This is a genomic window from Rhizobium johnstonii 3841 (genome assembly GCF_000009265.1).
Classification (GTDB): Bacteria; Pseudomonadota; Alphaproteobacteria; order Rhizobiales; family Rhizobiaceae; genus Rhizobium; species Rhizobium acaciae.
Genome location: NC_008380.1, coordinates 3,631,571 through 3,744,105, shown reverse-complemented (window position 1 = coordinate 3,744,105; position 112,535 = coordinate 3,631,571). Strand labels below are relative to the sequence as shown.

Annotated in this window: 110 protein-coding genes and 1 pseudogene (2 of these 111 running past the window's edge); 50 read left to right on the top strand and 61 right to left on the bottom strand. The window is 61.2% G+C overall.

Going from position 1 to position 112,535, the window contains the following annotated elements:
* The 4 genes from RL_RS18350 to map all read left to right on the top strand — a co-directional run.
* On the top strand, positions 1 to 326 hold the 3' end of the coding sequence (locus RL_RS18350) for an RNA polymerase sigma factor (RefSeq protein ID WP_011653033.1). Its footprint begins 934 nt before the window's first position; the window shows 326 of its 1,260 coding nt (coding positions 935-1,260); its start codon lies beyond the left edge, outside the window; the stop codon is at positions 324 to 326.
* Between the two features lie 101 nt (positions 327 to 427).
* Positions 428 to 895, top strand: a complete 468-nt coding sequence (locus RL_RS18345) for an SRPBCC family protein (RefSeq protein WP_011653032.1) — start codon at positions 428 to 430, stop codon at positions 893 to 895.
* Between the two features lie 255 nt (positions 896 to 1,150).
* Positions 1,151 to 2,212 (top strand): LLM class flavin-dependent oxidoreductase, encoded by a 1,062-nt coding sequence (locus tag RL_RS18340; protein WP_041936593.1) that lies wholly within the window; start codon positions 1,151 to 1,153, stop codon positions 2,210 to 2,212.
* Positions 2,213 to 2,359: 147 nt separating this feature from the next.
* A complete protein-coding gene (gene map / locus RL_RS18335) occupies positions 2,360 to 3,118 on the top strand; it encodes a type I methionyl aminopeptidase (protein ID WP_011653030.1) in 759 nt (252 codons plus the stop codon).
* A gap of 72 nt (positions 3,119 to 3,190) precedes the next feature.
* On the opposite strand, the gene RL_RS18330 is transcribed toward map, so the two are convergent.
* Positions 3,191 to 3,766 (bottom strand): PadR family transcriptional regulator, encoded by a 576-nt coding sequence (locus tag RL_RS18330; protein ID WP_011653029.1) that lies wholly within the window; start codon positions 3,764 to 3,766, stop codon positions 3,191 to 3,193.
* 167 nt (positions 3,767 to 3,933) lie between these two features.
* On the opposite strand from RL_RS18330, the gene RL_RS18325 reads away from it, so the two are divergent.
* Both RL_RS18325 and sbmA read left to right on the top strand, forming a co-directional pair.
* Positions 3,934 to 5,118 carry a YbfB/YjiJ family MFS transporter gene (locus RL_RS18325; protein ID WP_028740771.1) on the top strand — a complete coding sequence of 395 codons (1,185 nt, stop codon included), beginning with the start codon at positions 3,934 to 3,936 and terminating at the stop codon, positions 5,116 to 5,118.
* Positions 5,119 to 5,242: 124 nt separating this feature from the next.
* On the top strand, positions 5,243 to 6,508 hold the full coding sequence (sbmA, locus tag RL_RS18320) for a peptide antibiotic transporter SbmA (RefSeq protein ID WP_011653027.1): 1,266 nt from the start codon (positions 5,243 to 5,245) through the stop codon (positions 6,506 to 6,508).
* A 223-nt stretch (positions 6,509 to 6,731) separates the two neighbouring features.
* On the opposite strand, the gene RL_RS18315 is transcribed toward sbmA, so the two are convergent.
* Positions 6,732 to 7,718, bottom strand: a complete 987-nt coding sequence (locus RL_RS18315; RefSeq protein ID WP_011653026.1) for a hypothetical protein — start codon at positions 7,716 to 7,718, stop codon at positions 6,732 to 6,734.
* A gap of 121 nt (positions 7,719 to 7,839) precedes the next feature.
* Here RL_RS18315 and RL_RS18310 point away from each other — a divergent pair, with 121 nt between their 5' ends.
* From RL_RS18310 to der, 3 genes are all read left to right on the top strand, one after another.
* The gene (locus tag RL_RS18310; protein ID WP_011653025.1) at positions 7,840 to 8,424 is read left to right on the top strand and encodes an NnrU family protein; all 585 of its coding nucleotides are present in this window, start codon (positions 7,840 to 7,842) and stop codon (positions 8,422 to 8,424) included.
* Between the two features lie 307 nt (positions 8,425 to 8,731).
* Positions 8,732 to 9,415: a tetratricopeptide repeat protein gene (locus tag RL_RS18305; protein ID WP_011653024.1), complete on the top strand. Its 684-nt coding sequence runs from the start codon at positions 8,732 to 8,734 to the stop codon at positions 9,413 to 9,415.
* 18 nt (positions 9,416 to 9,433) lie between these two features.
* Complete coding sequence (gene der, locus RL_RS18300; protein WP_011653023.1) at positions 9,434 to 10,855, top strand: ribosome biogenesis GTPase Der; 1,422 nt, start codon at positions 9,434 to 9,436, stop codon at positions 10,853 to 10,855.
* A 250-nt stretch (positions 10,856 to 11,105) separates the two neighbouring features.
* Here der and RL_RS18295 read toward each other — a convergent pair whose 3' ends face one another.
* Positions 11,106 to 11,543 (bottom strand): MarR family winged helix-turn-helix transcriptional regulator, encoded by a 438-nt coding sequence (locus RL_RS18295; RefSeq protein WP_011653022.1) that lies wholly within the window; start codon positions 11,541 to 11,543, stop codon positions 11,106 to 11,108.
* A 161-nt stretch (positions 11,544 to 11,704) separates the two neighbouring features.
* On the opposite strand from RL_RS18295, the gene RL_RS18290 reads away from it, so the two are divergent.
* Complete coding sequence (locus RL_RS18290) at positions 11,705 to 12,718, top strand: alpha/beta hydrolase (protein WP_011653021.1); 1,014 nt, start codon at positions 11,705 to 11,707, stop codon at positions 12,716 to 12,718.
* 6 nt (positions 12,719 to 12,724) lie between these two features.
* Here the strand turns inward: RL_RS18290 and RL_RS18285 are convergent, their stop codons facing one another.
* The gene (locus RL_RS18285) at positions 12,725 to 13,909 is read right to left on the bottom strand and encodes a glycosyltransferase family 4 protein (RefSeq protein WP_011653020.1); all 1,185 of its coding nucleotides are present in this window, start codon (positions 13,907 to 13,909) and stop codon (positions 12,725 to 12,727) included.
* Positions 13,910 to 14,157: 248 nt separating this feature from the next.
* Positions 14,158 to 15,198 carry a glutamine synthetase beta-grasp domain-containing protein gene (locus RL_RS18280; RefSeq protein WP_003541898.1) on the bottom strand — a complete coding sequence of 347 codons (1,041 nt, stop codon included), beginning with the start codon at positions 15,196 to 15,198 and terminating at the stop codon, positions 14,158 to 14,160.
* Positions 15,199 to 15,630: 432 nt separating this feature from the next.
* On the opposite strand from RL_RS18280, the gene gstI reads away from it, so the two are divergent.
* Positions 15,631 to 15,822: a glutamine synthetase translation inhibitor GstI gene (gene gstI, locus RL_RS18275; RefSeq protein WP_027664062.1), complete on the top strand. Its 192-nt coding sequence runs from the start codon at positions 15,631 to 15,633 to the stop codon at positions 15,820 to 15,822.
* Positions 15,823 to 15,828: 6 nt separating this feature from the next.
* On the opposite strand, the gene RL_RS40200 is transcribed toward gstI, so the two are convergent.
* From RL_RS40200 to RL_RS18245, 7 genes are all read right to left on the bottom strand, one after another.
* Entirely contained in the window at positions 15,829 to 15,987 is a 159-nt protein-coding gene (locus tag RL_RS40200) for a hypothetical protein (protein ID WP_165422418.1), read from the bottom strand.
* Positions 15,988 to 16,059: 72 nt separating this feature from the next.
* Positions 16,060 to 16,980, bottom strand: a complete 921-nt coding sequence (locus RL_RS18270) for a sugar kinase (RefSeq protein WP_011653019.1) — start codon at positions 16,978 to 16,980, stop codon at positions 16,060 to 16,062.
* A gap of 231 nt (positions 16,981 to 17,211) precedes the next feature.
* Entirely contained in the window at positions 17,212 to 18,198 is a 987-nt protein-coding gene (locus RL_RS18265) for an ABC transporter ATP-binding protein (protein ID WP_011653018.1), read from the bottom strand.
* Positions 18,191 to 19,198: an ABC transporter ATP-binding protein gene (locus RL_RS18260; protein ID WP_011653017.1), complete on the bottom strand. Its 1,008-nt coding sequence runs from the start codon at positions 19,196 to 19,198 to the stop codon at positions 18,191 to 18,193. Before RL_RS18260 ends, RL_RS18265 begins: the two co-directional genes overlap by 8 nt.
* 2 nt (positions 19,199 to 19,200) lie before the next feature.
* The gene (locus RL_RS18255) at positions 19,201 to 20,118 is read right to left on the bottom strand and encodes an ABC transporter permease (RefSeq protein WP_011653016.1); all 918 of its coding nucleotides are present in this window, start codon (positions 20,116 to 20,118) and stop codon (positions 19,201 to 19,203) included.
* On the bottom strand, positions 20,115 to 21,038 hold the full coding sequence (locus RL_RS18250) for an ABC transporter permease subunit (RefSeq protein WP_003541883.1): 924 nt from the start codon (positions 21,036 to 21,038) through the stop codon (positions 20,115 to 20,117). Before RL_RS18250 ends, RL_RS18255 begins: the two co-directional genes overlap by 4 nt.
* Before the next feature lie 48 nt (positions 21,039 to 21,086).
* A complete protein-coding gene (locus RL_RS18245; RefSeq protein WP_011653015.1) occupies positions 21,087 to 22,667 on the bottom strand; it encodes a peptide ABC transporter substrate-binding protein in 1,581 nt (526 codons plus the stop codon).
* 286 nt (positions 22,668 to 22,953) lie between these two features.
* Between RL_RS18245 and RL_RS18240 the strand changes: the two genes are divergently transcribed.
* Positions 22,954 to 24,600 (top strand): alpha-glucosidase family protein, encoded by a 1,647-nt coding sequence (locus RL_RS18240; protein ID WP_011653014.1) that lies wholly within the window; start codon positions 22,954 to 22,956, stop codon positions 24,598 to 24,600.
* Positions 24,601 to 24,616: 16 nt separating this feature from the next.
* Here RL_RS18240 and RL_RS40605 read toward each other — a convergent pair.
* From RL_RS40605 to RL_RS18225, 4 genes and pseudogenes are all read right to left on the bottom strand, one after another.
* Positions 24,617 to 24,856: pseudogene (locus RL_RS40605) on the bottom strand (type II toxin-antitoxin system RelE/ParE family toxin); the annotation flags it as partial.
* Complete coding sequence (locus tag RL_RS18235) at positions 24,853 to 25,053, bottom strand: hypothetical protein (RefSeq protein ID WP_041936417.1); 201 nt, start codon at positions 25,051 to 25,053, stop codon at positions 24,853 to 24,855. The pseudogene RL_RS40605 and the gene RL_RS18235, both read right to left, overlap by 4 nt.
* A 58-nt stretch (positions 25,054 to 25,111) precedes the next feature.
* Positions 25,112 to 26,809 (bottom strand): adenine deaminase, encoded by a 1,698-nt coding sequence (gene ade / locus RL_RS18230; RefSeq protein WP_028740768.1) that lies wholly within the window; start codon positions 26,807 to 26,809, stop codon positions 25,112 to 25,114.
* Positions 26,810 to 26,928: 119 nt separating this feature from the next.
* The gene (locus RL_RS18225) at positions 26,929 to 28,032 is read right to left on the bottom strand and encodes a branched-chain amino acid ABC transporter substrate-binding protein (protein WP_011653012.1); all 1,104 of its coding nucleotides are present in this window, start codon (positions 28,030 to 28,032) and stop codon (positions 26,929 to 26,931) included.
* A gap of 481 nt (positions 28,033 to 28,513) precedes the next feature.
* On the opposite strand from RL_RS18225, the gene RL_RS18220 reads away from it, so the two are divergent.
* Positions 28,514 to 29,428 carry an HD-GYP domain-containing protein gene (locus RL_RS18220; RefSeq protein ID WP_011653011.1) on the top strand — a complete coding sequence of 305 codons (915 nt, stop codon included), beginning with the start codon at positions 28,514 to 28,516 and terminating at the stop codon, positions 29,426 to 29,428.
* 185 nt (positions 29,429 to 29,613) lie between these two features.
* On the opposite strand, the gene RL_RS18215 is transcribed toward RL_RS18220, so the two are convergent.
* The 6 genes from RL_RS18215 to RL_RS18190 form a co-directional block, all read right to left on the bottom strand.
* Positions 29,614 to 30,939, bottom strand: coding sequence for an aspartate aminotransferase family protein (locus RL_RS18215; protein WP_018243099.1), 1,326 nt, complete (start codon positions 30,937 to 30,939; stop codon positions 29,614 to 29,616).
* Positions 30,940 to 31,293: 354 nt separating this feature from the next.
* Positions 31,294 to 31,611, bottom strand: a complete 318-nt coding sequence (locus RL_RS18210) for an ArsR/SmtB family transcription factor (protein WP_003541857.1) — start codon at positions 31,609 to 31,611, stop codon at positions 31,294 to 31,296.
* Positions 31,612 to 31,726: 115 nt separating this feature from the next.
* Positions 31,727 to 32,476 carry a HugZ family protein gene (locus RL_RS18205; RefSeq protein ID WP_011653009.1) on the bottom strand — a complete coding sequence of 250 codons (750 nt, stop codon included), beginning with the start codon at positions 32,474 to 32,476 and terminating at the stop codon, positions 31,727 to 31,729.
* A gap of 31 nt (positions 32,477 to 32,507) precedes the next feature.
* Positions 32,508 to 33,560 (bottom strand): choline ABC transporter ATP-binding protein, encoded by a 1,053-nt coding sequence (gene choV / locus RL_RS18200; protein WP_011653008.1) that lies wholly within the window; start codon positions 33,558 to 33,560, stop codon positions 32,508 to 32,510.
* The gene (choW, locus tag RL_RS18195) at positions 33,557 to 34,402 is read right to left on the bottom strand and encodes a choline ABC transporter permease subunit (protein WP_017961531.1); all 846 of its coding nucleotides are present in this window, start codon (positions 34,400 to 34,402) and stop codon (positions 33,557 to 33,559) included. The genes choV and choW overlap by 4 nt, the downstream gene beginning before the upstream one ends.
* A gap of 68 nt (positions 34,403 to 34,470) precedes the next feature.
* On the bottom strand, positions 34,471 to 35,430 hold the full coding sequence (locus tag RL_RS18190) for a choline ABC transporter substrate-binding protein (RefSeq protein WP_011653006.1): 960 nt from the start codon (positions 35,428 to 35,430) through the stop codon (positions 34,471 to 34,473).
* Positions 35,431 to 35,666: 236 nt separating this feature from the next.
* Here RL_RS18190 and RL_RS18185 point away from each other — a divergent pair, with 236 nt between their 5' ends.
* The 3 genes from RL_RS18185 (at position 35,667) to RL_RS18175 (ending at position 38,699) form a co-directional block, all read left to right on the top strand.
* Complete coding sequence (locus tag RL_RS18185; RefSeq protein ID WP_011653005.1) at positions 35,667 to 36,269, top strand: thymidine kinase; 603 nt, start codon at positions 35,667 to 35,669, stop codon at positions 36,267 to 36,269.
* A 76-nt stretch (positions 36,270 to 36,345) separates the two neighbouring features.
* Positions 36,346 to 37,419 (top strand): hypothetical protein, encoded by a 1,074-nt coding sequence (locus RL_RS18180; protein ID WP_041936416.1) that lies wholly within the window; start codon positions 36,346 to 36,348, stop codon positions 37,417 to 37,419.
* A gap of 149 nt (positions 37,420 to 37,568) precedes the next feature.
* Positions 37,569 to 38,699, top strand: coding sequence for a DUF2333 family protein (locus RL_RS18175; protein WP_011653003.1), 1,131 nt, complete (start codon positions 37,569 to 37,571; stop codon positions 38,697 to 38,699).
* Positions 38,700 to 38,710: 11 nt separating this feature from the next.
* Here RL_RS18175 and RL_RS18170 read toward each other — a convergent pair whose 3' ends face one another.
* The gene (locus tag RL_RS18170) at positions 38,711 to 39,172 is read right to left on the bottom strand and encodes a PAS domain-containing protein (protein ID WP_011653002.1); all 462 of its coding nucleotides are present in this window, start codon (positions 39,170 to 39,172) and stop codon (positions 38,711 to 38,713) included.
* A gap of 46 nt (positions 39,173 to 39,218) precedes the next feature.
* Positions 39,219 to 39,944 carry a helix-turn-helix transcriptional regulator gene (locus tag RL_RS18165; protein WP_041936415.1) on the bottom strand — a complete coding sequence of 242 codons (726 nt, stop codon included), beginning with the start codon at positions 39,942 to 39,944 and terminating at the stop codon, positions 39,219 to 39,221.
* Positions 39,945 to 40,424: 480 nt separating this feature from the next.
* Here RL_RS18165 and RL_RS18160 point away from each other — a divergent pair, with 480 nt between their 5' ends.
* Positions 40,425 to 42,107 carry a hypothetical protein gene (locus RL_RS18160; RefSeq protein ID WP_011653000.1) on the top strand — a complete coding sequence of 561 codons (1,683 nt, stop codon included), beginning with the start codon at positions 40,425 to 40,427 and terminating at the stop codon, positions 42,105 to 42,107.
* A gap of 85 nt (positions 42,108 to 42,192) precedes the next feature.
* Here the strand turns inward: RL_RS18160 and RL_RS18155 are convergent, their stop codons facing one another.
* A complete protein-coding gene (locus tag RL_RS18155; RefSeq protein ID WP_011652999.1) occupies positions 42,193 to 42,723 on the bottom strand; it encodes a TIGR00645 family protein in 531 nt (176 codons plus the stop codon).
* Positions 42,724 to 42,981: 258 nt separating this feature from the next.
* On the opposite strand from RL_RS18155, the gene RL_RS18150 reads away from it, so the two are divergent.
* Positions 42,982 to 44,661, top strand: coding sequence for a formate--tetrahydrofolate ligase (locus RL_RS18150; RefSeq protein WP_011652998.1), 1,680 nt, complete (start codon positions 42,982 to 42,984; stop codon positions 44,659 to 44,661).
* Positions 44,662 to 44,686: 25 nt separating this feature from the next.
* On the opposite strand, the gene RL_RS18145 is transcribed toward RL_RS18150, so the two are convergent.
* Both RL_RS18145 and RL_RS18140 read right to left on the bottom strand, forming a co-directional pair.
* Positions 44,687 to 44,869 carry a hypothetical protein gene (locus RL_RS18145; RefSeq protein ID WP_011652997.1) on the bottom strand — a complete coding sequence of 61 codons (183 nt, stop codon included), beginning with the start codon at positions 44,867 to 44,869 and terminating at the stop codon, positions 44,687 to 44,689.
* 90 nt (positions 44,870 to 44,959) lie between these two features.
* A complete protein-coding gene (locus tag RL_RS18140; protein WP_011652996.1) occupies positions 44,960 to 45,973 on the bottom strand; it encodes an extensin-like domain-containing protein in 1,014 nt (337 codons plus the stop codon).
* 209 nt (positions 45,974 to 46,182) lie between these two features.
* Between RL_RS18140 and RL_RS18135 the strand changes: the two genes are divergently transcribed.
* The 6 genes from RL_RS18135 to queF all read left to right on the top strand — a co-directional run bounded on the left by RL_RS18135 (position 46,183) and on the right by queF (position 53,473).
* Entirely contained in the window at positions 46,183 to 48,432 is a 2,250-nt protein-coding gene (locus tag RL_RS18135) for a TonB-dependent hemoglobin/transferrin/lactoferrin family receptor (protein ID WP_011652995.1), read from the top strand.
* 265 nt (positions 48,433 to 48,697) lie between these two features.
* On the top strand, positions 48,698 to 50,887 hold the full coding sequence (locus RL_RS18130) for an anthranilate synthase (RefSeq protein ID WP_011652994.1): 2,190 nt from the start codon (positions 48,698 to 48,700) through the stop codon (positions 50,885 to 50,887).
* Between the two features lie 127 nt (positions 50,888 to 51,014).
* Positions 51,015 to 51,254 carry a hypothetical protein gene (locus tag RL_RS18125; protein ID WP_003541831.1) on the top strand — a complete coding sequence of 80 codons (240 nt, stop codon included), beginning with the start codon at positions 51,015 to 51,017 and terminating at the stop codon, positions 51,252 to 51,254.
* Between the two features lie 15 nt (positions 51,255 to 51,269).
* On the top strand, positions 51,270 to 51,941 hold the full coding sequence (locus RL_RS18120) for a DUF2161 domain-containing phosphodiesterase (RefSeq protein WP_011652993.1): 672 nt from the start codon (positions 51,270 to 51,272) through the stop codon (positions 51,939 to 51,941).
* Positions 51,942 to 52,094: 153 nt separating this feature from the next.
* Positions 52,095 to 53,009, top strand: coding sequence for a CDF family cation efflux transporter EmfA (emfA, locus tag RL_RS18115; protein ID WP_003541827.1), 915 nt, complete (start codon positions 52,095 to 52,097; stop codon positions 53,007 to 53,009).
* The gene (gene queF / locus RL_RS18110; RefSeq protein ID WP_003541825.1) at positions 53,009 to 53,473 is read left to right on the top strand and encodes a preQ(1) synthase; all 465 of its coding nucleotides are present in this window, start codon (positions 53,009 to 53,011) and stop codon (positions 53,471 to 53,473) included. Before emfA ends, queF begins: the two co-directional genes overlap by 1 nt.
* Positions 53,474 to 53,663: 190 nt before the next feature.
* On the opposite strand, the gene RL_RS18105 is transcribed toward queF, so the two are convergent.
* Positions 53,664 to 54,437, bottom strand: a complete 774-nt coding sequence (locus tag RL_RS18105) for a DUF2076 domain-containing protein (RefSeq protein WP_011652991.1) — start codon at positions 54,435 to 54,437, stop codon at positions 53,664 to 53,666.
* A 232-nt stretch (positions 54,438 to 54,669) separates the two neighbouring features.
* On the opposite strand from RL_RS18105, the gene RL_RS18100 reads away from it, so the two are divergent.
* The 3 genes from RL_RS18100 to leuA all read left to right on the top strand — a co-directional run bounded on the left by RL_RS18100 (position 54,670) and on the right by leuA (position 58,826).
* Positions 54,670 to 55,254 (top strand): ATP-dependent Clp protease proteolytic subunit, encoded by a 585-nt coding sequence (locus RL_RS18100; RefSeq protein WP_003541822.1) that lies wholly within the window; start codon positions 54,670 to 54,672, stop codon positions 55,252 to 55,254.
* A gap of 161 nt (positions 55,255 to 55,415) precedes the next feature.
* A complete protein-coding gene (locus RL_RS18095) occupies positions 55,416 to 56,645 on the top strand; it encodes a benzoate/H(+) symporter BenE family transporter (RefSeq protein WP_011652990.1) in 1,230 nt (409 codons plus the stop codon).
* 429 nt (positions 56,646 to 57,074) lie between these two features.
* A complete protein-coding gene (gene leuA / locus RL_RS18090) occupies positions 57,075 to 58,826 on the top strand; it encodes a 2-isopropylmalate synthase (protein ID WP_027664091.1) in 1,752 nt (583 codons plus the stop codon).
* A 91-nt stretch (positions 58,827 to 58,917) separates the two neighbouring features.
* On the opposite strand, the gene RL_RS18085 is transcribed toward leuA, so the two are convergent.
* Complete coding sequence (locus RL_RS18085; protein WP_011652988.1) at positions 58,918 to 59,427, bottom strand: winged helix-turn-helix transcriptional regulator; 510 nt, start codon at positions 59,425 to 59,427, stop codon at positions 58,918 to 58,920.
* Between the two features lie 5 nt (positions 59,428 to 59,432).
* Here RL_RS18085 and RL_RS18080 point away from each other — a divergent pair, with 5 nt between their 5' ends.
* Complete coding sequence (locus RL_RS18080) at positions 59,433 to 60,413, top strand: quinone oxidoreductase family protein (RefSeq protein WP_011652987.1); 981 nt, start codon at positions 59,433 to 59,435, stop codon at positions 60,411 to 60,413.
* A gap of 56 nt (positions 60,414 to 60,469) precedes the next feature.
* Here RL_RS18080 and RL_RS18075 read toward each other — a convergent pair whose 3' ends face one another.
* The 4 genes from RL_RS18075 to RL_RS18060 all read right to left on the bottom strand — a co-directional run bounded on the left by RL_RS18075 (position 60,470) and on the right by RL_RS18060 (position 63,646).
* On the bottom strand, positions 60,470 to 61,315 hold the full coding sequence (locus tag RL_RS18075) for an anti-sigma factor family protein (protein ID WP_011652986.1): 846 nt from the start codon (positions 61,313 to 61,315) through the stop codon (positions 60,470 to 60,472).
* A gap of 2 nt (positions 61,316 to 61,317) precedes the next feature.
* Entirely contained in the window at positions 61,318 to 61,827 is a 510-nt protein-coding gene (locus RL_RS18070) for an RNA polymerase sigma factor (protein WP_011652985.1), read from the bottom strand.
* 190 nt (positions 61,828 to 62,017) lie between these two features.
* Positions 62,018 to 62,578 (bottom strand): tetratricopeptide repeat protein, encoded by a 561-nt coding sequence (locus RL_RS18065; protein ID WP_011652984.1) that lies wholly within the window; start codon positions 62,576 to 62,578, stop codon positions 62,018 to 62,020.
* A 159-nt stretch (positions 62,579 to 62,737) separates the two neighbouring features.
* Positions 62,738 to 63,646, bottom strand: a complete 909-nt coding sequence (locus RL_RS18060) for a metallophosphoesterase family protein (protein WP_032992396.1) — start codon at positions 63,644 to 63,646, stop codon at positions 62,738 to 62,740.
* A gap of 70 nt (positions 63,647 to 63,716) precedes the next feature.
* Here RL_RS18060 and RL_RS18055 point away from each other — a divergent pair, with 70 nt between their 5' ends.
* Positions 63,717 to 64,196, top strand: coding sequence for an NUDIX domain-containing protein (locus tag RL_RS18055; protein WP_026159971.1), 480 nt, complete (start codon positions 63,717 to 63,719; stop codon positions 64,194 to 64,196).
* A 6-nt stretch (positions 64,197 to 64,202) separates the two neighbouring features.
* On the opposite strand, the gene RL_RS18050 is transcribed toward RL_RS18055, so the two are convergent.
* Complete coding sequence (locus tag RL_RS18050) at positions 64,203 to 65,189, bottom strand: glutathione S-transferase family protein (RefSeq protein WP_028740747.1); 987 nt, start codon at positions 65,187 to 65,189, stop codon at positions 64,203 to 64,205.
* A gap of 261 nt (positions 65,190 to 65,450) precedes the next feature.
* Here RL_RS18050 and RL_RS18045 point away from each other — a divergent pair, with 261 nt between their 5' ends.
* Positions 65,451 to 66,014 carry a GNAT family N-acetyltransferase gene (locus RL_RS18045; RefSeq protein ID WP_086935558.1) on the top strand — a complete coding sequence of 188 codons (564 nt, stop codon included), beginning with the start codon at positions 65,451 to 65,453 and terminating at the stop codon, positions 66,012 to 66,014.
* Here the strand turns inward: RL_RS18045 and RL_RS18040 are convergent, their stop codons facing one another.
* The 5 genes from RL_RS18040 to RL_RS18020 are packed head-to-tail and all read right to left on the bottom strand — an operon-like array spanning position 66,015 to position 73,261.
* A complete protein-coding gene (locus RL_RS18040) occupies positions 66,015 to 66,431 on the bottom strand; it encodes a GNAT family N-acetyltransferase (RefSeq protein WP_041936411.1) in 417 nt (138 codons plus the stop codon).
* A gap of 4 nt (positions 66,432 to 66,435) precedes the next feature.
* Positions 66,436 to 68,505, bottom strand: a complete 2,070-nt coding sequence (locus RL_RS18035) for a membrane protein (RefSeq protein ID WP_011652978.1) — start codon at positions 68,503 to 68,505, stop codon at positions 66,436 to 66,438.
* A gap of 1 nt (position 68,506) precedes the next feature.
* Entirely contained in the window at positions 68,507 to 71,320 is a 2,814-nt protein-coding gene (locus RL_RS18030; RefSeq protein ID WP_011652977.1) for a DUF4159 domain-containing protein, read from the bottom strand.
* Positions 71,317 to 72,237 carry a DUF58 domain-containing protein gene (locus RL_RS18025; protein ID WP_011652976.1) on the bottom strand — a complete coding sequence of 307 codons (921 nt, stop codon included), beginning with the start codon at positions 72,235 to 72,237 and terminating at the stop codon, positions 71,317 to 71,319. The genes RL_RS18030 and RL_RS18025 overlap by 4 nt, the downstream gene beginning before the upstream one ends.
* Positions 72,238 to 72,250: 13 nt before the next feature.
* On the bottom strand, positions 72,251 to 73,261 hold the full coding sequence (locus RL_RS18020) for an AAA family ATPase (protein ID WP_011652975.1): 1,011 nt from the start codon (positions 73,259 to 73,261) through the stop codon (positions 72,251 to 72,253).
* Between the two features lie 158 nt (positions 73,262 to 73,419).
* Between RL_RS18020 and RL_RS18015 the strand changes: the two genes are divergently transcribed.
* From RL_RS18015 to RL_RS18005, 3 genes are read left to right on the top strand one after another with little or no spacing between them, the layout of a single operon-like run.
* Positions 73,420 to 74,043, top strand: a complete 624-nt coding sequence (locus RL_RS18015) for a DUF1285 domain-containing protein (protein WP_011652974.1) — start codon at positions 73,420 to 73,422, stop codon at positions 74,041 to 74,043.
* Positions 74,040 to 74,690: a CoA pyrophosphatase gene (locus RL_RS18010; protein ID WP_011652973.1), complete on the top strand. Its 651-nt coding sequence runs from the start codon at positions 74,040 to 74,042 to the stop codon at positions 74,688 to 74,690. Before RL_RS18015 ends, RL_RS18010 begins: the two co-directional genes overlap by 4 nt.
* Positions 74,687 to 75,940, top strand: a complete 1,254-nt coding sequence (locus RL_RS18005; protein ID WP_011652972.1) for a CCA tRNA nucleotidyltransferase — start codon at positions 74,687 to 74,689, stop codon at positions 75,938 to 75,940. The genes RL_RS18010 and RL_RS18005 overlap by 4 nt, the downstream gene beginning before the upstream one ends.
* On the opposite strand, the gene RL_RS18000 is transcribed toward RL_RS18005, so the two are convergent.
* The 3 genes from RL_RS18000 to hemF form a co-directional block, all read right to left on the bottom strand.
* Complete coding sequence (locus RL_RS18000; RefSeq protein WP_003541778.1) at positions 75,941 to 76,126, bottom strand: DUF1059 domain-containing protein; 186 nt, start codon at positions 76,124 to 76,126, stop codon at positions 75,941 to 75,943.
* A 114-nt stretch (positions 76,127 to 76,240) separates the two neighbouring features.
* Positions 76,241 to 76,510 carry a hypothetical protein gene (locus RL_RS17995; RefSeq protein ID WP_024319518.1) on the bottom strand — a complete coding sequence of 90 codons (270 nt, stop codon included), beginning with the start codon at positions 76,508 to 76,510 and terminating at the stop codon, positions 76,241 to 76,243.
* A 103-nt stretch (positions 76,511 to 76,613) separates the two neighbouring features.
* Positions 76,614 to 77,525 carry an oxygen-dependent coproporphyrinogen oxidase gene (gene hemF, locus RL_RS17990; RefSeq protein WP_011652970.1) on the bottom strand — a complete coding sequence of 304 codons (912 nt, stop codon included), beginning with the start codon at positions 77,523 to 77,525 and terminating at the stop codon, positions 76,614 to 76,616.
* A gap of 178 nt (positions 77,526 to 77,703) precedes the next feature.
* Here hemF and RL_RS17985 point away from each other — a divergent pair, with 178 nt between their 5' ends.
* Positions 77,704 to 77,964, top strand: coding sequence for a hypothetical protein (locus RL_RS17985; RefSeq protein WP_003541775.1), 261 nt, complete (start codon positions 77,704 to 77,706; stop codon positions 77,962 to 77,964).
* A 3-nt stretch (positions 77,965 to 77,967) separates the two neighbouring features.
* Here the strand turns inward: RL_RS17985 and RL_RS17980 are convergent, their stop codons facing one another.
* Both RL_RS17980 and RL_RS17975 read right to left on the bottom strand, forming a co-directional pair.
* On the bottom strand, positions 77,968 to 79,614 hold the full coding sequence (locus RL_RS17980) for a Na/Pi cotransporter family protein (protein ID WP_011652969.1): 1,647 nt from the start codon (positions 79,612 to 79,614) through the stop codon (positions 77,968 to 77,970).
* Between the two features lie 215 nt (positions 79,615 to 79,829).
* Positions 79,830 to 80,291: a tRNA (cytidine(34)-2'-O)-methyltransferase gene (locus RL_RS17975; protein WP_011652968.1), complete on the bottom strand. Its 462-nt coding sequence runs from the start codon at positions 80,289 to 80,291 to the stop codon at positions 79,830 to 79,832.
* 385 nt (positions 80,292 to 80,676) lie between these two features.
* On the opposite strand from RL_RS17975, the gene RL_RS17970 reads away from it, so the two are divergent.
* Positions 80,677 to 82,533, top strand: a complete 1,857-nt coding sequence (locus RL_RS17970) for an ABC transporter ATP-binding protein (protein ID WP_011652967.1) — start codon at positions 80,677 to 80,679, stop codon at positions 82,531 to 82,533.
* A 112-nt stretch (positions 82,534 to 82,645) separates the two neighbouring features.
* Here RL_RS17970 and RL_RS17965 read toward each other — a convergent pair whose 3' ends face one another.
* Positions 82,646 to 82,876 carry a CopG family ribbon-helix-helix protein gene (locus RL_RS17965; protein ID WP_028740742.1) on the bottom strand — a complete coding sequence of 77 codons (231 nt, stop codon included), beginning with the start codon at positions 82,874 to 82,876 and terminating at the stop codon, positions 82,646 to 82,648.
* Between the two features lie 162 nt (positions 82,877 to 83,038).
* On the opposite strand from RL_RS17965, the gene RL_RS17960 reads away from it, so the two are divergent.
* A complete protein-coding gene (locus tag RL_RS17960) occupies positions 83,039 to 84,952 on the top strand; it encodes an ABC transporter ATP-binding protein (RefSeq protein ID WP_011652965.1) in 1,914 nt (637 codons plus the stop codon).
* Here the strand turns inward: RL_RS17960 and RL_RS17955 are convergent.
* On the bottom strand, positions 84,908 to 85,840 hold the full coding sequence (locus RL_RS17955; protein WP_011652964.1) for an endonuclease/exonuclease/phosphatase family protein: 933 nt from the start codon (positions 85,838 to 85,840) through the stop codon (positions 84,908 to 84,910). The genes RL_RS17960 and RL_RS17955 overlap by 45 nt on opposite strands.
* Positions 85,841 to 86,123: 283 nt before the next feature.
* Between RL_RS17955 and petA the strand changes: the two genes are divergently transcribed.
* The 4 genes from petA to RL_RS17935 all read left to right on the top strand — a co-directional run bounded on the left by petA (position 86,124) and on the right by RL_RS17935 (position 89,553).
* Positions 86,124 to 86,702, top strand: a complete 579-nt coding sequence (gene petA / locus RL_RS17950) for a ubiquinol-cytochrome c reductase iron-sulfur subunit (RefSeq protein ID WP_003541752.1) — start codon at positions 86,124 to 86,126, stop codon at positions 86,700 to 86,702.
* A gap of 14 nt (positions 86,703 to 86,716) precedes the next feature.
* Positions 86,717 to 87,985, top strand: a complete 1,269-nt coding sequence (locus tag RL_RS17945; protein WP_011652962.1) for a cytochrome b — start codon at positions 86,717 to 86,719, stop codon at positions 87,983 to 87,985.
* 25 nt (positions 87,986 to 88,010) lie between these two features.
* Positions 88,011 to 88,895: a cytochrome c1 gene (locus RL_RS17940; protein ID WP_011652961.1), complete on the top strand. Its 885-nt coding sequence runs from the start codon at positions 88,011 to 88,013 to the stop codon at positions 88,893 to 88,895.
* Positions 88,896 to 89,010: 115 nt separating this feature from the next.
* A complete protein-coding gene (locus tag RL_RS17935) occupies positions 89,011 to 89,553 on the top strand; it encodes an adenine phosphoribosyltransferase (RefSeq protein ID WP_011652960.1) in 543 nt (180 codons plus the stop codon).
* A gap of 24 nt (positions 89,554 to 89,577) precedes the next feature.
* On the opposite strand, the gene RL_RS17930 is transcribed toward RL_RS17935, so the two are convergent.
* Positions 89,578 to 90,045 carry a MaoC family dehydratase gene (locus RL_RS17930; protein WP_011652959.1) on the bottom strand — a complete coding sequence of 156 codons (468 nt, stop codon included), beginning with the start codon at positions 90,043 to 90,045 and terminating at the stop codon, positions 89,578 to 89,580.
* 16 nt (positions 90,046 to 90,061) lie between these two features.
* Positions 90,062 to 90,553 carry a MaoC family dehydratase gene (locus RL_RS17925; protein WP_011652958.1) on the bottom strand — a complete coding sequence of 164 codons (492 nt, stop codon included), beginning with the start codon at positions 90,551 to 90,553 and terminating at the stop codon, positions 90,062 to 90,064.
* An 81-nt stretch (positions 90,554 to 90,634) separates the two neighbouring features.
* Here RL_RS17925 and RL_RS17920 point away from each other — a divergent pair, with 81 nt between their 5' ends.
* On the top strand, positions 90,635 to 91,747 hold the full coding sequence (locus RL_RS17920; RefSeq protein WP_011652957.1) for a hypothetical protein: 1,113 nt from the start codon (positions 90,635 to 90,637) through the stop codon (positions 91,745 to 91,747).
* 168 nt (positions 91,748 to 91,915) lie between these two features.
* Here RL_RS17920 and ychF read toward each other — a convergent pair whose 3' ends face one another.
* The gene (ychF, locus tag RL_RS17915; RefSeq protein ID WP_041936410.1) at positions 91,916 to 93,019 is read right to left on the bottom strand and encodes a redox-regulated ATPase YchF; all 1,104 of its coding nucleotides are present in this window, start codon (positions 93,017 to 93,019) and stop codon (positions 91,916 to 91,918) included.
* A gap of 153 nt (positions 93,020 to 93,172) precedes the next feature.
* Here ychF and RL_RS17910 point away from each other — a divergent pair, with 153 nt between their 5' ends.
* From RL_RS17910 to clpS, 3 genes are all read left to right on the top strand, one after another.
* On the top strand, positions 93,173 to 93,451 hold the full coding sequence (locus tag RL_RS17910; RefSeq protein WP_011652955.1) for an AbrB/MazE/SpoVT family DNA-binding domain-containing protein: 279 nt from the start codon (positions 93,173 to 93,175) through the stop codon (positions 93,449 to 93,451).
* The gene (locus RL_RS17905; protein ID WP_011652954.1) at positions 93,441 to 93,839 is read left to right on the top strand and encodes a type II toxin-antitoxin system VapC family toxin; all 399 of its coding nucleotides are present in this window, start codon (positions 93,441 to 93,443) and stop codon (positions 93,837 to 93,839) included. Before RL_RS17910 ends, RL_RS17905 begins: the two co-directional genes overlap by 11 nt.
* A gap of 95 nt (positions 93,840 to 93,934) precedes the next feature.
* Positions 93,935 to 94,246, top strand: coding sequence for an ATP-dependent Clp protease adapter ClpS (clpS, locus tag RL_RS17900; protein ID WP_011652953.1), 312 nt, complete (start codon positions 93,935 to 93,937; stop codon positions 94,244 to 94,246).
* Between the two features lie 31 nt (positions 94,247 to 94,277).
* On the opposite strand, the gene RL_RS17895 is transcribed toward clpS, so the two are convergent.
* From RL_RS17895 to RL_RS17875, 5 genes are all read right to left on the bottom strand, one after another.
* A complete protein-coding gene (locus RL_RS17895) occupies positions 94,278 to 94,739 on the bottom strand; it encodes a GNAT family N-acetyltransferase (protein ID WP_011652952.1) in 462 nt (153 codons plus the stop codon).
* Positions 94,736 to 95,467 (bottom strand): aminoacyl-tRNA hydrolase, encoded by a 732-nt coding sequence (gene pth / locus RL_RS17890; RefSeq protein ID WP_011652951.1) that lies wholly within the window; start codon positions 95,465 to 95,467, stop codon positions 94,736 to 94,738. The genes RL_RS17895 and pth overlap by 4 nt, the downstream gene beginning before the upstream one ends.
* 190 nt (positions 95,468 to 95,657) lie before the next feature.
* Positions 95,658 to 96,371 carry a substrate-binding periplasmic protein gene (locus RL_RS17885; protein ID WP_028740737.1) on the bottom strand — a complete coding sequence of 238 codons (714 nt, stop codon included), beginning with the start codon at positions 96,369 to 96,371 and terminating at the stop codon, positions 95,658 to 95,660.
* Positions 96,372 to 96,396: 25 nt separating this feature from the next.
* A complete protein-coding gene (locus RL_RS17880; RefSeq protein WP_011652949.1) occupies positions 96,397 to 98,748 on the bottom strand; it encodes an EAL domain-containing protein in 2,352 nt (783 codons plus the stop codon).
* 184 nt (positions 98,749 to 98,932) lie between these two features.
* The gene (locus RL_RS17875; RefSeq protein ID WP_003561325.1) at positions 98,933 to 99,541 is read right to left on the bottom strand and encodes a 50S ribosomal protein L25/general stress protein Ctc; all 609 of its coding nucleotides are present in this window, start codon (positions 99,539 to 99,541) and stop codon (positions 98,933 to 98,935) included.
* A 296-nt stretch (positions 99,542 to 99,837) separates the two neighbouring features.
* On the opposite strand from RL_RS17875, the gene RL_RS17870 reads away from it, so the two are divergent.
* Positions 99,838 to 101,922, top strand: coding sequence for a putative bifunctional diguanylate cyclase/phosphodiesterase (locus RL_RS17870; RefSeq protein ID WP_011652948.1), 2,085 nt, complete (start codon positions 99,838 to 99,840; stop codon positions 101,920 to 101,922).
* Positions 101,923 to 102,024: 102 nt separating this feature from the next.
* Positions 102,025 to 103,575 (top strand): hypothetical protein, encoded by a 1,551-nt coding sequence (locus tag RL_RS17865; RefSeq protein ID WP_041936409.1) that lies wholly within the window; start codon positions 102,025 to 102,027, stop codon positions 103,573 to 103,575.
* Between the two features lie 220 nt (positions 103,576 to 103,795).
* Here RL_RS17865 and RL_RS17860 read toward each other — a convergent pair whose 3' ends face one another.
* The 6 genes from RL_RS17860 to lgt form a co-directional block, all read right to left on the bottom strand.
* Positions 103,796 to 104,728 carry a ribose-phosphate pyrophosphokinase gene (locus tag RL_RS17860; RefSeq protein ID WP_011652946.1) on the bottom strand — a complete coding sequence of 311 codons (933 nt, stop codon included), beginning with the start codon at positions 104,726 to 104,728 and terminating at the stop codon, positions 103,796 to 103,798.
* 105 nt (positions 104,729 to 104,833) lie between these two features.
* Positions 104,834 to 105,655, bottom strand: coding sequence for a hypothetical protein (locus tag RL_RS17855; RefSeq protein ID WP_011652945.1), 822 nt, complete (start codon positions 105,653 to 105,655; stop codon positions 104,834 to 104,836).
* 91 nt (positions 105,656 to 105,746) lie between these two features.
* Positions 105,747 to 106,898: a M24 family metallopeptidase gene (locus RL_RS17850; protein WP_011652944.1), complete on the bottom strand. Its 1,152-nt coding sequence runs from the start codon at positions 106,896 to 106,898 to the stop codon at positions 105,747 to 105,749.
* A gap of 5 nt (positions 106,899 to 106,903) precedes the next feature.
* Entirely contained in the window at positions 106,904 to 107,698 is a 795-nt protein-coding gene (gene pgeF, locus RL_RS17845) for a peptidoglycan editing factor PgeF (RefSeq protein ID WP_011652943.1), read from the bottom strand.
* A gap of 111 nt (positions 107,699 to 107,809) precedes the next feature.
* A complete protein-coding gene (locus tag RL_RS17840) occupies positions 107,810 to 108,910 on the bottom strand; it encodes a class I SAM-dependent methyltransferase (protein WP_011652942.1) in 1,101 nt (366 codons plus the stop codon).
* 18 nt (positions 108,911 to 108,928) lie between these two features.
* Positions 108,929 to 109,777, bottom strand: coding sequence for a prolipoprotein diacylglyceryl transferase (gene lgt / locus RL_RS17835; RefSeq protein WP_028740733.1), 849 nt, complete (start codon positions 109,775 to 109,777; stop codon positions 108,929 to 108,931).
* Positions 109,778 to 109,978: 201 nt separating this feature from the next.
* On the opposite strand from lgt, the gene RL_RS17830 reads away from it, so the two are divergent.
* The 4 genes from RL_RS17830 to RL_RS17815 all read left to right on the top strand — a co-directional run bounded on the left by RL_RS17830 (position 109,979) and on the right by RL_RS17815 (position 112,310).
* On the top strand, positions 109,979 to 110,239 hold the full coding sequence (locus RL_RS17830; protein WP_028740732.1) for an accessory factor UbiK family protein: 261 nt from the start codon (positions 109,979 to 109,981) through the stop codon (positions 110,237 to 110,239).
* A gap of 389 nt (positions 110,240 to 110,628) precedes the next feature.
* Entirely contained in the window at positions 110,629 to 111,129 is a 501-nt protein-coding gene (locus RL_RS17825; protein WP_011652939.1) for a YbjN domain-containing protein, read from the top strand.
* Between the two features lies 1 nt (position 111,130).
* On the top strand, positions 111,131 to 111,958 hold the full coding sequence (proC, locus tag RL_RS17820; protein WP_011652938.1) for a pyrroline-5-carboxylate reductase: 828 nt from the start codon (positions 111,131 to 111,133) through the stop codon (positions 111,956 to 111,958).
* 10 nt (positions 111,959 to 111,968) lie between these two features.
* The gene (locus RL_RS17815; protein WP_011652937.1) at positions 111,969 to 112,310 is read left to right on the top strand and encodes a tRNA-binding protein; all 342 of its coding nucleotides are present in this window, start codon (positions 111,969 to 111,971) and stop codon (positions 112,308 to 112,310) included.
* Positions 112,311 to 112,347: 37 nt separating this feature from the next.
* On the opposite strand, the gene RL_RS17810 is transcribed toward RL_RS17815, so the two are convergent.
* Positions 112,348 to 112,535, bottom strand: the end of a protein-coding gene (locus RL_RS17810; RefSeq protein WP_011652936.1) for an MBL fold metallo-hydrolase. The gene runs 457 nt beyond the window's last position; 188 of the gene's 645 nt are visible here — the last part of the coding sequence; its start codon lies off the right edge, out of view — the gene reads right to left on this strand; it ends in the stop codon at positions 112,348 to 112,350.

Genomic DNA, 112,535 nt, shown 5'->3' with positions numbered 1-112,535 from the left:
GGGTGGAGATCGATCTGCTCTATCGCGCGCTGGAGCGTATCCAGCCGTCGCCAGTGATAACGCTCAATCGGGCCGTCGTCGTCTCCAAGCTCCACGGTCCGCAGGATGCTCTCGATCTCATCGATCCACTTGCCGAAAAGCTGTGCGGTTATTTCTATTATCATGGCCTTCGGGGCGGGTTGCTGAAGCAGCTTGGCCTGGCCGACCAGGCACGCGAAGCCTTCGATCGCGCCATTGCAGTGGCCCATTCGGCGGCTGAGGCAGCCCATATCCGCCGGCAGATCGACAAGATGCAGGAAGAGGCGACGCAGCCGATCGCAAAATAGATCAAGAAAAAGCCGGCGCGATGTCGGAATGGCGAACTTCGACACGTCCTTGTAACAACCTGATACGAAACAGGTTTCACTCAAGATGGAGAGATGTCGAAATGACCGCCAGCACGCAACATGAACTCGTCCTCGTTCGCGAATTCGACGCGCCGCGCGAGAAGATCTACAAGGCATGGACCGATCCCGACCTGCTGAAGCAGTGGTTCGTGCCGCGTCCCTGGGGTGTCGCGGAAGCAACGCTCGACGTCCGCCCCGGCGGTTCCAGCGTCGTCGTCATGCATGACCCTGAGGGCAATCAATACCCGAACCGTGGCGTCTATCTCGAAGTCGTCGAGAACGAGAAGATCGTCTTCACCGATGCCTATACCAGCGCCTGGGTGCCGGCCGAGAAACCTTTCTTCACGGGCGTCATCCTGCTCGAAGATCTCGGCAACGGTCGCACGAAATATACGGCCAAGGCGCTGCACTGGCGCGCCGAGGACAAGGAGGCGCACGAGAAGATGGGTTTCCACGAAGGATGGGGCAAGGCTGCGGACCAACTGGCGGAGCTGCTGGCGAAGATGTGAGCGGCGGGCGAGACGGCGCGGCGAGACCGCGTCGTCCTGGCAGTTGAAGCCCCGTCTTAAACGGTTCGAAAGATGATTCCGCCGGTGCTTCGAAGTCGTTGAATTCAGATTCGAATTGGTCGCCAATCGGTCTTCCAGGTCGTCAGAGACATCATGCCGCCTATCGAAATTCTCGAACATTCCGTTCCAGAATTTGTATTTGCGCTCCATCCCCGGCATCCTTATCTCAGCCGAGAATTCAACAGGATGCCGATGATGGAACTGGGGCTTTACACATTCGCCGACGTCAATCCCAACCCCTCCCGCAGCAAGGGCGCGGAAGGCGCCGAGCGGCTGAAGCATCTTATCGAGGAAATCGAGCTTGCCGATCAGGTTGGGCTCGACGTCTTCGGCCTCGGCGAGCATCACCGACCCGATTATGCGGCGTCTGCTCCGGCGGTCGTGCTGGCGGCGGCTGCCGTCAAGACCAGGAATATCCGGCTGACCAGTGCGGTCACCGTGCTCTCCTCCGATGATCCGGTGCGTGTCTTCCAGCAGTTTTCCACGCTCGATCTGATCTCCAACGGCCGCGCCGAAATCATGGCGGGGCGCGGCTCCTTCATCGAGTCCTTCCCGCTGTTCGGCTATAATCTCGAAGATTACGACCAGCTTTTCGAGGAGAAGCTCGATCTGCTGCTGGCGCTGCGCGACAGCGAGGTTGTGGAGTGGAAGGGTGAACTTCGCGCGCCGATCAACGGGCGCGGCGTCTATCCCAGGCCGTTGCAGGATACGTTGCCGCTCTGGGTCGCGGTCGGCGGTACGCCGCAGTCGGTGGCGCGCGCCGGCGCCCTCGGCCTGCCGGTGGCGCTGGCGATCATCGGCGGCGAGCCGCGCCGTTTTGCGCCGCTCTTCGATCTCTACCGCGAGGCCGCGCGCCGGGCGGGGCAGGATCAGTCGAAGCTGAAAACCAGCATCAATGTCCACGGCTTCATCGCCGATACGACGGCCACCGCCGCCGACCAGTTCTACGGGCCGCAGGCCGAGGTGATGAACCGCATCGGCCGCGAGCGTGGCTGGGGACCGACGAACCGGGCGCATTTCGACATGTCGCGCGGGCCGAACGGTGCGCTCTTCGTCGGTGATCCCGAGGTGGTCGCCGAAAAGATCATCGCCCATCATGCACTCTTCAAGAACGATCGCTTCCTGCTGCAGATGGCCATCGGGCTGATGCCGCATGCCGAGATCATGCGCGGCATCGAGCTTTACGGAACGAAAGTCGCGCCGATCGTCAGAAAGGCGTTGACTGATAGCAGCGAAGAGGCGAAAGCCACGGCTTGACGAGCGCATAACGCCGAAAATCGGAATCGATTTTCGAAACGGAGTATGCGCAGATTCGAAGTGACAGAGCGTCCTTAGGGCTTCCTGTTGGAGGCGCGGCGCTTTAAGGCGGCCGCTGCCGCCCCTGCGCAAGGCCGGAACAGACGAATGGTTATCGCAAACGACGACGAACTGGTAAAGCTCAAGGAGATCGGCCGCATCTGTGCCAACGCCATCCAGGTGATGGCGGCGGCGATGGAGCCCGGCATGACGACGCTGGAGCTCGACCGGATCGGCCGCAAGGTGTTGGAGGATTCGGGCGCGCGTTCGGCGCCGGAATTCTGCTACCAGTTTCCCGGCGCCACTTGCATCAGCATCAATGAGGAAATCGCCCACGGTATTCCCGGCCCGCGCGTCATCCGCGCCGGCGACCTCATCAATATCGACGTCTCGGCGGAAAAGGATGGCTTCTTCGCCGATACCGGCGCCTCCTTCACGATGCCGCCGGTCAAGCCGAAGATCGAGCGGCTCTGCCGCGACGGCAAGCGGGCGCTCTGGATCGGTCTCAACCAGGTGAAATCGGGCGAGCCGCTGGCGACGATCGGCACCGCCGTCGGCGCCTTCGCGCAGAAGAACCGCTATACGCTGGTCGCCAATCTGGCGAGCCACGGCGTCGGCCGCTCGTTGCATGAGGAGCCGGCCGAGCTTTCGACCTGGCCGGATCCTTCTGAAAAACGCATGATGACGGAAGGTCTCGTCTTCACCGTCGAGCCGTTTCTGTCGCTCGGCGCGACATGGGCCGAAGGCGGCGACGATGCCTGGACGCTCTATGCCGATCCAAAGGCGCCGACCGTGCAATACGAACACACGGTGGTCGCGACACGTAACGGGCCGGTGGTTCTGACCTTGCCGGATGAACGGGCGTAAAGCCGGCGCTGGACAATGGAGAAAGGTGGCGGGAGCTGACTCTGTCTCAAATCCCGCCGTACAGTCTTCGTCTCAGCCCCGCGTTCCCGGCCTGCCGCCTTGCAGGATTTCGGTGGCGGCGCGTTCGAGGATGCCGGCGATGCGGGCTGCTTCGGGTTTCGACCAGGGATAGCGCATCCGCATGGCCGAGCGCAGCAGCATGCGGGCGGCGCGGATATCGCCGCCGTCCTGCATGAAATCGCCGTCATCGCCATCGTCGGCGCCGTGACGGTCGGTTTCGAAGACACGCTTCACATGGGCCATCTTCTCGCCGATGCGTTCCAGCTTGGCGAACGTATGCAGGATCATGGGGCGGTTTTCTTCGACGCGGCCGCGGCCGGCCTCGGTGATGCGGTAGAGCTTCTTGGCGCCCTCGGCCTCCACCTCGGCAAGGCCGGTTTCCTCGAGATAGGTGAGTGCGGGATAGATGACGCCGGGGCTCGGTACATAGAAGCCGCCGGAACGTTCCTCCAGCAGCTTTATCAATTCATAACCGTGGCGCGGCTGCTCATCGAGCAAAGCCAGGATGACGAGCTGAAGATCGCCTGCTGCGAATTTGCGGCCCATGCGGAAATCTCCGCCGAACATGCCGCCTTTAAAACCTCTCATGACTTTATCCTTTCATCGTTAGATGTATCGTTAGCTATGTCGTAAAACATATATCGTAAGATATATCCTTTCAAGTGCAGTCGAGAATTTTTGAAGTTTCGGGAAATTGATCGATCGATCAGAATTACTTGATTGTGATGCCGGTGCTGCAGCGCGATAAGCGCTGCATGCTCGTGCGCACCGGTCATTCCCCGCCGAATCTTGTCTCCACCGCCGCTGCCGGCGCCGTTGCCATGGCCGCCGCTATGGGCTTCGGGCGCTTCTCCTACACGCCGATCCTGCCCGGTATGATCAGCGGCGTGCCGCTTTCGGCAGCGGATGCGGGCTTTATCGCATCGGCGAATTTCGTCGGTTATCTCGTCGGCGCCGTGCTTGCCGCCTATGGCTGGGCGGCGGGGCGGGAGCGGCCGGTGGCGCTGCTGTCGCTGCTGGCAACCGCCATCCTGCTCGCCGCCATGGCTACCACCGATTCTGTCGCCGTCTTTGCCATCATTCGCTTCCTGGCTGGTGTCGCCAGCGCCTTTGCGATGGTCTTCACCTCGTCGATCGTGCTCAGCCACGGGGCTGCTGCCGGCAATGATCATGTGCAGGCGGCGCATTTTGGTGGGCCAGGGGCAGGTATTGCGCTTTCTTCGGTCATGGTGCTGCTGATCGGACTTGGCTTTCACGACGGGCCGGGCGGCTGGCGCGCCGACTGGATCGGCGGGGCGCTCTACTGCGCGGCAAGCCTCGTCGTCGTCTTCCTGCTATTGCCGTCGGCGCCGGCGCAATCGGCGCAGTCGGGCAAGGAGCCTGCACTGGTCTGGAACCGGCCGATGGTGCTGCTGACGCTGTCCTACGGTCTGTTCGGTTTCGGCTACGTCATCACCGCGACCTTCCTCGTTACCATCGCACGTCTTTCTGCAACGGGACCCTTCGTCGAATTCCTCTGCTGGTTCATCGCCGGCCTGACGGCTGCTGTGGCGCTGTTTGCCTGGAAGCCGCTTGTCAAGCTGCTCGGGCTTGGCGGCGTCTATGTCGCAGCCCTTCTGGTCGAGGCCGCCGGGGTGCTTGCGACGGTGGCGCTACCGCCTTCTGCCGCACCGTTGATCGGGGGGGCGCTGTTCGGAGCGACGTTCCTGGCGATTACTGCTTTTGGGCTGCAGATCGGCCGCAAGCTTTCGCCTGACAGTCCGCGGCGGATCCTGGCGATGATGACGGCCGCCTTCGGCGTCGGCCAGATCGTCGGGCCTGTTGTCGCTGGCTGGATCGCCGAGCGCACGGGCAGCTTCACCGTGCCCACGATGATCGCCGCCGTGGCACTTGTCGCCTGCGCAGCGCTGGTGATGCCCGTGATCAAGAAAATCGCTTAACCGGTTACAACTCCGTAACAATCGGCTGAACCCATTGCTGCTTCCTTGGAACTGCCTTAGTTTCCGGCACAATCAGTGTTGACGACACTCCCGAGACTCACAGTTCAGGAAAGCAAAGCTCCCCGTGTTTCATTCCTTCTTCCCTCAGCCAAAAGCGTTCTTTACTTCGCTCGCAATCTGGACGCTGGCTGCGATTTTTGGCTGGTATTTCTTTGCCGCTGGTCTTGGCGCCTCCCTCGGTTTTGCAGCGGTTCCTGAAGAACAGCAGCCGATCGACCTTTCGTTCTTCCTGCTGCCCGAAAATGTCTGGTTCTACAGCTATTTCCTTCTCGCGGCGGTAATCTTCTGCGGTGCGTGGCATCTGAAGGCGCTGAACCACCCCTGGAAGATTTGGTCGATCTGGGGTTCGGCACTGATCATCTTCGTGACCTACTTCGGCGTCCAGATCAGCGTTGTGATCAATAACTGGCGCCGGCCGTTTGGCGACCTCCTGCAGAACGCATTGTCGAAGCAGCCAGGCATTTCCGTCGACAATTTCTACAGCCTGATGTGGGTCTTCTGCCAGATCGCATTCCTCAGCATGTTCGTATCGATCATGACCGACTTCTTCACCAGCCACTACATCTTCCGCTGGCGAACGGCGATGAACAATTTCTACATGTCGAAGTGGGAAAAGCTGCGTCACATCGAAGGTGCCTCCCAGCGCGTTCAGGAAGATACGATGCGCTTTTCGAGCACGCTCGAAGGTCTCGGTATCAGCCTCATCAACTCGGTGATGACGCTCGTGGTATTCCTTCCGATCCTTCTGGCGCTGTCGCATTACGTGACCGAACTGCCGTTCATCGGGCCGGTGGCGAATTCGCTCTTCTGGCTGGCTCTGTTCTGGTCGGCGTTCGGCACGCTCCTGCTGGCGGTCGCCGGCGTCAAGCTGCCGGGGCTGAACTTCCGCAACCAGCGCGTCGAAGCGGCGTATCGCAAGGAGCTGGTCTATGGCGAGGACCATGCGGAGCGGGCTGAACCGCTGACAGTCAGGGAGCTCTTCGGCAACGTTCGCCGGAACTATTACCGCATGTATTTCCACTACATGTATTTCAATGTCGCCCGCTATTTCTATATCCAGGCCGACGCGCTCTTCGTGGTCTTCATGCTGGTGCCGACCATCGTGGCGGGCACGATCACCTATGGTATCTTCCAGCAGATCTCGACCGCCTTCGGACAGGTCAGCAACTCGTTCCAATATCTCGTCAACTCCTGGACGACGATCATTGAACTGCTCTCGATCCACAAACGCCTCAAGGCTTTCGAGGCGGCAATCGACGACGAACCGCTGCCGGAGATTGATCAGCGCTACCTGGAGCGTGATGCGGGCGTCGTGCACGCCGACGGTTGATGCGGCGGGACTTGTCCGCGATCGAAACGTCGGCGTGTGCGGCCCCCTCATCCGCCTGCCGGCACCTCTCCCCGCTGAGGAAAAGAGACTTGCCGCAACGTCTCGATTCCCTCTTCTCCCCAGCGGGGAGAAGGTGCCCGATAGGGCGGATGAGGGGGTGGCACGGCACGCCATCTCATCCAATAGGACCTAGAGCACCTTGCGGGCTTGGTAGCAGGTGCCATTAAAGACCTGACGTCTGCAATTTCCCGCGCGCCTCGATCATCGGGATCGCTTCCGAATAGCTGACGCAGGCCACATCCGTCCGGTGGCAGACGTCGCTGACCAGTCGGTCGAGGGCGCGCCAGTAGGCGCCGCCGTTCATTTCGACGAAATGGAAGCCGAGCTGTAGCGGGATGCGGGCGCCGGCATATTGCTTGTCGAAAGCCTCCTTGAAGGCGGCATAGGCGCGGTCCTCGAATTCCGCGGAGTCGGCCGTATCCTCCGCACCCTTCGAATGACGGACGAAGAGATTGTAGTCCATGCCGATGATCGGCTTGTCGTTCGGGCCTTCGGGGATCAGCGGCAGGCCGAAGCGGATGATGCCATCTTCCTCGACAGGCATGGCAGGCCCTTTGGTGACGAGGCTCGCATCATAAGTGAAGCCCGCCTTCTTTTCGGCGGCGATCATGTCAGCGCCCGCGGTTGCCGAGAGATAGGGGGCGCGAAAGCCCTTGATGCCGTGATCGACCAGATCCTGCCAGCCGGCCGGCTCCCGCAGGTCGACGCTCTTCCAGGCGTTTTTCAACGTCGCATGGAAGGTGGCGTATTCGGCCGACCAGTCGGCCTCGCTCCAGAGGCGGCCGTCGAAATGGCCACAGGCATGGCTCGATATGTCATGTCCTTCGAGATGGGCGTGCCAGATATTGCCGAGGCGCTCGCGGATCTCGTCGTCGCTCTGGGCGAAGCCGACATTGGATTTTCCGCGTTTCTGGTGGGGCGCCTGGTAGGCCTTCTTCGCCGCCTCGTTCATCAGAAAAGTGCAGGAAAGGAAATAGGTGAAATGGGCGCCGTTTTTCGCCGCCATCTCGCGGCTTTTCAGCCACAGCGCGTTGTCGTGGGCGCCGTCGAAGGAAATGATGACGAGCTGTTTCGGCCGATCGACCGCCTGGGCAATTGCCGGAACGAGGAGCGAAACAGAAAGGCAGGCGGAGAGGAGGGAACGAGACATGGGCACCGCGACAATTTGTTCGCGGTTTCCGTCCGACAGAATTGCGGCGAAGCTGCGGTCGCGCTGGCATTTTTTCACGCCAGCGGCTAAGCCAACACAAACGGCACGAAAGGGATCCGCAATGACATTGCTTATCGTCGGCATCATACTTTTCCTCGGGGTGCATCTGGTGCGGGTGCTGTTGCCGGACTTTCGCCGCTCGATTATTGCAAGCCTCGGCGAGAAGGGCTGGCGGGCGGCCTATTCGATTGCCAGCATCGCCACGCTGATCCTTTTGATCTACGGCTTCGGGCAGGCGCGGCAGGTGACTGGCGTGCTTTACAATCCACCGGTCTGGATGGCGCATATATCAATCACGCTAATGCTGATCGCGATGATCTGTCTCGTCGCCTCGCTGCTGCCGGCGGGGCATATCGCGACCAAGACCAAACATCCGATGGTGCTGTCCGTGAAAATCTGGGCGCTGGCGCACCTGCTCGCCAATGGCGAGACGTCGTCGGTCCTGCTGTTTACCGCCTTTCTCGCCTGGGGCGTTATCCTGCGCATTTCCCTGAAACGACGGCAGCGGGCGGGCGAGATCACGCTCCGGCCGTTCGTCTCGGCCAAATACGACCTCTATGCCATCATCATCGGCATCGTCGTCTGGGCGCTGATCATCTGGAAGCTGCACGAATGGTTGATCGGCGTTTCGCCGCTCGTCATCTGACCGACGCATAACCCCGAAAATCGATTCCGATTTTCGGAAAGGTTTATGCGCGGATTCAAAGTGTTAGAGCGTCCTTAGCGCGTCCTGTCGGACGCGCGGCGCTTTAGAGCGGTTCAGCTTTCATGGAAGCTCAGAACCGCTCTAACTTTTTGTTTCTACGCAACTCCGGACGGAAAACCGCTTCGCACTTTTCCTGGAATTGCTCTAATCTTTCACATCCCCCTTACAACGGCAGCAAAATGGAGTAGAAGGCCCGACAATATGCGTTTTGCATGGTGTATGGGTATTTCCGCGGCCGGAGACGAGAATGGCATTCAACGACGACAGCTTCATCCGTGAAGTCAATGAGGAATTGCGGTCTGACCAGATGAAGGGCGTCTGGCGCCGGTTCGGCCGCTATATCGTCGTCGTCGCCATCCTGATCGTCGTCGGCACCGCCGGCAAGGTTCTCTACGACTATTGGGACGACAACCGCTCCTCCGGCACCGGCGACCAGTTCCTGGCGGCGATGAAGCTTGCCGACGAGAACAAGAACGACGAGGCGCTGGCCGCGCTCGACAAGCTCGAGAAGGAAGGCCATGGCGCCTATCCGGTACTGGCGCGCATGCGGGCCGCGACCGTTCAGGTGCAGAAGGGCGATACCGTCGCGGCAATCGCCGCCTTCAACGAGATCGGCAAGGACAATGCCGTTCCGGCTGCCGTGCGCGATGCCGCCAAGATGCGCGCCGGCTGGCTGCTCATCGAGAACGGCACTTACGAAGAGGTTTCGGCGGCGATCGAGGAAATGGCCGTTCCGGGCAACGCCTTCCGTCATTCGGCGCGCGAGGCACTCGGCCTTGCCGCTTACAAAGCCGGCAACATGGCGCAGGCGCGGCAGTGGTTTCAGTCGATCGTCGACGATACCGACAGCCCGCGCAATGTTGCCAATCGCGCCCATATGATGCTTGATCTGATTACCGCATCCGGCAAGGCGCCCGCCGCTCAGGGCTGATCGCGTTAAGGACAAGATATGAGTTTCACGGTCGCGATCGTCGGTCGTCCGAATGTCGGCAAGTCGACACTTTTCAACCGGCTGGTAGGCAAGAAGCTGGCGCTTGTCGATGACACGCCGGGTGTTACCCGCGACCGCCGGCCGGGCGATGCGCGGCTGATGGGCCTGACCTTCACGATCATCGACACGGCTGGTCTGGAAGAGGCCGACGCGGAAAGCCTGCAGGGCCGGATGCGGGCGCAGACCGAAGCGGCGATCGACGAGGCGGATCTTTCGCTTTTCGTCGTCGACGCCAAGAGCGGATTGACGCCCGTCGATACCGACCTTGCCGAAATGCTGCGCCGGCGCGGCAAGCCGGTGGTGCTTGTCGCCAACAAATCCGAAGCGCGGGGCTCCGATAGCGGCTTCTATGACGCTTATACGCTCGGCCTCGGCGAGCCGACGCCGATTTCGGCAGAACACGGGCAGGGCATGCTCGACCTGCGCGATGCGATCGTCGCGGCGATCGGCGAGGACCGTGCCTATCCCGAGAAAGAGGATGTGGCGGTTACCGACGTCGACATTCCGCAATCATCAGACGAGGGCGACGAGGACGAAGAGCCGATCTATGACGATACGAAGCCGTTGCGCGTGGCGATCGTCGGGCGGCCGAATGCGGGTAAGTCGACGCTGATCAACCGCTTCCTCGGCGAGGACCGGCTGCTGACGGGACCGGAAGCGGGCATCACCCGCGATTCCATCTCGGTCGAATGGGACTGGCGCGGCCGCACCATCAAGATGTTCGACACGGCCGGCATGCGCCGCAAGGCACGGGTGATCGAGAAGCTGGAGAAGCTTTCGGTCGCCGACGCATTGCGCGCCATCCGCTTCGCCGAAACCGTCGTCATCGTCTTCGATGCGACGATCCCCTTCGAGAAGCAGGACCTGCAGATCGTCGACCTCGTGCTCCGCGAGGGCCGTGCCGCCGTGCTCGCCTTCAACAAGTGGGACATGATCGAGGACCGCCAGGCGGTGCTTGCGGATCTGCGCGAAAAGACCGACCGGCTGCTGCCGCAGGCGCGCGGCATCCGCGCCGTGCCGATCTCCGGCCAGACCGGCTGGGGGCTCGACAAGCTCATGCAGGCGATCATCGATACCGACAAGGTCTGGAATAAGCGCATTTCGACGGCGCGGCTGAACCGCTGGCTGGAGACGCAGCAGGTCCAGCATCCGCCACCGGCCGTTTCCGGCCGCCGCATCAAGCTGAAATATATGACGCAGGTGAAGGCCCGCCCGCCGGCCTTCATGATCTCCTGCACCCGGTCGGATGCGCTGCCGGAATCCTATACACGCTATCTGATCAACGGCTTGCGCGCCGATTTCGACATGCCGAGCGTACCGATCCGCATCCATTTCCGCTCGCCTGACAATCCGTTCGAAGGCAAGAAGAGACGAACGTAGGCTGGGGCTTGCGCTGATTGGTGGGTCATTGCGCGCGTCGTGGAGCCACCCCTCTGCCCTGCTGGGCATCTCCCCCACAAGGGGGAGATCGGCAGGAGGCGAACACTCAACCCTCTCTATCGATGTTCTGATCGCCAAACGGTAATTGTTTGGGGAAGCCGTAACGTCCATCTGATCTCCGCATCTGTGGGGCAGATGCCCGGCAGGGCAGAGGGGGGTATCACAGGCACTGTGATAGCTATCCGGCAATCTAAGCCACGCTTTTGTTCAGCGCCTCACGCAGCGCCACGATCTCGGCCTGGAGGCGGGTGAGGTCGACTGCATCGCGACCGCTGGCAGCGGCGATGCAACCCGGGATGCCGATCGCCTTTTCCTTCAGGCGAATACCTTCTTCGCTCAAGCGGATGACGACGACGCGTTCGTCCTCCCGGCTGCGTTCGCGTCTGACATAACCAGCGGTTTCCAGGCGTTTGAGCAGAGGGGTCAGCGTGCTCGATTCCAGGAAGAGCTTTTCGCCGAGGCCACCGACGGTCTGGCCGTCCTGCTCCCAGAGAGACACCATCGCCAGATATTGCGGATAGGTGAGACCCAACGTATCGAGCAGCGGCTTGTAGACGCGGTTCAGTGCGTGGCTTGCCGTATAGACGGCGAAGCAGATGAAATTGTCGAGCTTTAGCTGATCCTGCATGGGGTTTCTCCAGAACTGATGGAATTTATATCGTGCAATAAATAATCGTAAGCGATTTTTATGCATAGCTGCCATGCGCAAATTTAAATTGCTCAATAAACAATCGCGCGCGATATAAAGCCGGTGTTCAGGACGAACATCGAACCCGAGAGGACAAGACAATGTCGACCATCAAGACCACCGTTTCCGCAGCAGCACTGCTCGCAGCTTCCGCCGTCGGCGCGCTTGCCGAACCGGTACTCGAACCGACAACGCAGAAATTCATCGACGGGCTTGCCGGCGGCAAGCCGATCTACACGCTGTCGCCGGCCGATGCCCGCAATGTTCTGGCGGGCGCGCAGAAGGGCGACGTGAAGAAGCTTGCCGCCAAGGAAGAGGACAGGGTCATCAAGGCTGGCCCGACAGGCAGCATCAAGCTGCGCATCGTCCGTCCGGAACATGCCAAGGGCACGCTGCCGGTCATTCTCTATTTCCATGGCGGCGGCTGGGTGCTGGGCGATGCGGACACACATGACCGGCTGGTGCGCGAGATCGCCAACGGCGCCGATGCCGCCGTCGTCTTCGTCGACTATGAGCGCTCGCCCGAAGCCCGTTATCCCGTCGCCATCGAGCAGGCCTATGCCGCGACCAAATATGTCGCTGAACATGCCAAGGAGTTCAAGGTCGATGCCTCCAGGCTCGCTGTCGCAGGCGATAGCGTCGGCGGCAACATGGCGGCGGTGGTGACGCTGCTCGCCAAGGAGCGCGGCGGTCCTGCCATCGACCAGCAGGTGCTGTTCTACCCCGTCACCGACGCCAATTTCGACAATGGTTCCTACAATGAGTTCGCTAATGGCCCGTGGTTGACGAAGGAAGCGATGAAGTGGTTCTGGAACGCCTATCTGCCCGATGAAGCCAAGCGCAAGGAGCCGACGGCCTCACCGCTGCAGGCGTCGCTGGAGCAGTTGAACGGGCTGCCGCCGGCGCTGGTCATCGTTGACGAGAACGACGTGCTGCGCGATGAGGGTGAGGCCTATGCCCGCAAGCTCAGCCAGGCCGGTGTCCGCGTCACGTCGATGCGCTATAACGGCACGATCCACGACTTCGTGCTGCTGAACGCCATTGCCGAAACGCCTGCGGCGCGCAGTGCGATTGCGGTCGCGAACGACACGCTTCGCAGCGCGCTTCACAAGTAAAACCAATCAGTCTGCGGACGGGAGAGGCCCGGCGGTTTCGCCGGGCTTTCTGCTTCTTGGAAGCGACTTGGTGGCAAACTGCCAGGCCTTCTTCCATTTCGGTGTGATGACGCCGTTGGCGGCGCGGATATTGTTGATGAACTGCAGCGTCGCCGCTTCCCAGGAATATTGCATGGCGAGGTCACGCGCCTTGCCGCGCGAGGCGGAGAGGGCGGCAAGGCAGGCGGCCTGCAGGTTCTGGTCGAGCGCCCCGACCTCGCCATCCTCGCCGATGATGTCGAGCGGGCCGGTGACCGGATAGGCTGCGACCGGCACGCCCGATGCCAGTGCTTCGAGGATGGTGTTGCCAAAGGTGTCGGTGAGCGAGGGAAAGACGAAGACATCGGCCTGGGCGTAGGTTTTCGCCAGATCCTCGCCGAACTGCACGCCGGCGAAGAAGACGTCGGGATATTGCTTTTCAAGCTCGGCACGCGCCGGACCATCGCCGACGACGACCTTGGAACCCGGCAGATCGAGATCGAGGAATGCCGGCAGGTTCTTTTCCAGCGCCACGCGGCCGACGGTCATGAAGATCGGGCGAGCCAAGCCGAACGGGTTTTCCTCGAGCTCCATCGGACGGAACTGCGTGGCGTCGATGCCGCGGCTCCAGGGCATGAGGTTGCGGATGCCCTTTTCTGACAGTTCGCGGGCAAGGCTCGGCGTCGCCACCATACAGCCGGCGCCGCCATTGTGGAACCAGCGAACGAAGGAGTAGAGCCAGCTCTTCGGTATCGGCAGGCGCGCGGAAACGTATTCCGGGAAGCGGGTGTGGTAACTCGTCGAAAACGGCATGCGGTTTCTCAGGCACCAGCGGCGGGCGGTCAGCCCCAGCGGACCTTCGGTGGCAATATGCACGTAGGACGGATTGTGCTTTTCGATCTCGCGGGCGATGCGGCGGTAATTGGCGATCGACAGGCGGATCTCAGGATAGGTCGGGCAGGGGATGCTGTTGAAGCGCTCCGGCGTCACCATCGAAACCTCGACGCCCATCTTCGCCAGTTCGCGGTTGGTGTTCTCGATCGAGCGCACGACGCCGTTGACCTGTGGGTGCCAGGCATCGGTGACAATCACCAGCCTCTCAGGCAGGTTCCCGGCGGCTGCGGCATTGGCCCAGCTCTCGCCGCTATAAGTGTTTGCCGGACGTTGCAGCATGTCACGATTTCCATCCGCGTCGCAGTGATATGCCAACGCTCAACCCCTCAGCGGGGTTCCGGAACGGCGATTCCCGCTTCTCTATTTTGAGGCATGACCATGATGGAAATATTACAGCCCATATTGCGAGGATTGCAGGGCTTTCGCCGGTCTGATCGCCCCGATTATGTCGGCGGCTGGCGGCGGTTGTTTTTCATTTGAAAGAAGAAAGTCACGGCGCCGGTCGTGGACCGGCGCCGCCTGGGAGGTCAAGCTGCAGCGGAAGCCGAGCTTGCGGTCGGAACTTCCGAGATCGTCTTCAGAACCTGCGAAGCGATCTGGTAGGGGCAGCCCTGCGAATTCGGGCGGCGATCTTCCAGATAACCCTTGTAGTCGTTCTTGACGAAGGAGTGCGGCACGCGGATCGAGGCACCACGGTCGGCAACGCCGTAGGAGAACTTGTTCCACGGAGCCGTCTCGTGCTTGCCGGTCAGGCGCTTGTCGTTGTCAGGACCGTAGACGTCGATGTGGTCCATCAGGTTCTTGTCGAACTGCGCCATCAGCGCTTCGAAATAGGCCTTGCCGCCGACTTCGCGCATGTACTTGGTCGAGAAGTTGCAATGCATGCCCGAGCCGTTCCAGTCGGTGTCGCCGAGCGGCTTGCAGTGATACTCGATGTCGATCCCGTACTTTTCGGTCAGGCGCTGCAAGAGGTAGCGTGCCATCCAGATCTGGTCGGCGGCTTTCTTGGAGCCCTTGCCGAAAATCTGGAATTCCCACTGGCCCTTGGCCACTTCGGCATTGATGCCTTCGTGATTGATGCCGGCAGCGAGGCAGAGATCGAGGTGCTCTTCGACGATTTCGCGGGCAACGTCGCCGACGTTCGAATAGCCGACGCCGGTGTAGTACGGGCCCTGCGGAGCGGGGTAGCCCTGCTCAGGGAAGCCGAGCGGACGGCCGTTCTGGTAAAAGAAATATTCCTGCTCGAAGCCGAACCATGCATCTTCGTCGTCGAGGATGGTGGCGCGGGCATTCGATGCGTGCGGCGTGACGCCATCCGGCATCATGACTTCGCACATGACGAGAGCGCCGTTGGTACGGGCCGGGTCGGGATAGATGGCGACCGGCTTCAGCACGCAATCGGAGCTGCGGCCTTCAGCCTGCTGCGTCGAGGATCCGTCAAAGCCCCAGAGCGGAAGCTGTTCCAGCGTCGGGAATACGTCGAATTCCTTGATCTGCGTCTTGCCACGCAGGTTCGGTACCGGAGTGTACCCATCGAGCCAAATATACTCGAGCTTATATTTTGTCATCGTGACTCTCTCAATGCTACGAAGGTGAGCAAATCCGGAGGTGATCTCGGCGCGCAAGCGCATCCGACCGCCAGGGATGACGCTTTAAAAGCACGTAGCGTGCCAGTTTTGGCGCCGTGCGAAAGAAAAATCGCGAATCAGCGTGCCAGCCGATTTTTTCCCTTTTGGAAAATCAGGCTGTTTTGAACGTTCATAGACAGTATCGCCCATGAAAACGCACTTTTCCCGTCTGGAACCGGATGAAAATTGTGGCGTTAGGCTGAAATGATGAAGTGTTAAACAAATTATCGGAAGCTTTTAGCCGAGACAGCATACCGACCGATTACAATTGCAACATTGCCCTTATTTTATGCAATTTGCATAAACTATGTGCATTGTGCTATGTAGATGGTCCTGAAATGTTGATGCGCCGAACTGAATGGAGGCGATCTGATGCCCACCGGTTTCCATCGTGAATCCGCAACGATCTACCAGTTTCCCGTTAAGGCGATACGAAACGCCAACCGGTTCGAACGCGCCAGGCTGATGGAGCGCGAGGCCGCAGACGTCTGCGATGCTGCGCTCGACAGTTGCTGGTACCATGACGAGGCGGTTCGCGACGCTGATCGGCCGACAAAGTCCTGATTTCCCCTAGATCAGGATGATTTTAGGCCCGATCGGCATGAAATCTGAATCCTGATCTAGATCAAAGAAATAGAGCATGATGTCGTCCGAAAACCGCGCACACTTTTCGGCATCATGCTCTAGCAGCGGGCAAACGATGCCGACAAAACCGGAGCGCCCGGACATTGTGTGCAACCTGCGTCAGCATGTGCGGCCCAAAGGCAGTTTCGCTAAGCGAATCTGAAAGATCGCGCCGCTTTAGCCGCCATCCAATCCAAGCTTTTCCCTTACGACCAATGCGCCATGTTCGCTGACGACGCGGGCAGCGACCTTTGCTGCGAAGCGGGCGGCGGCAGGTGCATCGCCGGCTTCGAGATATCGTGCGAGAAAAGCGCCGTTGAAGCTGTCGCCGGCGCTGGTCGTGTCGACCACCTTCTCCACCTTTTCGGCCGGAACGAAGGTCTGCTCGCCGGCAAAATTCAGCGTGACACCCTCCGCGCCGTTCTTGACGACGATATGGACGGCACCCAGCGCGCGATAGCGGTGGATCGTCGCCTCGATGGAATCGTCGCCGAAATGGGCGGCCTCGTCGTCGAAGCTCGGCATGACGAGCATGGAGGAGCGGGCGCCTTCGCTGATCGTCGTGTGCATTATGTCGTAGCTCGACCAGAGGCGCGGACGGATGTTCGGATCGAAGACGACGAGCTTGCCGGCGGCCTTGGCGCGACGGACTTCAGCAAGCAGCGTTTCGGCATCCTCATGCGGCAGTATGGCAAGCGTGATGCCGGAGAAATAGACGACTTCAGCGCTCTCCACCGCCTCGCGCAGGCGGTCGGGATCGGCAGCCAGGCTGCGGGCGGCGGCGCTGTCGCGCCAGTAGCTGAAGGAGCGTTCGCCGTCCTTCAGGTTGATCATGTAGAGGCCCGGCGTCCTGCCCCTGATGCGGCGAATGAGGCTGGTGCCGATGCCTGCCTTGTCGATAAAGGCCACCATTTCGTCCGACATAGCGTCGTCACCGAGGGCGGTGAAGTAGTCGACCGACCAGTCGGGGCCAAGGCAGGCGCGGACATACCAGGCGGTGTTGAAGGTATCGCCGGCGAAGCCTTTGCGCAGCAGACCATCGCCTGCCTGCGAGAGTTCCACCATGCATTCACCGATCGATAGAAACCGTCTGCTCACCTTGTCCTCCCGGCACTAGAGCGCCGCGCGTCCAACAGGATGCGCTAAGGACGCTCTATCACTTTGAATTGGCGCATAACCCCGAAAATCAAATCCGATTTCGGGGTTATGCGCTGGTCCTCATTCGCTGATACGCGGAGAGCATGAAGGTGGCAAGCGCCGATAATAAGGAAGACGGAACCCTCACTTTCACGGGCGAGGTGAACGCCGCTTGCGCGGCCTTCGTTCCGCTCATGGCCTGTCCATATGATAACAGGCAGCCTTCTGGCCGGGGCGGACCTCCTCGGTCGGCGGCATTTCGGTGCGACAGATGTCGGTCGCCTTCCAGCAGCGCGGTGAGAAGACGCAGCCTTTCGGCGGGTTAAGCGGCGAAGGCGGGTCACCCTGCAGGCGAATGCGGGTGCGCAGGCGCGCAAGCTTCGGATCCGGGATCGGCGCGGCGGAAAAGAGCGCCTGCGTATAGGGATGGGCGGGATGATCGAAGACGGTGGCGCAATCGCCTGCTTCCACCACCCTGCCGAGATAGAGCACCAGCACATCGTCGGAGATCAGGCGCACGACGGAGAGGTCGTGGCTGATGAAGATCAGCGTCAGGCCGAATTCCTTGCGCAGCTTGCGCAGAAGCGTGATCACCTGGCCCTGGATCGAGACGTCGAGGGCCGAAACCGGCTCGTCGCAGATGATGAGCTTCGGCTTGGTGATGACCGCGCGGGCAATGCCGATGCGTTGCGCCTGGCCGCCGGAGAATTCGTGCGGATAGCGGTTGATCATCTCCGGCACCAGGCCGACGGCGGTCATGATCTCGCGGACGCGTTCGGTGCGCTCGGCCCTCGATAGCTTAGGCTCGAAGACGGTGAGCGGCTCGGCGATGATGTCGCCGACCGTCATGCGCGGATCGAGCGAGGCGATCGGATCCTGGAAGATGATCTGCATGTCGCGGCGGGCGGCGCGCATTTCCTCATCCGACAGGTCGAGCAGGTTGCGGCCCTGCCAGAGGATGCGGCCCTTCTGCGATTTCAACAGCCGCAGGATAGAGCGGCCGAGCGTCGACTTGCCGCAGCCGGATTCGCCGACGATGCCGAGCGTGCGGCCTTCGCTGAGGTCGAAGCTGACATTGTTGACGGCGGTGAGGAAGATCGGCGCCTTAAAGAGGCCTTTTGCCGGCAGTTCGAATTGGGTCGTCAGGTTCTCGACCCTCAGAAGCGATCGTTCAGCCATGGTTCAGCAGTTCCTCGCGACGCGGGAAGGGGTGGTAGCATGCGGCGCAGTGATGCAGCGCCAGCACTTCGAGCAATGGCGGGCGGTCGATGCAATCGTCCTGGACCTGGGAACAGCGCGGCGAGAAATTGCAGCCCTTCGGCAGGTGCTGCAGGTTCGGCGGACGCCCAGGGATGACGACGAGGTCGTCGACATCCTGGTCCGGCCGCGGGATCGAGGCATGCAGCGCTGCGGTATAGGGATGGGCCGGATTGTCGAAGAGCTCATCGACCGGCGCCTCCTCGACGATGCGGCCGGCATACATGACGGCGACACGGTCGGCGAGGCCGGCGACGACGCCGAGATCGTGGGTGATCATGATCAGCGCCGTGTTCATCTCCGCCGTCAGATCATTGAAAAGATCGAGGATCTGCGCCTGGATGGTGACGTCGAGTGCCGTCGTCGGTTCGTCGGCGATCAACAGTTTCGGCCGGGTGAGCAGCGCCATGGCGATGACGATGCGCTGGCGCATGCCGCCGGAAAGCTCGTGGGGGTAGAGATGGAAGCGCCGCGTCGGGTCGGGGATGCCGACGCGTTTGAGCATGTCGAGCGCGGCGGCGGATGCGGCGCGTGCCGTCAGCCCGCCGTGCACCTCGAGCTGTTCCGTCAGTTGCCGGGAGATCTTCAGCGAGGGATTGAGGGCGGTCATCGGGTCCTGGAAGACCATGGCCATGTCCTTGCCGCGGATCTGGTCGAGCTCGCGCGGCTTCAGCGAAAGCACGTCCTTGCCTTCGAGCAGCGCCTGTCCCGTCGTTTTGCCGTTCTTGGCGAGCAGGCCCATGATACCGAGGAAGGTCTGGCTCTTGCCGGAACCGGACTCGCCAACGATGGCGATGCGTTCGCCGCGCTTGACCGTCAGGTTCATGTTAGAGACCGCCTTCACCTCTCCATCCGGCGTTTTGAAGGTGATCGAGTAGTCTTTGAGTTCGAGAAGGGTGTCTTTTTGTGTTTCGTGGGACATTCTTAGCGATCCTTCGGGTCGAACGCGTCGCGCAGGCCGTCGCCGATGAAGAGCAGGCTGAGCAACAGGGCCACGAGGAAGCTTGCCGGGAAGACCAGCAGCCACGGCATGCTTTCCATGGCATCGGTTCCCTCGGCGATCAGCGTGCCGAGCGAGGTCAGCGGCTCCTGCACGCCGAAGCCGAGATAGGAGAGGAAGCTTTCGGTGGCGATGATTTCAGGCACCGTCAACGCTGCGAAGATGACCACGGGTCCGACGAGGTTCGGGATGATGTGCTTGATGATGATCTTGAACGGCCGCTGCCCGGATGCGCGGGCCGCTTCGAGGAATTCGCGATGCTTGATCGACAGAGTCTGGCCGCGCACGATGCGGGCCATGGTCAGCCATTCCAGCGCGCCGATGGCAGCAAACAGCAGATAGACGTTGCGGCCGAAGATCACCATCAGCAGGATGACGAAGAGGATATAGGGAAGCGCATACATGATGTCGACGAAGCGCATCATGATCGCATCCAGCCTGCCGCCGATATAGCCCGATACTGCGCCGTAGAGCACGCCGATGAAGACGGAGACGACGGTCGCCGTCAGCGCCACGGCAAGCGAGACGCGGGTGCCGTAAAGGACGCGGGCGAGAAGGTCGCGGCCGTTCGGATCGGTGCCGAAATAGTGGCCGGTCTCGATCGAGGGCGGTATGCGGAAGGCTGCCCAATCCGGATCCTCATAGTTGAAGGGAATGAACCAGGGGCCGAGGAAGGCGGCGAGGATCAGTACCGTCAGGACGACGATCGACAGGACGGCGGCCTTGTTGCGCCCAAGGCGGCGCAAGGCATCCTTGGTGAGCGAGCGGCTTTGGGGAGCAAGGCCTTCCGCCTCCAGAAGCTCCTGGGCGAGCAGCTCGCGTTTTGCGGGGTTTAGGATCATCGGTTTCTCACTTTCGGATCGAGCCACGCATAGGCGATATCGACGAGAAGATTCAGGAACACGATGAGCACCATGTAGAAAATGACCGTGCCGAGAACCATGCCGTAATCGCGGTTCAGCGCTGCGTTGACGAAATAGCGGCCGATGCCGGGCAATCCGAAGATGCTCTCGACAACCAGCGAGCCGGTGAGAAGGTAGCTTGCCGCCGGACCCAGATAGGAGACGACAGGCATCAAAGCGGGCTTCAGCGCGTGGCGCATGACCGTCAGCCGCGGGCCTATGCCCTTGGCCTTGGCGGTGCGGATGAAGTTCTGGTTCATTACCTCGATCATCGAGCCGCGTGTGATGCGCGAGATACGGCCGGCATGCGGCAGCGCCAGCACGACGATCGGCAGGATGAGGTATTTGATCGAGCCATCGCCCCAGCCGCCGACCGGAAACCACGCGAGATGGATGCCGAAGACGAGCTGCAGGATGGGCGCGATCAGGAAGTTCGGCAGTACGACGCCGATCAGAATGAGCGCGCCCAGAATATAATCCGGCGCCTTGTTCTGATAAAGCGCCCCAAGACAGCCGACGGCGACGCCGACGATGATGGCAATCAGGAAGGCAGCCGTACCGATGGTGAAAGTGTAGGGCAGACCGATCATGATCTGCTGGGCGACGGTGAAATCCTCGCTGGCGAAGGAAGGGCCGAGATCGCCCCGGAGCAGGTCACCGACATAGATCAGGTACTGCTGGATGAGCGGCTTGTCGAGATTGTAGTGGATCGCAAGGTTCTTCAGGATCACCGGCGGCAATGGCCTTTCGCCATCGAAAGGGCCGCCGGGGGCAAGGCGCAAAACAAAAAAGCAGGCTGTGACGGCGATCCACAGAACGGGGATCGTCGATAGCAGGCGACGGAGTGCGTATTTGATCATGATCGTGGGCCGGTCCTTTCCGCAATGCGCGGAAAGGACCGTTTTCCCTTACTCTTTCATCGACAGCCAGCGGGTGCGGTGGATGTCTTGGATGTTGTCGACGAAGCCTTCGATCTTCGGCGAAACGACATTCTTCGAGACGTAGTAGTAGATCGGCAGAGCGGCGGATTCATCGAGCGCCAGCTGCTCGGCCTTCTTGAAGATCGCGGCACGCTTGGTGAGATCCGTCTCGGCGTTGCCTTCCTTGATCATCTTGTCGTACTCGGGATTGGACCAGCGGCCGTAGTTCATCTGCACGCCTGTCACCAAGAGGTTCAGGAAATTATCAGGGTCGTTGTAGTCGGCGAGCCAGCCGGCGCGGCCGATTTCAACCTGGCCACGCTGCATCTGGTCGTAATGCACCTTGGTTTCGGCATTGACGAGCTCGACATCGACGCCGAGCGGCTTCCACATGGAAGCGATGGCGACGGCGATGCGTTTGTGATTGTCGTTGGTGTTGTAGCTGAGGACAGCGTGCAGCGGCTTGTCCGGGCCGAAACCGGCTTCGGTCAGAAGCTTCTTGGCTTCGGCGACCTTCTCGCTATAGGGCAGGTCCTTCCAGCTGACATAGGCCGGCTCGCCGTAATTCGCCGTGCCCGGCGGAACCCAGGAATAGGCCGGCAGTTCGCCGGTGCCGAGGATCTGCGGGCCGATCACTTCACGGTTGATCGCCATGGAGAGCGCCTGGCGGACGCGCTTGTCGCTGAAGGGTGGCTTCTGTGAATTTACGACGTAATAGTAGAGGCCGGAGAAGGGGGCGACATGCGCCTGGCCCGGCAGGTTCTTCTTCATCCACTCGTACTGGTCGGTCGGGAAGTCGGTGAGGATGTCGAACTCGCCGGCGCGGTAGCGCTTCAGCGCGGCTTCCTGATCCTCGAGCACGAAGAACTTTGCGCCATCGATCTTCAGGTCCTTGGTGTCGTACCACTGGTCGTTCTTGACGGTGGTGACATGCGAGCCCGGAACCCATTCCACCGGCTTGTAGGGGCCGTTAGTGACGATGTTGCCGATCTTGACCCAATCCTGTCCCTTCGCCTCGACGACATGCTTCGGCAGCGGATAGGCGGTGTAATGCATCAAGGCATTGAGGAAATAAGGGGTGGAGTTTTCGAGGGTGATTTCGAGCGTCTTGTCGTCGATCGCCTTGACGCCGAGCTGGTTGAGATCGGTGATCTCGCCCTTGTTGATCTTTTCGGCGTTCTTGATGGTGAACTGCAGATAGGCATAATCGGCGGCATTCTTCGGGTCGACGAGGCGCTGGAAGGCGAAGACGAAGTCTCCTGCCGTTACCGGCTGGCCATCGGACCACTTGATGCCGTCGCGAAGCTTGAAGGTGTAGACCTTGCCATCAGGCGAAATCGTCCAGCTTTCAGCCTGGCCGGGGATCGGATTATCCTTGGCGTCCTCGGTGACAAGGCCCTCGAAAATGTCGCCGGCGATACGGTTCTCCCAGTCGCCGGAAAGCTTCTGCGGATCGAGCGACTGCGGGTCGCCACCATTGTGAATGTTGAGCGTGGCCGCATGGGCCGAAAACGCCAGCAATGTGCCAAGCATTGCAGATGCGAGAAATTTTTTCGCGAAATGGTTCATGGTGGGTCCACCTTTCTAGGCTTTTCGCCTTTATTAGACATTTGTTCCCGGTGTTTGACCTCTTACGTGCAGGTCAGCGCGCACATTATCGCAAAGGCTTTGCGTTGCAACCCCAAATCCGGAGGGTGGAGCCGGGTTGTGGACAAGCCTATATACGTCTCCTCCTTGTCGGATCGCGACGATGCGTCGCGGCGTTTCGCAACGCCTTCATAACCGCTTCACATGGTTGTCTTTTGTTTCGTCCGCTTTAGTGTGACGAGCGCAAACGAGGCAGGAGATGTAGCCGATGGCATTGCAGGCAGGCGGGAGTGCGGATTGGTGGCGTGGCGCGGTGATCTATCAGGTCTATCCGCGCTCGTTTCAGGACACCAACAGCGATGGTCTCGGCGATCTCAGGGGAATCACCCGCCGGCTGCCGCATATTGCCAGCCTCGGCGTCGACGCGATCTGGCTCTCGCCTTTCTTCAAGTCGCCGATGGCCGACATGGGCTACGACGTTTCCGATTATTGCGACGTCGATCCGATCTTCGGGACGCTGGCCGATTTCGACGAGATGATGGGCGAAGCGCACAAGCTCGGCATCAAGGTCGTCATCGACCAGGTGATCTCGCACACTTCCGACCGGCATCCCTGGTTCGTCGAGAGCCGATCGAGCCGGACCAATCCCAAGGCGGACTGGTATGTCTGGGCCGATCCGAAGCCTGACGGCACGGCCCCGAACAACTGGTTGTCGATCTTCGGCGGGCCGGGCTGGGAATGGGATGGCGTGCGCCGGCAATATTACCAGCACAATTTCCTGACCTCGCAGCCGGACCTCAACTTCCACAGCAAGGCCGTGCAGGAAGCGGTCCTCGAGACGGTGAAGTTCTGGCTCGACCGCGGCGTCGACGGCTTCCGGCTGGACACGGTCAATTATTATTTCTGCGACAAGCTGCTCAGGAGCAATCCGCCGCACGAGCCTGATGAGGATGATGCAGGCCTCGATGCCCCCGACAGCAACCCCTACGGCATGCAGAACCACCTCTACGACAAGACGCAGCCGGAAAATGTCGATTTCCTCAAGCGCTTCCGGGCGCTGCTCAACCAGTACGAGGATCGCACGACCGTCGGCGAAGTTGGCGATGGCGCGCGTTCGCTGAAGACGGTTGGCGCCTATACGAGCGGCGGCGACAAGCTGCACATGTGCTACACATTCGACCTGCTCGGGCCGGATTTCACCGCCGAGCATATTCGCGGCTGCGTCGAGGCCTTCCAGAAAGCAGTCACGGACGGCTGGGTCTGCTGGGCTTTTTCCAATCACGACGTCATGCGCCACGTCAGCCGTTTCGCGCGGACGGAGGAAGAGCGGCCTGTCATCGCCAAGCTGGCGATCTCGGTGCTTGCGGCGCTGCGTGGCTCGATCTGCCTCTATCAAGGCGAGGAACTCGGCCTGCCGGAAGCCGAGCTCGCCTTCGAGGATCTGCGCGACCCCTACGGCATCCGCTTCTGGCCGGCCTTCAAGGGCCGCGATGGATGCCGCACACCGATGCCCTGGGAAGCCGGCAAGGCGCATGCGGGCTTCACATCCGCGGAAAAGAGCTGGCTGCCGGTGCCTTACGAGCAGGCGGCGCTTTCCGTGGATACGCAGGAGACGAGCGACAGCTCGGTGCTGCATCACTACCGCAAGACGCTCGCATTCCGGAAGAGCCACCCGGCGCTGATCGACGGCGACATGGCGTTCATCGGCACCAACCAGGATCTGCTCGCTTTCACTCGCGAAAAGAACGGCGAAAAACTGCTCTTCGTTTTCAACCTGACGCGCAAACCGGCGGAATTCCGCCTGCCCGATGGCATGGTGCTCGGGGAACCGTTCGATATGCCGGGCTTCCGGCCAGTGGCTGGCGCGGGGTCAGTGAAGCTTGCGGCGCTGGATGGGTTTTGTGCGCGGGTTTGATGGCTATTTCAAAAGCTTCGTAATCCGCGTGCGAGCCGATCCAAAACCAGATGACGTCATTTCCATCCCAGACAGCTAAAGCTCTCCAGGATGTGCCGACGCGCGCCGACCAAAAGCGACCGACGCACTTGAAATGCAAGGAGGGATATCTGGGATCCTGTTTAAGCAGATCGAAGCTTTCGTCAGCCAGCTTCTGTATCTGTTCAGGCAAGCGGTCATACGTCTCCCAGAAGGCAGGAGTTGCGTGGTGTTTCAAAGCCGTCTGGTCTTTCCGGCACGAAAATCGGCAAAGGCTTTCTCGGCGAGATGATCGAGTTTGCCACCAGCAGCATCTGCTTCCATTTGCCTGTCCCAGCGTTCGGCTTGAAGGGTTTCAAACCACGCCGAAAAGGCTTCGAACTCGTACTTATCGAGTTCGGTAACGTTTTTTTTAATCTGTTCCAGCTTCGTCATGATCGGCTCCAACGTTACCGCAAAATAAGCGCTGCCGCGGAATTTGCCAAGGATTCCGTCACCCGATCAGCGCGAACTTGTCGACGTCAACCATGCCGCGATCGGATATCTTCAGGTGCGGGATGACCGGCAGTGGCAGGAAGGCGAGCTGGAGGAAGGGTTCCTCCAGCGTGGCGCCGAGCGCGAAGGCGGCTTTGCGCAGCTGGTGGAGCGTATCGCGGACCGTCTCGTAGGGCTCGAGGCTCATCAAGCCGGCGATGGGCAGGGCGATTTCGCCAGTGACTTTGCCGTCTTCGACGACGACGAAGCCGCCCTTGATCTCGCTAAGTCGATTTGCGGCGCGTGCCATGTCGTCCTCGCTGACACCGACGACGCAGATATTGTGGCTGTCATGGCCGACGGTCGAGGCGATCGCACCCTTCTTCAGGCCAAAACCCTGGACGAAGCCGTTGGCATGGTTGCCGTTCTTGCCGTGGCGCTCGATGACGGCGACCTTGATGATATCGTTGGCAAGATCGACTGCCGCCTCGTTGCCCCTGACGGGCAGGCGATAGCGGCGATGCTCGGTGATGATCTTGCCCGGTATGACGCCGATGACGGGCGTCTCGCCCTCGGCGACCGGGACGCCGAAATGGGCGGCGTTGACGGGCCGGGCCTTGACGCTGTCGAGGCCGATCGGGGCAACCGGCCTGCGCGAGGAAAAGAGCGCATCGGTGACGCGGCGACCGGCCGAGAAGACCATGTCGGCGCGGCAGTTTTCCAGGCTGTCGAGAACCACCAGATCGGCGCGCCAGCCCGGCGCGACCAGGCCACGGTCTTTGAGGCCGAAGGCGCGGGCGGCCGAAATCGAGGCGGCGCGGTAAATCGCCAGGGGCTCGACGCGGCTTGCGATCGCCGTGCGGATCATGTGGTCGAGATGGCCCTGTTCGGCGATATCGAGCGGATTGCGGTCGTCGGTGCAGAGCGCGAGGAAGGGTGAAAGCCGCTCGGTGATGATGGGCATCAGCGCCGCGAGATCCTTGGAGACCGAACCCTCGCGTACGAGGATATGCACGCCCTTGCGGATCTTTTCCAGTGCTTCGCTGGCGGTCGTGCATTCGTGCTCGGTGCGGATGCCGGCTGCGAGATAGCCGTTGAGGTCGTTGCCGGAGAGCAGCGGCGCATGACCGTCGATATGGCCGCCCTGGAAGGCGTCGAGCTTGGCCATGCAGATAGGGTCTTTGTGGATGACGCCGGGGAAATTCATGAATTCGGCAAGGCCAATGACCTTTGGATGGTGGCGGTAGGGCAGGAGGCTTTCGATCGGCAGGTCGGCACCGGAGGTTTCGAGATGCGTCGCCGGAACGCAGGAGGAGAGCTGGACGCGGATGTCCATGATCGTCTCCAGCGCGGACTCGAGAAAGAATTCGATGCCGGCGGCTCCAAGCACATTGGCGATTTCGTGCGGATCGCAGATGGCGGTGGTGACACCATAGGGCAGAACGCAGCGATCGAATTCATGCGGTGTGACGAGCGAGGATTCGATGTGCAGATGTGTGTCGATGAAGCCGGGAACGACGATCCTGCCCGAGATATCGATCTCGGTTTCGCCCTCATAATTGCCTGAGGTGCCGACGATGCGATCGGCGCCGATCGCAATGTCCGACTGGACGAGTTCGCCGGTGACGAGATCGAAGAAGCAGCCGCCCTTCAGCACAATATCGGCCGGCACACGGCCAACGCCCTGGTCGATGAAACGCTCGAGTTTGCTGGTCATGGCATTGCTCACGTTGCAACCGATTCCGAAACTTATAGCCGATCTTTCGCGACAAGCGAGTGCCGCAAAACGAAACCGGGCGCCACAGGGGCGCCCGGTCGGTGACGGTCAGCGATGCTTTACTCGGCGGCGACGATCTTGCCGGCCTCCCACTTGTAGAGCGAGAAACTCTGCGAGGTCAGGTCGCCGGTTTCGCCGTAGGTGACCTTGCCGATGGCGGTCGGGATCTCCTTGCCGTCCTTCAACGCGGTCGCGACGGCTTCCGCATCCTCGGCGCTGCCGGCCTTCTCGATGCCGGCTTTCAGCACTTCGACGGCGGCATAAGCGTTCAGCGTGAAGGCCTCGGCCGGGATGTTCTTGGCGGCGAGCGCATCGGCTGCGGCTTTGGAATCCGGGCTCTTGGTGGCGTCCGAAGCGTTGGTGAAGATCGTGCCTCCTGCGGCGTCCGTGCCGATTGCCCAGAATTCGGTATTGGAGAGTCCGTCGCCGCCGATGATCGTCGCGTTGGCGGCGAGGTCATGCAGCTGGCGGGCGAGCAGGCCGCCTTCCGGGTGGTAGCCGCCGAAATAGACCACGTCGACCTTCTCGGACTTGATGCGGGTGGTGAGCGCGCTGAAATCCTTGTCACCAGGCGTGATCGCGTCATTGACGACTTCTGTGATGCCGCCGGCGTTCAGCGTCGCCTTGAAGGCGTCGGCGAGGCCCTTGCCGTAGGCGCCCTTGTCGTTGACGATGGCGACGCGCTTGTCCTTGAAATTCTTCAGCACATATTTGGCGGCGACTTCGGCCTGCTGGTCGTCGCGGCCGCAGGTGCGCAGCACGTTGGTCAGACCGCGCTTGGTCAGGTCGGGGGCCGTCGCGGTCGGGGTGACCATCAGCACGCCGTTTTCAGCAAGCACGTCCGAAACGGGAATGGCGACGCCCGATGTCACCGGCCCGACGACGAAGCGGATGCCGTCGCCGACGACCTTGTTGGCGGCGGAAACGCCCTGTTTCGGTTCGCCGGCATCATCGGCCAGTTCGAGGACGACCTTCTCGCCCAGAATCCCGCCCTTCTTGTTGATCTCGTCGACGGCTGTCTGCGCACCGTTCTTCACCTGGTCGCCATAGGCGGCGACGGGGCCGGTCAGCGGCGCGATCAGGCCGATGGTGATATCGGCATGGGCAAGCGGCGCAAAGGCGAGCGACGCGACGAGGGTCGCCGTCAATGTCTTGAGGGTCATTGTCTGTCTCCTTGGATGGGGTCATTCGACCCGCGATGAGGTGCCGCGCCGGACTTTCCGGATCGTTCAACGGCCCCCAGGCCGTGCCAAGGACGATCGATGTCGGCGCGATCGATGCGCCCTCCGGCCATATTTGGCTCGAATGGGTGCAACGGCAAGATTTCTAGGAATTTTGGTGAGATTTCGCAAGTTGATAACAAAATGAAACGAAAATCGAGCCGATCCGGCGCGAAATAATCCAAAATCGTCGATCGTGGCGTCGTCTGCAGATCTCTGAAGGGTGCTGTACCCGCATCTGCGCGTGCCGATGAACCTGCCGAATTTCGTGAAACTCTTCGTCTTTCTGAATAGTCGAATTCGATTTCGAGATTAACACTTGATTCTACCAATTAGAGTAGAATCATTGTTCGTGCATATATTGCTGCGATGCAAAAGAGCGGTCGATAATAAACAGAGAGATATTTCAGGAACAGAGATCTGGATGCTCAAGCGTATCGAAGCCAGACAGGTGCGCAACGGAATGTTTGTGGAGGCGATCGAGGGTGCATGGCAGGACCCTCTTCTGTCCAAGCGAAGATTTTTGCTGCGCCGTGAAGTCGATGCCCTGAAGCTTCGCAAGAGCGGCATTGAAGGTGTTGTCATCAACACCAGCAGGGGCCTCGACATCGACGGTCTGCCAGGCGGCAATGTCGAGATCGACACCAAGGCGGCACGCGAGACCATCCAGAAATCCGTGCAGGTCCTGGAAAGCGTTTTCGGCCGGCTCCAGCATGGCGATGGGATCGGTTTCGATCAGGTGGCGCCGGTGATTTCCTCGGTCTCCAAGTCGATGGATGACAATCCGACTGTCTTTCTGAGCGTTACGCGTTTGAAATCCAAGGACGAAGTGACGTTTCTGCATTCGCTTTCGGTGAGTGCGCTGATGATCCTTTTCGCCCGTCATCTCGGACTTGACGAGACGACCGTGCAGATGCTCGGCACGGCAGGATTGCTGCACGACGTCGGCAAGCTGGAAATTCCGCTCGAGATACTCAACAAGGAAGGGCGCCTGGACGAGGACGAGATCAAGATGATCCGCGATCATCCGGAGAAGGGGCACGCAATCCTGTCACGCCAGGAAGGCATGCCGGAGATCGTTCTCGACGTCTGCCTCAACCATCACGAGCGTATCGACGGCAAGGGCTACCCCCGCAGGCTTTCGGAGGCGCAGGTCAGCTTCCATGCGCGTCTTGCTGCGATTTGCGACGTCTATGACGCCATGACCTCCGTGCGGCCGTACAAGGCGCCATGGAGTGCGAGCCAAGCACTGAAATGGATGCTTGGCAATGAAGGGCAATTCGATCGCCGGCTCCTGAAGAAATTCGCCCTCTGCCTTTCGGTCGCCGCCGTGACCTGAGGCCTATCGGTCTTCCCAACAAAGGGCCTGCGTGGATTTACAGCGCCACGCGTCTTTTCAGACGCGCAAAGGACGCTGTAACACTTTGAATTGCTGCATAATTTTATCCTTAAATCGATCCCGATTTAAGGAATTATGCCGGAGATCCGCCGCAGGCCGTGATGCCGGAAGTCTTCAGAGCTTTCTCAGATGTTGTTCTGCAGGATGGTCCGCAGCTTGCCGAAGAGTTCGTCGATGTGGTGCTTCTCGATGATCAGCGGCGGGGAGAGCGCGATGATATCGCCGGTGGTGCGGATCAGCAGGCCGCTTTCATAGGCTTTCAGGAAAGCGGTGAAGGCGCGCTTGGTGGGCTCGCCGGCGATCGGGTCGAGTTCGATGGCGCCGATCAGGCCGGTGTTCCTGATGTCGATGACATTGGGGCAGTCCTTCAGCGAATGCAGCGCGTCGGCCCAGTAGTCGGAAAGCTCGGCGGCGCGTGTCAGTAGCCCCTCTTCCTTGTAGGTGTCGAGCGTGGCGAGTGCGGCGGCGGAGGCGATCGGGTTGCCGGAATAGGTGTAGCCGTGGAAGAACTCGATCATGTGCTCCGGGCCGTTCATGAAGGCATCATGGATCTCGGAGGTGACGAAGACGGCGCCCATCGGAATGACGCCGTTGGTCAGTCCCTTGGCGGCGGTGATCATGTCGGGCTTGACGTCGTAATATTGCGCGGCAAAGGGGGCGCCGAGGCGGCCGAAACCGGTGATGACCTCGTCGAAGATCAGAAGGATGCCGTGTTTGGTGCAAATCTCGCGCAGCTTCTGCAGGTAGCCCTTCGGCGGGATCAGGACGCCGGTGGAGCCCGCCACCGGCTCGACGATGACGGCGGCGACGGTGGAGGCGTCATGCAGGGTGACGATACGCTCGAGCTCGGTGGCGATGTCGCCGCCATGCTCGGGCTCGCCGCGGGTGAAGTTGTTCTTGCCGGGCTGGTGGGTGTGCGGCATGTGATCGACGCCGGTCAGCAGCGTGCCGAACATCTTGCGGTTGGTGACGATGCCGCCGACGGAGATGCCGCCGAAATTGACGCCGTGATAACCGCGCTCGCGGCCGATCAGGCGGAAGCGTGATCCATTGCCCTTCACGCGATGATAGGCGAGCGCCACCTTGAGCGCGGTTTCGACGGATTCGGAACCGGAGTTGGTGTAGAGAACGTGGTTCAGGCCTTCAGGGGCAATGTCGACCAGGCGGTTCGCCAGTTCGAAGGCCTTGGGATGGCCGAGCTGGAAGGCCGGCGCGTAATCGAGTTCGCCGGCCTGCTCGCGGATCGCTTCAGTGATCTTCGGGCGGCAGTGGCCGGCATTGACGCACCAGAGGCCAGCCGTGCCGTCCAGCACCTGACGGCCGTCATGGGTCGTATAGTACATGTCCTTGGCGCCGACGAACAAACGCGGCTCCTTCTTGAACTGGCGATTTGCCGTAAACGGCATCCAGAAGGCGCGAAGATCGTTCGGTGCATTGAGGCGATTGGACATGCTGTTCTCCTGGCCGCCGACGGCCCTTTCCCGGGGCTTCACGCCCATATTTTTACTGCCCGGTCAAATTATCAGGGCTTCCCAAGGCGTCAACGGGAAAAGTCCCAGAGCTCTCCTCACAGGAGGCTCAAGCTGCTTCGATCGATCACGGGGCGAGCGCTTCGGCGCGGTCGGGCTGCAAATTCCTTCCCCGCCGGTGAAAGGAGCAGAAAGGCCAGGGCTTTCAAAGGCGCGACCGGCAAATCGGAAGATTTGCCGGTCGCCATAAGGTTCAGGTGCTGAAATATCGTTGCCAAGCCTCCGGGAACATCCCCTTCAGCAGGACATCGGCCGACATTCATGTCAGCGCTATCATCAAGCGGCGGATCTATTTCTGTTCTGCACGAGGTAGATGTCTTCGAGCGTTGCCAGGATCTTCATGACCGGCTCTGAGGTGCTCGAATAGTAGATGGTTTGTGCGTCCCGGCGGGTCTTGACCAGCTTTTGAGCGCGCAGTTTCGACAGGTGCTGTGAAAGAGCCGACTGGCTGAGCCCGACCTGCGTCGCAAGCACGCCGACGGCCACTTCGCCCTTCACGAGGCTACACAGGATCAGCAATCTCTTCGGATTGGCCATGGCCGATAATAAAGCTGCCGCCACGGTCGTGTGATCGGCCAAATCAGAGGTTTCCATATGTTATCTTCCTAATGCGAAACGTACATCAAACGTGTTGGCGCAGGGCGCCAGCCGGGATTTTGACTGACACCAAAAGCTACCAACTAGGCTCGAAGATTGTATATACCTAAATTTAAGGTATCGAGTATGCTATTTTAGACATGTTTGAACAAATGTGATTGGCATCCACAGCGAGGGTTTCGAACTCGTATCGCAGCAGGAAGTCGCCGGAAATCATATCGAAACCTGAGGAATCGATACCACAAATGCGCCAAGGACCCGATTCTGGCGCCTTTAGCCTGATAGCGAGGGCTTCGGCTATATCGGGATGGCGTTCTACTAAATCTCGCACTGTCTCTGCCGCCTCGGTGGCGATCGCCTCATTCGCCGCCGACTGGATTACGAGATCATTCCCATCGAGCTGGTAGGCGCGGCCGAAACCGCCATTGAGGCTGGCCTGTTCCGGCTTGAGACGAAAGAACAGGAAATCAGGAAAGTCGATATAAAGCTTCGCCTTGGTGTGGCGAGCGAGAAAACGCGTGCGGATACGCTCGTAGAATGCATTGCTGCGCTCGACGGGTTCTGCCAGGCACTGGGTCGTCAGACGAGGATAGGCGAGGGGATCGCCCTTGCCGGGCTCGCCGGTCAAGAGCGAGGCGTGCGGGTCTCTGGCGAGCGCCCTGGTATGGGCCGACAGCTGCGAAACCAGGATGACCGGCGTGCCGTCGATATCGGTAGCGACGAGCACGCGGCTGGCGGAGGGAAAGCCGGTCTCGGGGTCGAGAACGGCAATCGCCGCGTGCCGGGCGGAGCGCAGAAGCACGCGGGCGAGCTTGCGGGCGTCGTCGTCGGTTTCGCGTAAGGGCGAGGGCTGATCTTTCATATCCGCTTTGTGACAAAGCGGAGGGAAAACATCAAGCTTCCTCCTTGCGGCGATGGCGGGTGAGGCCGGCAACGATATCCTGGGCCGAGATGGTGCCGACGATCGCACCGTTCTCGACGATGCCGATACTGCCCGGCTGGCGGGCAAGGGCATCGAGGATATCGATGAGCGGGGTCGCGGCGCGGGCGGTGGCGCTGACGCTCATGCCGGCGGCAGTCTGGCCGAGGCCTGGCTGCATGACGTCGGCCGCCGTCAGCATGTTGATCGGATTGAGGTTCTGCACGAAATCGGCGACATACTGGTCTGCGGGGTTCTTGACGATGTCGTCCGGCGTCCCGCACTGGATGATGCGGCCGCTCTCCATGATGGCAATGCGATTGCCGATGCGGAAAGCCTCGTCGAGATCGTGGCTGACGAAGAGGATGGTCTTCTTCAGCCGCCGCTGGAATTCCAGGAGCTCATCCTGCAGGCGGGTGCGGATCAATGGGTCGAGCGCCGAGAACGGCTCGTCCATGAGCAGAATCGGGGCGCCGGTGGCAAAGGCGCGGGCGAGCCCGACACGCTGCTGCATGCCGCCGGAAAGCTCGTTGACCTTGCGATCGGCCCATTTCGTCAGGTTGACGAGTTCAAGCTGTTCGCCGACGCGGAGCTTGCGTTCGGCTTCCGGCATGCCGGCGAGCTCGAGACCGAAGCCGACATTGTCGGCGACTGTGCGCCAGGGCAGGAGGGCGAATTGCTGGAACACCATGGAGACTGTGTGAGTGCGCAGCTCGCGTAGCGCCTTGGCATTGCATCTATAGGGGTTGACGGGGCCGGTGGCCGCCGAGACCGCGACATCGCCACGCACCACGGGAGCGAGCCCGTTGACGGCGCGCAGGAGCGTCGACTTGCCGGAGCCGGAAAGACCCATCAGCACCAGGATCTCGCCTTCCTCGATCGTCAGCGAGGCGTTGGCCACACCGAGCACCAGACCGGTGGCGGCGCCGATCTCGTCGCGCGTTTTGCCCTGGTCTACCATGGCAAGCGCGGTTTCCGGCCGATCGCCGAAGACGATGCTGACATTGTTAAAGCTTACCGCGGTCATGCAGCGCCTCCTTCACCCGCGGTGCGGAACATCCGGTCGAGAATGATTGCCAGGATGACGATGCAGAAGCCCGCCTCGAAGCCCTTGGCGATATTGACGGTGTTCAGCGCACGGACGACGGGCACGCCAAGCCCGGGAGCGCCGACAAGGGCGGCGATGACGACCATCGACAGCGACAGCATGATGGTCTGGGTGAGACCCGCCATGATCTGCGGCGTGGCGAAGGGAAGCTCGATCTTGCGCAGCACCTGTATCGGCGTCGCGCCGAAAGCGACGGCGGCTTCGACGAGGGACGGCGGCGTCGAGATGATGCCGAGGCGCGTCAGCCGGATCGGGGCGGGGATTGCGAAGATGACGGTCGCGATCAGGCCCGGCACCATGCCGAGGCCGAACAGGATGAGCGCCGGGATCAGATAGACGAATGTCGGTATGGTCTGCATGAGATCGAGCACCGGGCGCATGGCAGCATAGACCCAAGGGCGGCGGGCGGCGGCAATGCCGAGTGGAATACCGATCACCATACAGACGAAGGTGGCGGCGAGCACGAGGGCGAGCGTCTCCGTCGTTTCCTTCCAATAGTCCTGGTTCACGATCAGCAGCAGCCCGAGACAGGTGAAGACGGCAACCGCGATCGACCGGCGCAGCCAAAAGGCGATGGCGGTGATGGCCGCGATGACGATCAGCGGATGGGGCTTCTGCAGCACGAAGAGCAGGCCGTCTATGGCGCTCGACAGCAGGAAGGCGATCTGGTTGAAGAACCATTCGCCGTTCGAGGTCAGCCAATCCACGAAGGATTTGGCCCAGGGGCCAACGGGAATCTTAAATTCGGTGATCCAATTCAAGGGCGCGCCCATCCAGAAAACAACAATCGGATAAAAATGAAACGGGGCGGCGTGCCGCCCCGTTCGTATCATCTGAGGCCGAGGCCGGTCTTGGCGGCCGCGAGAGCTTCGCCCTTGCCGTCGCGGGTCTTGACGCCCGCGAGCCACGGCTCGAGTGCTGCGGGGTTGGCCTTCAGCCATTCGGAAGCCGCAGCTTCCGGTTCCTTGCCGTCGTTGAGAATCTTGCCCATGATCTGGTTCTCCATGTCGAGGGAGAACGTCAGGTTCTTCAACATCAAGCCGACATTCGGGCATTCGTCGAGATAACCGGCACGGACATTGGTGAAGACCTTGGCGCCGCCGAAGTCGGGGCCGAAGACGTTGTCGCCGCCTGTGAGGTAGGTCAGCTTGAAGTTGGTGTTCATCGGATGGGGTTCCCAGCCGAGGAAGACAACGGGCTTGCCCGCTTTGTCGGCACGGGCGACCTGGGCGAGCATGCCCTGCTCTGAGGACTCGACGACTTCCAGATCCTTGAGGCCGAACTCGTTCTTCTCGATCATGTCCATGACGAGGCGGTTGCCATCATTGCCAGGCTCGATTCCGTAGATCTTGCCGTCGAGATCGTCCTTGTGGGCGGCAATGTCCTTGAAGTCCTTGATGCCGAGCTCGGCGCCTTTAGCATTGGTGGCGAGCGTGTATTTGGCGCCGACGAGGTTGGGGCCGAAGGATTCGACCGACTTATCGTCGATATAGGGACGGACGTCCTTTTCCTGCGTCGGCATCCAGTTGCCGAGGAAGATGTCGATGTCCTTGTTCTTCAGCGACGTGTAGGTGACCGGGACCGAGAGAACCTTGACGTCGGCCTCATAGCCGATGCTCTTGAGGATCACGGATGCGGTGGCGGTGGTGGCGGTGATATCCGTCCAGCCGACGTCCGCGAAGCGGACGGTAGTGCAGTTGTCAGGGTCTGCGGCGAAGGCGGCGGTCGCAACGGAGAGGGCGGCGACGGCAGTTGCGGTAACGAGTTTGAACGTGCTTGTTGTTTTCATTTTAGACTCCCAGTCTTTAAGTTCCCAAGCCAACCATCAATAACCGAGTTTGACAAGCGACCTCAGTGCGTTTGCGCCGTATCGACCCATGCGATTGCGACGTCCGCGGATTTTTTGGCAATGCCTTGTTTTCGGGGCTTTCAGCGGTTTTCGAGCCGGATTCCTGTGATTATTGCTCACTCAGGGCTTTTCTTTGCCATTCCGAGCTTTCAATAAGCCGATCAAGGAGAAATCGGATGGCAAAACTCTATTTCAACTACTCGACGATGAACGCCGGCAAGTCGACGATGCTGCTGCAGGCCTCCTATAATTACCAGGAGCGCGGCATGCGCACGGTGCAACTGATCGCAGCCTTCGACGAGCGCGCGGGCCGAGGCGTCATCGGCTCGCGGATCGGGCTGGAGGCGAGCGCCATTCCCTTCGAGCCGCATGAGGATCTGTTCCGGTTGGTCGCGACGCTGAGCGGCGAAGGGGCGCCGATTTCCTGCATCTTCGTCGACGAGGCGCATTTCATGACGCCTGTCCATGTCTGGCAGCTTGCTCGCGTCGTCGACAGGCTCGGCATCCCTGTGATGGTCTACGGGCTGAGAACCGATTTCCAGGGCAAGCTGTTTCCGGCCTCGCAGGAACTGCTTGCGATCGCCGACGAAATGCGCGAGGTGCGCACGATCTGCCATTGCGGGCGCAAGGCGACGATGGTTGTGCGGCTCGACGCGGAAGGAAAAGTATTGCACGAAGGCGCGCAGATCGATGTCGGCGGCAACGAGAAATATGTCTCGCTCTGCCGCAGGCACTGGGACGACGCGATGAACGGTACCTGGATCGCCGAGCCGGTCTGAAGACGGCGACGCTGCCTGTTTTCTTTGGCGCCGCAAGCGACTAGCTTGGGGGCAGGAGATTCCCTGGAGAGGCTTGGTGCGCAAACCCCCGCCATTCGACAGCCAGTATGAAGCCGCAAGCAGCCTTGCCGAAAGGATTGCGGCCGAGGGAGGCTATTGCGTGGCCGCGATCGGCGCCTTCAGCGGCGACGAAACACGATCGGTCGACGAGGTCTTCCTCGAGCAGAATACCCGCTTCCAGGTCCATATCGCCGATGCTGCGGCGCTCGACGCCCAACTGGCCAGGCTGGTCTTTTGCCTCGATCGGTTGACGGCCGAGGTTTCAGCCGATCTCGACAGTTTCCGGGGGCTGACGCTGCGCGAGAAGATGGCCGGCTGGGTGTCGCGCCAACGGATGTGGCGCATGTATACCAAACGCGTGCGCGAGGCGCCCGTCATCGAGCGGCTGCTTGACCTTTTGACGAAATCGGACGCGCTCGCCAGGCTGATCTCCGGCCAGCGCGCCGCGCTCACCGAACGGCACAAGGCCGCCGAACTCAGCCTTGTCGATATCGTCGAGCAGCGGCGACGGTTGGTCGTTTCCATCGACATCGCCCGCCTCAAGATGAAGGAGCTCAATGCCAAGGCGCTGACGACGCAAGGCCGTATCGGCGTCTATGGCAACAGGGCTCATTGGGAGCAGATGGAGGCGGAACGGCGGGCGCTGAAGGCGGAGGCCGAGCGGATTTCCGCCGGGGAGCACGAGATGCGCGACGACAGCCAGCGGCGCGAGCGCTTCATCGGCCTGTTCCAGGCCTTTGTTGATTCGCTGAACGGCCGGATCGCCGCCTGCAGCGCGCTGCTGCGCAAGCTGCTGATCGACGTGGAAGAGCGGCTGATCATCTATCAGGCGCAGGTCGATACCGACCGGCCGGGCATGAAGGTGAGGATCAAGCCGGAACTCTTTCCTGATATCGCCGCACCGATTAGGCTGTTCGAGAAGGGCATGCTGGTCGCCCAGGATCTGGAGCGGCGCAAGAGCCGCGCCGATCTCGAATTTGCCAGAAGGTTTCCGACCTATGCCGAACCGCCGCCGGAAACATCGGGAGCGCCTCTGATCGACACGGCGCGCAGGTCTTTCCGTTTCAGCCTGCCTTTCCTGCGCTCCTGACCAGCAGGGGCGAGGCAATACCCTCTTGCGCAATGCTTTCATTCCGAAAAATCGAAGGGCTCGTGTTGTGCTCGGCCCATCGAGCGCATATGTGGGATGCAGCGGGGCGGCAATGTCCCGATGTTCGCCTCGCCTGACAGGAGACGACGATGCTTGACCGGATAGCCGGTTTTTTCAGGCTGATCGGCCAGATGATCGGCCGCTGGGTTCGCCTGTTTTCCGCCTGGGCCTTCTGGCCCTTTCTTGCCGCGCACGGCTGGTATCAGCGCCGGAGCTGGATGATCCGGCTGCCGGTCATCGCTTTCGTGGCGCTGCTGATCGTGCTCTACGGTTATTTCTTCTGGCAGACGCAGGTCTGGTCGAATTTCAATACCGCTTTCGTCGACCAGTACCGGCTTTCCGAACGCAAGGTTGCCGCCGGGCAGGAAGTGCCCGCCGCCGAGGGTGCCAATGCGACGGGGCCGAAGACCTGCCAACGCTCGGCGATCATCGACGTCGCGGCCGATCTCACCGATTTCAATGTGAACCAGAACGCATGGATCTCCTCCATGCTGCTCTACAAGATGGGCTTCTTCGGCATCGACTGGGATCACACGCCCTTCCTCGACAACAAGGCGTCGTTCCAGCGCGGCGTCAACCAGGCGGTCCGGCGGACTTCGGCAGAGCTCGTCGATACGCTTGGGCGCGTGCGTGGCACGTCGGGCATTAACAATGACCTGCAGAGCGCGCGCGGCAATCTGCAGTTTGATGAAAACAGCTGGTATTTCGGGCTCAATCCCTTCGGGCCGAAAACGCCGACGCCTTCCTATTACCGCTCGGCAATCGGCAGCCTGCGCAAGTTCAACACCGATCTCGCCCTCTGCAATGTCATTTTCGACGGCCGCGCCGACAATCTGATGCAGTTCATCGACCGCATCGCCAACGATCTCGGCGGCACGTCCGACATGCTCGCGGAGCGCTCGGAAAACCACAATCGCGGCTGGTTCGACACCCGCGCCGACGACCGATTCTGGTTCGCCTATGGCCAGCTCTATGCCTACTACGCCATCCTTGCCGCCGCGCAGGCGGATTTCTCGCAGGTGGTGCAGGAACGCAATCTCGGCGCGATCTGGGGCAGCACGACGCGGCAGTTTCAGGCCGCACTGCGCATCCAGCCCGCGATCATCTCGAACGGGCGCGAGGATGGCTGGATCATGCCGAGCCATCTCGCCACCATGGGCTTCTATATTCTGAGGGTGCGCTCGAACCTCGTCGAGATCCGCTCGGTGCTTGACCGCTAAAACGTCTGGAGTCAGCGGGGTATCGTGTTGTCCTCGAAGCCGACGACACGCAGCTTCTCGACGAATTCATAGGTGATGCCGACGATGCCACCGCCGCTTTGATCGTTTCGGAAGCGGCCGACGCTGCGCACCAGCTTGTAGCCGCCAAGCCGGTTGTCGACACGATAAACGAAATGGAAGCCGACGCCATGAAGGCTCGCCTCTTCGAAGGTTTGGGCGATCAGGCTGCGATCCTCCTCGTGGATGCGCGACATCAGCTCTGTCAGGTTGACAGGGCCGTCGCTGTAGGAGAGGCCGAAGATCGCGTGGACATCCTCGCTTGCAAAGAAATGTCCTGTCTCGATGTCGATACGCCAGAAGCCGAAAAGACGATAGGCAGCAAGCATCTGGACGACTTCCACATCGGTGATGCCGATGTGAGCGCGGGATTGCTCTGTCTTGTCAATAACGGGCTGTTCGAAGTGAAGAGGCACGATTCCCCCAGATCACGGGACGACGTGCCGACTCTCTTCCGATTCCTCAGTTGATCAGCTTCAATCGAATTGCCTTAGCTACCAACTGGGTGCGGTTGACGCAATCGAGTTTTTTGATCGCGTTCGTCATATAGGCGTTCACCGTATGGTCCGAGAGCGTGAGGATCTGGCCGATTTCGATCGAGGTCTTGCCCTGGGCCGTCCAGCGCACAACTTCTAGTTCTCGGTTCGACAGCGCGTTATGCGCGCATTCCTCGTTGCGCTTGACTGCATTGTATGCATCGAGTGCATGGAGAATGATCATTACCAGCTCGTTGATCTCGCTCTGGCCGAGTGCGGCGCGCTCGCCGCAGAACCAAAAGACCAAGCGCTGGCCGTCGGCTGCAGTGGTCGGCATGGCAACGCCTGCCGGTATGGCATGGCGCAGCATCAGGGCACGAAGTTCGGCGGGAAAGGCCTGACCATTGGAGGCGTCGTTGAGGTGCCAGGCCGGCGGCACGGCAGACGCTCTTAACCTTACGCCGAAAGGGCAGCCGCGCATCATGTGGGCACGGTCGAAATCCCTGACATAGGCGGCCGGAAGCGAGCTCTCGATCAGCAGGGGTTTCAAGAGAAGATCTTCCGGGGAGGGGGCGTGCATCAGCGTCGCATGCGACAATCCGAAGGCTGTAGAGATCCTGCCAAGCGCCTGTGCAAACAGGCTGCGCGTTCGTGCGGTCGAAAGTTCTGCCGAAAGCAATGACTGTCTTTCAGAGGCAGTCATGTAAGACATTTGTACGCCCCCGGCAGCCCAATGTTACCGCTATCAAATACAGAAAATCGGCGGGATGCTAGTCCCAATTGACCTAACGCAAGCCGATTCATTCGAATTGTGAAAAATTAGCCACAGTAGTTCGCGCTTCGGTTGAGTTTCGACTTGCAAAAATAGCGTAGCGGTACCTCAGAGTTCTTTTATGGCGGCACTGCGATGGTCTTGCGCAGCCGGGCAAGGAGAGAATCACTGGGGAGGGTTTCGGGGGAAGAACTCGGGTCTCTCCGGCACGGGCGCAAAGGCGGTGGACTGGTTTTACCTGCAGCGCTTTACGCTTGAGCAGGTGAACTGCGTGAACGTGGCCGCAGCGGGTCGCTGTTTCAGCCTAAATGCGGTGAAAGAACAGAGATAGGAAGGATGGCAGCAGGCGGCGAAATCCGACTTGCTGGCAGTCAATCCAATTGCTAAGCGTATGCTCAGTACAACTGAGGCAATTTAATCGTGCGCTTTGCAATTTCCTTTTTGGTGAAGTGTCTATTTTCCAGATTATTACTTGTTTTTCTCCTTTTGACCTTGCCGATCGGCGCGGCAACCTCGCAGGCCGCCGGGGAGAAAAAGGCAGCGCATCCCCCGATGAATTTCATCCTCGTGCGTAGTCTTCTCTGCCAGGAAAACTGTCCGGAATGGATATCGGCGGAGGGGCGTATAACGTCCGATACGCCCGCGCGGCTGAGAAAAATACTCAAGAAGATCGGTGGCCGTAAATTGCCTGTCGTTTTCCGTTCCGAAGGCGGCGACGTCGATGCCGCCTATGCGATGGGCCGGATGATCCGCAAGGCCGGGCTGGAAACGGCGGTCGGCGGCACGCGGCTCAAAGATTGCCCGGTTGGGGATACGCGCTGCCAAGCCGCTATTGCCAAGGACGGTAGCGCGGTCGGTTACACCTATTCGTCAGGTGCATACTGCTTTTCTGCGTGTCCGCTGGCGTTGGCGGGCGGTGTGTCGCGTGTCTCGTCGCAATGGGCCTTTGTCGGCGTCCACCAGATCACCACTGTCTACAACAAGGTGCGTGTTTCCTATCGCATTGAATACAAGATCGTGAATGGCAAGAAGAAGGAAATCTCCCGCAAGGAGGTTGGACGCAAGGTGGCGGGGCAGAGCAGTTCCACCAAACTTGGAAAGAAGGCTACCGCTGCTTTGACGGCCTATTTGAAGGAAATGGGCGTCAGCGCAGATGTGATCGGTCTGATGATGAGCGCCACGCCTGACAACATCAATATCGTACCGGCTACGGAGGCACTTCGAACAGGTCTCATCACGGACATGTTGTCCTACAATGAGTGGCCCGGCATGCCGCTCTGCGCCCCAGATGCAGTGGCCGAGGCTGTCTGTCACAGCCATCCGGTAGTCGAAGCCCCTGTGGTGGCCAAGGCGCCTGTATCTCCAGCCCCTGTGCAGGATGCGGCCGCAGAGACAAGCGAGAAACTGCCGAAAACCCAGCCGATGGACTTCCTCCTGATGTCCAATGGCAACTGCCGGGAAGAGTGCACGCAGTGGATCTCTGCGGATGGAGACATCACGCCGGATACGCCGGCTCGGCTGGAGGCGATGTTGGCGACGCTCGGCGAAAGAAAACTGCCGATCGTCCTTCAATCCAATGGCGGGGACATGGATGCGGCTTTCGCGATGGGGCGTATGATCCGTGCTGCAGGTCTGGAGACCTCGATTGGCAGAACGCAGTTGCCGAATTGTCCAAAGCTGGATCCGCGTTGCAAAGCCAGCATCGCCAAAAGCGGACTGACCGAGGGCGAAGTCTTTGCCGGCCGTGCGTACTGCCTTTCGAGCTGTACTCTTGTCCTGATGAGCGGAACGCCGCGGATTGTCGGATATTCCTCGATCGGCCTCGTCAGGCCCACGACGGCAGAATATACGAGATTTTCCGCTTATTTCGACGAGATGGGCGTCAATGCCGAGACATACGAGACGGTGATGCCCGCCACATCAACTGAGCGAGGGAGGATCATAGTTCCTTCTCAGGCGCTCGAGCTTGGCATCGTCAATGGTATCATCCCTTATGATGAAGAGCCCGGCTTGCATGTCTGTGGGCCGGAGGCGAAGGAAAGCCTTCGATGCCCCAGAGAAGCTGAGGCAGAGATCGTTCCTGTTGCTGCTTCGGCCGATTGATCTCAGGACGCGAAACAAGCATAGCTCGGCGTTTTGCGTCGGGCTGCTGCTTGTTCAAGCTCCGAAGGCGCCTCTGTGTCGCCTGTCAATCCTTATCCTTCAGATCATTTTTCGACGTGACGCTCATCAGCTTCTCGAGGAAGCCGAGCATGACGGCGGAGGCGACGAAGGCGAGGTGCATGAGGGTAAGCCACATGATCTTGCCGTCCTCGTATTGATCGGCGTTGAGAAAGACCTGCAGCAGATGGATGGAGGAGATGGCGACGATCGAGGAGGCGACCTTGATCTTCAGGCTGCCTGAATCGAGCTTGCCGAGGAAGGAGACTTCGCTGTCGGCCTCGTCGGCCTCGTCGAAGCGGCTGACGAAATTCTCGTAGCCCGAGATCATCACCATGACGATCAGGCTTGCGACGAGGGCCGCGTCGATCAGGCTGAGCATGGCAAGGATCATCCCAGCTTCGTCCAGCACGAAAACGCCGGCGGCAATCTTCAGAAGCTTGTAGCCGAAGGAAACGGCATAAATGGCGAGCGCCAGCACCAGGCCGATATAGAAGACCACGAGGATCCAGCGGCTCGACAGGATGATGCGCTCGACGAAGATTTCCAATGCTTTCATGTCTTCACCCTAAGAAGCCGCAATCGTTGACCGCCACATAAACGCCTAGCGCATCGACCCGAAAATCGAAACCGATTTTCGGGTCGATGCGAGGATTGAAAGTGTTACAGCGTCCTTTGCGCGTCTGAAAGACCCGCGGCGCTGTAAGCGTGGCGGTGGCAAGGCGCAGCACTATTCACACCCCGCCGATATTTCGCTATCTCGATGAAGAGAAAAACAACGACTCCGCTTCCGCGGAGGTCGGACGGGGGAACATCCATGCCATCAATCAAATCCGATATCGAAATCGCGCGCGCCGCGGCCAAAAAGCCGATCTTCGAAATCGGGGCGAAACTGGGCATTCCGGTCGAGCAGCTCGTTCCCTATGGTCACGACAAGGCGAAGGTCAGCGCCGAGTTCATCGCCGCGCAAGCGGGCAAGAAGGATGGCAAGCTGATCCTCGTCACCGCGATCAATCCGACGCCGGCGGGCGAGGGCAAGACGACCACCACGGTCGGGCTCGGCGATGGGCTGAACCGGATCGGCAAGAAAGCCGTTGTCTGCATCCGCGAGGCCTCGCTCGGCCCTTGCTTCGGTGTCAAGGGCGGAGCGGCTGGCGGCGGTTATGCGCAGGTCGTGCCGATGGAAGACATCAACCTGCATTTCACCGGCGACTTCCATGCGATCACCTCGGCACACAATCTGCTGGCGGCGATGATCGACAACCACATCTACTGGGGCAACGAAGAGAATATCGACATCCGCCGCATCACCTGGCGGAGAGTGATGGACATGAACGACCGGGCGCTCAGAAGCATGGTCTTATCGCTCGGAGGCGTCGCCAACGGCTTCCCGCGCCAGGGCGGGTTCGACATCACCGTCGCCTCCGAGGTGATGGCGATCCTCTGCCTTGCCACCGATCTCAAGGATCTGGAGCGGCGGCTCGGCGACATTATCATCGGCTATCGTTTCGACCGAACGCCGGTGCATGCGCGCGACCTGAAAGCCGACGGCGCCATGGCGGTGCTCTTGAAAGATGCGATGCAGCCGAACCTGGTGCAGACGCTGGAGAATAATCCGGCCTTCGTGCATGGTGGCCCCTTCGCCAATATCGCTCATGGCTGCAACTCGGTGACGGCGACCAAGACGGCGCTGAAGCTTGGCGACTATGTGGTGACGGAAGCGGGCTTCGGCGCCGATCTCGGGGCGGAGAAATTCTTCGACATCAAGTGCCGCAAGGCGGGGCTGAAGCCGGATGCGGCGGTCATTGTCGCGACCGTCCGAGCGCTGAAAATGAATGGCGGGGTGAAGAAGGACGATCTCGGCACGGAGGATGTCGCGGCGCTGAAAAAGGGCTGCGCCAATCTCGGCCGGCACGTCGCCAATGTGCGCCGATTCGGCGTGCCCGTCGTCGTCGCGATCAACCATTTCGTTTCGGATACCGACGCCGAGATCGCGGCGGTCAAGGAATTTGTCTCGAGACTCGGCGCCGAGGCGATTCTCTGCCGCCACTGGGCGCTGGGTTCGGCCGGCATCGAGGACCTGGCGCACAAGGTGGTGGAACTGGCCGAATCCGGGCAGGCGAAATTCCAGCCGCTTTACGGCGACGACCTTTCGCTGTTCGAGAAGATCGAGATCGTCGCCTCGAAGATCTATCACGCCGGCGAGGTGACGGCCGACAAGGCGGTGCGCGACCAGTTGCAGACATGGGAGGAGCAGGGTTACGGCAAGCTGCCGATCTGCATGGCGAAGACGCAATATTCCTTCTCCACCGATCCGAACCTGCGCGGCGCGCCGGAAGGCCACATCGTCACCGTGCGAGAGGTGCGGCTTTCGGCGGGAGCGGGCTTCGTCGTCGCCATCACCGGCGAGATCATGACGATGCCGGGCCTCCCGAAATCACCGTCGGCGGAACGGATTTTCCTGAACGACCAGGGTTATATCGAGGGATTGTTCTGATCCGGTGATGGCTTGGCTGGCTGTCTCAATAGACGAAGACGATGGCTTTTCTCCCGTCGGGACCGATGAGCAGCCAGAGGACCAGCCGTTCCAAAGTGCCTGTCAGCAACACTCCTACGGCAAGGAACCAATGCAGTTTGCCGGTAATGACGAATCCAATGCCCAAGAAAACGAGAGCCAAGATCGCGTAACATGCGATGATCCTCATTCGCGGTGAGCCCTTCCATTGACATTCTGCAGCTTCGATTTGGGTACCTCGGCCCTCGATTCAAGCGTGAAGCGCAACTCTTTGAAATGACTAATGGCAATAACGATAGCCGCCCTTCCTCTCGATGACGTCGAGATGGAAATGGGTTTCGTGGGCGGCGTCGCTTTCGGGGTCGAGGACGGTGGTGAAATAGAGGCAGCCGGCGGCGCTGACGGTGCGCTGGAAGGCGCCGGTCAGCGTCGAATCCTCGCGGCGGGAGCGGACGGCGACATCCTCGCCCTTTTCGAAATGGAAGCTCGCAATATCGATGGCGTTGCCGCGGGCATGTTCGGAGATCTTGCCGGTTCCGGCGCCGTTGCGCAGGCGGCACATATAGGACGTTGCCTGGTTGACGGTCGTGATGCGGCCCTGCTCCGGCAGGGCGGCGGAAGCCGCCGGGATGACGCTGTCCTTCATCCAGCGGGCAAGGGCGAGTGCCGCCGGGCAGCGCATCGTCGCCTCCGGCTTCAGTTTGATGCCGGGCAGGGCTTCGGAGACGATGATCGGCTTGTCGACGCCGCAGCCGTTACCGTCGTCGATGCGCGGCGTGTCCTTAAAGACGACGCCCAGGGCCTGGAGCGCGGCCGTGCATTCGGCATGCTCGGCATCGCTTTCGGGCTCAATCGTCAGATCCTGCTCTTCCAGTGTCTGCTCGCCGGGCGGCTTACCTTCTTCCGTCGGCGACTGCGAGCTTTCGGGGCTGCCCGGCGGTCGTGGCGGACCTTGCATCGGCTCTGCCGGCCCGGGCTTTGACGGTGCGGCCTGCGGGGCTGGCGGCTGGCTCGATGCCGGTGCCTCCGGATCCTTTAGATCGGGTTTCGGCTGAGGGGCCGGGACCTCTTCGGGCGCGGGCGGTTCCGCCTTTTCCGAGGACGGGGAGGTGGGGTTGGTCGCCTGCCCGGCATCTGGCCGAGGTTCGGGCATCGGGCCTTGCGGGGGCAGGCGGGCGCCGGCAAGAAAGGCGGTAGCGGCGAAAAGGATCGCCAATGTCGAAAGTTTTCTCAACGCGTCCGATTCCTCGTATCCGTGGCTAAAGACAACGCATGAGGGCGTTTTTCGTTGCAATTGTGCAACGTCATTGAAGATCGCTAAAACATGATAGATATATTCAACATAAAACGATGACTTATGTTGACAATGCTACTCATGTTTTTTATGCGGCGAAAAGAAGGCGGAATTCTGCTCCGCCTTCATCCGTAAAAGCCCAGCCAGCCCCTCGAGCGTGCGACACGCCACGACCAGCCAGCCCGGTAATCATCATTAGAGGGTAGGTTATGATCGTCCGGCATTGGCGCTCGGTTCTATTGGTCTGCACGGCAGCCACAGTTGTTCTTCCTGGTTCGCAGTCTTTCGCGCAAAGCGCTACGGCAGCCACGCCGCAGGCCACGGCGCAGGACAGCACCGTCCTGCAGAAGATCGTCGTCAAGGGCAAACGCGTGGCGCCGGGCAGCGTCGCCGACACGCCGCTGGCGACCGAGATCACTGCCAAGCAGCTCGAAGAAAAGCAGGTCACCAATTTTGACGATATCGGCCGCAGCGTCGATGCCGGTGTGAATTATTCACGCGGCGACGCGGGCTTCACCCTGCGCGGCCTTTCCGGCGCTCGCATCCTGACCACGATCGACGGCATTCCGATCCCTTATATTTCGAACAGCTCGCGCCAGGGTGCCTTTGCGCCGGCCAACGCCAACGGCGGCGGCGACACCTTCGATTTCGATTCACTGTCCTCGCTCGATATCGTGCGCGGCGCGGATTCGAGCAAGGGCGGTTCGGGCATGCTCGGCGGCGCCATCGTTCTCAATACGCTGGAGCCGGAGGATCTTATTCCCGAAGGCCGGGATTGGGGTGCGATCGTCAAGTCGACCTATGACAGCGAAGACCGCAGCATTTCCGGCTCGGCCGCCGCTGCCAAGAAGATCGGCAACACGTCGATCCTGTTTCAGGGTGGCTATCGGAAGGGGCACGAACGCGACAACATGGGCGACAATGACAGCTATGGTCGTTTCCGCACCGAGGCGGATCCGGCTGATTTCGATCAGCATAATCTGCTCTTCAAGCTGCGTCAGGAGCTGGAGGGTGGCCACCGCATCGGTCTGACTGCCGAGCGTTTCCGTCGTGACCTGCAGACTGATCTGCGTGAACAGCAAGGTACCGGACGCACTTATATGATCGACAATTACGACGGTCGCGAACTGCGTGATCGTGATCGTGTGTCGCTCGATTATGATTATGAAGCGCAGTCTTCCGATGCGTTCTTCAGCAGTGCGCGCGCCACGCTCTATTGGCAGGACTTGAAGAAGGAATCCGGCAGCAAGGGGCGTACCGCGGCGAATGTGGCCTATGGCCGTAACAACGAGATTGAAAACGAAACCTGGGGCTTCAGCGGCACCGCAACGAAGGATTTTGAATATTCCGGTCTCAGCCACTCCGTTCGTATTGGCCTCGACGTCGGCGTTTCCAGCTGGAGCCAGTATAGCTGGGCACTTTGCCCCACACCAACGACCTGCCCGTCGCTGAACAATCAGGCGGAAGTGCCCAATGTCGACAGCCAGAATCTTGGGCTGACATTCGAAGACAAGATCGAAATCGGCAATACCGGCTTCGCGCTGACACCCGGCTTCCGCTTCGACTGGTTCAACTACAATCCCTCGACCGGCGGGAGTTTCGCAAGCAATACCGGGCTTACCCGTTTCGGGGACCTGAACGACCGAACGGAAGCCAGCCTATCACCGAAGATTCTCGCGACATACGACCTGACGCCTGACGTGCAGCTCTACATGCAGCTGGCAGTCGGCTTCCGCGCACCCACCGTGGACGAACTCTACAGCCGCTTCTACAACCCGACGGGCCGCTACGCCCAGCTCGGCAATCCCGATCTGGAACCCGAAATCGGCCGCGGCGTCGAAATCGGCGCTAATTTTGACACGGGCGATTTTACCGGTCGGGTCGCGGCCTTCCACACCCGCTACCAGAATTTTATCGAGACGGTGACGAGCGTCGACGCGACCGGCTTTACGGAGTTCAACTACACGAACGTGTCTGCGGCCACGATCTCGGGTATTGAAGCCAGCGCCGTCAAGACGTTCAATAACGGCATCAATCTCCATACGTCGCTTGCCTATGCCTATGGCAGGAACGAGGAAACTGCCCAGCGCCTGCGATCGGTGGCACCGTTCAAGGCGATCCTCGGTGGCGGTTGGAGCAACGAGACTTTCGGCTTCGATCTTTCTTCGACGCTTTCGGCGGGCATGCTCACTGACCATCTCAATACGCCAGTCACCAACACCACCGACACGACCTTCGATGCGCCCGGCTACGCGATCGTCGACCTGACCGGCTGGTGGACGCCGGAACAGTTGCCGGGCCTGCGCGTGCAGGCCGGCGTCTACAACATCTTCGACCAGGAATATTTCAATGCGCTGGCCGTGCGCGATGTCAACCTGATCTCGACGGCGTCGCAGCCGCGCGATTGGTATTCCGAACCCGGCCGTACCTTCAAGATCTCGTTGACCAAGACCTTCTGATCGCTAGCACGTCTTCAAGGCTGGGGAGGGGCGGCTTTCGGGTCGCCCTTTTTCATTCCCACAATCGCCTCTTGCGCAATGGCTGATCTCAGGCTAACAATTTTCTCATGATCAAGTCATTGAACATTGCTGTTTGGTGGTGGGTTCGCTAAGGCGGCCTCGACCAATCGTGTCCAAAGACGACGAGTGAGCCGCCCGAAACTTCGAGGCGGCTTTTTTTGTTTATGGCCGCCTGTCGTCCGGGCCCCGATAACGGAGTGGAACAATGGTAACGATCCTGCGGGATGATGGTGCGGAAATCTACGAGACCAAGGGCGGCATATCAGTCACGCGGCAGCGGCGGGCGATCCCCTACGGCGATGCGGTCTCTTCCTATGTTGACAAGCTCGACGAGCGCCGTGGCGCAGTGTTTTCGTCGAACTACGAATATCCGGGCCGCTATACGCGCTGGGATACCGCTGTCGTCGATCCGCCGCTCGGCATCTCTTCCTTTGGGCGCGACGTCTGGATCGAGGCCTATAATGAACGCGGCGAGGTGATCCTCGGCTTCGTGACCGAACGGCTGAAGACAGTGTCCGACATCGTGCTCGGCGCTTCCTCGGCCCGCCGCCTCGACCTCGCCGTCAAGACGCCGGACCGGGTGTTCACCGAGGAAGAACGCTCGAAGATGCCGACGGTCTTCACCGTGCTGCGCGCCGTCACCGACCTGTTTTATTCGCAGGCGGATGCGAGCCTCGGGTTCTACGGCGCCTTTGGATACGACATCGCCTTCCAGTTCGACGCGATCGATCTGAAGCTGACGCGACCCTCCGACCAGCGCGACATGGTGCTCTACCTGCCGGACGAGATCCTCGTCGTCGACAATTACGCCGCCAAGGCTTGGGTCGACCGTTACGACTTCGAAAAAGACGGCGTGACGACCGAGGGCAAAGCGGGCGATATCGCTGCCGAGCCGTTCGTACGCACCGATGCTATTCCGCCGAAGAGCGATCACCGGCCGGGCGAATATGCCGAGCTCGTCACCAAGGCAAAGGAAAGTTTCCGCAAGGGCGACCTTTTCGAAGTCGTGCCCGGGCAGAAATTCATGGAGCGCTGCGACAGCAAGCCGTCCGACATTTCAAAGCGGCTGAAGGCGATCAATCCGTCGCCTTATTCCTTCTTCATCAATCTCGGCCATCAGGAATATCTGGTCGGCGCCTCGCCCGAAATGTTCGTGCGCGTTTCCGGCCGTCGCATCGAGACCTGCCCGATTTCGGGCACGATCAAGCGCGGCGACGACCCGATCGCCGACAGCGAGCAGATCCTGAAGCTGTTGAATTCCAAGAAGGACGAGTCCGAGCTCACCATGTGCTCGGATGTCGACCGCAACGACAAAAGCCGGGTCTGCGAGCCGGGTTCGGTCAAGGTGATCGGCCGCCGGCAGATCGAGATGTATTCGCGCCTCATCCACACGGTCGACCATATCGAAGGGCGGCTGCGCGACGACATGGACGCTTTCGACGGTTTCCTCAGCCACGCCTGGGCCGTCACCGTCACCGGCGCCCCGAAGCTCTGGGCGATGCGTTTCATCGAGAGCCATGAAAAGAGCCCACGCGCATGGTATGGTGGGGCGATCGGCATGGTCGGCTTCAACGGCGACATGAACACTGGCCTGACGCTGCGCACCGTGCGCATCAAGGATGGTATCGCCGAGGTGCGCGCCGGCGCGACGCTGCTCAACGATTCCATTCCTGACGAAGAAGAAGCCGAAACAGAACTGAAGGCCTCTGCCATGCTTTCCGCCATCCGAGACGCCAAGACGGGCAATTCCGGCAGGGTCCAGCGCGACGTCGCAAGCGTCGGCAAGGGCGTCAGCATCTTGCTCGTCGATCACGAGGACAGCTTCGTCCACACGCTCGCCAATTACTTCCGCCAGACAGGGGCGACGGTTTCGACCGTGCGCACGCCGGTGCCGGAGGAAATCTTCGACCGGCTGAACCCGGATCTTGTCGTGCTGTCGCCCGGACCCGGAACGCCGAAGGATTTCGACTGCAAGGCGACGATCAAGAAGGCGCGGGCGCGCAACCTGCCGATCTTCGGCGTCTGCCTTGGACTGCAGGCGCTCGCCGAAGCCTATGGCGGGGAACTGCGCCATCTGGCGCTGCCGATGCACGGCAAGCCCTCGCGCATCCGCGTGCTGGAGCCTGGCATCGTCTTCTCCGGCCTTGCCAAGGAGGTGACGGTCGGCCGCTACCACTCGATCTTCGCCGATCCCTCGACGCTGCCGCGTGAGTTCATCATCACGGCGGAAAGCGACGACGGCACGATCATGGGTATCGAACACGCCAAGGAACCGATCGCCGCGGTGCAGTTCCATCCGGAGTCGATCATGACGCTCGGCGGCGATGCCGGGATGCGGATGATCGAAAATGTCGTGGCGCATCTGGCGCGCAAGGTGAAGACGAAAGCTGCCTGAGGATTTCGACGGTTATTCGGCCTGCCCTTTCCCCAACTGTGGGGAGGGGCAGGCCGTTTTCGAAAGGCCGGTTGACTTCTTCAGACAAATCAGAACATTTCGGGAACGATCAATCGGGATATTCGACGTGGCCAATGCTGAAAAGTTCATCGTTCTTCCCTATCGCAAGAACCGCGGCAATCTCGTCCCCGGTGAAATGCGCCAGGCATCGAACTCCGTCAGCGCGGAGAAAATCGCCTCGGCGATGTCGGAGCGTTTCGTCGGCGTGGCGGCTTATGCCGTGATCGTCGATGAGGAAACCGGGGATATGTCGTCGCCGCGATTGCTTGCACGATATGGCGAGATTGCCGATCTCAACGCCGCCTGAGGCGCGGTTTTCAATATGGAGACATCGCTCTACCTGCCGGTCAAAGCTTTCCTGGAGGCGGCGGGTTATGTCGTGAAGGGTGAGGTCGGCGGGTGCGATCTCGTGGGCCTCAGCGATGCCGAGCCGCCGGTCGTGGTGGTCTGCGAACTCAAGCTCTCCTTCAACCTCGAACTGCTTCTCCAGGCGGTCGACCGCGCGGCGATGAGCGATGAGGTCTGGATCGCGGCCCGCGTCTCCGCCAAGGGTCGAGGGCGGGAGACCGACAAACGCTATCGCGATCTCTGCCGCAGGCTCGGCATCGGCATGCTCGGTGTCTCCGATGCCGGCGAGGTCAGCATCATCGTCAGTTCCGTCTCTCCGATGCCGCGCACCAATCCCAAGCGGCGGACGCGCCTCGTCAAGGAGCATCAGCGCCGCCACGGCGATCCCGCCGTCGGCGGCAGCACGCGGGCGCCAATCATGACCGCCTATCGTCAGCAGGTGCTGCTCTGCGCCGCCGCAATCGAGCGTGGGGTCGAACGGCCGCGGGATATGAAGGCTCAGGTGCCCAACGCCGGCCGAATCCTGCTCGACAACGTCTACGGATGGTTCGAACGCAAGGAGAAGGGCGTCTACGCCCTGACGCCTGCCGGGCAGGCGGCACTCTTGCGCTGGCCGCAGACTATTCTCTCCGAGTCTGCTCCTTGAGCACGCGGAAGGGGAACCTCATTGCCCTTTGACAAATCCGCCGTCTTCCCCCATATCACCATCAACTGAACCGCCTGCGCGACATTCGCGTGGGCGGTTTTGCGTTTCAACGGCTTGAATTCTGCAATTCATTCGCAACCGCAGGGGAACGATATGAGTGATAACGGCGATCTTACGGTCCGCAAGCTGGCGATGTGGGGCATCCCGCTGTCGCTCGGCGTCATGGGACTGAAGATGGTGGCCTGGTGGGTCACTGGGTCGGTGGCGCTGCTGTCGGACGGGCTCGAATCGTCGGTCAACGTCGTTGCCGCCTTCATCGCCTTCTTCGTCATTCGCTATGCGCAGAAGCCGGCCGATCACGACCACCCCTTCGGTCATCACAAGGCGGAATATCTGTCTGCCGTCACCGAGGGCGTGCTGATCGTCGTCGCCGCCCTGCTGATCGTCAACGAGGCGGTTGGTTATCTCGCCGAGCCACGCATGCTGGATGCACCCGTGCTCGGCCTTGCGATCAACTTCGCGGCCGGTGTCATCAATGCGATCTGGGCGCGGTTGCTGATCCGGACTGGACGCAGACATCGCTCGGCAGCGCTGACGGCGGATGGCCAACATATCATGTCCGACGTCGTGACCTCCGTCGGCGTGCTCGTCGGCCTGCTGCTGGCGCTGGCAACGGGTTATGCGATCTTCGACCCGGTGCTTGCCATTCTCGTTGCCGTCAACATCCTCTATCAGGGCTGGAGGGTGATCTCGCAATCGATTGGCGGGCTGATGGACCAGGCGGTCGAACCGCAGGAGGAGGAGGCGATCAAGCAGGCGATCGCCACCCACGCGGAGGGCTCGATCGGCGTGCATGACCTGAAAACGAGGCGGGCGGGCACCGTCACCTTCATCGATTTTCACATGGTGGTGCCTGGCGGGATGTCGGTGCGGCAGGCGCATGATATATGCGACCGCCTTGAGGATGCCATCAGGGCGGTGCACGAGGGCGCCACTATCGCAATTCATGTGGAACCCGAGGGCGAAAAGGCTCACGGCATCCGCGTCAAAGTCGTCAAGGAGGCATGATGCCGAATACCGATGTTTCCAGCCTGTCGATGCTGGGTCAGCAGACCGAAACCGCGCAATCGCCGGAGGAGGCGGTGCTTGAAAAAGTGCCGTCCAACCATGCCGGCACCGATTACGTCGTGCGCTTCACCGCGCCGGAATTCACCTCGCTCTGCCCGATGACCGGGCAACCGGATTTCGCCCATATCGTCATCGACTACATTCCGGGCGAATGGCTGGTGGAATCGAAGTCGCTGAAGCTCTTCCTGCATTCCTTCCGCAATCACGGCGCTTTCCACGAGGATTGCTCGATCTACATCGCCAAGCGCATCGTCGAGCTGCTCGATCCCAGATGGCTCAGGATCGGCGCCTACTGGTATCCGCGCGGCGGCATTCCGATCGACGTCTTCTGGCAGACGGGCAAGCCGCCGGAAGGCGTGTGGCTGCCGGAACAGGGCGTTGCCACCTATCGCGGCCGTGGGTGAGCTGCGTTCGGGCGCAGCCCGAGCAATCGATCCTTCTTTCATCGCAATTCCGGACGAAAAACCGCTGGGCACTTTTTCTGGAATTGCTCTCAATCGATTGCAGCAGCGAACGTCCTGAGCCCAAGCGAAGGGCCGGGCGACGGTGCGGCAATGTAAAGCCAACTGCCGCCCACTCTTTGGCCGCTAGATCTCACACATCCGTAACGTCGTCGCCGGACGAGTCGTCAGTGGAATCGTCGCCGTCGTCGTAATCGGCCTGCTGGATATTGTCGTTGTCCTTGTCGTCTGACGCGGTATCAGCGGCCTGGCGGGTGTCGTCGTTGCCGTAGTAATTGTTGATGACGGTTTCCTCGGTCGGTGCGCTGGCATTGCCGAAAGGATTGGCGCCGAAGGGCGAGCCCCAGCCGAGCGAGGACATGTGGTTGCCGAAGATACCGCTCAGCGAATTGGCAAGCAGCATGCCACCGGCAACACCCGCCGCCGTGCCGAGCGCGCCGCGCAGGAAGCTGCCGCCGGCCGACGGCGCATAGGCCTGCTGGCTCCAGGGGCCGGTCGGCTGCTGCTGGGGCTGGCGGACATCGCGCTCGTAGCCACGGGGATCGTCATAACCGCGGGACTGCTGGCCCCAGGGGCCAGGATTGGAGGGAACTGGGGCCGGCTGCTGCGTCTGGGTGTTGCCGAAAATCGAGCTCAGGAAACCGCCGCCCTGTTCGGCCTGGCGGTGTTCACTCTCGCCGGCTTCCAACTGGCGGACATGCTCTTCGAGTTCCTTGATGTGGTTGGCAGCCGCCTCCAGTCCCTTCTCCTGAACGATGACGGCCTGGGCCAGATAATAGGTGGCGGAGGGCTGTTCGCGCGTCGCCTGATCGATCAGGGCTTCGGCGTCGCGGTCGCGCGGTGTGGCCGCGGCGGTGCGTACGCGGTCGAAGAGGGCGGTCAGCAATTGGCGTTCTTCGGGTGACATTGTTCTGCCTCCTAATCATCTGATGCGGCGTTTGCCGCGTGAGGGCTGAGGTAGGAACCGATTTAGGCTTTTCAAAGCCTTTCGCCGTTACAATTCAGTAAGGCTTGCAGAACGGCGCGCGGCTTCTTAAGGATATCTCCATCGCTTCGGTGCCTTGTGTTTTTCCCGCATTGTTTTAGGCATTGAGTCGCACTATGTGCGAGGAACCCGAATTCATCTCCAAGAGGTTCGAATGAACGACGAAGACCAGGACGACAAGACGAAGGAACTGCCGCTCGGCAAGGAAACGGAGGCGAATCTTTTCAAGTCGCGTTCGATCTTCATCTACGGACCGATCAATCAGGAATTGGCACAGAAGGTTTGCTCGCAGCTCGTGGCGCTTGCCGCGGCCAGCGACGAGGACATCCGCATCTATGTCAATTCGCCCGGCGGCCACGTCGAATCCGGCGATTCCATCCATGACATGATCAAGTTCATCAAGCCGAAGGTCTGGATGATCGGCACCGGTTGGGTCGCCTCCGCCGGCGCGCTGATCTATGTCGCCACGCCGAAGGAGCGGCGCCTGTGCCTGCCGAACACGCGCTTCCTGCTGCATCAACCCTCCGGCGGCACGCGCGGCATGGCATCGGACATCGAAATCCAGGCGCGCGAGATCATCAAGATGAACGAGCGCCTGAACAGGATCATGGCAGCGGCCACCGGCCAGCCGCTCGACAAGATCGACAAGGATACGGATCGCGACTACTGGCTTTCGGCTGAAGAGGCGAAGGACTATGGCCTCGTTTCACGGATCGTGACGTCGCAGGCCGATATCTAAGTTTCATCAGCCAAAGCTGCCAAGAACCGCCCTTGCCTGCCGATCGCAGGTGAGGGCGTTCTGCTTTCGGATAGTGCTTGAACGGAGTTGGTCTTCCAGCGGCAAGGTCTGAACGGAAAGCAATGAATCCGGACTTGCGTCTGGGACAACCATCAGGCTCCATGCGCCATTCGCGCAGCTCGAGTCCCGCCATGCTCAAAGATTTTTCCGTTCAAGCCCTGTTCATGGGGCTGCTGACCGCCTTCGTCGGTTCCGCCAGTTCCTTCGCCGTTGTGCTGCACGGGCTGCAGGCGGTCGGCGCCACTGATGTACAGGCGGCTTCCGGGCTGATGGCATTGTCGATTTCCATGGGCGTCTGCGCGATCGTGCTGAGTGCTGTGACCCGATTGCCGGTCAGCATCGCCTGGTCGACACCGGGTGCCGCACTGCTGGCAAGCACCGGGGCAATCGAGGGCGGCTTCAATGCTGCGGTCGGGGCATTCCTGATCTGTGCTGCGCTGATTATCGTTGCGGGACTGTTCAAGCCGCTCGGGCGAGCGGTTGCCGCCATTCCGGCACCACTCGCCAATGCGATGCTCGCCGGCGTGCTGATCGGCCTCTGCTTCGCGCCGGTCAAGGCGATCGGCTTCAATCCGATGTTCGGCCTGCCGATCGTCGTTGCCTGGATCGTCGTCGGCGCCTTCAAGCGGCTTTGGGCGGTGCCGGCAGCACTCGCGGCTTTCGTGCTGGTGCTCGCCTTCGGCGTCGATATCCCTGACGGTGCGCTGGGTTCGCTGGAACAATCACTGGTGCCGACGGCGGAGATCGTCCGCCCGGTGTTCAATCTTGCCGGCCTCATCTCGATCGCGTTGCCGCTCTTCATCGTCACCATGGCCTCGCAGAACATTCCCGGTATCGCAGTGCTGAAGGTCAATCACTACGATCCAAAGCCCGGTCCGCTCTTTGCCGTCACCGGCTTCTTCTCGCTGCTCTCGGCGCCGTTCGGCGGCCACGCGGTCAATCTGGCGGCCATCACCGCGGCGATGTGCGCCGGGCAGGATGCCCATGCCGATCCGAAGCGGCGCTATTGGGCGTCCCTGATCGCCGGCGTCGGCTACATCATCCTCGGGCTGCTCGCCGGCGCGGTGACGGCCTTCGTCGCCCTTGCGCCCTCCATCCTGATCGAGGCGGTGGCGGGCCTGGCGCTGGTCGGCGCCTTCTCGTCCTCGGCGATGTCGGCCTTCCAGGCGCCGGACTCACGTGAGGCGGCGGCAATCACCTTCCTCGTCACCGCCTCCGGCGTTTCCTTCGGCGGTATTTCCGGCGCCTTCTGGGGCTTGATCGCGGGTGGGCTGATGCTGGCGCTGTCGCGGTTGGTGAAGATTTGGAAAGACCGGGCTCAGTCGAGGTGACGGAAGGTCGTTCTGCTCTCCAAATGCCGGATCCTGGCGCTTTCAGGCAACTCTGCCAGCAATAGGCTGGCAGTTCGTCGACCGTTGGCGACGACCAAAAGCCGGGCAAGGACTTGCCAGCGTCACCGCCCGAGGTTATAAGCGCGGTCATGAAGACCACTGGCGCCAGAATTTCTGACACGATTGCACGCGGCCGCATCGCCTTGCGTGACAATACGCGCGCCCTGACCTCGCTTCTTCTCCTCGGCCTTACGCGCGGTTGCCGGGTCCTTTGAGGAGCGCCCGGCGGCCGAAAGCCCGCCCGGCCATCGCTCCTCGCGACTCACTTTCAAAATTGACCTAACGACCGACAAGGTCCGCATTTGTTTATCGCCAAGCCCGACGTGATCGGCTAAGAGCGGGCAAATGCCGGGACGAGGAGACGATACGATGGACGCGAAGACGCAATCCCCCCGAGATAAGATGGCCTCCAAGAGCGAGATGAGTCCCGCAAAAGGCATGCCCGACGCCGCAGTGAAATACCGGGCCTATCCGCAGGTGAACATTCCCGACCGCACATGGCCGACGAAGACCATTACCAAGGCACCGGTCTGGTGCTCGGTCGACCTGCGCGACGGCAACCAGGCGCTTGTCGACCCGATGGGCCATGATCGCAAGGCGCGCATGTTCCACCTGCTGATCGAGATGGGCTTCAAGGAAATCGAGATCGGTTTCCCCTCGGCTTCGCAGACCGATTTCGACTTTGCCCGCTGGTGCGTGGAGGAGGGCAATGTGCCCGACGACGTCTCCCTGCAGGTGCTGGTGCAGTGCCGCCCGGAACTCATCACCCGCACCTTCGAAGCGCTGGAAGGCGCAAACCGGCCGATCGTGCACTTCTACAACTCGACCAGCGAGTTGCAGCGCCGCGTCGTCTTCGCCAAGGATGTGCAGGGCATCAAGCAGATCGCCGTCGATGCCGCCAAGATGATCACCGATATGGCCACGAAGGCCGGCGGCGGTTACCGCTTCGAATATTCCCCGGAGAGCTTTACCGGTACGGAACTCGATGTGGCGCTGGAGATCTGCAATGCCGTCATCGAGGTCGTCAAGCCGACGCCCGACAACAAGCTGATCATCAACCTGCCGTCCACCGTCGAGATGGCGACGCCGAACGTCTATGCCGACCAGATCGAATGGATGTGCCGCAACCTCGACAATCGCGAGAACCTGATCGTTTCGCTGCATCCGCATAACGACCGCGGCACCGGCATTGCCGCTGCCGAACTGGCACTGCTGGCAGGCGCCGACCGCGTCGAAGGCACGCTGTTCGGCAATGGCGAGCGTACCGGCAATGTCGACATGGTGACGATGGCGCTGAACATGTTCACGCAAGGCGTCGATCCCGAGATCGACTGCTCGAATATCGAGCGCATCAAGGAAGTGTTCGAATATTCGAACCAGATGGCGATCGGCGAGCGTCATCCCTATGTCGGCGAGCTGGTCTATACCGCCTTCTCCGGCTCGCATCAGGATGCGATCAACAAGGGCATGAAGGCAGCACAGGTCGCCAACCACCCGGTCTGGGAGGTGCCGTACCTGCCGATCGATCCGCGCGATGTCGGTCGTTCCTACGAGGCGATCATCCGCATCAACTCGCAGTCCGGCAAGGGCGGCATCGCTTATATTCTGCAGCAGGATTACGGGCTGAACCTGCCGCGTAACCTGCAGGTGGAATTCCGCGAGGATATCCAGCGCATCACCGACGTAGAGGGCAAGGAGCTTCCGTCCCGGCGCATTTACGACCGCTTCATCGAGCGCTACGTGACACAGCCGGAAGGGCGCCTGCGCTTCGTCGACCATCACACCTATCCCGACACTGAGCACAAGGGTCAGCGGATCGTCGCAGCCGAGATTACCGACAATGGAGAGATCAAGCGCATCGAAGGGCGCGGCAACGGCCCGATCGACGGCTTCATCAATGCGCTGTCGCATTATCTCGGCATCGAGATGTCGGTCGAGGACTATTCCGAGCATTCGCTCCAGCATGGCTCGAACGCGGCGGCGATCTCCTATGTCGAGACCTCCTATCCCGGCGGCAAACTCTTCGGGGCCGGCATCAATACCAACATCGTCGCGGCATCGCTGGAAGCGATCGTCTCGGCCGCTAACCGGGTGCTCGACGTGAAGGCCGGCAAGGCTTGATTTCGGAAGGCCTCAGGCCGCCACCGCACTACTGCATAATTCCTTAAGTCGGAATCGATTTAATGGTAAAATTATGAAGAAATTCAAAGTGTTACAGCGTCCTTTGCGCGTCTGAAAAGACGCGCGGCGCTGTGGCGCGGCGCGGCCTGACGATGCAGTCGGCAATCTCGCCGGCTTCGTTGCGCGCCTCTGCGTGGCGCTGGCCCCATTGGCAGAGCGCCAGCAGCACCGGTTCGAGGCCGAGGCCGAGTTCGGTCGCGCTGTATTCGACGCGTGCGGGGACTTCGGCGAAGATCTGGCGGGCGACCAGCCCGTGCTCCTCCATCTCGCGCAGCTGCTGGATCAGCACCTTCTGGGTAATGACGGGCATCATCCGCTTCAACTCCGACAGACGCTTCGGACCGGAGAAGACGTAATAGAGGATGACGGGCTTCCAGCGTCCTGAGATCACCTTCAGCGCACGCTCGACCGGCAGCTCGGGGAGTCTTTTCATCGGCTCAGCCATGGTCACCTCCTGGTGGGTATGGCACGAAAGAGTGTGTATTTTTATCTGATAGTCTATTGCTAAACCTGCCCCACGCCAATCAGACGTGAGGTTCATCTGCCATGAAAGCCGTCCAATTCACTCGCTTCGGTTCGCCCGGTGTTCTCGAGGTCGTAGAACTGCCGGTCCCCGAGCCGGGGCCGGGTGAGGTTCTCGTCCGCGTCCATGCGGCGGGTGTCAACTTCTTCGAGGTGTTGATGCGGGCCGACCGTTACGCCGTAACGCCCGATCTGCCGATGTCTCCCGGTGTCGAGGTCGCGGGTACGATCGAGCGAGCAGGGCCTGGTGCCGACCGCTCGCTCATTGGCATGAGGGTTGCCGTTCCTCTCTTTGCGATCGGGCGCGGTTCGGGCGGCTATGCCGAATTCGTCGCGGTCGACAGCGGGCCGGTGATGCAGCTGCCGGATGCGGTTTCTTTCGAGGCGGCTGCCGGGCTGATGGTGCAAGGGCTGACGGCGTTGCATCTGCTGCGCCGCAGTCCCGCGAAAGGCAAGAATGTTCTCGTGAGTGCGGCAGCGGGCGGTGTCGGGTCGCTGCTGGTGCAGCTCGCGAGACGTGACGGGGCCAAGATGGTGATCGCGGCGGCGAGCAGCAACGAGAAGAGGGCGCTTTCCCTGTCTCTCGGCGCTGATCATGCAGCCGATTATACGGCGCCTGGCTGGCAGGGGCACGTCAAAAGGCTGACCGGAGGGCTCGGCGCGGATATCATCTATGAAACCGTCGGCGGCGCGTTTTCCAGGGCGGCGCTCGATGCGCTGGCGCCTTGCGGCGAATTGGTGCTGGCGGCGATGGGGCGGTTCGGGCTTCAGGCGGCCGATGTCGAGCACATGCTTGATGACAATCAGTCAATCAAGGGATTTTCGCTGTTGCCGCTGGTGACGCCTCAGGGGGTGCGGGAGGATCTTGCCGAACTCTTCGAGCTTGCCGCGGCGGGCGCCCTGACGGTTTTCGACGGCGGTCGTTTCCCACTGCATCAAGCGGCGGAAGCGCATCGCGCCATCGAAGGGCGGCGGGCGGTCGGCAAGGTGGTGCTGGTGCCTTAAATCAAAGAAGGCGACGCACGATGTCGTGCGATACCGCTCGGCATCATGCTCGGCAATCAGATCGCGGCGGCGATCTCCATGGCGAGCTGGCCGAGCGTTGCTTCGGCGGAGGGGCCGGCAAGCACATAGGAGGTGCCGGCATTGTGCCAGGTCACGAGGCCGATCTCGTCCTTGATCGTTTCCTTGAAGTCGTCGGTCTCCGGCGGCTGCGCGTCCTTGCGGAAACAAATTGAGATGATGTCGCCATCGGAATTAGAATAGACGAGCTGTCCGACGGGGCGGCTATCGCCAAGGATGACGCGCGCGCCCTGGAAGGTCCAGGCTTCGGCACTCAGATCAGGCACGCGGAAGGGCACGCCGATCGCCGTCGTCAGCCAGCTGGAGATTTCCTCTGCCTGCGAGGCGGGCACTTCGACGAGATGACGGGGCTGGCGGATCAGCAGGCGTTGATAGGCGGTGACATCGCCCAGCCAGTCGCTGGTATTGGCCGGTGCCGTATTGGTGGTCGCCGTGCTGGCAATCTCGTCGGCATCCGGCGCGGTGCCGACGAAATAGCCTATACCACAACCGACGACAAAGAGGATGAGGGCGGCGGCCAGTGCCTGCGGGCCGCTCGGCGCCAGTTTCACTTGCGGGCGCGTGGCGCGCTGGGCGATCGGCGTTTTCGGCGGCTGCGTGCTCTTGATCGAGCGGACGAGGGCAAGCGGCACCGGCTCCTTCAGGATATCGTCGAGGCGGCGGCGGCCGAAATCAGCCCCGTGGCGCAGCTTCTCATGCAGCCGGCGCGCATTCTCTTCGCTTGCCAGACGCTGCTCCAGTTCGTGCCGCTGTTCAGGCGAGACTTCGCCGTCGAGAAGGGCGGTGAGCTGGGCTTCGAGCGGCAATTTCCTAAGATCGAGCAAATTCAGAACCTGTGGATCGGGTGGGTGCCGGCAAGCCCGGCGAAATGCAGCCTCGCGGTTGCGAGCTGCGAGACGACGTTTGCCACCGGAATGCCCATAATGTCGGCTGCCTGCTGGTAGCTGTGGCCTTCGACGTCGACCAGCAGAAACATGCTGGAAACGCCATCCGGCATATCGGAAATCATGTGATGGATGGTGTCGGGATCGACCGCGGCCGAGCGTTCGCGCGCGGCCTCGCGAATATCGGTGACGTTGCCGCGGACGGAAGCCTTCGGCTTGCGCTTGCGGTTGTCGTCGGCCCATTGCTGGCGGGCAAGCGTGTAGATCCAGCTTTCCAGCCGGCCTTCGCCGCTCCATTGATGACCTTTGGAGATGGCGCGCTGACAGACGGCCTGAACGAGTTCATCGGCCACGGCAACCTCACCCGCGAGCGTGATCGCGAAGCGGCGAAGGCGGGGCAGGAGGCCGACGAGATCACGCCGGAGATCGATGGTCGTTGCGGGCTGACGCATTGTCTATCCAAGAAGCATTCACAATGGTTTCGCGGACGAAGGGTTCGCCGTCGGGCGCGAAACCGACTTTATCGACGCCGTCGATGCATGTGCTTTATGAAACAAGTCTCCTGCACTTCGCAAGCATCCGGTCGTCGTCTTCATCCCTCTTTCCCAAGGGATTTTCGTATTGTGGCCTGCAAAGCTTGCGTCAATATGTCTTGTAGCCGTTCAAGCTTTGCAGCAGGGAGCGATAGGCCCAGGTGCCTTCGCCGCCGCGATCACGGATTTCGACAAGCTGGACGCGAGCGCCCTGGATGTCTCCCTGTTCCACCAGCGCCATGCCCATATAGGAGCGGGCGAGGATATAATTCTCATCCGCCTGCAACGCCTTGCGGTAGTAGGACATGCCGAGCTCCATGCGGCCGGCCTTGCGGTTGGCGTAGCCGAGATAGTTCAGGACGCGCGGGTCGTTCTGGTTGCGAGCGAGATTGAGCACGGTGATGGCGTTGTCATACTGGCCGGCATAGGCAAATTCGCGGGCGAACTGATAGAGATCGTCGTCGTTGAAGCTGCTCTTCTTCGGGTTGACACATTCCTTCTTGGCCTTGTCCCAGACCTTGCCGCCGGTGCAGGTCTTGGTCGTCTGGGTCTTCGGCGGCGGATTGGTGTCATCGTTGCTGTCGCCGGCCGCGAAAGCGGCCGTGGCGATGCCGAAGGCAAAGCCGGCGGCGAGCGAAAGTCTGGACAGGTGGCGGAAAGAAGAAGTCATCGGCGCGCTCCGTTCTCAGGCAATGCAGTTGCTCGGATTGTACGCTTACCACTAAAAATACCAAGAGGGTAAGCAACCTCTGTGGCAAATGTTGCGACGGTGGACTGATGTCCTCGCAGATCGATTCAAGTGTTGCACAAAAAGAGCTAGGAACCAGCGCTAAGGCGCGAAAATATCGGCGCTTTCCGGCATCACCGCGTCGCCGGCCCTGTTGAGGCTGAAGCGCTCGCCCCTGAGCTCCCAGGCGCCGGGAGAGCCATCGATGGAGAAGAGGTTGTAGGCGGCGGGCGGCTTGATGCTGCCCGGTCCCTGCGAGGCAGAGGCAATGCCGACGACCGGCACCGGCTGCATCTGGCCGCGCAGCCAATGAAGCGTGTTCAGGTGCGTATGGCCGTGCAGCACGAGTTCGGCACCGCCCGTCGAAATCACGGCGGCGAAGCGGCGGATGCCGATCATCCGTTTGTAGAAGGCCGTGGCGCCGCGGATCGGCGGGTGATGGATCATGACGACGCGGAAGAGACCGGCTTCGCCAGCCGCACGCAGTATGTTGACGGTATCGCGGGCCTGTCGTGCGCCGAAAAAGCCAGAGGCGGCGAAAGGAGGGGTGGCGACCGCCGTCGAACAGCCGACAATCGCGACTTTGCCGCGAACGCGCAGGTAGGGAAATATATGGCGGTTCTCCGGCCATTGCGGCGGAGCGAGATCGCCGCGGACATAATCGTACCAGGCGCGCATCGACTTCTCGTAGGAGCCGGGCACATAGGCATCGTGATTGCCGGGAACGACCGACGTGTCCGCGGGATCGCCGAGCGCGCGCAGCCAGGCGGCGGCGGCGCGAATTTCAATGCCGCTCGCCAGATTGACGAGGTCGCCGGTGACGGCCACGTGATCGGCCTGATGGGCGCGGATGTCGTCGAGCAGCAGATCCAATGTGCTGCCGAAAAGATGCTTGCGTCGATTTCGATGCCAGTTCACAAAGCCGGTTATGCGTTTTGAAAACAGCTCCTGAATGGAAAGACTGGGCAACGGCCCGAGGTGGACGTCGGAGATATGCGCGAGCTTGAACATGTTACGAGACATAGACCAGCTTATTGACAAATCAAACACATCGGGCGCGATGAAGAGCTGAAACGGAGCGATGGTGGATAAAGAGAACCGGCCCCTCTACATGAGGCTGGCGTTGCGCCTGCTGCATGTCTATTTCAGTTTCGTCCGCAGCATGACCATGGGCGTGCGTGCCGCCTGTTTCGATGCAGACGGACGCATCTTTCTCGTGCGCCACAGCTATGTCGGCGGCTGGCATATGCCGGGTGGCGGCCTGGAGCGCAACGAGACGGTCGAGGAAGCGCTTGTCAAGGAATTGCGCGAGGAGGGCAACCTCAGGATCATCGGCAAGCCGCAGTTGATCCAAGTCTACTTCAATACCACGACCACGCGGCGCGACCATGTCGTCTTCTACCGCGCGACCGTCGAGCAGACGGCGCCGCGGCCGCCGGACTGGGAGATATCCGACAGCGGCTTCTTTTCCCTCGACAACTTGCCCGAGGGCACGACCAAGGCGACACACCGTCGTCTCGCAGAGCTTCGCGGCGAGCAGGAGCCCGATCACCGCTGGTAAGAAATATCAGGCGGCATTTAGCCTGGCGCGGCCATGCGGGCTGTCGAGATCGAGCGCCGGGCCGACGGGAACGATGCCGGTCGGATTGATCGTCTTGTGGCTGCGGTAATAATGCTGCTTGATGTGGTGCAGGTTTACCGTCTCGGCCACGCCTGCCGTCTGGTAGAGGTCCCTGAGATAGCCGGGCAGGTTGCGGTAATCGGCGATGCGGCGGATGTTGCACTTGAAATGGCCGACATAGACGGCGTCGAAGCGCACCAGCGTGGTGAACAGGCGCCAGTCGGCCTCGGTCTGACGGTCGCCGAAGAGGTAACGGCCCTTGCCGAGGCGTTCATCGAGCAAGTCGAGTGTTTCGAACAATGTGCCGACGTTTTCGGCATAGGCTTCCTGGGTGGTGGCAAAGCCCGCCTTGTAGACGCCGTTGTTGACGGTGTCGTAGACGGTGGCGTTCAGCGCATCGATTTCGGAGCGAAGGTCCTCGGGATAGAAATCGGCTGTCGAGCCGGTCAGCCCGTCGAAGGCACCGTTGAACATGCGGATGATCTCGGCGGATTCGTTGTTGACGATCGTACCGGTCTTCTTGTCCCAGAGCACGGGAACGGTGACGCGGCCGGAATAGTGTGGATCGGCCCTGACATAGACCTGCCAAAGCGCGGACGCGCCGAAAAGGTGGTCGCCGGTGGCGCCGTCGCCGACCTTGAACTCCCAGCCGTTCTCGAGCATTAGCGGATCGACGACGGAAACCGAGATCAGCTCTTCGAGCTTCTTCAGCTTGCGGAAGATCAGCGTGCGGTGCGCCCAGGGGCAGGCGAGCGAGACATAGAGATGGTAACGTCCGGCCTCGGCCTTGAAGCCGCCGCTGCCGGAAGGGCCGGCCCCACCGTCAGATGTCACCCAGTTGCGGAACTGCGAGGGCTGCCGCTTGAAATGGCCCTTGCTCTCCTTCGTGTCGTACCAGGCGTCATGCCAGACGCCGTCCACTAGCATTCCCATGATCTTCATTCCCTTGATTGCGTGTTGGGAAGATATCGCAGATGGCAGGGCTTTACAGGCGGCAAAGATTGAACAGTGCGTCACATCGTTCGGGCACCGCATAATTCAGTGTTGCAGCGGCCCTTGTAGCTCTCGAAAAGATGCGCGGCGCTGTGGTCTTGCATTTTACGTTGGACGGCGGAAATTTTTCCTGCTATCGGCCTTTTCACGATTTTTGGACCCCTGCCTGATGTTCATTTCCAGAAACCCGCGACGACGCTGATGCTCCCGAACGCCCAATGCGTGTTCGAGACCCATCAATCTGTCCATCCGGTTTCTGTCATCATGTACAAGCACGATCTCGTCTACCTCACTGAAGACGCGTCTCATGACGCCGCCATCGAACACATCAACGAAGAAGCCTTCGGTCCCGGCCGTTTCACGCGCGCTGCCGCGCGCATCCGTGAGCAGGGGCCGCATGATCTGTCGCTTTCCTTCATCTGCACCGATAATGGTGAGACGATCGCTTCCGTGCGCATGACGCCGGTGCTGGCCGGCACGGTGAAGGGTCATCTGCTCGGCCCGCTCGCCGTTCGCCCCTCCCATAAGAACAAGGGCATCGGCCGGGAACTGGTGCGGATTGCGGTTGAAGCGGCAAGACGCAAGGGCTCGGAAGCAGTCATCCTCGTCGGCGACCCGCCCTATTACGGCCCGCTCGGCTTCGAGAAGGTCGCCTACAACGCGCTTTCCTTTCCAGGCCCGGTCGACCCCGGCCGCGTGCTCGTCGTTCCGATCGCCGAGGGCGTGCATGAGCGGCTGAAGGGCACAATCCACTGGCACGGATAATCAGAGATTCTTTCTGAGAAAGCTCCGCGTGCGGCCTTCCGGGAAATCCTCAAGCTCGCCGAAGACTTCATAGCCCTGACTGAGATAGGCGCGCAGCGCCTGCGGGTTGAAGGTATCGATCCAGGCACCGCGGCAACCCCGGGCTTTCGCCTCTTCTTCCGCCTTTGCGAGGATATTGCCTGATATACCGGTGCCGCGCAGGGTATCGGGAATATAGAGCATCTGGGTGAACAGCCAGCCCCAGGCGGTGAAGCCTGAAAGACCGCCCGTCACCTTGCCGTCGGTATCGCGGATGAGGACCGCAAGCGGCCGGCGATCCGATGGGCCGACATCGGCGTTGTTGAAGGCCGAGAGCGCATCGGTGATCACTGCCAGTTCCTCCGGCGAGGGCGAGGCGGTGAGCTCGAATTCCGGCATGAGATTAGCGCCCTTCGCGCCACCACATGGCGCCGAAGGCGAGCAGCAGGATGCCGACGCCGGCGAAACCGGCAAAGAGCGGCAGCGTGTTGATGCCCTTCAAGACCGTCTCGTTGGTCATGCGGATCATCATGCGATCGTTGTCGGAGACGCGGACCTGGCCGCGCACCGGCAGGATCGGCGGCACGGAGATCGCGCCATTTGCATTGGAGACGCGGACGACGAGACCCTTGCTTCTATCGGCGACCGGCTGCAGCACATCGGTCGTCGAGATCATCGCCTTGAATTCCGGTGCGTCGACGGCGCCGATATGGACAAGCGTCGACAGCCTGCCGTTGCGGACTTCGAAGAGGCCGATTTCGTCCATCCTCTTCTCGGCCTTGTAGAGCCCCGGTTCGGACTGCGTGAGCGGCAGCGTTTCGGTCTTGCCGGAGGGATAACGCACGGTGGCATTGCCGGGATTGTCGCCGATCGTCTGGCGGGTGACTTCAAGGGTCCGGCCGGAGGCGCGCGCCGTCAGCGCTTCTTCCTCGAGCGCCGGCTCCTTCATCAGCCAATGGGCGATACGGCGATAGAGCGAAACGTTCGGACCGCCGCCTTCGAAGCCGCGCGCCCAGAGCCAGCCCTGATCGGAAAGCAGCATGGCGACGCGGCCCTGACCGGCGCGGTTCAGCACCAGCAGCGGGTGGTTGTCGGCGCCGAGCATGATCGTCTCGCCCTGCGGCCGGTCGACATCGACGCTGCGGAACCAGCGGCCCCAATGCGGCGGGTCCTCGCCCGAACCGTCCAGGCCGCGCGTGACCGGATGTTTGCGGCCTTCCTCGGAGAGGCGGGGATAAAAGGCCTTCTCGATCATCTCTCCGGTGGGCGTTGCGGGCAGGACCGAGGAAAGCGGCGTCAGCGCAATGGAATCGGGGCCGGCATGCTCTGGACCGGCGGCGATCAGCAGCGCGCCGCCGTTGTCGACATATTGGGCGATGTAATCGTAATAGAGCAGCGGCAGCACGCCGCGGTGCTGGTAGCGATCGAAGATGATCAGGTCGAAATCCTTGATCTTGTCGACGAAGAGCTCGCGCGTCGGGAAGGCGATCAGCGACAGCTCGTTGATCGGCGTGCCGTCCTGCTTTTCCGGCGGACGCAGGATGGTGAAGTGGACGAGATCGACCGAGGCATCGGATTTCAGCAGGTTGCGCCAGGCGCGCTCGCCGGCATGCGGCTCGCCGGAGACGAGCAGGACGCGGAGATTCTGGCGGATGCCGTCGATGACATGGACGGCGCGGTTGTTGGCGGTGGTGACTTCGCCGGGAAGTGCTGCGACCGAGAATTCGAGCACATTGCTGCCGCCACCCGGCACCTTGAAGGAGAACGGCGTATCCTGCCCGGGTGTCGCCTGCAGGGTGGCGATCTCGTCACCATTCAGCTTCACCGTGACATCGGCCGTGCCGCCGGGGCTCGGGCCGTCGTCGAAGACGCGCAAGATCACCTGCTGCTCTTCGTTGACGATGCCGAAACGTGGTCCCTTGATGACTTCGATGCGGCGATCGAATTCGTTGGCCTTGCCGGTTACGAGGCCATGGATCGGCGCGTCGAAACCGAGCGCCTGATTGGCGCCCGGAACATCATGGACTTCACCGTCGGTCAGCATGATGGCGCCGCCGATACGGGCGGGCGGGACATCGGCAATGTTGGCCGACAGCGCGTCGAACAGACGCGTGGACGGCACGTCGGAATTGACGTCTCCTTCGACATCGACGAAGCGGGGCTCTATCTGGGGGAAACGCGCGAGCTGCCCCTTCAAGGTTGCAAGCGCATCGTCGGTCATCTTGACGCGATCGGGCGTCTGCTGGCTCTGGCTTCGATCGACAAGAACGGGAACGATCGTCGACAACTGATCCCGATCTTCCTGCAGCAGCACAGGATTGGCAAGCGCGGTCAGCATGGCGAGTGCTGCCAGCGTTCTGATCCAGGCGCCGCGAATGCCGCGCCAGATCGCGAAGGCGGCGACGATGGCACTGACGACAGCCAATGCAGCCAGAATCGACCAGGGCAGGAAGGGCGAAAAGTCGAACGTCATCTCATTGTCCTAACCGTTCGAGGAGGTCGGGAACATGGACCTGGTCGGTCTTGTAGTTGCCGGTCAGCATGTACATCATAATGTTGACGCCGGAACGGTAGGCATATTCGCGCTGCGTTTCATCCGACGGCACGGTCGGCAGTATCGGTACGCCGTTCTCGTCGATCGCCCAGGCGCCGGCGAAATCATTGCCGGTGATCAGGATCGGCGAAACGCCGTCGGCCGTCGCCGCCGACTTTTCGCTCGGCCCCTGACCGCCTTGCCGGGCCTCGATCCAGAGAGGGCTGCCGGCATAACGACCGGGAAAGCTCGACAGCAGATAGAAGGATTTCGTCAGCACGTGATCTGACGGTACCGGCTCGAGCGCCGGAATGTCGAGATTGGCGAGGATTGCCTGCAGCCTCTCACCGTTGGCGCTGACATTGCCGCCATTGTCCAATGCGCTGATCTGATCGCGCGTATCGAAAAGCACGGTGCCGCCATTGCGCATATAGGCATCGATACGGCTGATCGCTGCCGACGATGGCATCGGCGCCGTTGCCGAAACCGGCCAGTAGATGATCGGATAAAAGGAGAGCTCGTCTTTAGTGAGGTCGATGCCGACGGGCGGCGCCGGCTCCAGCGTCGTGCGAAAAGTCAGGAACTGGGTCAGTCCCTCGAGACCGCGCTCGGATATATTGTCCACGTCCTGTTCGCCGGTGACGACATAGGCGAGGTGGGTGTTATCAAGTCTTTGCAGGATGAGGTCGTCGCCGGGTTGGGAGTCGTCAGCGTGAAGCGTGCCGGGTTGGATGAGAAAGCCGGCGCAGACGGCGACCGCGATCATCGCGGCGGTGCGGACAGCCGGGCGCAATCGCGAGAATGCGCCATTCATGAAGAGGACGATCAGGCTATCGGCCAAGAGCAGCAGGAAGGCTGCGAGAAAGAGTGCGGGTTTTGCCGACCAGCTTTCGCCGCCGATCAGGCCTTCGCGCACGGCATTGGTCCCTGTTGTGTCGATCGGCTTCAGTTCGGCGTTCTCGGGGAGCACGTTCAGGGAGGTGAAACCATCCTCCGAACCGTAGAGCCCGGGAGGGTTGTCGAAATTCGCCGTCGGTTCGACGCCGGCTTGTGGAATGAGCGGCCGCGCCGATCCTGTCTCGGAGACGAGCGTGCCCTTGGCCGTCAGCATGCGGAATGGCGGCAGGGTTTCCGAAACACGCGCATTGCCGCGCGCCTCCGATGTCACGCCGCCCGAGCGCGATATCTGCAGGAGGTGGCGCAGCATGTCGACGAAAGTGCCGGAGATCGGCAGATCGGACCAGGTTGCTTCCGCCGTGACGTGAAACAGGACGATCTGGCCGGATGCGAGCTGCTTCATCGTCACGAGCGGCGTTCCGTCAGCCAGGCTTGCCCAGGTGCGTTCGGCAAGATCGGGTGTCGGTTCGGCAAGCACCTGCCGCTTGACGACGACATCGGAGGGACGCGCTATGCCGGCGAAAGGTCCGAAACTCGGAAATTCGGCAAGCGATTGCGGCTCGCTCCAGGACAAGGTACCGCCCAGCGCCCGTTCTCCCTGACGCAGGATGACAGGGATCAGCGGATCGTCCGCAGGGGCTGCCGCCATGCGCGGGCCGGCAAAACGCAGGAGCATGCCGCCATTCGATATCCAGCGCGTTAAAGGCTCGTAGGTCTCCTCCGGCAGCCGGCCGATATCGGCCATGATGACGATGGAGGGATTGCTGGTGAGAAGTTTTGGTATTGCGACCGAAAGATCGGAATCGGCAGGTTGGATCAGATCCGCATAGGGTTGCAGCGCCCGCTGGATATAATAGAGCGGCGAGAGCAGCGGCTGGAACTCGTCCCCTCCTTCGCCTGACAGCAAGACGACGCGGCGGCGCTTGAATGCGTCGTCGAGAAGGTGGACGGCGCCTGCCGTCGCGCCGTTGTCGACGCTGACGCGCGCGAAATCGTTGCGCATCTCGAAGGGGGCGGTGATCGAACTGGTCGCGACGCTCTGGCCGGGGCGGAAATCCGCCCTGCCATTGGCGATCGAGCGGCCCTGGGTATCGACGGCGTTCAGCGCTACCGATGCTGCCTGTGAACTGTTGAGCCGCGTAACCTTGACGGTCATGGCATCCGCCGCATTGTTGGCCGCCGTGATCGCGACCGTCCGCGCGGCATCGCCCTCGATCAGGCGCAGATCGGCGGGCTGAAGTTCGGCGAGCCTGCGCACCGTCGCGTCGTCGGGCCTGGCGGCGGTGCCGTCGGTCAGGAAGGCGAGGGTGCCGGGCTTGATGCCGTTCAGGGCGGCGCGCAGCGCCTGGAAGGCGCGTTCGCGGTCCGGCACCAGCGGTCGCGGCTCGGCGGCGCGCAGCTTGTCGCGGGCGGCAGCGGCGGTGCCGGGCACGGCGTCGTTGGTCGGATCGGCAGTGAAGGCGATCGACACGGGTGTGCCGGCGGATTCGGCGTCGTCTATCAACGCGTCGGCGGTCTGGATGCGGCGCTCCCAGTCGGGTGCCGCTGCCCAGCTATTGTCGACGAAGAGCACGAGCGGGCCACCTGATGCGAGCGAACTGGTGCGTGGATTGAAAACCGGATCGGCGATCGCGAGGATGATGGCGGCAGCGAGCAGCATGCGCAGCAGCGTCAGCCACCAAGGGCTTTGCGCCGGCGTCTCCTCGCGCTTCAGCACCGAGGCGAGGATTTTCAGCGGCGGAAAGACTTCGGTCTTCGGGCGTGGCGGCGTCAGCCGCAGCAGCCACCAGATGACGGGCAAGGCGACGAGCGCGCCGAGAATGGCGGGATAGGCGAAAGCGAAGGGAAGGGCGTTCATAGCTGCCCTCCATGCGTTGCCTTGGCCGGCATGCCGGACAGATACATGTGCACCGCGACCAGCGCCTCCGACGCAAGGTGATCGGTGCGGTGGTTCGCGAAGGTCCAGCCGAGATGGCGCAGCGACTGGCCGAGGCTGTCCCTGCGGGCGAGGTAGGCGTTGCGATAGGCCTCGCGGATATGTTCGGCGCGGCCGGAGATAAGCTTGGCGCCGCTCTCCGGATCGGTGAATTCGGTTCGGCCGCTATAGGGGAATATCTCTTCGGCGGGATCTGATATCTCGACCACGTGGCCGCGCAGGCCGCGGCGGGCAAGCGGGCCAAGCCGTTCCATGATTGCCGGCGCATCGTCGAGGAAATCGCCGATAAGGACGAGGTCGCTCCAGCCGCGGATCATCGCCGTTTCTGGCAGACCGCCGGTCAGCGGCGTGTGCATCAGCGCGGCTGCGAGACGTTCGGCGGCGTTGCGGGCGGAGGCGGGTTCCATGATGCCGGGGCAACCGATGCGCTCGCCGGAGCGGGCGAGGATCTCGGCAAGCGCCAGCATGATGACCAGCGCGCGGCTTTCCTTGGAGACGCTGCCATAGCTCGACTTGTACATCATCGAGGGCGACATGTCGCACCAGAGCCAGATCGTGTGCGCCGCCTCCCATTCGCGCTCGCGCACGTAAGTATGGTCGTCGCGGGCGGAGCGGCGCCAGTCGATGCGCGACAGGCTCTCGCCCTCGGAATAGGGACGGAACTGCCAGAAATTCTCGCCGATGCCGCGCTTGCGGCGACCATGCCAGCCGGCGATTACGGTGTTGGCGATGCGCTTGGCTTCCACCAGGCAGTCCGGCACCAGGGCGGCCCGCTGCCTGGCGCGGGAAAGGGCATCGCTGCCTGACGTCGGGTCGACGATCTGTCCGATAGATGCCACGCGTCCGGCTTCCTTATCCCTTTGCCTGCTTGACCAGTCCGGCGATGACGTCACGCACCGACATGCCTTCGGCGCGGGCGGCGAAAGTCAGCGCCATGCGGTGCTGGAGAATGGGTTCGGCGAGCGCGAAGATATCGTCCAGAGACGGGGCGAGACGGCCTTCGTAGAGCGCGCGGGCACGCGCGCAGAGCATCATCGCCTGGCCGGCGCGCGGGCCTGGACCCCAGGCGACGTTCTTGTCGGTCGAGGCATTGCCCTGTCCTGGACGGGCGGAACGCACCAGCGCCAGGATGGCATCGACAACCGTGTCGCTCACCGGCATCTGGCGCACCAGGGTCTGGATCTCGAGCAGCCGCTGGGCATCGATGATGGCTTCGGGCCGGGTTTCGCCCAGGCCCGTCGTCTCGAGCAGGATCTGGCGCTCGGCGGCGAGTTCAGGGTAATTGACGTCGACCTGCAGCAGGAAGCGGTCGAGCTGGGCTTCGGGCAGGGGATAGGTGCCTTCCTGCTCGAGCGGGTTCTGGGTGGCGAGCACATGGAAGGGCGCCGGCAGGTCATAACGCTGGCCAGCGATCGTGATATGGTATTCCTGCATGGATTGCAGAAGGGCCGACTGGGTACGCGGCGAGGCACGGTTGATCTCGTCGGCCATCAGGAGCTGGGCGAAGACCGGGCCCTTGACGAAACGGAAGGAGCGGCGTCCACTATCGTCCTGGTCCATCACCTCGGAGCCGAGAATATCCGAGGGCATCAGGTCCGGCGTGAACTGGATGCGGTTGGCGGCAAGGCCGAGCACCTCGCCGAGCGTCGTCACCAGTCTGGTCTTGGCAAGGCCTGGAACGCCGACGAGCAGGGCATGACCGCCTGACAGCACGGCGAGAATGGTGTTCTCGACGACGCTTTCCTGACCGAAGATCACCTTCGAGACTTCCCCGCGGATGGCGGCGATATCGGAGAGCGCCTTTTCGGCGGCGGCGACGATCGCCTTATCATCGAGGCTGGCTTCGGTCTTCATCATACCCATGCGTATCTCCAACGGCTGAAATCATTCGGCAGCGAATCGGCGGACTTATACCTGTGCCTCATACCCGATAGAGTTATGGAGATGTGACGGGCTGACAAGTTCGTTGCGAATGACTATCTCGTGACTTTACTTCGTTAAGGACAAACCGGGACGGAAGAATGGCAGCCGAGGAAATCAGCGGACAGGCGGATGCGGCGGGACTTGCCGCACTGATTTCGCGCGCGTCTCAGGAAAATGCCGGCAAAAAACGAGGATTACCGCCGGTCGAGCGGTGGAATCCGCCTTTCTGCGGCGATATCGACATGGAAATCCGGGCGGACGGCACCTGGTTCTACATGGGCACGCCGATCGGCCGACCGGCGCTGGTGCGGCTGTTCTCGACGGTTTTAAGAAAAGACGACGACCAGAAGACCTATCTCGTAACTCCTGTGGAAAAGGTCGGTATAAGGGTCGTCGACGCGCCTTTCATCGCCGTGGAGATGAGCGTGACGGAGGGGCAAGGCCAACAGGTGCTAACCTTCCGCACCAATGTCGGCGATGTCGTGGAGGCGGGAGGAGAGCATCGGCTGCGCTTTGCCATTGCGGGCGAGAATGCCGAATTGAAACCCTATCTGCATGTGCGCGGGCGGCTGGAGGCGCTGGTGTCGCGTGCGGTGATGTATGAACTGGTGGCGCTCGGCGAGACGCTCGAGGTCGAGGGACAGGTGATGTTCGCCGTCCGCTCCGCCGGAGAGGTCTTTGCGATGATGCCGGCCGATGAACTGGATGCGCTTTCCCGATGAATGATGCGATTACCCAACGTTATCCGCTGTTTTCCGCAGCCGAATTCCGCCGCCGCGCGCTCAACCAGAATGGTGGGCCGGTCGATCATGCCTGGCGCGATCACGGGGACCACATCCTCAATCCCGATATCGTCGCCGAGGTCGAGACCTTCAAGCTGCGCGACGCCGCCGTGCTCGTGCCCGTCGTCGACGACGGCGAGGAAGCGCATGTGATCTTCACCAAGCGCACGGCGACGCTGCGCAAACATTCCGGGCAGATCGCCTTTCCCGGCGGCTCGATCGATCCCGCCGATATCTCGCCCGAAATGGCGGCGATCCGCGAGACGGAGGAGGAGATCGGCCTGGCCGGTTCCTTCGTCGAAACCGTCGGGCGGCTGCCGAATTACCTTGCCTCGACGGGCTTCCGCATTACGCCGGTGCTCGGCGTCATCTCGCCGGGCTTTGCGCTGACGCTGAACCCGACCGAGGTGGACGACGTGTTCGAGGTGCCGCTTTCCTTCCTGATGGATCCTGCCAATCACACCCGCGACAGGCGCGTCATCGATGGCATCGACCGGCATTTCTATCGCGTGCCCTACGAAACCAGAATGATCTGGGGCATTACCGCCGGCATCGTCCGCACGCTTTACGAAAGGCTTTATGCATGACCGGCATCGCCGACCAAGCATGGTTCCGCGACCCGGCCCTCGGCCGGATCTTAGCGCTTCTCAGCGCCGATGGGGGGGAAGGGCGGGTGGTTGGCGGTGCTGTGCGCAACAGCCTGATGGGCCTGCCGGTCAATGATATCGACATCGCCACGACACTCAGACCGGAGACGGTTATGGAACGGGCGGAGGCGGCCGGCATCAAGGCAGTCCCAACCGGTCTCGATCACGGCACGGTGACGCTCGTCATCGACGGCAAGCCCTTCGAGGTGACGACCCTTCGCACCGACGTCGAGACCGACGGACGCCGTGCCAAGGTTGCCTTCAGCACCGACTGGAAGGCAGACGCCGAACGGCGGGATCTGACGATCAACGCGCTTTATGCCGATGCGGGGGGCGAAGTGGTCGACCTCGTCGGTGGGCTTGCCGACATTGAGAGGCGCAACATACGCTTCATCGGCGATGCGGCAATGCGTATTGCCGAGGATCATCTGCGCATCCTGCGTTTTTTCCGCTTCTTTGCCTATTATGGTTCCGGACGGCCGGATGCAGAGGGGCTGAAGGCATGCTCCGCGGCGCGTTCGAAACTGACGTCGCTTTCGGCAGAACGGGTCTGGTCTGAACTGCGAAAGCTGCTAGGTGCTGCCGATCCCGGCCGCGCGCTGCTCTGGATGCGGCAAGTGGCGGTGCTGACGGAAATTCTGCCGGAAACCGAACGATGGGGGATCGATGCGATCCCTTCGCTGATCACCACCGAAAAGGCGCTCGGCTGGTCGCCCGATCCGCTGCTGCGCCTAGCGGCGATCGTGCCGCCCGATGTGGCGCGGCTGGAGGCGCTTGCAGCCCGGCTCAAGCTCTCGAATGCGGAAGCGGCCACTCTCAAGGCCTGGGCAATGGCAGCGCCAGTCAATGACGACATGTCGTCGGCCGCCTTCGAACGGCTGCTTTACCGCAACGGCGCCGGCGGCATCACGACACGGCTGAAGCTGGCGCTTGCGGTTGCGCGCGGCAAGGCTGAAAGCGATTTCGATGAAATGGCGCGGTCGGCGCGGCTTATCAAGCTGCTGGACAGGGCAATGCATTGGAAGAAGCCACAGTTTCCGCTGAACGGTGGTGACGTGATTTCGGCGGGAATCGCGTCCGGTCCGCGCGTCGGCGAGCTGCTGGCCGGTCTGGAAAACCAGTGGGTGGAGGAAAACTTCGTTTCCGACCGGGCGGCGCTGCTCGCCCGGCTGCAGGAACGCGTGCAATAATCAGGCTGCGTTCGCCTCGTCGCGGATGCGAGCCTTGATATTATCCACCATGTTCTCGCGGATCGTGGTTTCGCCGTGAGCGTCTTTCAGGTGCTCGACGGTCCGGCGGACGACCTCGGCGTCATTATCCGCCCTGGTATGCCAGGCGCAGCCGGGAACGAGTGTGCCACATTCGAAAAGTCGCATGGTCTTTTCCTCTATCCTGAACACAATGACAATCGCGCTTTCACGCGACTGATGAATGTGCGGGAGGAGAGAAGGTTCCGGCCGGCATCGACATGCCAGCCGGCAAAAGCAGCATCAGTCGGGCATCGCCCAGGCTTTGTAAGTATCCGAAAGGTGCTCGGGCATGTTGCTGTTGGCGGCCGCTGCTTCGTTCTGCAGCTGTTCCGGCGACTTTCCGCCGGCCAATTGCAGCTTGACCTGCTCGATGAAGCAGGACAGCGGCAGATCCGAGCCGCTCTTGGTCCTGAGTTGCTCGGCGATGCGCGTTAGAAACTCCGGGGTGTCGATCGTGCGGGATGTTTCCTGGACATCCGCGGACGCAGGCGAGCCACTTTGTATCGTCATGACAATCCTCCTCCGATTGTTACGCACATACATATAAAGTTAGGACTCACTGAGTTTTCGTGAAGGTCTATCACCTCGAATTTATCGACAAGATATCACAGTTTCATGGCCAGCGGACGACAGGGGGCAGCGAGGAGAGAATGGATTCGACGTTGCCGCCGGTCTTCAGGCCGAAGATCGTGCCACGATCATACAGCAGATTGAATTCGACGTAGCGGCCCCGGCGGATCAATTGTTCGTCGCGGTCGGCCTCTGTCCACAACTTATTGAAGTTGGAGCGAACGATCTTCGGATAAACCATGGCGAAGGCTCGGCCAACATCGCGCGTGAAAGCGAAATCGGCGTCCCAGCCGCCGGCTTCCTCGCTTGAATGCAGCCAGTCATAGAAGATGCCGCCGATGCCGCGGGCCTCGTTACGGTGTTTCAGGAAGAAATATTCGTCGCACCAGGTTTTGTACGCATCGTAGTCGGCGACGGCATGATTGCGGCAGGCGATTTCCATGGCCTTGTGGAAGAGCTGGCTATCCTCGTCCTCCTGCGTGCGGCGGCGCGACAGCACCGGCGTCAGGTCGGCGCCGCCGCCGAACCAGCGGCTGGTGGTGACGACCATGCGAGTGTTCATGTGCACGGCCGGAACGTTGGGGTTGACGGGATGGGCGATCAGCGAGATGCCCGAGGCCCAAAAACGCGGATCGTCCTTGGCGCCGGGTATCTGGGCGCGGAAATCCGGGGCGAATTCGCCGTAGACAGTGGAGGTATGGACGCCGACCTTTTCGAAGACGCGGCCTTCCATCATCGACATCCGGCCACCGCCGCCGGCGCCGTTTTCGCGTGACCAGTCCTTGGCGACGAAGCGGCCGGGCTCCTGATCGGAAAGCGGCCCTTCCAAGTCATCCTCGATGGCTTCGAAGGAGGCGCAGATCGTATCGCGCAATCCCTCGAACCAATTGCGGGCGGCAGCCTTCTTCTCTTCGATATCGTCAGGCAAGCCGATCGGCAGTTCCGGTCGTTCCATTTACGCCTCCAACGGTCGGCATCTCCGTCGGAGGCGACTCGCTCATTCTTGATTGCACGTCATGATTAGCAGTTGGTGCTGCATCTCGCCAAGCCGAGGCAAGCACCGCCGAGCACTTCCAAGATTCGACTCGCAAATCAAGAATTTCGATACTACCTTTTCCAAGGAGGTAGGTTTGATGAAGAAAGTTCCAGGGCCTCCGTCCTTCGACGGCCTGAAGCGCAGGATAGCGAGACATCGGGCGGAAAATCCCCCGAGCAAGAAAGACCATTTCGTGCGTGAGACATATTGCCTCGGCCTCATGGACGCACGCGCCAAGGCGCGCGAATGGTTCGACGAATATCCGAAAGCCGCCTATTGGACCGAGGTGGAGAGTTGGCGCCAGCTCGATGGTGACCAGATCGAATTCACCATGCGCCGCCTGCCTTCGGCCGACTGACGGTCATTTTGCAGTCGCCCGCACGCGGCTTTCGATCAGCAGGCCGCTTTCATCCATGATCGGATGTGCCACCGAGACGATGTGGGCGTTGATGCGCTTCAAGTCGCGCAGCATGTCGAGATGCAGCGAACTCGTCTGCAGGCTGTCGGCTCGGCCATCACGCAGGCGTTCGAGGTGGCGCTCCGCTGATTGCTTTTCCATCCGGCGCACCTCGACCTTCACCTCCATCATCTGGCGCGCCAGATTGAAATCGCGGGTGACGAAGATCGTCTGGGCGACGCGCAGATTGTCGATGGTCAGGTCGAACAGCTTGCGTAGTTCCTGATGACCGTCCTCGGAAAATTTCAGGCCGAGGGAGATCTTTTTCGCCACCTGCTCCAGCAAGCCCTTCTCGATGATATCGCCCATATGTTCGAGGTTGATCGCATAATCGATGACGACGATCGAGCGGCGGGCGTTCTCATCGCTGAGACCCTCGCGGCCAAGCTTCGAGAGATAGACTTTCACCGCCTGCTGCAGCCGGTCGACGCGGTCTTCGAGGGCGGATATCTCGGCAAGCTTCGATGCGTCGTTACGCTCGAACGCTTCGGAGACGCGGATCAGCATGCGCTCGATGAGGTCGCCGACGCCGAGCACTTCGCGGGTGGCGCTGGCAAGGGCAACGACCGGCGTCGAAAGCTCCTGTGCATCCAGATATTTCGGCGCGTTATCGGGTTCTGCCTGATCAGGCACCAGCCGGGCCATCAGGGCGGCGAGCGGCCGGGAGAATGGCCAGGCCAGCGCCGCCAGCAGAAGGTTGAAGGCAAGATGCGCATCGACCGGCAGCTTGGCGGGACCGAAGGGCAGCATTTGGATGAGTTCCGCGCCATATCCCGCCAGCGGCAGGGCGATGAGGCAGCCGAGCGTGCGGACGGCGAGATTGCCGAGGGTGACGCGCCGCGCCGAAACCGGCCCGGACAATGTCGCGACGACAGGCGGTATCGCACCACCGAGATTGGCGCCGAGCACGAGCACGATGACAAGTTCGGCGGAGACCATGCCGGCCGACGCGAGCGACAGGATGAGCACCACCACCGCAAGGCTCGACGAGGACGCGAAGGCAAGTGCTGCCGAGACGATCATGGCCACGGGCAGGGCGCCGTCCAGCAGGCCGATGAAGGCGGCAAGGGCGGGAGAGGCGCGCATCGGTTCCGTCGCAAGGCCAAGGAGGTGCAGCGACAACAACATCAGCCCGATGCCGATCAGCGCTGTGCCGCCGCCCTGGCTGGCGCTGGAACGGCCACGGCAAAGCACGATGCCGACAAGGATCAGAAGCGGAGAGAGCCATTCGATGCCCGTTGCCACGATCCAGGCGGTGATTGCCGTGCCGACATTGGCGCCGAGCAGGACGATCTGCGCCATGCGCGGCTTGATCAGGTCACGCTCGACGAAGGAGGCGGTCATCAGCGCCGTGGCCGTCGAGCTCTGCAGCGCGATGGTTGCGACGAGGCCTGACAGGAAAGAACGAAGGCTGCCGCGCGTGCCGGTCGCCAGACCTGTTCTCAGGCGGGCGCCGAAGGCCCTGGACACGCCATCCTTTACCTGTGCGAGGCCGAACAGCAGCAGAGCCACGGCGCCGAACAGGTTGATCATGATGATTGTAGAGTCCATTTTATTGTTTTTATTCTTCTTTCACAGATCTGGAGAAATGCGGTTTTCCTCACATAGCCATTCCAACTTGTTGGAATCATGGAGGCCAATACTGAATTTTTGATTGCCGGCTAATAAATATACGCCGGTTTGACGGATAGACAACGCTATTTTGCGACATATTCGGGAGCGGATCGGCAATTCCGCGGGCTTTGCTCCGCCAGCGCTGGCGTCAGTCAGGCCCAGACAGTTTGGCGCATCGCCTCGCCGACGATCATCGCGGCCGAGACGGCGACGTTGATCGAGCGCTGGCCTTCGACCATCGGGATCAGCACGCGCGCATCGGCTGTTTCATGCACCTGATCCGGCACGCCGGCGCTTTCGCGACCGAAGAGCAGGACGTCGTCCGGGCGGAAGGAAAGATCGGTGTAGCGCTCCGCAGCCTTGGTCGAGGCGAGGATCAGGCGGCGGCCGGTGGTCAGACGCCATGCCTCGAAGCGGTCCCAGCTGACATGGCGGGTGAGGGCGGCGGCGGCGATATAGTCCATGCCGGCTCGTTTCAGGTTGCGGTCGGAGATGTCGAAGCCGGCGGGCTCGATCAGATCGACCGCGAAGCCAAGGCAGGCGGCAAGACGCAGGATGGTGCCGGTATTGCCGGGAATATCCGGCTGATAGAGTGCCAGTCTGAGTGAAGTCATGATGCACCTCTTCCCGCTTTCGCCGCTAGAGGCCTAATGCAACTGTGATTTCGGCGCAACAGGGCGCGTTTTGACCAGAAAAGATGAAATTTTTGGCAGAACAGGGCTGGAAAATTCCTCGTTTTCGCGTTATCGGTGTATATCTTTAATCGCCAGCAAGGAGCGCCAGAATGAATATTTTGCTGTATGTGCGCCTCCCGGCCATGATGCCAAGCAGTGCGATTTTCCGCCGATAGTGCGGGTTTCTTCCCTGAATTTCCTTTTTTGATCCATTGTGCGGCTGTCTCAGCCTCGCCCCTTGAACGTTCGGTTCCCATATGTGCTTGCATAGCGCTGGGATGGCGCGAAGCCGGGAGCCGGAACGCTGACGTTTCGGAGCAATTTCATGTTTGGCTGGTTCGAACAGCGACTCAATCCCTTTCCAAGCGAGGACCCTGTCGCCCCGCCGAAAGGTCTCTTTGCCTTTTGCTGGCATTACAGCAAGCCGGCTGCGCCCTGGCTCGGCCTGATGGCCGTGCTGACCGCGCTGATCGCTATCGGCGAAGTGGCGCTCTTCCAGTTCCTCGGCGACATCGTCGACTGGCTGACCAATGCCGACCGCGCCACATTCCTGGAGAGAGAAGGCCACAAGCTTTTCTGGATGGCGGCGCTGGTGCTGATCGGCCTGCCTGTCGTAGCCGGGCTCGATTCGCTCATCATGCATCAGATGATGCTCGGCAATTATCCTATGATTGCACGCTGGCAGATGCACCGCTTCCTGCTGCGCCACAGCATGTCGTTCTTCGCCAACGAATTTGCCGGGCGTGTCGCCACCAAGGTGATGCAGACCTCGCTTGCCGTACGCGAAACGGTGATGAAGATCCTCGACGTCTTCGTCTATGTCGTCACCTACTTCCTGACGATGATCATCGTGATTGCGGCGGCGGACTGGCGGCTGATGATCCCGATCCTCGTCTGGCTCGCGGTCTATATCAGCATCGTCGCCTATTTCGTGCCGCGGCTTCGCAAGATCGCGGCGGCGCAGGCGGATGCGCGTTCGATGATGACGGGCCGCGTGGTCGACAGCTATACGAATATCGCGACGGTCAAGCTGTTTTCGCATGCGGGCCGCGAGGAGGTCTATGCCAAGGAGGGCATGGACGAGTTCCTGCAGACCGTGCACAAGCAGATGCGCAAGGTGACGCTCTTCCACATCTTCGTCTACGTGAACAACTGCGTTGCGCTCTTTGTCATCTCGGGCCTGTCGATCTGGTTCTGGCTGAACGGGGCGATCTCGGTCGGCGCGATCGCCATCGCTATCGGTCTCGCCATGCGCGTCAACGGCATGTCGCAATGGATCATGTGGGAAGTCTCGGCGCTGTTCGAGAATATCGGCACGGTCTATGACGGCATGGAGATGATGAGCAAACAGCACGACATCGTCGACAAGCCGGGCGCACCCACCCTGACGGCGAAGAAGGGCGCGATCCACTACGACCGCATCCGCTTCCACTACGGCAAGAGCAAGGGCGTCATCGACAACCTGTCGCTTGACATCAAGGCAGGCGAGAAGGTCGGTCTGGTCGGCCGTTCCGGTGCCGGCAAGACGACGCTGATGAACCTGCTGCTGCGCTTTTACGATCTGGAGGCTGGCCGCATCACCATCGACGGGCAGGATATCGCCGGTGTCTCGCAGGAAAGCCTGCGTTCGCTGATCGGCGTGGTGACGCAGGACACCTCGCTGCTGCATCGCTCGATCCGCGACAACATCGCCTATGGTCGCCCCGATGCAACGGACGCCGAGGTGATCGAGGCCGCCAAACGCGCCAATGCCTGGGAGTTCATCGAAGGTCTCGTCGACTTGCAGGGCCGCGCGGGGCTCGACGCGCAGGTCGGCGAACGCGGCGTCAAGCTCTCCGGCGGCCAGCGGCAGCGCGTCGCGATCGCCCGCGTCTTCCTGAAGGACGCGCCGATCCTGGTGCTCGACGAGGCGACTTCGGCGCTCGATTCGGAAGTCGAGGCGGCGATCCAGGAAAACCTCTTCGCCTTGATGGAGGGCAAGACGGTGATCGCCATCGCCCACCGCCTGTCGACCCTGACGGAGATGGACCGGCTGATCGTGCTCGACAAGGGCCGGATCATCGAGGCCGGCTCGCACAGCGAACTGATCGAAGCAGGCGGTATCTATGCCGACCTCTGGAACCGCCAGTCCGGCGGCTTCCTCTCCGATCACGCCGACGAAGCGGAAGTGGCGGCGGAATAAGATGAATGAGGCCCTCCCTGCGAAAGCGGAGAGGGCCTCTTTCAATTCTTAGGATGGCTATAAGCTTGCCTGACGGTTGCTGAAGGCCTGACTGCGTTTGCCTCTTATCCGTTCAAAGACTGTCGGCCCAGTCGATCACGCGGTGATGCTCGACGACGACCATGGTGTTGGCGGCGGCGATCGTGCGCAGCGCGACGAGGCGGCGGTGCTCCTCCTGATCGATCCAGGTGGCAATGGCCTCCGCGACGATCTCGTCGCGCGGCAACCCCAGGGCGAATGCCAGGGCATCCAGCCTTTCTGCAAGCGGAAGCGGAATATGCGCATCGAGCATTTTCGTTTCCATGGAAGTGGTCTCCGGTAAAGCGCGATCGTAACGTGAGATTGTGACCGGTTCGGGGGCATTCAATGGGTATGCCGCCGATGTTACCGATAATTACCAAAATATAACATTCTGTCCGCTTTTCATTCCCTTTGCCGGTCCCGCTAATCCGCCTATATCGCTTCTATGTTGCTGAACCCCATCCTCCGCCGGTTCGAAACCTGGATCGATCCGTTCCGCCCACGCGCCAATCTCCAGCCGCCGCGTTCGACGCTCGGCTTCATATGGTTCTATATCGGCCAGGCGAGGATGCCGTTCATCGCCATGCTCGTTCTCGGCGGCACGTCGGCGGCGATCGAGGCAGCGCTCTTCTGGTTCGTCGGGCGGCTCGTCGATATCCTCGGCAGCATCACGCCGGGTGCCGGCTGGAGCGGTCTTCTCGCTGCCCATGGCGGCGAGCTGTTCGGCATGCTCGCCCTCATCGGGCTGGTGCGCTTCGTCATCGCCTTCCTGATCGCGCTCGTCGACCAGCAGGTGATCACGCCGGGCTTCTACAATCTCGCACGCTGGCAATCCTATCTCCACGTCTCCAGGCAGTCATTGTCGTTCTTCCAGAGCGATTTTTCCGGACGCATCGTTACCAAGGTCTGGTCGGCCGGGCAGGCCACCGGCGACCTCGTCACCTCGCTGATGGAAAGCGTCTGGTTCGTCGGCATCTATGCCGCCACCACGCTCGTGCTCGTCGCCCGGTTGGACTTTTCCCTTGCCGCCGTCGTGCTGTTCTGGCTTGGCGCCTTCAGCCTGCTTGCCCGTCACTTCGTCCCGCGGATCCGCCATCATTCCCGCGAAACGGCGGAAGCCGGATCGATGCTGAACGGCAGGATGGTCGACTCCTACAGCAACATGCAGACGCTGAAGCTGTTTGCACGCGACGAGGAGAGCGACCGCTACATGCGGCAGGGCTTCGATATCTATCAGGATACGGTGCTGCGCTTCACGCGTTTCATCACCGGCGTCAGAGCCTCGATGGCGCTGCTCTCCGGCCTGATGATCGTGACGATGGCGGGGTTGAGCGTCGATCTCTGGCTGCGCGGCCTGGTCAGCTCCGGTGCCGTGGCATTCTCCCTGGCACTGGTGCTCAGGCTGAATTTTCTGCTGGGACGGCTGATGACGCAGTTCAACGGCATCATGCGCAATCTCGGCACCATCCAGAACGCCGCCGAGCTGATCTCGCAGCCTCTGGGGCTCGTCGATCGGGCTGATGCGAAGACCCTGGTGATCCGGCAGCCCGGTGTCCGCTTCGACAATGTTTCGTTCCGCTACGGCAAGGACCACCAGCCGGTCGTCGAGAATTTCTCGCTAACCATCCGCCCTGGCGAAAAGGTCGGAATCGTCGGCCGTTCGGGCGCCGGGAAATCGACGCTGATGAACCTGCTATTGCGCCTCTACGATATTCAGGACGGCCGCATTCTCATCGACGGCCAGGATATCGCAGCCGTGACGCAGGAATCCCTCAGGATGCAGATCGGCGTCGTCAGTCAGGACACCTCGCTGCTGCATCGTTCGGTGCGCGACAATATCCTGTTCGGGCGGCCCGATGCCGGCGAGGAGGGGCTGGTCGAGGCGGCCAGGCGCGCCGAAGCCATCGATTTCATTGCCCGCCTGCAGGATCAGCAGGGTCGCAGAGGTTTCGATGCGCATGTCGGCGAACGCGGAGTCAAACTGTCCGGCGGGCAGCGGCAGCGCATCGCGATTGCCCGCGTCATGCTGAAGGACGCGCCGATCCTCGTTCTCGACGAAGCGACATCGGCACTCGATTCTGAAGTGGAAGAAGCTATCCAGTCCAATCTCCATCAGATCATGGAAGGAAAGACGGTGCTTGCGATCGCCCATCGGCTGTCGACGATCGCCGCGCTCGACCGGCTGATCGTCGTCGATCTCGGACGGATCATCGAGGAAGGCAGCCATGACGAATTGCTTCGCCACGGCGGGCTTTATGCCGAACTTTGGGCGCGCCAGTCCGGCGGATTCCTTGCTACGGATGCTGATGCGGGCTCAAGGGTCGACGACGAATTCCGCCATGAGGCCAAAATGATTTGATCCGAAGCCGTTCTCGATGCGGCGGACCGATTTCAGCCGCAGCGGCGCCCGGGTAAAGATATGATCGATCGGAATACCGAAGGCGCCGGCGCGGATCGGCCATGTCGCGGGTTCCAGCGATGCCGTGCCCAAGCCTTGAGTGCGCATGAGATACTGCACGTCGGGCGCGAGAATCGATGTATTGAAATCACCGGCGAGAACGAGCGGTCCCGAAAGGGTAGGGATAACCTCCGCGAGATCCCAGACCTCCAGGCCGTGGAATTCGTCGTAGTAAGGTTTGGTCAGGTGCGCGGCGAGGAAATTGACCTTCTGGCCATCGAAATCGATCGTCGAGATCGTCAGCCGGTTGCGCCAGAGCAGGCCGAGATTGCGGATGCGGGGTTCGATCAGCGGACGCTTCGACAGCACCAGCGTATCGCATTGCTCCATGCCGACGCCGCAGCCGATATAATAGGGATAGGTCTTCAACAATCGCGGCAGTTCCGACAGCAGCGGTTCTGCCTCCAGGATGTTGACGACGTCGGCGCCTGAGGCGATGACCATGTCGGCGATGTCAGGGCCGTTTGCGAAATTATCATTTTCGATATTGAAGGACATCAGCCTGAACAGGGCCGGGCGGCTCTCCTCGACTGATGGTTCGACGAATTCGCGCATCATCACGATGCCATGGACTGCAAGAAGCACCGATATCGCGAGGGTCAGCAGGCCATACCAGTGCCGCTTGACGAGAAGGGCAGCGACCGAGGCCACCGCGCCGGCTGCCGCCAGATGAACCTGGAAGCTGTAAAAGAAGGACAGCAAATAGAAATCGGTGATGTATCGCAGGGAGATAGTGGCGAGAACGAGCGTCGTGAGAACGCTGAATACGCAAAAAATCGTGTCTCTCATCCGCTCCGGTCCGGCTCACTGGCATGGCTTGGACTGCGCCTATCACGAGGGCAATTTTGTTGCAATGCAACATAATGGCAAGCGCGTGTTTGCCTTAAAAAATTCATCCGAAATTTCCCGCGACATTGTGCCCTCATCCCCTTGCCAAGGCTGGACATAATTTGCGATCAAGCATAGAACGCGCCGGATTGCTGGGGAATCTATGGCCGAATTGTGTCTAGAGAGATTCGCCGGTAGAGGGGTAGGGCGGAATTCCGCGAAAATTGCGCAGAGGATGTTAGCCGTGAGCGAACACGAAACGACAAGCGAGGGCACGGGCGAACCCACTCGCCGTGATTTCCTTTATCTCACCACTGGTATGGCAGGCGCCGTCGGCGCCGTCGCGGTCGCTTGGCCGTTCATCGATCAGATGCGTCCTGACGCTTCGACGCTTGCTCTCGCCTCCATCGAAGTCGACGTTGCCAGCCTCGAGCCCGGCATGTCGCTGACAGTCAAGTGGCGCGGCAAACCGATCTTCATCCGCAATCGCACGCCTGAGGAAGTGGAAGCGGCAAACGCCGTCCAGCTTGCTGATCTGAAGGACCCGATCGCGCGCAATGCAAACCTTCCTGTCGACGCTCAGGCAACGGGTGTTGACCGTTCGGGCGGCAAGGGCAAGGAAAACTGGATCGTCATGATCGGCACCTGCACGCATCTCGGCTGCGTGCCGCTCGGCCAGGCCGGCGAATACAATGGTTGGTTCTGTCCCTGCCATGGCTCGGTCTACGACACGGCCGGCCGCATTCGCAAAGGTCCTGCGCCCGAGAACCTGGCGATCCCGACCTTTTCATTTGTGTCCGATACCAAAATCAAGATCGGTTGAGGGGAGACTGATATATGAGTGGCCATTCCAGCTACGAGCCATCAACCGGCCTCGAGAAATGGGTCGATGCGCGCCTTCCGCTGCCGCGCATGGTCTATGACAGCTTCATCGCCTACCCGGTTCCACGTAACCTGAACTATGCCTATACCTTCGGCGCCATGCTCGCCGTCATGTTGGTGGTGCAGATCCTGACGGGCGTCACGCTCGCCATGCATTACGCCGCTGAATCGTCGGTCGCCTTCAACTCCGTTGAAAAGATCATGCGCGACGTCAACCAGGGCTGGCTGCTGCGCTATATGCATGCCAACGGCGCATCCTTCTTCTTCGTCGCGGTCTACCTGCACATTGCCCGCGGCCTCTACTACGGCTCCTACAAGGCGCCGCGAGAAATTCTCTGGATTCTCGGTGTGGTCATTTATCTCCTGATGATGGCGACCGGCTTCATGGGTTACGTTCTGCCCTGGGGCCAGATGTCCTTCTGGGGTGCGACCGTCATCACCGGCTTCTTCTCGGCTTTTCCCCTGATTGGCGAATGGTTGCAGCAGTTCCTACTCGGCGGCTTTGCTGTCGAACAGCCGACGCTGAACCGCTTTTTCTCGCTGCATTACCTGCTGCCCTTCATGATCGCCGGCGTCGTCGTCCTGCACATCTGGGCGCTGCACGTCGTCGGCCAGACGAACCCGACGGGCGTCGAGGTCAAGACGAAGACGGACACGGTGCGCTTCACGCCCTATGCGACGATGAAGGACGCTCTTGGCGTCTCAATCTTCCTGCTTGTTTATGCCTATTTCGTCTTCTATCTGCCGAATTTCCTCGGCCACGCCGACAACTACATCCCGGCCGACCCGTTGAAGACGCCGGCCCACATCGTTCCGGAATGGTACTTCCTGCCGTTCTACGCGATGCTGCGTTCGATCACCTTCAACGTCGGCCCGATCGACTCCAAGCTCGGCGGCGTGCTCGTGATGTTCGGCGCGATCATCGTGCTGTTCTTCCTGCCCTGGCTCGATACCTCAAAGGTCCGTTCCGCCGTCTACCGCCCCTGGTACAAGCTGTTCTACTGGTTGTTCGTGATCAACGCGATCATCCTCGGCTGGCTCGGCTCGCAGCCGGCGGAAGGCTTGTTCACCACGATCTCGCAGATCTGCACACTCCTCTACTTCGCTTTCTTCCTGGTCGCGATGCCGGTTCTCGGCTTGGTGGAAACACCGCGCCGCATCCCGAACTCGATCACCGAAGCGGTGCTCGAAAAGCGCAACAAGACCGCAGCGGTCAAGGCATAAGCGAGCGACGGAAGGGAATAGAAATATGAAAACGCTTGTTACAAGCATTCTCTCGTTCGCATTCGCCGCCGGTCTCGGCAGTGCGGTGCTGGCCCAGGAGGCGGCGCCCGCCAACGGTGCAGCTCCGGCCCATCACGCGGAAAGTGAGACGCCGCATTATCCGCTGAAGCATCCTAAGGAGGAGGAATGGTCTTTCGCCGGTCCGTTCGGCCATTACGACAAGGGCCAGCTCCAGCGCGGCCTCAAGGTCTACACGGAAGTCTGTGCAGCCTGTCATTCGATGAAGCTCGTGCCTTTCCGCACGCTCGACGAACTCGGCTATTCCGAGGCGCAGGTGAAGGCCTTCGCCGCGAATTACGAGGTCCAGGACGGTCCCGACGCCAGCGGCGAGATGTTTACCCGCAAGGCGGTTCCTTCCGATTACTTCCCGTCGCCTTTCCCCAATGCTGAAGCCGCGGCTGCTTCCAACAATGGCGCGGCTCCGCCCGATTTTTCGCTGATCGCCAAAGCCCGCTCAGTCGAGCGCGGCTTTCCGCAGTTCGTTTTCGACATCTTCACGCAGTATCAGGAAGGTGGCCCGGACTATATCCACGCGTTGCTGACCGGCTATGAAGAGCCGCCGGCCGGTTTCCACGTGCCGCAGGGGGGACATTATAACCCTTACTTCAACGCTGCCGCCGTCCTCGCCATGCCGAAGCCGCTCTCCGACGGCCAGGTGACCTATGACGACGGCGCGCCGGCGACGGTCGACCAGTATTCAAGGGATGTCTCCGCCTTCCTGATGTGGGCCGCCGAGCCGCATCTAGAGGAGCGCAAGCGCACCGGCTTCATGGTCATGATCTTCCTGGCGATCTTCACGGTGCTGATCTACCTGACGAAGCGCTCGATCTACGCCAATAAGGAACATTGAGCGGTCCGCCGCCGGATTTCGAAAGGCGGCCTACGGGCCGCCTTTTTTGTTGGTTCCGCCCCTGGCAATTGATAAGGTCCGGCCAGTTTCATGCGTTCGCAGATATGGATTTTCCATGAACAATACGATTTCGGAGCTCGCAGCCAGCATCCGCTCCATTCCCGACTATCCCAAGCCGGGCATCATCTTCCGCGACATCACCACGCTGCTCGGCAACCCTCGGGCTTTCCGCCGGGCGGTCGACGAACTCGTGCAGCCCTATGCCGGCACGAAGATCGACAAGATCGCCGGCATGGAGGCGCGCGGCTTCATCCTCGGCGGCGCGGTGGCGCACCAGCTTTCTTCAGGCTTCGTACCGATCCGCAAGAAAGGCAAGCTGCCGCACGAGACCGTGCGCATCGCCTACAGCCTGGAATATGGCGTCGACGAGATGGAGATGCATCGCGATGCTGTCCAGCCCGGCGAGAAGGTGATCCTGGTCGACGACCTAATCGCCACCGGCGGCACGGCGGTCGGCGCGACGAGGCTATTGCGCCAGATCGGTGCGGAAGTGGTCGGCGCCTGTTTCGTCATCGACCTGCCGGATCTTGGCGGCCGCAGGAAGCTGGAAGAACTCGGCGTCGTCGTGCACACGCTGGTCGAATTCTCCGGCCACTGAGCCCTCGTCCTCCTGCCCGCAGCGTCAGCCGAATTCGAGCACGCTGCTTTCAAAGCGGATAACGGCATGGCCGTTTTGATTGACGCCCTCGCAGAGGATGGTGTTGAGGTGCCATCCCGGCCGCGACGCGAGCGCCCGGCTGGAGAGGAAGGCGACGGAATAGCTGACGACGTCGCCTGCGAAGACCGGCCGCAGCCATTGCAGTTTCTGGAAACCGGGCGAGGGGCCGAGGTTCGGCGACGTCTGGCCATTTTGCGCGAGTGCGGCGCTCTGCCTTTCCCAAAAGGCGAGGAAGGTACGCATCCAGGCGGCGGTGGTGTGCCAGCCCGAGGCGCAGAGATCGCCGAAGAGCGTGTCTTTGGCGGCTTCTTTGTCGACGTGGAAACGCTGCGGATCGTAGCGCGTCGCGAAACGGACGATGTTTTCCTCGGTAAAAGTGTAGCTGCCGATCTCGGCCTTCTCGCCAACCGCGTAAAGCTCGGACATTCTCATGCTGACGCCTCCGGGCTCATGCTGACGTCTCCGGGCTTATGCCGATATCTGCGGGACGGGCGCGCAGGCCGAACATGACCGAATTCTCCGAGACGCAGACGAGTTCGCCGCGCTGGTTTTCCACCTCGTGGCGAAACTTGACGATGCCCATTCCGGGGCGCGAGCGCATCGGCCGGGCTTCAAGCACGATCGAGTGGCCGGACAGCGTGTCGCCGGCAAGCACCGGCTTTCGCCATTCCATCAGATCGACGCCCGGCGCACCCTCGCAGAGCGAATGCAGCACATAACTGTCGGCCATCATGCGCATGAACATCGAAGAAGTATGCCAGCCGGAAGCGGCAAGGCCGCCGAGAATGCTGGCGCGGCCGGCAGCCTCATCGAGATGCATCGGTTGCGGGTCGAATTCGCTTGCGAACTCAATGATTTCCTCGGTGGTCACCGGCTTCGGGCCAAGCGCGAAGCGGCGGCCGGGCTGGAAATCCTCGAAGGAAAGCTTTTCTGCCGACATTCGCTCCTCCCGCCATATGCAGCGCACAATGCTTACAATAGCATCCGCGCGGGCTCAATGATTCCGGGGAGATAAACCGGCATGACTGAACTAAGGTCGATACTCGACGAGGCCGTGCGCCAGGAGCTGATTTCGCCGGAGGCGGGCGTGCGGCTTTTGCCGTTTCTGACGGAGCGCGGGGTCGCCGTCATCGGGGGTGGGGTCGCTGAGGCACAGCCGGCAATGGCGGCGGAGGGGCAGGCGTGGTCGGATACCGAGACGCCACGCTTCGTGCGCGGTTTCCACGACGTGCTGATCACCATCGGCGTCGTGGTGGCGCTCGGCGGCCTCTGGGGGCTTGCCGCACTTTATGCCGTGCTGCCTGCGATCATCGTGCTTTCGGAAATCCTGGTGCGCCGCCAACGGCTCGCTTTGCCGGCCGTCAGCCTGACGATTGCGCTGTTCTGCTGGACATTCCTGCTGATGTCCTTCTTCTTCAAGCCGGGAACATCAGCCTTCAATGATATCGGGGCGGAGGCGACGCAGTTCGTCGCCGGCTTCCCGATCATTCTCGGCCTCTATTATGCCCGGTACCGCGTGCCGCTGTCGTTGGCGCTCTGCATCACCTCGGCCCTTGCGCTGGTGCTCACCCTGCTATTGCGCCTCATGCAATGGGCGAGCGGCGATCCGCAATTCTTCTCCAACCATCCCCTCCTGCTCGCGGTGGCCTTCCTCGTTTGCGCGCTCGGGCTGTTTGCAACGGCGCTCTATTTCGACCTCGGCGACCGGTTGCGCCGGACGACACGCTCGGACATCGCCTTCTGGCTTCACCTCGGCGCGGCACCGGCTCTGCTCTTCAGCGTAAGGCTGCTGATGTCGTTCGACGGCAATTTTCTCGATGTTGCCCAGGCGGTGTCGATCAAGACGCCCGTCATCGTTATCAGCGTGGCGGTTTTGATGCTGATCGGCCTTGTCATCGATCGGCGCGCCTTCGTCACCTCAGGCCTGCTGTCGCTCGGCTTTGCGATCTACGGCATTTTCCGGCAGGGGAGTGCGACGGTTGACACCTATATCTTCACGACGCTGATCGTCGTCGGAGCGATCGTGCTCATCATCGGAACAGGCTGGATGCCGCTGCGCCGCATCGTGCTGCGGGCGCTGCCGGCCGCCATTTCGCAAAGACTGCCGCCTGCCGTCCTGGCGGCGACGCCGTAAAACTTATGTCGCCCAATCTGCTGAGCAGTGGGCGACAAGCATTGGTCGGGACAGCAGCAGTTTCCGGTTAGAGCGGTTCAGCTTTGCATGGAAGCGCAGAACCGTTCTAACCTTTTATTTTCATGCAATTGCCGGCGAAAATCGCTTCGCGCTTTGCCTGGAATTGCTTTAGGTGTTGAAGCGGAAGTGGATGACGTCGCCGTCCTGGACGACGTATTCCTTGCCTTCGTCGCGCGCCTTGCCGGCATCCTTGGCGCCGACTTCGCCGTTGTATTTGATGTAGTCGTCATAGGCGATGGTGTTGGCGCGGATGAAGCCGCGCTCGAAATCCGAATGGATGACGCCGGCGGCCTGCGGCGCCTTGGTGCCGCGCTCGATCGTCCAGGCGCGCGTTTCCTTCGGGCCGACGGTAAAATAGGTGATGAGGTGGAGCAGCTTGTAGCCGGCGCGGATCAGCCGGTCGAGGCCCGCCTCATCAAGGTCGAGGGCGGAGAGGAATTCCTTGGCTTCCTCGTCGGGAAGCTGGGCGACCTCAGACTCGATCGCCGCCGAGATGACGACGGTTTCGGCACCCTGCTCCTTCGCCATGATGGCAACGGCATCGGTGAATTCGTTGCCGGTCGAGGCATCGCCTTCGGCGACGTTGCAGACGTAGAGCACCGGATGCGAGGTCAGAAGGTTGAGGCTCTTGAGGATGACGATTTCTTCCGCATCGAGCGTCGACAGCAGCGTGCGCACCGGCTTGCCTTCGTTGAGCAGCTTCAGCGAGCCTTCCATGATCGGCAACATCGCCACCGAATCCTTGTCCTTGCTGGTGGCGCGCTTGCGCGTCTGCTCGGTGCGGCGCTCCAGGCTTTCGAGGTCGGCAAGCATCAGCTCGGTCTCGATCGTCTCGGCATCGGCGACCGGGTTGATGCGGCCCTCGACATGAGTGATGTCGCTGTCTTCGAAGCAGCGGAGCACATGGACGATGGCATCGACCTCGCGGATATTGGCGAGGAACTGGTTGCCGAGGCCTTCACCCTTCGAGGCGCCGCGCACCAGGCCGGCGATATCGACGAAGGAGATGCGGGTCGGGATCAGTTCTTTCGACTTGGCGATGTCGGCAAGCTTGCGCATGCGCGGATCGGGAACGGCGACTTCGCCGGTATTCGGCTCGATGGTGCAGAAGGGGTAGTTTGCCGCCTGTGCCGCTGCCGTCTTGGTGAGCGCGTTGAAGAGGGTCGATTTGCCGACATTCGGCAGCCCGACGATACCGCATTTGAAGCCCATGGCTTGATCCATATCTATTGGTAACTTTGCCCTGCCTATGCGGGAATGGCCGCCCTGGGTCAAGGGTTTGCGACATGAATTGAAAAAGCTGAGGCGCTCGGCTTGAAGGTAAGGCGATTTAGCCTTACTTTTGGAGCAAAGGATACCATTAGCATGGCAACTCTGACTGTGACGGCAAAGGGGCAGGTCACCCTGAAAAAGGAGGTGCTTCAGCATCTCGGGGTCAGGCCTGGCGACAAGATCGATGTCGATCTCCTGCCTGGCGGCAAACTCGAGGTCATTGCTGTTGAGAGGCGGCCGGTCGCCGGCTCGGTGGAAAGCTTCTTCGGGAGTTTGGAGAACAAGGAGAATATTCATGCGACGCTCGAAGAGATCGATGAGGCCATAAAGGCGGGCTGGGCAGGCGAGGTCGGCGTCGACAATGATCGTTGATACGAATGTGCTCGTACGTTCGGCCGTGCATGACGATCCGAAGCAAACTGAGCGTGCAAGGACGTTCATGCGCGAGGCCGAACGCCTGTTCATTTCCAATCTGACGTTTTGCGAATTCGTCTGGGTCGCCCGCCGGGTCTACCGCAAGAGCGCTTCAGAGATATCAGCGGCCATCCGGCTGCTGATATCGGACAGGAAGGTTGTCTACGACAGAGTTGCCGTCGAAGCCGGATTATCCTTTCTCGATGCTGGCGGGGATTTCGCCGATGGCATCATCGTCTTCGAAGGTCGCAGGCTTGGCGGCGAAACATTCGTGACATTCGACAAGAAGGCTGCCGCAATCCTGGAAAAAGCCGGCCAGAATTGCCTCCTGCTCTCCGTGGAATAACACTCCGTCATTGAACTGCCGTGCTTACGGTGCAATATATTGGCGGCGGACATTTTCTCCGCCTTTTCCATGTCATCAACGGGTGGGTTTTTCCGATGAGTGACAATGACATTGCCCTGAAACCGAAGGCCAAAGTGAAGCTCAAGCTGGACAAGCCGAAGCTCTACAAGGTCATTCTCGTCAATGACGATTATACGCCGCGCGAATTGGTGATCATGATCCTGAAGGCCGTCTTCCACATGAGCGAGGAGACCGGCTACCGGGTGATGATGACGGCGCATAAGCTCGGTTCCTGCGTGGTCGTGGTCTGCGTCAGGGACATCGCCGAGACCAAGGCCAAGGAAGGCATCGACCTTGCCAAGGGTATGGGCTTTCCGCTGATGTTCACCACCGAACCGGAGGAATAGGCGCTTTCCGAGGGCCGCCCCGAATATGGAGTCAGGGCCGCCTGATCTGATAGCCGGTCTTGTCCTGCACGAAACCGCAATTCTCATAGAAGCGCAACGTTGCCGGATTCTTGGAGCCGGTAAGCAGCATCACCTTGTAGCATCCGGCATTCCAGGCCTCGGCGACCGCGTGGCCGATGACGGCGCGGGCATAACCGCGCTTGCGATGATCGGCATGGGTGACGACGTTTTCGATGAGCGCATAGGGCGCGCCGTTCCGTGTCAGGTTCGGCACGACGACGCTTGTGACGGTGGCGACGGCGACCTCACCCGCAAAACCGATGAAGACGGTCATGCCGGGCTGGGCCAGGATGGCGGAAAAGCGTTCTTCGGCAATGGCCTCGTCAAGAACCGGATCGGTGGGGTTCAGGTGACGGTAAAGCGTCATGAGACCGGCGAGATCGCCGCGGGCAGCCGGGCGGATGATGACGTCTTGATCCGGCATCGGTCTCAATCGCCCTTTTTGCCGAACATCTTCTTCAACATGTCGGCCATCGGGCCAGTGGCAGGCAACTTCGGCTGATTGTGGTTGCGGGCCTGATGGATATGCGACTGGCTGGCCGGCTTCTTCCCGGCGTCCTTCATTTCCTTCGCCGGTTTCTCCTCCTCGGCCTTGCCGCCGAGCGCCAGCGCGATCTTGTTCATCAGCTGCGAATCTTCGTTTCGCACCAACATGTCGGCATTGTCGGCGAGCGTGTCGAGAAGCGGCTCCAGCCAGGCCTTGTCGGCCTTGGCGAAGTCGCCGAGCACATGGTTCTGCACCATGTCCTTGATGCCGGGATGGCCGATACCGAGGCGCAGCCGCCGGTATTCCCTGCCGCAATGGGCGTCGAGCGACTTGATGCCGTTGTGGCCGTTGTGGCCGCCACCGGTCTTCAGCCGCGCCTTGCCCTGGGGAAGGTCGAGCTCGTCGTAGATGGCCACGAGATCGGCCGGCTGGAGCTTGTAGAAACGCATCGCTTCGCCGACGGACTCGCCGGAAAGGTTCATGAAGGTCTGCGGCTTCATCAGCAGCACTTTCTCGCCGCCAACCTCGCCCTCGGCGATCTCGGCCCTGAACTTCTTCGACCAGGGCGAAAAGCCGTGGCGCCGATGGATGGCGTCGACGGCCATGAAGCCGATATTGTGGCGGTTGCCGGCGTATTTGCCGCCGGGATTGCCGAGACCCGCGATGATCAGCATGGCCTGTCTTTCCTCGCTAAAGCATGTCGCGCAAAGTGTGCAGCGGTTTTGCGACAACCACATGCGTAAAAACAAAGACCTAATGCGCGAGGAGCAAATCTGAAAGATCGCGGCGCGCTTTAGAACTTCCCGCCGTTCACCACCGCGAAATGAAAGCAAAGTCAAGCGGAAAGGGCAGTTGTCTTCGGAGTCATTCCGACAGGTTCATGCCGTATTTCAGGAAGATCTGCTTCTGGTCGCCATCGGCGATCAGTTTGTCGAGAGCAGCCTGCATCCTGGCGCGCAGATCGTCCGGAAAGTTCTTCTCGCAGGCGATGCCCATTGGCTGGGCGGAAAGCACGGTCACCATTTCCACCGGCTGGTCGGCCTTCAGCTTTTCGAAATAGAGTTCGGAGATCGGCATCATGTCGATGCGCCCGCCAAGCAGCTTGCGCAGCGTCGCATTGAAGTCGCTGGCGACATCGAGCTTGGTGAACCCCTTCTCCTTCAGGATCGTCTCGGTGTAATCCTCGCGCTGCGTGCCGACCGTATACTTCTTCGCCTCGTCCAGGTTGCCGGCGGTGACGCCCGAGCCCTTGCGGGTGATCAGGATGTTGCGGTCGATAAGCAGCGGCTCGACCCATTTGAACAACGGGTCGCGTGCGCCGTTGTGGGCGGTCGCAAAGACACAAGTCATTGGCGCCGTGCGGGCAAGGCTAAAGGCGCGCGCCCAGGGCATGATCTCGATCGTGTAGTCGACGCCGATCGCGGCCATCACCTTTTCGACCTGCTCGACGGTCGCGCCCTTGATCTCCTTGCCTTCGCGATAGTTGAAGGGGGCATAGTCCTCGGTCGTGAACGTCACCGTTTGCGCATGGGCGGTGCAGGGCAGCGCCAGGCATGCGAGAAGCAGGAGCTTTTTCATCCGTATCATCTCCTTGGTTCTTCGTTCACGAGGCGCGTGCGACGGCCGATTGCGAGGCCGTCAGTTCCTCGATCAGCGTGGCGGCGTGCTGCGGACGATGGAAGAGATAGCCCTGGCCATAGTCAAGCCCCATCTGATGGAGCGTGCGGCATTCCTCTTCGGTCTCGATACCCTCGGCAATGACGGTGCAGTTCATCTTGTGGGAAAGCGTGGTGATGCCTTCGATCAGCATGCGGCTCTTCTGGCGCACGTCGTCGTCGCCGTCGTTGATCGCGCGGGTGAAGGACTGGTCGATCTTGATGATGTCGACGGGGAAGCGGTTGAGGTAGCTCAGCGACGAATAGCCCGTGCCGAAATCGTCAAGCGCGATGCGGCAGCCGAAGCGACGAAGTTCCGTGACGATCAAGCGGATCTGTGGGTTGTCGTGCATCAGCACGGCTTCGGTGATCTCGACGACGATGCGCTCGGGCCGGATGCCGTGGCGGCCGACGATGGCGGCAAGACGGGCCGGCAGCGCCGGCTCGAACTGCAGCGGCGAGAAGTTGATGGCGAGATAGGTATCCTGCATGCCTGGTATGCGGGAAATCTTCGCGAGGTTGGCGATCGCCTTTTCCATGATGACGTTGCCGACGCGGACGATCTTTGCCGTTTCCTCGGCGACGCTGATGATCTCGGCCGGCGGCATCATGCCCTTGTGCGGATGGTTGAGGCGCATCAGCGCCTCGAAACCGGCAATGCCGCGGCCGTTCAGGGTGACGATCGGCTGCAGGAAGGCTTCGAACCAGTTGTCGACGAGGCCGGCTTCGATATTGGCCTCGATTTCGGCGCGGCTGCGAGCGCGGTCGAGCATGGCATTGTCGAAGAGCTGGGCGCCGTTCTTGCCGTCGCGTTTCTTGGCATACATCGCCATGTCGGATTTTTGCAGCAGCTCGGCCGCGGTTTCGGCATGATGCGGATAGATGGCGATGCCGACGGAAGCGCTCAGATGCATGTCGGGGGTGAATGGCGTGTCGAAGATGGAGGCGATCTGCTCGCACATCACCTTGGCGCGGTTTTCGGCGTCCTTGGCCGGCAGCAGGATGGCAAATTCGTCACCACCGAGACGGGCCGCCTCGTCGGAGGGGGCAAGATGGGTCTTCAGGCGCTCGACGAGCTCGACCAGTGCCATGTCACCGGCGGCATGGCCCATATTGTCGTTGATCCACTTGAAACGGTCGAGATCGACGAAGAGACAGGCGAGTTCCTGGCCGGCGGCATCGGCGGCGGCAATCTTGTTGTCGAGGACGGCTTCGAAGCCCTGGCGATTGAGAAGCCCGGTCAAGTGATCGGTGATTGCCTGGCGGTGGTTGCGGTCCTCGGAGGCCTTGAGTTCGGTCACATCGGTCATGACCGATAGCGAGAGGCGGTCTTGAGCGCCAGCTCCCGCCTCCGATTCCATGATGAGGACGTCCATGGAGCGGCCGTCCAGGCAAACGAACTTGACGGTGACGGTCATGCCGCTTTCGGCCTGGCGGCGCTTGACGAATTTGTCGCGGGTCGCAGGGGTGACGAGATTGGCGAAGTTTCGGCCGATGACGGCGGCGCGATTATAACCTGTGGCAAGCAGCCAATAATCGCTGACGGCGGTGATGCGGTCTTCCTCGTCGAGCGAGAAGAGCATGGCGGGCGTCAGATTGTAGATGTCGGTGGCGCGGCGATGTGCGAACTTCAGCTCCTTTTCCTCGCTTTCGAGCTTGGTCTGCATCTCGTTGAAGCTATAGGCAAGCCGTCCCATTTCGTCGTTCGACTGCCAGTCGACATGATGGCGGGAGCCTAGCTGGCGGGTGGCCTCGATTGCCGCCGTCAGCCGCATCAGCGGCTGGATGACGAAGAAGCGGTTGCCGATCAGCGCCGTGCCGAAAACGGTCAGCACCGCGAAGATGAAGATCGAGATGAAGACGACCTCTTCCTGCTTCAGGCCGGAAAACAGGCCGAGCTCAGGATAATAGACGCTGATGCTGCCGAGGTTCTTCGGACCGTCGACGGTGTTGTAGATGATGGCGCGCGACACCTGCACGAGCTTGCCGTCGAAGGAGCGCGGAATGGTGGACTGGCTGACGTCGAGTTGGCCTGACTGGTCACGCACTTCGACCTTGACGATGGCGCCTTGGGAAACGACCGTCGCGCTGATCTGGGTGACGCTGTCCTCATCGAGGTCCCACAGGGGTTTGGCCAGCGCCTGCGCATTGGCGACAAGAAGAACGGAGATATGGTCGCGTATTTCCTTGTCGGCCCGCTCCGAGGAAAGAAAAAGGAAGAGAACAAAGAGGGGAGCGACAAAAACAAGCAGCGCTCCGCAGACTATCGCAAAAAATCTGTTCTCAACGGAATTGTTCATGGTTCCGTCTACTCCCCAGGCCGGCCATATTTGCTGTCGTGCGTTGAGGCGGGCTTCTTCGCAGCTGACGGAGCATGCTTTCACGAATTTGTTAAATGTTGCTGAAACGGGGCGTTTCCGGGCAATGAAAAGCCCGCTTTCCAGGGGAAAGCGGGCCATATGCTTTACAAATTGGTCGAAGCGATCAGGCTTCGGCTCCACCTTCCGCAGCAGTCTCGTCAATGCCGCCAGCCGGGGCAATGATGGTCGCGATCGTGAAGTCGCGGTCGATCACAGGAGTGACACCCTTCGGCAGGGTGACTTCCGCGATATGGATGCTGTCGCCGATCTTCTTGCCGCTGAGGTCAATGTTGAAGAATTCAGGGATCGCATCGGCCGGGCAATGAACTTCGACTTCATGGCGAACGATGTTCAGAACGCCACCGACCTTGAGGCCCGGGGACTTCTCTTCGTTGATGAAGTGAACGGGGATTTCAACGGTCACCTGGGTGTTGCCGGAGACGCGCAGGAAATCGACATGCATCGTGAAGTCACGGACCGGATCGAGCTGGTAGTCCTTCGGCAGAACCTTGTGCTTCTTGCCGTCGACGTCGATCGTCGCCACGGTGGTCATGAAACCACCGGCGTGAATGCGCTTCGTCACCTCATTGGTGTTGAGAGCGATGGCAATGGGGGCCTGCTTGTCACCATAGATGACAGCGGGAATCAAACCGTTGCGGCGAAGTTCACGGGCGGACCCCTTACCAACCCGTTCGCGCGCCTCGGCCTTGAGCTCGTAAGTTTCCTGGCTCATGGCTATTCCTTTCGAGGTTATTTGGAGAGTTCGGCGGCGGGCAAAAGCCTTGTTCCGACGAACCGGAGGCGGTATGACCCGACCTCATCCGCGTTGCCTCCAAGGGTGTCTACACGGACCGGTGGCCTATATTATAAGTCGATCGGAAACGCAAGTTGCGGATTTGGGTTGTTTTTTGCCCATATACACGCTTTCGCCAAGGTTTAACCATCGAAAACGAAATCGGCGGCGATTAATAAATCCTGCGTTTACCCGCCAATATAAGCAGGGCCGTCTCAATTTGCCGGTTGCCTCTCATGTTGCGCGTCCTTTCCTGCATCACCGTCGAACACAGCCTTCCGCATCTGATCTTCGCCACCGTTATTTGTGTGCTCGGATCGATGCTGTCGATGCGCCTCTTCACCCGGGTGCGCCGATCGCAGGGGCTGCAGAAAACCAACTGGCTGTTTCTCTCCGGTTTCGTTGGCGGCTCGACCATCTGGACGACGCATTTCATCGCCATGCTCGGTTACCAGACGCCGGTGGCGAACGGCTATGAGCCGACGCTGACGCTGCTGTCGCTGTTTGCCGCCGTCGCGACGACGATGATCGGCTTTGCCATCGCGTCAATCGCGCAGAAGAGCGCGCTTGTCGAGGCAGGCGGCGTGATCGTCGGCCTCGGCATCGCGGTCATGCACTATGTCGGGATCGCCGGTTACGAGATCGAAGGTCGTCTCGAATGGCAGGCCTCCTATGTCGTCGCCTCGCTGATCTTGGCCGGCTTGTTCGGCGCAGTCGCCACCAATCGCGTTGGCCGCCCGTTCACGCGTTTCTGCCGCCACGGGGCTGCCCTTTCGCTGATCCTTGCGATCGTGCTCACGCATTTCACCGGCATGGCGGGGCTGACGATCGTGCCGGATGCCACTGTTGCGGCACCCACCGAGATCATCTCGGACGGCATCATGACCGGTCTCGTCAGCGCCGTCATGATCATCATCCTGGCGCTGGGCGCCTCCACCTATATCATCGACATGCAGTCGACCCAGGCAGCCGTCGAGCGTTATCGCCATCTTTCGCTGCATGACCCGCTGACCAATCTTGCCAATCGCGCCGCCTTCAACGAGCATCTGTCGGCGTTGGTGAACAAGCCGAAGGACATGACGGCCAATATCGCCGTGCTTTCCTTCGACCTCGACCGTTTCAAGGAAATCAACGACGTTCACGGCCACGCCGCCGGCGATGCCGTGCTGCGCGCCGTCGCCGAGAGGCTGTCCGGGATCATGCAGAACGGCCAGTTCGTGGCGCGGGTCGGCGGCGACGAGTTCGTGGCCGTCATGTGCGATTATTTCGTCCGTTCGGACGCCAAGGGGCTGGCGCAACGCATGCTCGACGAGATCGCCCGGCCGATCGAATGGAACGGCCATGCGCTGACCGTCGGCTCCAGTATCGGTATCTCCACCTATCCCGGACAGGCGGACACTTTGGATGACCTGCTGTCGCAGGCCGATATCGCCATGTATCGGGCAAAATCGACAGCGACCAACAGCATATGCTTCTACGAGCCCTCGATGGACCAGGCAGCGCGCGAACGCAACGCCCTGGCGAGCGAAATGCGGGAGGGATTGGCGCGCGGCGAATTCGAGCTGTTCTACCAGCAGCAGAATGACACGGTGACGCGCGACATCGTTGGCCTGGAAGTGCTCCTGCGCTGGAGACATCCCGTGCGCGGCTATATCTCACCCGTCGAATTCATTCCGATCGCGGAGAAGACCGGCTTTATCATTGAGCTTGGTGAATGGGTGCTGCGGGCCGCTTGCGCGGAAGCGGCGACCTGGAAGAACCCGCTGCGCATCGCCGTCAACGTCGCGCCGCAGCAACTCGGCGACAACCGCCTACCGCAGATCGTGCATCAGATCCTGCTTGAGACCGGCCTGCCGGCGGCGCGACTCGAGATCGAGATCACCGAATCCGGCATCATCGCCGATCATCAACATGCGCTGCAGGCAATCCGTCGGCTGAAAGCGCTCGGCGTAAAGGTGGCGATGGACGATTACGGCACGGGTTATTCGTCACTGTCGACATTGCAGAGCTTCCCGTTCGACAAGATCAAGATCGACCGCGCCTTCGTCGACGGCGTCGTCACCAACAAGCAGTCTGCGGCAATCGTGCGTTCGACGCTGATTCTTGCGGCAAGCCTCGACATACCGGTGCTTGCTGAAGGCGTCGAAAACGAAGACCATATCGACTTCCTGCGACGGGAAGGCTGCCTGCAGGTGCAGGGCTTCCTGTTCGGAAAGCCGGGACCGCGCTCGGGCATCGAAGCGATTGTCAACGGCGAGGTGTCGGCCCTACAGCAGGAAACGGTTCTTGCGCCGGCCGTGAAGAAATCCGCGGCCGCGTGAGCGGCAAATTGCCATTCTCTGCCGCAGCTGAGGTTGACATCGGCGCGCTTCGCATCTTTGGATGGCCCGCATTCAAAAAAGCGGCTGAGGAGAAATCGGACTATGCGTCTCAAACTTGTCACGGCAACGAGCTTGCTGGCACTTTGCCTTGTCACCACGGCCCAGGGTGCCGAGATCAATCAGGATGGCGCCAATGCGGTCAAGGACACGCTGACGAAGCTGCTTCCAGAGGATCTGGCGAAGAGCGGCCTGATCACCGTCAATCCGGCGGGGGCGCGATACGAGATCATTTACGATCTGGCGAAGCTGCTTGCCAAAGCCGATCCGGCGACATTCGCGATCAACGGGCTGACGCCGTTCTCGATGTTCGCCACGCCGCTCGACAGTGGGCTCTGGAACATCGAGGGTGACAACAACCTCAACGTTTCCGGCCATTTCAAAGGCCCCGACCAGAAGCCGACGGATTTTTCCTATTCCATCGCTTCGCTTGTCTACACCGGCGTCTTCGATCCGGCGATCAGCTATCTGCGCTCCGGCACCTTCACCGGCAAGGACATCAAGGTCACCAGCAAGTCCGACACCGAGGAAGTCCATGCCAGCATCGCCGCGATCGACCAAAAGCTGAGTTCGACGGACAGCGCAGGCGGCAACGGGCGTATCGATTTTGCGGGCAGCGGCTCGATGTCCACTTTCGTCGAGCAGGTTTCCGGCCTGCAAATGCCGCCGGTTGAAATCCGTGCCGATTCGATCGATTTCGATGCAAAGGTGAACGGCCTGCCGGCCGAGCAAATCCGCGAGATCGTCCTTTTCGTTCTCGACCATCTCGAGGAGAAGGAACTAAGCCCGGAGAATAGCGACAAGATAAAGGGAATGCTCAAGCAAGCCTTCCCGATTCTTGCCTCGTTCAGCGAGACGATCGGGGTCTATAATCTGACCATCAGCAGCCAGATGGGCAATGGCGGCGTCAAGGCATTCGGTTACAATGTGGCTGTCGACGGGCCGAGCGACGCCATGCGTTTCGGCTTCGGCATCAATGCGCAGGATATTAGCCTCGACAGCCCGCTGATGCCGGCAAGCTATTCTACTTTCGTGCCGACCAGCTTCGAGCTGCAACTCGCCATGCCGAATCTGGATTTCGCAACCTTCGGCGAAGCCCTTATGGCGATGGATTTCAATGACAAGGCGCCGGAGACGAGCGGCGAGGAGATGAGCAAGAAGCTCTTCCCTGATGGTCGTCTCACCGTCGAGTTTCCGAAGGTCAGCGCCAAATCCGATGTCTACGACCTCGATATGACCGGCAAGATCGAGGGGCGGGTCGACACCGAAAAGGACTATTCGATGGAGGCGACGATCCTTGCCCGCGATCTCGACAAGACGATTGCCGCGGTTCAGGAGCTTGCCAAGACGGATCCCGATCTCAACCAGGTCTCCTTCGGCATCATGATGGTGAAGGGTTTCGCCAAGACCGATGCAGATGGCCGCTCGCGCTGGGACATCAGCGTCAGCCGCGACGGCGCGATCGCCGTCAACGGGCAGGTGGTCAAGGGGCCGGATGGTCCGGATCAGGATCAAGATCAGGGGCTGGAGCCAGACCAGGAGCAGGAACCGGATCAGGGTCAGGAGGCGGTACCTGCGCCGCCGCAGCAGCCTTGAGCGTTATCAATTGGGATCGAAATGAGAGGTAGCCGGCCCTGTGCCGGCTTTTTTGCGCCCAACGATCGCAACGGCGGTTTATTCTCGGCTTTCGTTGTCACCGAACGCGGCTCGGCGACAATCAACGGCCAGCAATTCATGCGGCTCGGAGAGCATGCCCGGTAATAGCTTGGTCCATCTGATGCAGAAATTGAAAGAGCCGGTCGAATGCCGGCTCTCTTTAATCGAACAGGCTGGAGACGGACTCTTCCTGAGCCGTTCGGCTGATGGCTTCGCCGATCAGAGGGGCCGTGGTCACGATGCGGATATTGTGCGCAGAGAGAACCGCCGTGGTCGGCTGGATCGAATCCGTGATGACGAGTTCGCGAAGCTTCGAGGAAGTGACGCGGGTGACTGCGCCGCCCGAGAGAACGCCATGGGTGATATAGGCGGTGACGCTGGATGCGCCCTTGGCCAGCATCGCGTCGGCTGCGTTGCAGAGCGTGCCGCCGGAATCAACTATGTCGTCGATCAGCAGGCAGTCCTTGCCGGTGATGTCGCCGATGATGTTCATGACTTCGGATTCACCCGGCCGCTCGCGACGCTTGTCGACGATGGCCAGAAGACAGTCCAGCCGCTTGGCAAGCGCGCGGGCGCGAACCACACCACCGACGTCGGGCGAGACGACCACGACGTTGCTGAGGTCATAATGGCTCTTGATGTCGCGCGTCAGCACGGGCATGGCGAAGAGATTGTCGGTCGGGATATCGAAGAAGCCTTGGATCTGCCCGGCATGGAGATCGAGCGTCATGACACGGTCGGCGCCGGCTTCGGTAATCAGGTTTGCGACCAGCTTGGCGGAGATCGGCGTGCGGCCTGAAGCACGGCGGTCCTGACGCGCATAGCCGAAATAGGGAAGGACGGCGGTGATGCGGCGGGCTGACGAACGACGCATGGCGTCGATCATGATCAGCAGTTCCATCAGGTGGTCGTTTGCGGGAAAAGCGGTGGGCTGTACAAGGAAAACGTCCTCGCCGCGCACATTTTCCTGGATTTCCACGAAGATTTCCTGATCGGCAAACCTTCGAACACTGGCTTTCCCCAAGGGAACATTGAGATAGTTGCAGATCGCTTCGGCGAGTTGCCGGTTCGAATTGCCCGCGAAAACCTTCATTTTGGTCCGCCTGTTACGCGCTGATAGCCGCGCTTTTTAGTCAGCTTCCCCGTGAATGCAAGGGCAAAGGCGCCACAGGCTTCCATATTTGCAAAAAGTTTGTGACTAACCGCCCTGAGCCTGCCGCCAGGAAGAGAATTCCGCGATGGTTTTCGAGGCGATCTGCTGCATCACCGAGGCCGGAACGCCCGCCCAGGGATCGGCCGCGGCCGTCGGCACGCTTTCCTGTCCCTGGATGCGGTGCAGGCGGCCGCCGCCGCTGTCGAGAATGTCCCAGACATAGACCACGGTGACCTTGCCATCGTCGCTGAAGGCGGAGAGGTAGCCCTTGAGGATGTAGTCGCTGCTCGCGTCGTTCGAACTCTTGATGGAAAGGCCGTGTGCGCGCGCCTCGGCGCCGAGCTGGCGCGAGAGCGGTGTCACGGCCTGCACCGGCGCGCCGATGATCGGCAGGAAGCGCACGGTATTACCGCGGGCGGAGGAGGAACTGGGGGGGAGGGCGGCGGTCTGCTGCGGCTGTTGCGCCTCGGCCGGCGGAGCCGGCTGTTCGGCAAGCTCACCACTGGCGGCCGGCGGGGGCAGCGATTGTCCGTCGATCGGGGCAGAGGCGGCCGGTGAGGAGCCGCTTCTCGACAGGGCGTCTGCCTGTTCCTGCATCGTCGTCGGCGCAGCGCCGGTGCCGGGCCGATAGGCCCGCTGCGACTGATCATAGGCTGGATGGTAGCCGCCCTGCTGCGAGCTTCCCGAGAAACTCGGTTGGCGGGTGCCTGCCAAGCGCTCGGCTTCGCTCTGCGTCACCGGGCTCGACGGGGCGTCCCCGGAGGAATTGCCGATATCGACCTGCGGTGTCAGCGCATCGGTCGTGTTGCAGGCTGTCAGTAGAGCCATGACGAACAGGAGCGTGGGCACAATCGCAGCTCGCGTCATCCCTTGGTCCGTCCTTCCCGCAATCGCAATCAGCCCCACCCGAATTTATGCGGGTGGGGACGGTCGTCTGTCAATTCCGGATTCTCACCGGTCAGAGCCCGATGAAATCGAGTGGATGGCGGGATAGCGCGCGCGGCGCATCCGCTGTCGTCAGATAGGTCTGGCCGAGCGTCATCGCCGTGCCCGTATCGGAATCGGCGATGATCATGTGCACGAAGAGCGACATGTTCGGTTCGATCGGCTGCGGATTGCCGACATGGAACATCTGATGCTCCATCCAGGAGGGGGAGAAGCGGGCGCCGAGCGAATAACCGCAGGCATTCAGCCGGTGGCGAGCAAGGCCGCGCTCGTCGATGATCCTGGCATGCATGTCGAAGACATCGCCAAAGGTCTGGCCGGGCTTGAGGACGGTCTCGATCGCCTCGATGGTTTCACGGCAGGCGTTGTAAAGCTCGCGGTGGCGATGCGTCGGCTCCCCGATGACGATCGTGCGCATCATGGCGGCATGATAATGCGCATAGGCGCCGGCCCATTCGAGCGTCAGCTGGTCGTTGGCGTCGAGCTTGCGGCGGCCGGCCTTGTAGCGGCAAAGCAAGGCGTCGGCGCCGGAGCCGATGATGAACTCGTTGGCGGGGTAATCGCCGCCGCCGGAAAAGATCGCGCCCTGCATGGCGGCGAGGATATCGGCCTCGTCGGCGCCGGGTTTTGTCAGCCGGATCGCAGCATCGAGCGCATCGTCGGCGAGAACGGCGGCGCGCTCGACATAGGCGACCTCCGTCGGGCTCTTGATCAGGCGCAGGCGGCTGACGAGGTAGGAGGCGTCGACGATCTGGCCGAATGTGGTCAATTGCGCGTCGAGCAGCCGGGCGACGCGACCGGTCATGCCGTGCGTGTCATATTCGACGCCGATGCGGGCGCCGAGCAGGTCCATCTCGACGAGCAGGTTCTTCAGGTCGAGCGTCGGGTCGGCATTGACCCGGTCGACCCAGATATGGATGTCCTCGAGGATCGAGGTATGCCTGGCCTGGCGAAGATCGGCCGAGCGGGTGATCAGCGCCATGGTGCCGTCGCTCTTGACGACCAGCGTCTGGAAGAAGCAGTAGCCGAAGGTGTCGTAGCCGGTCAGCCAGTACATGCTTTCCTGCGCGAAGAGCAGCAAGGCGTCGAGCTTTTCTTCCTTCATCTTCTCGGTGAGGCGCGCAAGCCGGCTGGCGAATTCGGCCTTTTCGAAATGCAGTGCCATTCTGCTCAAGTCTCCCTGATTGATATCGCGGAAATCTGGCGGCCGTAATCCGGCTCCTTGCGATGTGTCGTCCTGCGGTAGGAAAAGAAGCGCTCGTTGTCCGGATAAGTGCAGAGGCCAAGGCTTTCGGCACGCACGCCGGCTTTGGTCAACCGGTCGACCGTCAGCCCCGGCAGGTCGAACATGGCGTGGCCGGGCGCAGTGGAAGGCACGAAAAAGCGCTCGTCCTCCGGGTTTTCGGCGATGAAACGATCGACGAACTCAGGGCCGACCTCATAACTTGCCTGGCTAATCGAGGGGCCGAGGCAAGCGACGATGCGAGCCCTGTCCGCACCGAGCGCCTCCATGGAGGCGATGGTGTTTTCGAGCACGCCCGTCAGCGCGCCCTTCCAGCCGGCGTGGGCGGCGCCGATGACGCGATTGTCGGGGTCGGCAAACAGGATGGGTCCGCAATCGGCGGCGAGCACGCCAAGCGCAATGCCAGGGGTGCGGGTGACCATCGCATCGGCGTCGGGGCGGGCGCCGTCGTAATCCGCGCCAATCGTCACGACGTCGGGGGAATGGACCTGATGCACGGTTGCCAGCCGCTCGGCCGGCAAGCCGAACCAGGCGGCGACGCGACGGCGGTTTTCCAGGACCTTGTCGCGTTCGTCGCTGGAGCCGAGGCCGACATTGAGGCCGCGATACAGCCCTTCGGAAACGCCGCCGGCCCGAGTGAAATAACCGTGCCGGATCGTGGCGCCCGCCGCTTCGTTCAGCAGCGCGCTTTCGATCGGTGCGGGAGAGGCCGCGTCCTGCATCTGTGATTCCGGGGTTTTCGAGGGGTTTGTTATTATCCCAAGCGCATCGCATATGCGGCGCGCTTCAAGTTCTTGTTTCGGGCGGATGTTGAACCAGCCGCGTGCGCCCTGTCAATCCACCGGACGAAAGGGCATGAGATCGAGGGCGGGATAGGAGACCGCCATCACCTTGAAGAGTTCGCCCATCCGGCCTTCACCGGCGCCGGCTAGCCTTTCGACTGCCGCCTGGATGAGATGCTGGGTTTGCGGCTCGCGATCGCGGCCGAGGACGGTTGCGCGCTCGAGGATGCCGAGGCCGGTCAGAAAGTCACCCTGGTGCAGGGCGCCGTTCAGATGCAATCCGGCCGCAAGCGCCGTTTCGGCGAGCTGCTGGAAGTCGACATGGCTCGTCAGATCGGCTTCGCCTGGATGGGCGAGCGGCGGATCAAATTCATGCATGCGCACCGCCTGCAGCGTATCGCCGAAGCCGGTGACGAGATGGCCGTAGTCGATCGTAAGCGCCGTGCCGCCGAAGGCGCGCAGCCGCTCGCAAATCGCTATCATCACCGCCTGGCGGGCAGGCGAGATCTCGAAGAGGGTGCCGACCGGTACGTTCTGCACCGGTTCTGGCAGCACGGCGGGATCAAGGCCGGCGACGCCGGCGGCGAATGTCAGCTCGCCATCGGCGTCGATGCCGACCATGCGCTCACGGAAACCCGTCGGCATGCGGACGAACTGGCGGATCGGGATGGCGTCGAACAACTCATTGGCGGCAATCAGCGTGAAGCCGGGCGGTACTTCGTCGAAGCCATCGTGCCAGGTGATCTTCTCGCCGTAAGGCTCGAGCGTCTGGCTCTGGACGTCGCGCAGGCGCTCGCTGGTTTCGACGAGATGCACGGTCATGGCGTCGAAAAGCGGTGGAGCGATGCGGGAGATGACTCGCAGCATGTCGGATATCATGGTGCCGCGGCCGGGGCCGATCTCGACGAGGCGGACGTCAGTCGGTGTCCCATGGCGCTGCCACGCATGGACGATGAACACGCCGATCATCTCGCCGAAGATCTGGCTGACCTCCGGCGCGGTGACGAAATCACCGGAACGGCCGAAGGGCTCGCGGGTGCGGTAATAGCCGTGTTCGGGGTCTGCGAGGCAGAGCGAGAAATAATCGGTGACGCTGATCGGGCCGTTGGCCTGGATAATCGCCTTGATCTTTTCGCCTAGAGCGGTGGTCATGTCGCGCGTCCTGCCGTTTCAGAGCTGCAGCGCAGCCTGGCGGCGGGCCCGCAGCATCGCCCAGAGGCCAAGCAGGATCATCGGGGAGGAGAGCACCATGCCCATGGTCAGCCAGTTCGTGCCGAGGAGGTAACCGAGCTGGGCATCAGGCTCGCGGAAGAATTCAACGAAGATGCGCGACAGCGCATAACCGCAGACGAAGACGCCTGTAATGAAGCCGGGGCTTTTCAGCGCGCGCATGCCATAGACGAAGGCGGCCAGCACCAGGAGCAGAACGATGCCTTCGAGGCCGGCTTCGTAAAGCTGGCTCGGATGGCGGGCGAAGGGACCGCCGGTCGGGAAGGCCACGGCCCAGGGCACGTCGGTCAACCGGCCCCAGAGCTCGCCATTGATGAAATTGGCGATGCGGCCGAAGAACAGACCGAAGGGAACGACGGCGGCGACAATGTCGAACAGGCTCCAGACCGGAATGGCGTTGCGGCGGGCAAAGAGGATCATGGCGATCGTCGTGCCGGTCAGGCCGCCGTGGAAGGACATGCCGCCGTTCCAGATCTCGAGCGCACGGACGGGAGTGCGCAGGACGGCGGGGAGATCATAGAAGAAAATATAGCCGAGACGACCGCCGAGGACGACGCCAAGTGCTGCCCAGACGATAAAATCATCGAGCTGCGTCTTTGATATCGGCGAGACGTTGCCGGGCCAGAGACTGTCATTGGCTGCGATGCGACGCGCATAGGCCCAGCCGAGCAGGATCCCGGCGACATAGGCGAGACCGTACCAATGAATCGCCAGCGGACCGATCGAAAAGGCGATCGGATCGATATCCGGCAAAGGCATAATGGCAAGGAGATCGGCTGCTGTCGGCAAGGTTTTCCACCTGTTGAGTTGCGCGGAACATGCCGCCGCGATCCCGGACGGTCAAGTCCATTGTTCGTGATGGCCCGTTACCGGCCGGTTCCGGCAAGCTTATCCCGTGTAAAGCGCTTGCATCGTCGATGGCGAAGCCCTACCTCAATCCTCGAGGCCCTGAAGGGCTGAATTCACCTCATGCGAAGGGAGAAAAACGCCATGACGACCGGAACGAACCGCATCATGGACGAATTCGCCAAGCTGATGACCGATGCGGCCGGTGCCGCCCAGGGCGTCCGCAAGGAGATCGAAACCGCCTTCAACGCCCAGGCCGAGCGTTGGCTGAACAGCATGGACATCGTCAAGCGCGAGGAGTTCGAGGCCGTGCGCGAGATGGCGGTCAAGGCACGCGACGAGAACGAGGCGCTTGCCGCCCGCATAGCAGCACTCGAGGCGAAGCTTGCCGGCGAGGGCGCTTAAGTCCCGATACGACACAGATGCGGCGTTGCCTTCATGCCACACGCCGCATCTTCCTTAAAAAAACCAGGTGAGTTTTCCACCTGTGGACACTGCCAAAAAAGCCAATTCGCAGAGTCGCTTATTCTCCCTTCTGAATTGAATTTCGAAGAGCCTTTCCACAGTGGCCGGTCCTATTTTCCCTTCAGGGGGCTGGCAGGGGCCAGGGGGCGCTATACACTGATTTTAAATGATGATTCGAAGCGACTTGGTAAGCTCCGGGCAGGTTATCTGCGTTAAGTCTGGCAGCGGTTCAACGATCATCCGAGTGGTGGTTCCGGTATTTTGCGTGTGTCTTTCTTGTGTTCGTACACCAAGTTAGGTCGCATTCGTTCCGGTCAAGAAGGTGCTGCATGAACCTGATAGAATTGGAAGTCGAGCGTCAGTCGAACCCGGTCGATATGATCGAGTACGTTGCCTCCAACAACGACTGGTCGTTCGAACGGTCCGGCGAGGACGAGATCGCGATGACGGTCGAGGGGCGCTGGACGGACTACCACGTCTCCTTCTCCTGGATGGAGGAATTCGAGGCGCTGCATCTTGGCTGCGCCTTCGATATCAAAGTTCCCGACATCAGGGTCAACGAGGTGGTCAAGCTGCTCTCGGCGATCAACGGGCAGGTGCTGATGGGTCATTTCGACCTCTGGCGCCAGGAAGATGTCGTCATTTTCCGCCAATCGCTGCTGCTTGCCGGCGGCGCGGAGCCCACCAATCGCCAGGTGGAGGTGCTGCTTTCCAGCGCGCTCGACACCTGCGAAGCCTATTTTCAGGCATTCCAGTTCGTTGTCTGGTCCGGCATGGAAGCGACGAAGGCGATGGAAGCCGTGCTGTTTGAAACGGTCGGCGAGGCATAAGATGCCGACGAAGGCTTTCTCCTCGACACATCCCGTCGTTCTGATCGGTGCCGGAAACATGGGCGGGGCGATGCTCTCCGGCTGGCTGAAAAGCGGCGTTCCGGGCTCGGCCGTCATCGTTGTCGATCCAGGCCCGTCGCCGGCGATGCTTTCGACGATCAACGAGGCCGGCGCCACCCATCTGACCGCGCTTCCTAAGGATTTGAAGGCAAGCGTGCTGTTCCTGGCGGTCAAGCCGCAGGTGATGGAAACGGTGCTGCCGGCGGTGAAGAGCGCCGTCGGGCCGGACACGGTCGTCGTCTCGGTCGCGGCCGGAAAGACGCTCGGTTTCCTCGAGAAACATCTCGGCAAGGCCGCCATGGTGCGGGCCATGCCGAACACGCCAGCCATGGTCGGGCGCGGTGTCACCGGCGCTTTTGCGAATTCAGGGGTCAGCGATCCGCAGCGCGAACGCGTCCATTCCCTTCTGCGCGTCTCGGGGCCGGTCGAATGGGTGCCGGCGGAAGCCGATATCGATGCCGTGACGGCGCTTTCGGGCAGCGGTCCGGCCTATGTATTCTATCTCGTCGAATGTATGGCGGAGGCAGGCCGTAAACTCGGCCTGCAGGCGGACCTCGCCATGCGTCTTGCGCGGGAAACAGTCGCGGGGGCTGGTGAACTCATGCACCAGTCCCCCGACGACGCTTCGCGGCTGCGGGAGAATGTGACCTCTCCCGGCGGCACCACGGCGGCGGCGCTCGCCGTGCTGATGGCCGAAGACGGCATGCAGCCCTTGTTCGACGCAGCCCTTGCTGCGGCGCGCAAGCGGGCCGAGGAACTGGCTGGCTGACGGAGACCATATGGCCGAAGAGATCACCTACGCCGATTTCGAGCGTGTCGATATCCGCGTCGGCACGATCATTGAAGCCAGTCCCTTTCCGGAGGCGCGCAAGCCGGCGTTCAAACTCCTGATCGATTTCGGTCCTGACATCGGCATCAAAAAGTCCTCAGCGCAGATCACCGTGCATTATACGCCGGAAAACCTGATCGGCCGGCAGGTGCTCGGCGTCGTCAATTTCCCGCCGCGCCAGATCGGGCCGTTCCGCTCGGAAGTGCTGACGCTGGGTTTCGAGGACGAGAATGGCGCGATCGTGCTTGCTGCGGTCGAACAGCCGGTGCCGAACGGCCGAAAGATGATGTGAGCGGGCGGGGCAGCTTGGCCGCCCGCCTGTCACGTCTTCAGATTTCCTTGAGAAAGGGATTGCTTCGCCGCTCGTCGCCGATGCGGCTGCCGGGGCCGTGGCCGCAGATGAAGCCGACGTCGTCGCCGAGCGGCAATACCTTGTCGCGGATCGAATCGAGAAGCTGCTGATGATTGCCGCCGGGCAGGTCGGTGCGGCCGATCGAGCCGTTGAAAAGCACATCGC

Coding starts and splice junctions, on each gene's coding strand:
- RL_RS18345 (WP_011653032.1), top strand. CDS start 428: ATGACCGCCAGCACGCAACATGAACTCGTCCTCGTTCGCGAATTCGAC.
- RL_RS18340 (WP_041936593.1), top strand. CDS start 1,151: ATGGAACTGGGGCTTTACACATTCGCCGACGTCAATCCCAACCCCTCC.
- map (WP_011653030.1), top strand. CDS start 2,360: ATGGTTATCGCAAACGACGACGAACTGGTAAAGCTCAAGGAGATCGGC.
- RL_RS18330 (WP_011653029.1), bottom strand. CDS start 3,766: ATGAGAGGTTTTAAAGGCGGCATGTTCGGCGGAGATTTCCGCATGGGC.
- RL_RS18325 (WP_028740771.1), top strand. CDS start 3,934: ATGCTCGTGCGCACCGGTCATTCCCCGCCGAATCTTGTCTCCACCGCC.
- RL_RS18315 (WP_011653026.1), bottom strand. CDS start 7,718: ATGTCTCGTTCCCTCCTCTCCGCCTGCCTTTCTGTTTCGCTCCTCGTT.
- RL_RS18310 (WP_011653025.1), top strand. CDS start 7,840: ATGACATTGCTTATCGTCGGCATCATACTTTTCCTCGGGGTGCATCTG.
- RL_RS18305 (WP_011653024.1), top strand. CDS start 8,732: ATGGCATTCAACGACGACAGCTTCATCCGTGAAGTCAATGAGGAATTG.
- der (WP_011653023.1), top strand. CDS start 9,434: ATGAGTTTCACGGTCGCGATCGTCGGTCGTCCGAATGTCGGCAAGTCG.
- RL_RS18295 (WP_011653022.1), bottom strand. CDS start 11,543: ATGCAGGATCAGCTAAAGCTCGACAATTTCATCTGCTTCGCCGTCTAT.
- RL_RS18290 (WP_011653021.1), top strand. CDS start 11,705: ATGTCGACCATCAAGACCACCGTTTCCGCAGCAGCACTGCTCGCAGCT.
- RL_RS18285 (WP_011653020.1), bottom strand. CDS start 13,909: ATGCTGCAACGTCCGGCAAACACTTATAGCGGCGAGAGCTGGGCCAAT.
- RL_RS18280 (WP_003541898.1), bottom strand. CDS start 15,198: ATGACAAAATATAAGCTCGAGTATATTTGGCTCGATGGGTACACTCCG.
- gstI (WP_027664062.1), top strand. CDS start 15,631: ATGCCCACCGGTTTCCATCGTGAATCCGCAACGATCTACCAGTTTCCC.
- RL_RS40200 (WP_165422418.1), bottom strand. CDS start 15,987: ATGTCCGGGCGCTCCGGTTTTGTCGGCATCGTTTGCCCGCTGCTAGAG.
- RL_RS18265 (WP_011653018.1), bottom strand. CDS start 18,198: ATGGCTGAACGATCGCTTCTGAGGGTCGAGAACCTGACGACCCAATTC.
- RL_RS18260 (WP_011653017.1), bottom strand. CDS start 19,198: ATGTCCCACGAAACACAAAAAGACACCCTTCTCGAACTCAAAGACTAC.
- RL_RS18255 (WP_011653016.1), bottom strand. CDS start 20,118: ATGATCCTAAACCCCGCAAAACGCGAGCTGCTCGCCCAGGAGCTTCTG.
- RL_RS18250 (WP_003541883.1), bottom strand. CDS start 21,038: ATGATCAAATACGCACTCCGTCGCCTGCTATCGACGATCCCCGTTCTG.
- RL_RS18245 (WP_011653015.1), bottom strand. CDS start 22,667: ATGAACCATTTCGCGAAAAAATTTCTCGCATCTGCAATGCTTGGCACA.
- RL_RS18240 (WP_011653014.1), top strand. CDS start 22,954: ATGGCATTGCAGGCAGGCGGGAGTGCGGATTGGTGGCGTGGCGCGGTG.
- RL_RS18235 (WP_041936417.1), bottom strand. CDS start 25,053: ATGACGAAGCTGGAACAGATTAAAAAAAACGTTACCGAACTCGATAAG.
- ade (WP_028740768.1), bottom strand. CDS start 26,809: ATGACCAGCAAACTCGAGCGTTTCATCGACCAGGGCGTTGGCCGTGTG.
- RL_RS18225 (WP_011653012.1), bottom strand. CDS start 28,032: ATGACCCTCAAGACATTGACGGCGACCCTCGTCGCGTCGCTCGCCTTT.
- RL_RS18220 (WP_011653011.1), top strand. CDS start 28,514: ATGCTCAAGCGTATCGAAGCCAGACAGGTGCGCAACGGAATGTTTGTG.
- RL_RS18215 (WP_018243099.1), bottom strand. CDS start 30,939: ATGTCCAATCGCCTCAATGCACCGAACGATCTTCGCGCCTTCTGGATG.
- RL_RS18210 (WP_003541857.1), bottom strand. CDS start 31,611: ATGGAAACCTCTGATTTGGCCGATCACACGACCGTGGCGGCAGCTTTA.
- RL_RS18205 (WP_011653009.1), bottom strand. CDS start 32,476: ATGAAAGATCAGCCCTCGCCCTTACGCGAAACCGACGACGACGCCCGC.
- choV (WP_011653008.1), bottom strand. CDS start 33,560: ATGACCGCGGTAAGCTTTAACAATGTCAGCATCGTCTTCGGCGATCGG.
- RL_RS18190 (WP_011653006.1), bottom strand. CDS start 35,430: ATGAAAACAACAAGCACGTTCAAACTCGTTACCGCAACTGCCGTCGCC.
- RL_RS18185 (WP_011653005.1), top strand. CDS start 35,667: ATGGCAAAACTCTATTTCAACTACTCGACGATGAACGCCGGCAAGTCG.
- RL_RS18175 (WP_011653003.1), top strand. CDS start 37,569: ATGCTTGACCGGATAGCCGGTTTTTTCAGGCTGATCGGCCAGATGATC.
- RL_RS18165 (WP_041936415.1), bottom strand. CDS start 39,944: ATGTCTTACATGACTGCCTCTGAAAGACAGTCATTGCTTTCGGCAGAA.
- RL_RS18155 (WP_011652999.1), bottom strand. CDS start 42,723: ATGAAAGCATTGGAAATCTTCGTCGAGCGCATCATCCTGTCGAGCCGC.
- RL_RS18150 (WP_011652998.1), top strand. CDS start 42,982: ATGCCATCAATCAAATCCGATATCGAAATCGCGCGCGCCGCGGCCAAA.
- RL_RS18145 (WP_011652997.1), bottom strand. CDS start 44,869: ATGAGGATCATCGCATGTTACGCGATCTTGGCTCTCGTTTTCTTGGGC.
- RL_RS18135 (WP_011652995.1), top strand. CDS start 46,183: ATGATCGTCCGGCATTGGCGCTCGGTTCTATTGGTCTGCACGGCAGCC.
- RL_RS18130 (WP_011652994.1), top strand. CDS start 48,698: ATGGTAACGATCCTGCGGGATGATGGTGCGGAAATCTACGAGACCAAG.
- RL_RS18120 (WP_011652993.1), top strand. CDS start 51,270: ATGGAGACATCGCTCTACCTGCCGGTCAAAGCTTTCCTGGAGGCGGCG.
- emfA (WP_003541827.1), top strand. CDS start 52,095: ATGAGTGATAACGGCGATCTTACGGTCCGCAAGCTGGCGATGTGGGGC.
- queF (WP_003541825.1), top strand. CDS start 53,009: ATGCCGAATACCGATGTTTCCAGCCTGTCGATGCTGGGTCAGCAGACC.
- RL_RS18105 (WP_011652991.1), bottom strand. CDS start 54,437: ATGTCACCCGAAGAACGCCAATTGCTGACCGCCCTCTTCGACCGCGTA.
- RL_RS18100 (WP_003541822.1), top strand. CDS start 54,670: ATGAACGACGAAGACCAGGACGACAAGACGAAGGAACTGCCGCTCGGC.
- RL_RS18095 (WP_011652990.1), top strand. CDS start 55,416: ATGCGCCATTCGCGCAGCTCGAGTCCCGCCATGCTCAAAGATTTTTCC.
- leuA (WP_027664091.1), top strand. CDS start 57,075: ATGGACGCGAAGACGCAATCCCCCCGAGATAAGATGGCCTCCAAGAGC.
- RL_RS18085 (WP_011652988.1), bottom strand. CDS start 59,427: ATGAACCTCACGTCTGATTGGCGTGGGGCAGGTTTAGCAATAGACTAT.
- RL_RS18080 (WP_011652987.1), top strand. CDS start 59,433: ATGAAAGCCGTCCAATTCACTCGCTTCGGTTCGCCCGGTGTTCTCGAG.
- RL_RS18070 (WP_011652985.1), bottom strand. CDS start 61,827: ATGCGTCAGCCCGCAACGACCATCGATCTCCGGCGTGATCTCGTCGGC.
- RL_RS18065 (WP_011652984.1), bottom strand. CDS start 62,578: ATGACTTCTTCTTTCCGCCACCTGTCCAGACTTTCGCTCGCCGCCGGC.
- RL_RS18060 (WP_032992396.1), bottom strand. CDS start 63,646: ATGTTCAAGCTCGCGCATATCTCCGACGTCCACCTCGGGCCGTTGCCC.
- RL_RS18055 (WP_026159971.1), top strand. CDS start 63,717: ATGGTGGATAAAGAGAACCGGCCCCTCTACATGAGGCTGGCGTTGCGC.
- RL_RS18050 (WP_028740747.1), bottom strand. CDS start 65,189: ATGGGAATGCTAGTGGACGGCGTCTGGCATGACGCCTGGTACGACACG.
- RL_RS18045 (WP_086935558.1), top strand. CDS start 65,451: ATGCTCCCGAACGCCCAATGCGTGTTCGAGACCCATCAATCTGTCCAT.
- RL_RS18040 (WP_041936411.1), bottom strand. CDS start 66,431: ATGCCGGAATTCGAGCTCACCGCCTCGCCCTCGCCGGAGGAACTGGCA.
- RL_RS18035 (WP_011652978.1), bottom strand. CDS start 68,505: ATGACGTTCGACTTTTCGCCCTTCCTGCCCTGGTCGATTCTGGCTGCA.
- RL_RS18030 (WP_011652977.1), bottom strand. CDS start 71,320: ATGAACGCCCTTCCCTTCGCTTTCGCCTATCCCGCCATTCTCGGCGCG.
- RL_RS18020 (WP_011652975.1), bottom strand. CDS start 73,261: ATGGGTATGATGAAGACCGAAGCCAGCCTCGATGATAAGGCGATCGTC.
- RL_RS18015 (WP_011652974.1), top strand. CDS start 73,420: ATGGCAGCCGAGGAAATCAGCGGACAGGCGGATGCGGCGGGACTTGCC.
- RL_RS18010 (WP_011652973.1), top strand. CDS start 74,040: ATGAATGATGCGATTACCCAACGTTATCCGCTGTTTTCCGCAGCCGAA.
- RL_RS18005 (WP_011652972.1), top strand. CDS start 74,687: ATGACCGGCATCGCCGACCAAGCATGGTTCCGCGACCCGGCCCTCGGC.
- RL_RS18000 (WP_003541778.1), bottom strand. CDS start 76,126: ATGCGACTTTTCGAATGTGGCACACTCGTTCCCGGCTGCGCCTGGCAT.
- RL_RS17995 (WP_024319518.1), bottom strand. CDS start 76,510: ATGACGATACAAAGTGGCTCGCCTGCGTCCGCGGATGTCCAGGAAACA.
- hemF (WP_011652970.1), bottom strand. CDS start 77,525: ATGGAACGACCGGAACTGCCGATCGGCTTGCCTGACGATATCGAAGAG.
- RL_RS17985 (WP_003541775.1), top strand. CDS start 77,704: ATGAAGAAAGTTCCAGGGCCTCCGTCCTTCGACGGCCTGAAGCGCAGG.
- RL_RS17980 (WP_011652969.1), bottom strand. CDS start 79,614: ATGGACTCTACAATCATCATGATCAACCTGTTCGGCGCCGTGGCTCTG.
- RL_RS17975 (WP_011652968.1), bottom strand. CDS start 80,291: ATGACTTCACTCAGACTGGCACTCTATCAGCCGGATATTCCCGGCAAT.
- RL_RS17970 (WP_011652967.1), top strand. CDS start 80,677: ATGTTTGGCTGGTTCGAACAGCGACTCAATCCCTTTCCAAGCGAGGAC.
- RL_RS17965 (WP_028740742.1), bottom strand. CDS start 82,876: ATGGAAACGAAAATGCTCGATGCGCATATTCCGCTTCCGCTTGCAGAA.
- RL_RS17960 (WP_011652965.1), top strand. CDS start 83,039: ATGTTGCTGAACCCCATCCTCCGCCGGTTCGAAACCTGGATCGATCCG.
- RL_RS17955 (WP_011652964.1), bottom strand. CDS start 85,840: ATGAGAGACACGATTTTTTGCGTATTCAGCGTTCTCACGACGCTCGTT.
- RL_RS17945 (WP_011652962.1), top strand. CDS start 86,717: ATGAGTGGCCATTCCAGCTACGAGCCATCAACCGGCCTCGAGAAATGG.
- RL_RS17940 (WP_011652961.1), top strand. CDS start 88,011: ATGAAAACGCTTGTTACAAGCATTCTCTCGTTCGCATTCGCCGCCGGT.
- RL_RS17935 (WP_011652960.1), top strand. CDS start 89,011: ATGAACAATACGATTTCGGAGCTCGCAGCCAGCATCCGCTCCATTCCC.
- RL_RS17930 (WP_011652959.1), bottom strand. CDS start 90,045: ATGAGAATGTCCGAGCTTTACGCGGTTGGCGAGAAGGCCGAGATCGGC.
- RL_RS17925 (WP_011652958.1), bottom strand. CDS start 90,553: ATGTCGGCAGAAAAGCTTTCCTTCGAGGATTTCCAGCCCGGCCGCCGC.
- RL_RS17920 (WP_011652957.1), top strand. CDS start 90,635: ATGACTGAACTAAGGTCGATACTCGACGAGGCCGTGCGCCAGGAGCTG.
- ychF (WP_041936410.1), bottom strand. CDS start 93,019: ATGGGCTTCAAATGCGGTATCGTCGGGCTGCCGAATGTCGGCAAATCG.
- RL_RS17910 (WP_011652955.1), top strand. CDS start 93,173: ATGGCAACTCTGACTGTGACGGCAAAGGGGCAGGTCACCCTGAAAAAG.
- RL_RS17905 (WP_011652954.1), top strand. CDS start 93,441: ATGATCGTTGATACGAATGTGCTCGTACGTTCGGCCGTGCATGACGAT.
- clpS (WP_011652953.1), top strand. CDS start 93,935: ATGAGTGACAATGACATTGCCCTGAAACCGAAGGCCAAAGTGAAGCTC.
- pth (WP_011652951.1), bottom strand. CDS start 95,467: ATGCTGATCATCGCGGGTCTCGGCAATCCCGGCGGCAAATACGCCGGC.
- RL_RS17885 (WP_028740737.1), bottom strand. CDS start 96,371: ATGAAAAAGCTCCTGCTTCTCGCATGCCTGGCGCTGCCCTGCACCGCC.
- RL_RS17880 (WP_011652949.1), bottom strand. CDS start 98,748: ATGAACAATTCCGTTGAGAACAGATTTTTTGCGATAGTCTGCGGAGCG.
- RL_RS17875 (WP_003561325.1), bottom strand. CDS start 99,541: ATGAGCCAGGAAACTTACGAGCTCAAGGCCGAGGCGCGCGAACGGGTT.
- RL_RS17870 (WP_011652948.1), top strand. CDS start 99,838: ATGTTGCGCGTCCTTTCCTGCATCACCGTCGAACACAGCCTTCCGCAT.
- RL_RS17865 (WP_041936409.1), top strand. CDS start 102,025: ATGCGTCTCAAACTTGTCACGGCAACGAGCTTGCTGGCACTTTGCCTT.
- RL_RS17860 (WP_011652946.1), bottom strand. CDS start 104,728: ATGAAGGTTTTCGCGGGCAATTCGAACCGGCAACTCGCCGAAGCGATC.
- RL_RS17855 (WP_011652945.1), bottom strand. CDS start 105,655: ATGACGCGAGCTGCGATTGTGCCCACGCTCCTGTTCGTCATGGCTCTA.
- RL_RS17850 (WP_011652944.1), bottom strand. CDS start 106,898: ATGGCACTGCATTTCGAAAAGGCCGAATTCGCCAGCCGGCTTGCGCGC.
- pgeF (WP_011652943.1), bottom strand. CDS start 107,698: ATGCAGGACGCGGCCTCTCCCGCACCGATCGAAAGCGCGCTGCTGAAC.
- RL_RS17840 (WP_011652942.1), bottom strand. CDS start 108,910: ATGACCACCGCTCTAGGCGAAAAGATCAAGGCGATTATCCAGGCCAAC.
- RL_RS17830 (WP_028740732.1), top strand. CDS start 109,979: ATGACGACCGGAACGAACCGCATCATGGACGAATTCGCCAAGCTGATG.
- RL_RS17825 (WP_011652939.1), top strand. CDS start 110,629: ATGAACCTGATAGAATTGGAAGTCGAGCGTCAGTCGAACCCGGTCGAT.
- proC (WP_011652938.1), top strand. CDS start 111,131: ATGCCGACGAAGGCTTTCTCCTCGACACATCCCGTCGTTCTGATCGGT.
- RL_RS17815 (WP_011652937.1), top strand. CDS start 111,969: ATGGCCGAAGAGATCACCTACGCCGATTTCGAGCGTGTCGATATCCGC.